This window comes from Kribbella sp. CA-294648, from assembly GCF_050943845.1.
In the GTDB taxonomy this organism is placed as follows: domain Bacteria; phylum Actinomycetota; class Actinomycetes; order Propionibacteriales; family Kribbellaceae; genus Kribbella.
Genome location: NZ_CP191981.1, coordinates 8,584,322 through 8,694,646, shown reverse-complemented (window position 1 = coordinate 8,694,646; position 110,325 = coordinate 8,584,322). Strand labels below are relative to the sequence as shown.

Genomic DNA, 110,325 nt, shown 5'->3' with positions numbered 1-110,325 from the left:
GATGAGCTGTTTCTGCGTGGGGTTGGGGAGCCAGCGGAGGGTGAGGAGGCCGAGGGTTAGGTGGAGGAGGGTGGCCACGGTGGCGGTGATGTGGAGGCCGGTTACGAAGGCGGACTTTGCGGTTAGGGCTGTTGCGGCGGATAGATCTGGGAGGTGGAGGGTCTCGCTGAGGGTGGGTGCTACGTCGGGGCCCTGGAGTCTGAAGACCAAGGCGGCGAGCGAGCCGAGTAAGGCGATGCCGAGGGCGTTGCCGATTTCGTTGCTGGTTTCGGCGATCGCGCCTGCGGAGCCGGCTCGGTCTGGCGGTACTGCGCCGACGGCGGTGTCGGCGACGACGGCGAAGGAGATGCCGTAGCCGATGCCGGCGATGGCCGTGGAGGCGATGTACCAGCCGACGCCGCTGGCGACCGTTGCTGGGAGAAGTAGGAGTAGTCCGGCTGCGATGGAGAAGTGGCAGACGATCAGGATGGCTCGCTTGCCGATCCGGTCGACCACCATCGGGGTGACAATGCAGGTGGTGGTCAGCAGTACGGCGCCGGGGAGGGCGAGGAGTGCTGTCTGCAGGACGGGCAGGCCGAGGACGGACTGGAGGTAGATGCCTGCCAGGTAGGCCGTTGCCGACCACGCGGCCAAAGGCAGCAGACCGGTGATGACCGCGATAGTGAAGATGCGGTCGCGGAAGAGCGAGAAGTCCATCAACGGGTGCTCCAAGACTCGCTGTCGACGGCCGAACCAGGTGAGCAGCGCGACTCCTGCCACGCCGGTCAGTACGGCCGTGAACGAGAGGCCCTCGGCGGCTATGTGCTTGAGGCCGTAGATGAAGAGCAGAAGGCCGGCTGCGGAGGTCACCACGCTGAGGAGGTCCACGCGTCCAGGTCGGGTTGTGCGTACTTCGCCGAGCAGCGCCGGGGCGAAGAACAGGAAGAGCGCGATGACGGGCAGGTTGATCAGGAAGACTGAGCCCCACCAGAACCGCTCGAGGAGCAGGCCGCCGACGATCGGACCAATCGCGAACCCGGCAGCGAACACCGCTGCGAAGATGCCGATAGCTTGCGCGCGGCGACGGGCGTCGGCGAACAGTTCACTCAGCACGGCCAAGGCCGATGGCAGGAGCGTCGCACCTGCGATACCCATGAGCGCGCGGGCGGCGATGAGCAACTCGGCGTTGGGCGCGAAGGCAGCCATCACCGACCCAGCACCGAACGCTGCCGCGCCGATCATCAGCAGTCGCCGGCGCCCGTACCGGTCACCGATGTTGCCAAAGGCAATGAGCAGCGACCCGACGGCAAAGCCATACACATCGAGAATCCACAGCGTCTGATCCGCGCCCGGTGTCAGAGCCTGGCTGATCCTGGGCATCGCGAGGAACAGGATCGAACCGTCCATGGACACCAACACCACAGGGCCAAGCACAACCAACAACCCAAGCCACGCCCGCCGCGACCCACCAGCATCCCCACGCCCACGAATGCCCCGCGAACCCCGCTCGACACCGCCGGCGGCACTCCACCCGACAGTGCCGGAGCCGCCGTGATCGGCACCGTCGTTACCGCCGCGCGTGACACCGCTGTCGTTGCTATGGGCGACAGTGCCGGAGCTGTCGTGAGCGACGCTGTCGTTACCGCCACGCATGACGCCGTTGTAGCTGCGGGCGACAACATCGGAGTCACCGCGGCGAGACTCGTTTTCCTTGCGACGGCTGGCACCCCGGCGTCTTCGAGTGGCAGAGGCGGCGTGGACGGCGTCCCGGACGTTGGGGGTGTGGTCGCGGGCGTCATGGCTGGTGCGGTCGTGAGGGTTTGCGTCTCGATCAGCTGCAGCGCTGGCGCCGACCGTGGAGTTGCTCCCGCGGTTGCTGTCGTTGCGGTTGCCGTTGCGGTTGTTGCTGGTGCTGGTGCTGGTGCTGGTGCTGTTGCTCGGGGGAAGGTTCGGGTCTGCGTGTTGGTCGGTGGGGTGGGGTGGGGTCTGGTTGTGCTGGGTGGACATGGTGTTGACGTTCGGGCATGGCGTGAGGGGTAGCCAGGCTTCTGGTGTGGGTATACCCAGCAGGTGCACCCACGGGAGTGGTGGGCGACCTAGGCTCGGGGTGTGGAGACGCTCGGAGGGTTCTTGAAGAGTCGGCGGGATCGGATTACGCCGGCTGACATCGGGTTGCGGACGTATGGGACGTCGCGACGAGTACCGGGGCTGCGTCGCGAGGAGCTCGCACAGTTGGCGGGTGTTAGTGCGGGGTATTACACGCGACTTGAGCAGGGGCAGGCGGATGCTGCGTCTGATCAGGTGCTTGATGCTCTTGCTCGGGTGCTGCAGCTTGACGAGATTGAGGCTGTTCATCTGCACAACCTCGCGCGGCGGCCCGCCGCGTCCGGACTCTCCGAACCACCTCACGAGACACCACACCCGCGTGTCCTCAGCCTGCTGAAGTCGCTCGATGCTGCTACGCCGGCGCTGGTGTTGGGGCGTCGAGGAGACGTCCTGGCTTGGAATCGGCTTGGGCACGCGCTGTTTGCTGAGCATGTTGATTTTGAGGCGCCGCAGGACACTCGGCGCCGGCCGTCCATTCCGCGGATGTTCTTCCTTGATCCGCTCACTCGTGATCTGCATCGGAACTGGGCCGAGCTTGCACGGATCCACGTCGCGTACCTCCGGTTGACTGCTGGTCGATTTCCTACCGACGCGCGCCTGGCGGAACTGATTGGTGAACTCGCGATGGGGAGCGACGAGTTCGCCACCTTGTGGGCGACCGGCGAAGTTGCGGATTGCACTGTGGGAGATATGCATTTGCAGCACCCGACGATCGGGGCGGCCAGCGTTGCGTATCAGGTGTGGCTTCAGCCGGATAGTCCGGATCATCGGCTTGAGATCTACACACCCATCGGCGACAGTTCGGCAGATGCGTTGCGGATCCTCACGCAGGATCGGGGCGAGAGCTCGGTCAGCTGAGGGTTCTGAGGTCTGGCTCCAGTTGCCGTGCGGTGTTGGTGGCCGCGGGTTGGGGTGGGGGATCCGGAGGTGCTGGAGCGCGGGCGGTTGGTGGCGTGAGGCCGGCGAAGGCGTGATGGATTGCGGCGGCTTGGGGTGAGTGGGTTGATGCGGCGCGCTGCTCGTGGTGGGCCGGGGCAGGCTGCGCTGCGGTGGCTGGGGAGGTCGGGGCAAGGCCGAGGACGTGGGGCTGGGGGTCGGTTGTGGCTACTCCTAGCGGTGCAGGCGACATAGCTGTGGTTGAGGCAAGAGCTGGGGCGAGGTCGTCGGGCTGTGGGTTGGCTGTGGCTACTCCTAGCGGTGAAGGTGGCATAGCTGTGGTTGAGGGTGAGGTTGGCGTTGCTTGTATGGCGCGGGGTGGTTTGGGGATGGAGTGGGGGGCGTTAGTTGCCGACGCGGTGGGGAGTGGGGTGGGGGTGGGGGGTGGAGTCCTGCCCGCTGAACTGATCAACGGCGTCTGAGTCGTTGAAGCCGGGGACGCCGTGGGTGTCCTGGTCGTCAGTCGGCGTCTGGTTGGGGTGGGGACGGTGGGTGGGGGTAGGTGGAGGTGGGTTCGGGGTGGGGGTGGGGTGTGGTGGTGTTCGGTGGTGGTTAGGGATTGGTGGAGGGTGGTGAGGAGTCTGGTGGTGGCGGCGTGGGAGCGGGAGGCGGCGAAGCCTCGGGGGAAGGGTTCGTAGAGTTCTAGGGATTTGAAGGAGTTACGGAGGGTTTCTTCTAGGTGGTGGCGGATGGGAGGTTCGTCGGTCGAGGGGACCAGGTCGGGGAGGCGGGTGGAGTTGTAGATGAGGGCTATGGCCATTGGCCATTGGCCTTCTGCGGTTTGGCGGTTCAGGAGGTGGAGGGTTTCGCCGGGTGGTGCGCCGGTCTGGCGGTCGAGGTGGGCGGTGAAGAGGCGGACGGCGGGGACGAAGGCGGCGTACGACGGTTCGGTGCGGATATCGACGATGCCGGGGGCAACCTTGTCGATCTCTAGCTCGCGGAGGTAGTCGTCCAGATGGTCGTGGGCCCAGGCTTCAGCTACTCCTTCTTCCAGGGGGCGGCCGCCGGGGAGTTTGAAGGCGGCGTGGGCTGCCTCCTGGGTGGCACCGGCGGGCCCGAGGAAGTGGGATTGCTCGTGCAGCAACGTCAGCAACGCGTCGCGGCACCGGGTGAGCTCGGCGTCGGTGCGTGACTCGCCCGGGCGGCGGTAGAGATCCTGCAATGGGTCGAGGATGAAGTCTCGGTCCAGATGGAGCGTCCCGTCCCAGTGCGCCAGACCGAGGACGCCGTCGTCGGCTTCGATGATCTGGCCGTTCCACGCGGACTGCTCCGCGCCACTGATGCGCAACGCCGCCCAGGCGTGCTGCTCCAGCAGGCGTTCGAGTGAGTCGATCATGACCGGCGCGCCGTCGCCAGCCGGACGAGGGAGTCGACGGATCGCCGCAGGTTGGCCTGCTCGCGTGGATCCTGGCAGGCCTCCGCGCGCCGGCGCAGGTCGGCGATCAGCAGTTGGGTGCGGGTGTCGCGGTCGTCGGTGGATTCCATGGCTGTCCTCCCGGAGAGTTGGTCTCGCCGGAGAACATATGGAGATTCGCCACCATCCCAGCGGCGGATTTGCCAGCTGTGGATAACCCTCAGAAAAGCGTCGGCGGCTCGGCCCGCAGCGGCATCGGCTCGGGCAGCGGGTCGAGCTCAGGCACCCGGGTGCGCACGTCGTCGTAGAAGCGCCGCGCCAGCGCGAGCGACTCGACGTTGTCGGGCGTGTGCAGGAAGACGGTCGGCGACCGCCCTTCCGACAACCAAGAGGCGGTCTGGTCGGCGAGATACTGCCAGCCGCGCGCGGTCACTTCGACATCATCGCGGCCGATGTAGCGCACGATCGGGTACTGCGTGAGCGCTCGCGTCCGCCGAGGTACCCGCGGCTTGCTCAGCCACGCCTCGCGTTCGCCGTAGCTTGAAGCGGGTGTTTCGAAGAGGGTGATCGTGTCGAAGGGCACCCACTCGGCGCCGACGCGGCCGAGGACTTGTTCGAGTTGCTGGGTCGATCGCTCGTCGGTGAAGAAGGCCGGATGGCGGACTTCGACGGCGTACCGGAAGGCCGACGGTGCTCGGTGCAGGAACGATGCCAGAGAGCCGAGCTCGGAGGGGCTGAAGGAAGGCGGTAGCTGGATCCACAGAGCGTGGGCGCGCGGGCCGAGGGGCTGCATGGCGTTGAGGAAGGTGCGCAGTTCGGCGTCGGCGGCGTCGTGGAGGCGGAGGTCGTGGGTGATGGTCTTCGGCAGTTTCAGGACGAAGCGGAAGTCAGGGGGCACTTGCGCGGCCCACATTTCGACGGTCGATCGGGCTGGTGTCGCATAGAAGGTGGTGTTGCCCTCGACCGCGTTGCACCAGGTCGCGTAGGCCTCGAGCCGCTCGGTGGCAGGCAGCGGATGCGGCAGGAACCGCCCGTTCCAGGGCGCGTGCGTCCACATCGCGCACCCCACATGCAGCCGCATGGACGGGACGTTACCGAAGCAGACCGACAACAAAACGCAGGGCCCCGCAACCGGTGAGGGTCGCGGGGCCCGGAGTACAGGGGGAGCGGGTCAGCGCTCGACCTCGCCCTTGATGAACTTCTCCACCAGGTCGCGGCAGACGTCGTCGGCGTACTGCTCCGGCGGCGACTTCATGAAGTACGACGAGGCGGACAGGATCGGGCCACCGACGCCACGGTCCTTGGCGATCTTCACCGCGCGGATCGCGTCGATGATGATGCCGGCCGAGTTCGGCGAGTCCCAGACCTCGAGCTTGTACTCCAGCGACAGCGGGACGTCACCGAAGTTGCGGCCCTCGAGCCGGATGAAGGCCCACTTGCGGTCGTCCAGCCAGGCCACGTAGTCCGATGGGCCGATGTGCACGTTGCGCGGGTCGATGTCGTCGACCAGCTGCGAGGTGACGGACTGGGTCTTGGAGATCTTCTTGGACTCCAGCCGCTCGCGCTCCAGCATGTTCTTGAAGTCCATGTTGCCGCCGACGTTGAGCTGGTAGGTCCGGTCGACGGTGACGCCGCGGTCCTCGAACAGCTTGGCCAGCACGCGGTGCGTGATGGTGGCGCCGATCTGCGACTTGATGTCGTCGCCGACGATCGGCACGCCCGCCGCGGTGAACTTGTCCGCCCACTCCTTGGTGCCGGCGATGAACACGGGCAGCGCGTTCACGAAGGCGACCTTGGCGTCGATGGCGCACTGGGCGTAGAACTTCGCCGCCTGCTCCGACCCGACCGGCAGGTAGCAGACCAGGACGTCGACCTGGGCCTCACGCAGCGCGGCGACGACGTCGACCGGCGAAGCGTCGGACTCGGTGATGGTCTCGCGGTAGTACTTGCCGAGGCCGTCCAGGGTGTGACCGCGCTGCACGGTGACGCCGGTCGGCGGCACGTCGCAGATCTTGATCGTGTTGTTCTCGCTGGCACCGATCGCGTCGGCGAGGTCGAGGCCGACCTTCTTGCCGTCCACGTCGAACGCGGCCACGAACTCCACGTCGCGGACGTGGTACTCACCGAACTGGACGTGCATCAGACCGGGGACGCGCTCGTCGGGCTTCGCGTCGCGGTAGTAGTGCACGCCTTGCACGAGCGAGCTGGCGCAGTTGCCGACACCGACGATCGCTACGCGGATCGAAGTCATCTGGAACTCCTTAGTTGGGGGGTGGAACAGGCGGTTGGTGCTCATCAGGGGGCCGCTGCCGGCTGCGTTCGCCGTCGATCAGCTCGTTCAGCCAGCGGACCTCGCGCTCGGCCGACTCCAGGCCGTGCCGTTGCAGCTCGAGGGTGTACGCGTCGACCCGCTCCGCGGTCCGGCTCATCGCGGCCCGGAAGTTGGCCAGCCGCTCCTCCATCCGGGCCCGTCGGCCCTCGAGGATGCGCAACCGGGTGGCCGGATCGGTCCGGCCGAAGAACGAGAACCGGACGCCGAACGTGTCGTCCTCCCACGCCGACGGACCGGCCTCACTCATCGCCTGAGCGAAGTAGTCCTTGCCGTCGGCCGTGATCGTGTAGACGATTTTCGGTCTCCGCCCGGCGTCCGGCGTACCGGCGTCGGCGGAGATCAGTCCGTTGCGGAGCATCGCCTTCAGGCACGGGTAGAGCGATCCGAACGACAGCACGCGTCCCCAGCCGAACTGGGCGTTGACGCGCTTGCGGAGCTCGTAACCGTGCATCGGCGCTTCGTGCAACAGGCCGAGTACGGCGAGTTCCAGGACTCCGCTGCGGTTTCCCATGACCCACCTCCCTCGACCCATTTTGTCATGCTTTGTCATGACGTGATGTATCGAGTTGATACATCGCTCCGCCACTGTAAGCACCGCGATCGGCTGTGGACAACTCCTGACAAAGGCGGACTTTGTCAGCTTCGTCACGACGCGCAGCCAGAAAACCTGTTACGTCAGGCGCTGATCTGCGTTAATCAGCTGACACAGAGTCGTGGTCCAGGAGCGGAGGGTCATGGCGGACAGCCATGGGAAGCACGCGAAACACGGCGCCGAGGGCGAGGGCCCGCTGGCCCGGACCGCTCTGCGCTTCACCGCCTTCACCGAGAAGTGGTTGCCGGACGCGTTCGGGTTCGTACTGGTCGGCACCTTCGTGGTGCTCCTGTTCGGCCTGGTCACCGGCGAGCCGCTGCTGAAGCGGCCGGACGATCCGGCGGCGACCAAGGGCTACGGTCTGGTGGACGCCTGGGGTCTGGGTTTCTGGAGCCTGATCACCTTCACGCTCCAGATGGCGATGATCATCATCGGCGGGTACGCCGTGGCCACCAGCCGGCCGGTCGCCCGAGTGATCGCCAGGCTGGCGCGCATCCCCAAGTCACCCCGTACTGCGGTCGCCTTCGTCGCGGCGATCGCGATGCTGGCGTCGTACCTCAACTGGGCCTTCAGCCTGATCTTCGCCGCCATCCTGGCTCGTGAGGTCGCCCGCAACGTTCCGAAGGCCGACTACCGAGCGCTGGGCGCCATGGCGTTCCTCGGGCTCGGCACAGTCTGGGCGCAGGGCCTGTCCGGCTCGGCAGCTCTGCAGGTCGCCAGCGCGAGTAGTAGCCCAGCCCCGGTGCAGGAGGTGATCCGCGAGGGCGGCCACCCCAGTGGAGTCATCCCGCTGAGCGACACGATCTTCACCTGGCAGGCGATCGCCGCCACGCTCCTTGTGTACGTCGTGGGCGTGGCGATGGCGTGGTTCATCGCACCGGGTGAGGGCAATTCCCGGACGGCCGAGGACATCGGCATCGAGCTCCGGCCGCTGTTCGGCAGGGGTTCTGCCTACAACGGGCAGCGGGTTGACGGGGCCGAGGACGAGAAGCGCAGACCCGGTGACTGGCTCGAGCACTCGCCACTGTTCAGCCTGCTGATCGTCGCGCTCGGCACGATCTATCTCGTCCGGTACTTCGACGGCAAGAACTTCTTCAGCGCACTGGACCTCAACACGGTCAACCTCATCCTCTTCCTGCTCGCCCTGTTGCTGCACTGGCGTCCTTGGCGGATGGCGCGCGCGGTGCGGGACGGCGCACCGGCGGCGGCCGGCGTACTGCTGCAGTTCCCCTTGTACGGCGGCATCTTCGGCATGATCGCGTACACCGGGATCTCCGCCCGATTGGCCGGGTGGCTGGTGCAGGCGAGCAACCAGGTGATCTTCCCGCCGCTGGTGGCGATCTACTCGTGCATCCTGGGGATCTTCGTGCCCAGTGGTGGCAGCAAGTGGGTGATCGAGGCGCCGTACGTGCTGGACGCGGCCAACCAGCTCAACGTGGACGCAGGCTGGATGGTGGTCGTGTACGACCTCGGGGAGGCCAGCGCCAACCTGCTGCAACCGTTCTGGATGCTGCCGACGCTGGCCATCCTCGGGCTCAAGGCCCGCGACATCATGGGCTACACGTTCACCATGTTCCTCGCCTGCTTCCCGGCGGCACTGATCGCGGTGACCCTCCTGGCGCCCCACATCACCGGGTGAATCCGGGGTAGTGATCAGTGTCTTACCGTAAGTGGCCGGTGGGCCGCTACGATCCAGGCGGAATAGGGAGCGTTACCACATCCGCCGTACGCTGGGGCGCAATGACTTCAGCGAGATCGTCGAGGATTGCACTGTGAGTGAAGCTCGTAGGAAGGCCCCTACCCGTGCGCGCGCCAAGAAACACTGGGCGCTGAGGGTGATGGGCTGGCTGCTGGCACTCTGCTTCCTCGGGGTGATCGGCGCCGTGGCCACCTTCTTCATCGGCTACCAAACCACCGAGATCCCGGACCCCAACAAGGAGTTCGCGGCCAACACGACCACGGTGTACTACTCGGACGGCAAGACCGTTCTCGGCACGTTCTACGACCAGAACCGGCGCTCCGTACCGCTGGAGCAGATCCCGAAGTACGTGCAGGACGCGATGATCGCCGCCGAGGACCGCACCTTCTGGACCAACCCGGGCATCTCGCCGTCCGGGATGGCGCGCGCCGCGTTCAACATTGCCCGCGGCAAGCAGTTGCAGGGTGGCTCGACGATCACCCAGCAGTACGTGAAGATCATGTACCTGACCCAGGAGCGGACCTTCTCCCGGAAGTTCAGCGAGCTCTTCATCGCCACCAAGCTGAGCCGCACGCAGGACAAGAAAGAGATCCTCGAGGGCTACCTGAACACCATCTACTTCGGTGAGGGCGCGTACGGCGTCGCCGCGGCCGGCGAGGCGTACTTCAGTAAGACGGATCCGAAGACCCTCAGCATCCCGGAGGCCGCCCTCCTCGCGACCGTGCTGAACAACCCGACCCGTTTCGATCCCGACGACAAGTCGGCGCACAAGCGGATCCTCGATCGGTACCGCTACGTCATCGACGGGATGCGTCAGAGCGGCACGATCTCGGAGGCCAAAGCAGCGCAGTACAGCGCGAAGCTGCCGCCGCTGAAGAAGAAGGAGAAGAGCAGCCGGTACCAGGGCCCGAGCGGATATCTGCTCGACATGGCTCGCCGGGAGCTGGCGAAGCTGGTTCCCGAGGACCAGATCAGTGGCGGCGGTCTGCGGGTCGTCACCACCTTCGACGTCGACCTGCAGAAGGCCATCGTGAAGGCCGGCCAGGAGGAGCTGCCGAAGAAGAACCGGGCGAACCTGCACGTCGGGCTCGCCTCGGTCCGGCCGGGCACCGGGCAGCTGGTAGCGATGTACGGCGGCCCTGACTATCTGAAGAGCCAGCTGAACTGGGCGACGCTGAAGGCCAGACCGGGGTCGTCCTTCAAGCCGTTCGCCGTCGCGGCCGCTCTGCTGGAGAAGCGGGGCATCTACGAGGTCTACCAAGGTGACAGTCCGATCGAGGTCCAGGGCAAGAAACTCAACAACGAGTTCGACCGGGACTACGGCGACGTCAACCTGCTCGAGGCGACCGAGGAGTCCATCAACACCGCCTTCTACGACCTGATCGACAAGCAGATGGAGGACGGCCCGGCGAAGTTGGTGAACGCCGCCGAGGCCGCGGGCATCCCGAAGACCAAGGAACTCGAGCGCGGCCGCGAGAACCCGTCGACGGTGCTCGGCCCGGATCCGTACGCATCCGCAGTCGACATGGCCAGCGCCTACGCGACGTTTGCCGCGAGCGGCAAGTACGTACCGGTACACACGCTGATGAGCGTCAGTGGGCCCAACTTCAAGCCCTGGACCGACCAGAACAAGATCATCAAGACGCAGGCCAAACAGGCCTTCCCGCCCGATGTCGCGAACATGGTCAACTACGTCCTGCAGAACGTGGTCGAGGAGGGCACCGGTGACGGCGCCAAGGAGCTGGGCCGTCCGGCCGCCGGCAAGACCGGCACCGCCGGTGGTGTCGCCTTCGAGCACCGCAAGAAGAACGCCGAGTGCGACGGCTGTCTGGACGGTAAGGACACGCTGACGTCGTGGTGGGCCGGGTACACGCCACAGCTGTCGACCGCGGTGGTGTACAGGGCCGGCAAGTTGGGTGAGTCCGACCTCGACCCGTTCAGCGACGATCCGGCGTTCTTCGGCGGTAACTGGCCGGTGAAGACCTGGCTGGCGTTCATGGAGCCGGCGCACGAGGGCTTGCCGGAGCAGGAGTTCCCCGAGCCGAACGAGGAAGAGGTCAAGGCCAGCCCGACGCCGACGCCGACCTACACGCCGACCCCGACGCTGACCCCGCCGCCTTCGAGTACCCCGCCGCCGCCGAGCTCGCCGCCACCGTCCTCCACGCCGCCGCCGTCGTCGAATACGCCGAAGCCGCCCAAGCCGTCGAACACCCCGACGAAGACGAAGCCGACCAAACCGACCTTCCCGACAATTCCCACCGGCCCACCGAGCACGGGCACGACTCCTCCACCAGAGGAATCCAACGAGGAATAGCTCCAGAGGACGGCACCCCACACCGGGGTGCCGTCGTCATTTTGTAGCCAGCCGCAACAACTTCCGGAACCGGTGGCGCCGGGAGGGCTGGACGGCTGTTCGACGGGCGAGGGGGATGGGGCACCATTGGGGGGTGACAGGCCCTGGGTGGTTCGGAGTGCAGTGGGTGGAGTCTGCGCGGGAACGAGCGTCTGGTGGTGGCTGAGCGGGCGGCTGGGGGCGAGCCGGAGCAGCGGGCGGTGGTGGAGCAGTCGCAGGGGGGTCGGCGGGCCAGAGGTGGGGCTGTGCTGGGGGTTCGGTGGCGGCCGGATGGGGTTGTGCGGGAGACGCTTGGGTGGTGGTTGGTCAGTCGGGTTGGGATCTTTCTGCTGTCCGTTTCGGCTCCGCTGCTGTTCAACTCGGGGAAGGACTACCCCGATGTGTGGCGCGCCTGGCTGCAGTGGGATGTCGCGCACTTCAAGGCGATAGCGGAGTTCGGCTACAACCGCGGTGAGCCGTCTGGTGCTCCGCTGGCAGCGTTCTTCCCAGGACTGCCGTACCTGATGCGTGTAGTCGGCTGGACCGGCATAGGCCCGATCGCGGGCGGTGTGGTGATCTCCCTGGTCGCCAGTGCCGTTGCAGGCGTCTACCTGGCCCGGCTGGCGCAGTACGAGTTTCCGCAGCTGACCAACTTCGGGCCGAAGGCGGCGCTGATCTGGTTCACGGCTCCGGTCGGGGTGTTTCTCGCCGCGCCGTACACCGAGGCGTTGTTCTGCGCCCTGGCCTTCCCCGGCTGGCTCGCGGCGCGCCAGGGGAAGTGGGGCAAGGCGGCGCTGTTCGTGGCGCTCGCGTGCACCGTCCGGGTCTCCGGCATCTTCCTCGCCGCCGCGCTCGTGGTCGAGTTCCTCACCTCGAAGAAGAGGGACTGGTACTCCGTACCGTGGCTGGCGTTGCCGGCTGTCCCGGTGCTCGGCTTCATGGCGTACCTGAAGCAGATCCACGGCTCCTGGTTCGCCTGGCAGGAAGCGCAGGAGAAGGGCTGGGCCCGTGAGTTCACCAAGCCGTGGACCTCGCTGGCCAACACTATCGATGCCGCGACCGAGGGCCACTTCTCGGGTGAGCGCAGCGACTGGACCTGGATGTTCCGGGCCGAGCTGGTCGCCCTCGTCGTCGGCCTGCTCCTCATTGTCTGGTTGCTCTGGCGTCATTCGTGGGGTGAAGCGGCCTGGGTGGCGGCCACGATCGCCGCGTTCGTCACCTCGTTCTGGATCTACTCTCTGACCCGCGCCACCTTGCTCTGGTGGCCGCTGTGGATCGGCCTGGCGGTGCTGGCCGAGCGAAGACCCTGGCTGGGCCGCCTCTACCTGGCGGTGGCAATACCCCTGGCAGCCATCTGGGCCGCCGCCTTCTTCACCGGCCACTGGGCCGGCTGAAACCCGCCACCTGAGTAAGCGTCGGCGCATTCGTACTAGGGCAGCCCGCCTGATTGTCCGGGATGTGGACAGTTTGGGCTCAAGGCAACCTCAGCGGAGTCTCGCTCGTCAGTAAAAGTGTTGGGGTGGCAGGCCGGGCGGGGTCGCCACCCCTCCATACTTCCCGGCCGACAGGCGCGGGCGTCCGGCGGAACCTCTCAGGGGCAGGTTCCGCCGGAAGTTTTTTGCCCAAAGGACGGTGGCGGCGGCCGCCCACGCCACCACCGGCCCCGGGGATCAGCCGTAGTTCCGGTTGATGGACTGGGACGGTGTCGGGCTCGGCTTGGTCTCGGCGACCCGCTTCTCGCTCGGGTGGATGCCCGCCTCGATGCCCTTCAGCGTCCCGAGCAGCTCGAGCTCGGCCAGCGTCACCCCGTCAGCCCCAGCCGCCGGAGTCATCACCAGCCGGTACTGCGTAAACGCCCTCGGCCCGGCAACGCTGAACGATCTCGTGTACGCCGGGAACGCCCACGTCTGGCCGCTCCGCTTGTCCACCTCGGTCCACGTCGTGCCTTCGTTCGACCCTTCCAGCGTCCACGCCGTCGGCGCAGTACCGGTCGTTCCGCTGGTCAGCGTGTACATCGTGACCGGCCGGCCCTGCTGCAGCTGAACCGTCACGGTCGGCTTCGCGCCGGCCAGCGTCACCTGCGTCTTCGAGTCGTTGTCGGTCAGTGCGGTGACGTCCACCCCACCAGCCGCGACGACGGCGCCGGAGTCCTCGGTCGAGTCGCGCCACGTCTTCGGGTCCTCGCCCGGAGTCGTGAGCGACGGCGGAGCATCGTTGCGGCCGGTGCCCCAGGTCGACGGCTGGTCGGTCATCTCGAACTCGATCTTGCCGCCGGAAGCAATCAGGTCGTGTGGCAGCGCGGTCGAGGTCCACTTCTTGCCGTTGACCTTGACGCCCTTCACGTACTTGTTCGCCGCATTGTTGTTCGGGGCGCTGACGGTCAGCTTCCTGCCGGTGCCCAGCCGCACCGTCGCCTTGGTGAACAGCGGCGCGCCGATCGCGTACGACGGCGAGCCCACCTGCAACGGGTAGAACCCGAGCATGCTGAACAGGTACCACGCGGACATCTCGCCGTTGTCCTCGTCGCCCGGGTAGCCCTGGCCGATCTCCGACCCGAGGTACAGCCGGTCGAGCACCTCCCGCACCTTCTCCTGCGTCTTGGAGGGCTGGCCAACAAAGTTGTACATGTACGCGATGTGGTGCGACGGCTGGTTGCTGTGGCCGTACTGGCCCATCCGCACGTCCCGCGCTTCGAGCATCTCGTGGATCGTGCCGCCGTACCCGCCGGTGTGCAACGCGTCCTCCGGCGTACTGAAGAACTCGTCGAGCTTCTTCGCGAGACCTTCGCGACCGCCGTACAGGGCAGCCAGGCCGGCGCCGTCCTGCGGAGTGGAGAAGGCCATGTTCCAGGCGTTCGTCTCGGTGTAGTCGTGACCCCAGTCGCGCGGGTCGAAGGTGGCCGGCGAGTGACCCCAGACGCCGTCGGGCCCCTTGCCCTGGAAGAAGTTCAGCGCCGGATCGAACAGCGTCACGTAGTTGCGCGCGCGGTTCAGGTAGTAGTCGTAGTTGTCGAGGTACTCCTGCCTGCGCGGGTCGCTCTTCTTCGCGGCGTCGTACAGCGCCTTCGACATGTTCGCGATGCCGTAGTCGTTGATGTAGCCGTCCATCGACCAGCTGAAGCCCTCACCGGTGGTGTTCGCGGTGTAGCCGTTGAACACCGAGCGGTCCAGGCCCTTGCGGCCGACGTTGTCCGAGGGCGGACGGGCCGATGCGTTCTTGAGGGCCGCGTCGTACGTCGCCTGGACGTCGATGCCCTTGATCCCCTTGAGATAGGCATCGGCGAACGCGACGTCCGAGCTGGTACCGACCATCAGGTTGGCATAACCCGGCGACGACCAGCGCGAGATCCAGCCGCCGTCCTTGTACTGCTGGACGAACCCGTTCACCAGGTCGTCAGCGGTGTCCTGCGAGAACAGGCTGTACGCCGGCCAGACGGTTCGGTAGGTGTCCCAGAACCCGTTGTTCACATAGGTCTGGCCGGACACGATCTTCGAGCCGGTCGTGGTGGGGGTGTCGGGCCCGACCTTGGGTGAGGTCGGCGACGCGTAGGTGATCACCGGGTTCCTCGCCGTACCGGTGTTCTCCGAGCCGTTGTTCGGGTAGAGGAACAGCCGGTACAGGTTCGAGTAGAGCGTGGTGAGCTGGTCCGTCGTCGCGCCTTCGACCTGGATCGTGCTGAGCTTGTCGTCCCACGCTTCCTGCGCCGCGTTGCGGACCTTCTCGAACCGGCTGCCCTCGGGCAGTTCGAGCTCGAGGTTCTTCTTCGCCTGTGCCGTACCGATCAGCGAGGTCGCCATCCGCAGCTGGACCTGCTTCACCTTCGGGTCGAAGGAGAAGTAGCCGCCGACGTTGGCGCCGCCCCCGTCGGCGAGCTTGCCGCTGGCAACTACTTTCTGGTCGACCACGCCGTACACGAACAACCGCCCGGCACCGGTGGACAGCCCGCTCTTCACGTCGCTGTAGCCGGTGACGACACCGGTCGCCGGGTCGAGAGTCAGGCCACCGAGGTTGCTGGTGTTGTCGAACACCAGCGAGGCCTTGCCCGCCGGGAACGAGAATCGCAGCATCGCCGCGTGGTCGGTCGGTGTCAGCTCGACCGCGTTGCCGTTGTCGAAGGTGACGCCGTAGTAGTACGGCCGGGCGATCTCGTTGTCGTGGCTGAACGCCCAGGCTCGCGCCTTGCGGTTCGCGGTCGGGGTGTCGGCAGTGGACGGCATCACCTGGAAGGTCTGCCGGTCACCCATCCACGGGCTGGGCTCGTGGCTGATCGAGAACGCCTGGATCTCCGGCTTGTTCTTGTCGTTGTTGCCCTTGGCATAGTCGTACAGCCAGGAGATCGAGCCGGCGTTCGTCACCGGCGTCCAGAAGTTGAAGCCGTGCGGTACGGCGGTCGCCGGGAAGTTGTTACCCCGGGAGAAGCCGCCGGTCGAGTTCGTCCCGCGGGTCGTGATGGCCAGGTCCGACGGGTGATGCCGGGCGATCTTCTGCGCGGCGGCGTCGGAGCTGGTCGCCTTGCTGATCCGGATGTCGTCGATCCAGCCGCGGAAGTCGGCCGGGCCGGACGGCTTGTCGTACCCGACCAGGATCCGGGTGACCGTCTTGCCGGCCGCCATCTTGCCCAAGTCGGCCTCGATGTTGTTCCACTGGTTCGTGGACAGACCCTTGGCGTCGCCCTGGCCGCGCGGGCTGAGCTCGAAGCCGTGGTGGTCCTTGGCCTTCAGATCGCTCAGGTAGGTGCCGTCGGAGAAGGCCAAATCCACAGCCGCGAACGTGCTCGGGTAGCTCAGGTCGCCCTCGACGTGCTCGGGGAAGATCTTGTAGCCGAGCTGGGTGTCCGGGCCGATCGTCAGGTCCACGTCGGCGATCTTGTTCCAGGTGTAGCCGCGGCCCTCGGCGGTCTGGTGACCGGCGTACCGGAAGCTCTTGACGCCGGTGAAGCCGGTCCGGGCGCGTGCGTTGTAGGCGCTGGTCGGGCCGGAGTCGAGGCGCGACTCGGCGTTCTCACCGGGTGGCGGCAGCGGGGCGCCGTTGGACAGGTACCAGTCGGCGAGCTGGACGATGTTGTCGCCATGGTTCAGCGTGACGTCGAACTTGAAGAACTTGTACGCCGTGTCGTTGCTGAACGTGTATTCCACGGTCTGGAAACGGGTGGCGAAGTCCTCGCCGGTCCGGCTGTCCAGCGTCGTCCAGGTGGTGCCGTCGTTCGAGCCGGACACGGTCCAGTTCTTCGGGTCGCGGCCGGGCGCGTCGTTGGCCGAGGTGAGCGCGTACTTGCGGATCACCACCGGCGCCGACGTCTCGTAGACCAGCCAGCCGGTCGGCTGGAACACCAGCCACTTGGTGAACTTGTCGCCGTCGGCCGCGTTGGTCGCGATCTCACCGCCACCGGTGTTCTCGCCGTTCGCGGTCACCTTGACGACCTTGTCCATCTCGCTGCCGCCGATCCCGGTCGGCGTCGGGCCGCGGACCCCGTCGGTCCGCGGTTTCCCGTCCGGACCGGTCTCGACCGTGTCGGTGTACCCGGGCTGAGGCTGGCCCGGCTCGAAGGAAGTGAAGAAGCTGGAACCGGCGACGGCCGGCTGCGCCTCGGCGGCCGGGTTTGCGTCGGAGGCGGCGCTGGCTGACGTCGATGAGGACATAGCAGTCATTGTCACAACAAGACCGAGGGACGTGACGAGCCCCAGTGGGCGGCGGAGTGGGCGGCGGAGATCCATCTACGCTCCTTGCACGACGAGCCCGGCGTACGGCGGTCGCCGCGTGCCGAAGATTTACGCGGCCCCGATGACAAGGTTGTCAGCCCGCGTCGGGGAGATCCTCCCTATCTGATCACCGATGGTCAAGAGTTCGTCGCACACCGTTCCGCTCGGCCGCCTGGTTCGGCGTCTCTGGCGAGCCGCCCGCTGCCCCGGCGGTAGGTTGCTGGGTATGGACGGATTCGGGGACAGGGTGCTCGTGACCGGCGCGGCCGGCTTCATCGGACGGGCCGTGGTGGCGGCCTTGCGGGCGCGGGACCTGCCGGTGACGGCGGTGGACCGGGAGCCGCCGGCCGAGTCGTGGGACGAGGGCGTCACCGCGATCACCGGTGACCTGGCCGAGCAGGAGGTCTGTATCGCGGCCTTCGAGACCCGGCCGCGCGCGGTGGTCCACCTGGCCGCCCTGACCTCGGTACTGCGCTCCGTCGACGCCCCGATGCGAACCTTCGCCGAGAACGTCACCATCACCCAGGTGCTGCTCGAGCTGTCCCGCGGCAGCGGCGTGGACAGCTTCGTGCTGGCCTCCACCAACGCGGTGGTCGGCGATGTGGGCACCGACACGATCACCGCCGGCCACCCGTTGCGCCCGCTCACGCCGTACGGCGCGACGAAGGCCGCGGGCGAGATGCTGCTCTCGGCGTACTCCGGTAGCTACGGGCTGGGGACGGCCGCACTGCGCTTCACCAACGTGTACGGCCCGGGCATGGCGCACAAGGACAGCTTCGTGCCGCGGATGATGCGCGCCGCACTGGCCGGCACCGGCGTCCAGGTCTATGGCGACGGCAAGCAGCGCCGGGACCTGGTGTACATCGACGACGTGGTCGCCGCCGTCCTGCTGGCCCTCGACACGCGCTTCGACGGCCGGGCCATCATCGGCTCGGGCGAGTCGGTCTCGGTGCTCGACCTGGTCGAGACAGTGCGTGCGGTGACGGGTGCCGCAGTACCGACTGAGCATGTGGAGGCGCCGGCTGGGGAGATGCCTGCTGTGGTGGTCGACGTGTCCGCCAGTGCGGAGACACTCGGCTACCGGCCCACGGTTTCGCTGGAGGACGGCCTGGCGCGGACGTGGCAGTACTTCCAGGCTCAGTAAGGCGGACCCTCCGGTCCCACTGGCTGCTCGCCATCCTCCTGGCGGCGGGCCTGGTCCTGCGTGTGCTGGCGACGGTCGCGTACCGCCCGGCCATCATCTACACCGACTCCGTGCAGTACCTGAACAACATGGAGGACCTGCGGCCGGACCAGCTCAACCCGATCGGCTACGACTTCGTACTCAAGCCACTGGTCGACCTCGGCGGCCTCACCGGCGTAGTGATCGTCCAGCACCTCGCAGGGCTGGCTATGGGCGTCGCCATCTACGCACTGGCTCGCAGGCTCACTGTCTACAGGTGGCTGGCGGCTCTAGCGGCAGCACCGATCCTGCTCGACGCCTACCAGGTGCAGATCGAGCAGAACATCATGGCCGAGACCACCTTCGACCTACTGCTCGTCGCGGCCCTCTGGACGTTGCTCGGCTGGGGCAAGCCGGGCTGGAAGCGAGCACTGGCGGCAGGCCTCCTCCTAGGCGCCGCCTTCGCAGTACGCACGATCGGACTCACCCTGATCGTCGCGGCGGTCCTCTACCTCGTTGTGGTCGGCTCCGACTGGCGCCATCACCGCACCAGGCTCGTACTGCGAACCGCTGCCGCGCTAGCCGGCTTCCTGGTGCTGTTCGGCGCCTATGTCGGCTACATCCACAGCGAAACCGGCAAGTGGGCCATCTCGGGCGCCGAGAACCAGGTCCTGTACGGCCGGACCGCTGTGGTCGCCGACTGCGCCAAGCTGCCGCTCAACGAGGGCACCAGGATGTTCTGCCCCAAGGAGCCACTAGGCCAGCGCCTGGGCGTCGACAAGTACGCCCACAACCACTACGGCGACCCGAGCTGGCCGGGCCCACTCCCACCCGGGACCACCAAGCAGCAGCTCGCCCAGGAGTTCAGCGCTCTGGTGATCCGGCACCAGCCGTTCGATGTCGCCGGGGCCGTGGTCAAGGACTTCCTCAAGGGCTTCGCGCTTAGCCGGACCACCTCGCCGGACGACGTACCCCTGGAGCGCTGGCAGTTCCAGCTGACCTACCCGAACCTGGACCAGCCCAACACGACCAAGGCCTCGCAGCTCTGGGGTGGAATGGACCCACACGTCAACCACGACGCAGCTGCAGTACTGCGGGCCTACCAGCTCAATGGCGGCTACACGTCGGGCCTGGCGCTCGGGATCGCAGTACTGATCGCACTGGCCGCAGTGGCCGGACTTGGCCGAGCAAAGCAGTCGGGGCTTCGCTCAGCGGCACTACTGCCGGCCGCTGCAGGGGTGATCTTGTTGCTGGGGTCTGCGGCCTTCGAGTTCTCCTGGCGCTACCAGCTGCCGGGGCTGGTGCTCTTCCCGCTGGCTGGAGCGATCGGGTTGCGGGCCATCCTGGGCAAGGATCAGGCGCGGCCGCCGCTGGGGAGCTACCCGGACCAGACTGATTCCGAGGCTCTGGCCGACTTCAGGGACAGACATGGCGTCGTGGTTTTCGCGCCGGTGGTTGTGGTGATTGCGGCGTACAACGAAGCCAGGGGCATCGGGGCTGTGCTGGCAGACATGCCCAAGACGTGTGCTGGGTTGCCGGTCGACGTACTCGTCGTGGCGGATGGTGCCGAGGACAACACGGCCGAGATCGCTGCGGAACATGGTGCCTTCGTTTGTGTTGCCCCGCGCAACCGTGGGCAAGGTGCCGCGCTTCGGCTCGGCTATCACCTGGCGGGACAGGGCGGAGCGGAGTACGTCGTCACGACGGATGCGGACGGGCAGTACGACAACAGTGAGCTCGAGGTGCTGTTGCAGCCGATCCTGGACGGTAAGGCGGACTTCGTCACGGGCTCACGCCGGCTGGGCGAAGAGGACGCGGACAGCAGGCTGCGGTGGCTCGGGGTGCGCGTATTCGCCGCCTTGGCGTCGATTCTGACCCGCCGACGGCTGACCGACACGTCGTTCGGGTTCCGCGCGATGCGGGCGGCGCTGGCCTGCGAGGTGACGCTGCGCGAGCCGCAGTACCAGTCGTCGGAGCTGCTGCTCGGAGTACTGGCCAGTGGTGCCCGTGTGGTCGAGTTGCCGATGACCATGCGGCGTCGCGGCGACGGGACGAGCAAGAAGGGGCCGGGACTCGTCTATGGCGCCAACTACGCGCGGGTGATGCTCACGACTTGGTGGCGGGAGTACGTGCCACGCACAGTACGGTTTGGCCGAAAGGAACGCGCACCCGACGCTCCACCGCCCGCGTGACCGGTACGACGAACCTGTCGTAGATCGCCACCAGCCTGGGGTTTGGTGCCGTGGTCCCACCACGGCGAACCGCTGCCCACCAGGCGATCCCACCCAACAAGTTGACCGGCTTCGCCACCTCCACCCGCAGCCCGGCCCGCAGTACTGCGTCGCTCACGGTGGCCGGGGTATAGCGGCGATAATGCCCGACGCGACGGTCGAATTCGCCGTACAGCTGCTGGTAACCGGGCACCCACAAAATGATGCTGCCACCCGGTACGACGAGTTTCGCCAACGCGGCAAGGGCTCCCGCGTCGTCCTCGAGGTGTTCCAGCACGTTGACCGCGATCACCGACTCCACCGGTTCGGCCAGAGTGAATTCGTTGCCGAGGACAAACTGTTTCGCCTGGACCTCGGGGCGGTCGCTGAAGCGCTTGTCCAGCAGGGAAACCGCGCCGGGATCCGCGTCGGTGACGACCAACCGGTCCAGACCGGTCAGGCCGGCCGCGAACTCGCCGAGTCCCGCGCCGACCTCGAGCACGGAGCGCCCGCAGTACGGGGTGATCAATTCTCTTTGGTAGCGGCGATAACGCGGCTGATCGGCGCCGCCCTGCTCGAGGCTGCGGCCGGTGGCGTTGCTGAAGGCTCCGTCGTTTTGTTGCATCCAGCCCATTCTGCACCGCTGGCACCAGCCGTTGCGGGGATGCGCCGATTCACAGCAAATTGCCAGCCGGCGCCCAGGTGTTTTCGAGCGCAGGTGGGTACACAGGTAGGACATCGGCAACATTTCCGTCCGGAAGGCGGTTGGCCCGTGCGCGTTCTCGTCCTAGGTGGTGACGGCTACCTGGGGTGGCCGACCGCACTGCATCTGTCCGACCGTGGGCACCAGACGGCAGTGCTCGACAACTTCGCCCGGCGCGGTTACGACCGCGAGCTCGGCGTCGACAGTCTCGTCCCGATCGAAGACCTGGACACCCGGGTGGCCGCCTGGGAAGAGGTTTCCGGGCAGCGGATCACGGCGTACACGGGTGATCTGTGCGAGGCCGAGTTCGTCGATCGTGTCCTGCGTGAGTTCCGGCCGGAGGCGATCGTGCACTTCGCCGAGCAGCGCGCCGCGCCGTACTCGATGATAGACCGGGCACACGCCGTCTACACCCAGCAGAACAACGTGATCGGCACGCTCAACCTGATGTACGCCGTCGCCGAGCTCGACCCGGACATCCACCTGGTCAAGCTGGGCACGATGGGCGAGTACGGCACGCCCGACATCGACATCGAGGAAGGCTGGCTGGAGGTCGAGCACAACGGCCGCAAGGACCGGATGCTCTATCCGAAGAAGCCGGGCTCGATCTACCATCTGAGCAAGGTGCACGACTCGCACAACCTGGAGTTCGGCTGCCGGGTCTGGGGTCTGCGCGTCACCGATCTCAACCAGGGCGTGGTCTACGGGCAGCAGACTCCGCAGACGGCGCGGGATCCACGGCTGGCCACCCGGCTGGACTACGACGCGGTGTTCGGCACGGTGCTGAACCGCTTCGTCATCCAGGCCGTGCTCGGTGAGCCGCTGACCGTCTACGGCACCGGCGGGCAGACCCGCGGCCTGCTCGACATCCGCGACACCGTCGAGTGCATCCGGCTCGCCGTCGAGAACCCGGCCGCCGCGGGGGAGTTCCGGGTCTTCAACCAGATGACCGAGAGCTACTCGGTCCGCGAGATCGCCGCCCTGGTCGCCGAGTGCTTCCCCGGCCCGGTCCAGATCGAGCACCTGGAGAACCCACGCGTCGAGCAGCCGGAGCACTACTACAACGTCAAGCACACCGGTCTCGTCGACCTCGGCCTGCAGCCGCACCTGCTGTCGGAGACCCTGATCGAGTCGATGTTCGACATTGTCGCCGAACACAAGGACCGAGTGAACCTGGCAGCCCTACTCCCCACCATCCGCTGGCGCACCTAGGAGCGCCGGGGCGGGTCAGCGGGTGCCGGCGACCAGCAGGATCGGGAGTACGGCGAGGAAGCGGTCGCGGTGGCCGCGGTCGGCTTGTTCGGCCAGCCAGCCGTCGGCGTCCTCCCGGGTGATCAGCGCCTTGGAGACCGCCGCCGACGCCGCACCCTCCAGTTGCTTGGCCAGCTGCCGGTACTCCGTGACTACCTCGGTGTGGACGACGACCTCGACGTCATGGAAGCCGGCGTCGAGGAGCAGGTTGCGGAAGCCACGGGCGGCCCGGGGCGCGACCGATCGCGACTCCAGGCCGAGCTCAATCACGTCCGTCAGGTCCTGGTCGTCGCTGTCGAGCATGAGGAAGCCGTAGTCCTGGCCGACGAGCACTATCCGCCCGCCGGGCCGGAGTACGCGCCAGGCCTCCGCGATCGTCGGCCGCGGGTCGGGGAGCAGATGGAAGAGTCGGGCGGCGCGGTAGCCGTCGACCGACTCGTCCTCGAGCGGCAGCTGGTCGGAAGGTGCCACGTGAAACACCGCGTCCGGCGTACGGGACCGCGCGGTGGCGATCGCGGCGGGGTCGGAGTCCACGCCGATCGTCTTGACCTGCGCCCGGCTCAGCTCATCGACCGCGTGCCCGGCACCGCAGGCCACGTCGACGCAGGTGTCGCCGGGTCCGAGGCGGAGCAGACGGTACGACTCGGCCCGCAGCGCGAGCGCACCGGGCGTCTGTTCGATCCGGTCCAGAAATGTCGTTTCACCCATGAAACCAACGGTGCAACTTCAGGTGCACCTGAAGTCAAGACCGGCGGTCACCCGGCACGAGTGACCGCCGTTGCGAGCATCAGTCCATCGAGACCTTGTCGAAGATCGTGGTGGTGAAGCGGACGTCCACACCCACCTCGTCACCGACAGCCGGCGGTGCCACCGACGAGGGCAGGAAGAGCATGCTGGCCTGCATGTGCGGCGGCTCGGCGAACCAGCGCTGCTTGCCCTCGATCGAGAACGGCGACAGGGCCATCCCGGCCGCGTCCAGGCTGCCCTTGGCCATCGCGATCGCGCGCTGCCGGACGGTTGCCGCCGCAGTGGGGGCCTCCAGGCCGACACCGTGCGCAGTACCGCCGGAGACCACCAGGATGTGGCCGTCGCCGGCGACCCGGCGCTGCCGGTAGCCGACGCGCTCGCCCCGGCGTACGGAGTGGACGTCGAGAACCGTCGCGCGCACGGTGAAGGCGCCGCGGTCACCGAGCCAGAGACCGGTGCCCATCCGGAGCTTCACGTTCTCGCCGATGTCCGCGAGCTTCTGCACCGGCACGTGCGACACCCACAGCGGTCCGTTGCGGACCGCCCGGGCAGCGCGGCCGAGCTCCTGAGCCTCCCGGATGTTCGCGGACGTCCCGCCCGCGCCCATCGGGAAGTGCAGCGACCAGCCTTCGAACTTGATCCGATCCAGCGCGTTCAGCAGCATCGTGTGCCGCAGCTCGCGGGCGCCGATGCCGTGCCGGCGCATCGAGGTCTGCACCTCGATCAGGACCCGGCTGCCGGCCGGGATCGAGACCAGGTCGGCCAGCCGGCTGACCGTGTGGATGACGTTCTTGCCCTGCGGGATCTCCAGGAACGGGCGCCAGGGCGAGAGCACCACGACGTCGTCCTTGAAGTCGGGCGGCACCTCGGTGTAGGTGCCGACCGCGACCGTGCGCGCGCCGAGCGCGCGGGACTCGGCCAGCAGCCGGGTGTTGCCGACGCCGTACCCGTTGCCCTTGGCGACCGGGATGATGTCGGGGTTCCACGTGGAACGGAGGTGGTCGCGCCATCGATCGGAATCGATGTGCAGGATCAGGGGCATGTTGTCATCGCCGTCTCATGTAGAGGTCGAATGCGGTGTAGAGCGCCTTGTTCAACGGCAGATCCCACTCACCGACGTACTCGACGGCTTCGCCGCCGGTGCCGACCTTGAACTGGATCAACCCGACATGCGGGTCGTTCGGGTCCAAGGTGTCGGTGATGCCCCGTAGGTCGTACACGGACGCGCCCGCGGCGAGCGCATCCGACATCATCCGCCACTGGATCGCGTTCGATCCACGGACGTCTCGCTTGGCGGTCGAGCTGGCACCGTAGGAGTACCAGGAGTGACCGCCCACCCGGACCCAGATCGTCGACGCGACCAGATCGCCTTCGTGGTAGGCGTTGTAGACCCGGAAGTCACAGCAGTCGGCGGGCTGGTGGGCCATCGCCTCGTACATCTTCACGAAGTACGGCAGCGGCCGCGGGGTGAAGTGGTCCCGCTCGGCCGTCTCGACGTACAGCGCGTGGAAGGCCTTCAGGTCCTCGATCGTGCCCTGGCTGACCTCGACGCCGAGTTTGTCCGCCTTCTTGATGTTGCGCCGCCAGAGCTGGTTCATGCCCTTCAGCAGGTCGTCCTGGCTGCGCCCGGCCAGCGGCACCTGGAAGACGTACTGCGGCTGGCCCGCGGCGAAGCCCTCGCCGGTCCGCGGCGGCTTCCAGCCGAGCGCGCGGAGCTGGGCCGACACGGTCGCGCCGGACGGCTCGATCACGTCCGGGCGGACGTCGCCGAGCTTCGGCTGCTGACCGCCGGCGATGGCGTCCTTGATCGTCTTCGCCGACCAGCGGCGGGTCGCCACCGGCGGACCCATCCGCAGGCCGAACGCGCCCTGCTCCTGGGTGTGTGCCGCGAGCGGCCGCAGGTAGGCGCCGAGGTCGATCGCGTCCCAGTCGATCACCGGGCCCTCGGGCAGGTAGGCGAGATAGCGCTTGACCTTCGGCATCTGCCGGTAGAGCACCAGGGCGACGCCGACCAGCTCGCCGGGAAGACCCGGTGTGAACCAGCCCAGTGACTCGGCCTTCCACTCGCTCTTCACCGCCGCCCACCCCGGGGTCTGCAGGAAGCTCGCCGACGGCTGCGCCGCCAGATAGGCGGCGTGCTGCTCGGTCGAGATGGTCCGGATGCTCAAGTCACTCACGGTCGGTCAGGTTACCGGCCCGCGGCGCCAGACCGTAGCCGAGCCGGAGAGCCGGGTCGGCTAAGTTCGTGGTTTACCGCGGGGAGAGGGGGAATCGAATGGGTGCGCCGAGTGACCGTCCGCTGCGTGCGGACGCCCAGCGCAATCGCGAACTCCTGCTCGACGCCGCGGCCAAGGCCTTCGTGAAATGCGGCCTGGAGGCGACGCTGGAGGGGATCGCCAAGAACGCGGGCGTCGGGATCGGCACGCTCTACCGGCACTTCCCGACCCGCGAAGCGCTGGTCGAGGCGGTCTACCGCAACGAGCTCGCGGCGGTCTGCGCCGCCGCCCCCGAACTGCTCACCGCCATGCCGCCGGTCGAGGCGACCCGGGCCTGGATGGACCGCTTCGTCGACTTCATGACCCGCAAGATCGGCATGGCCGACGCGCTCCGGGCGCTGATCGCCTCGGGCGCCGACCCGTACGCGCACAGCTTCGAGCTGCTGGTCGGCGCGATCCAGCCGTTGCTGGAAGCGGCTGCCGCGGCCGGCGAGATCCGCGAGGACTTCGCCGCCGAAGACGTGCTGGCGAGCCTGAGCGGAGTCGCGCTGGCCGTCGGCTCCAACCGCGAGCAGGCCGGCCGCCTGCTCGACCTGCTCCTGGACGGGCTGCGCTACCGCGCCTGAAGCCGGGCGCGGATCAGGAACCGATGGTTCCGTACGACGAACGGCCCGGTGGCGCGGATCTGCTCGTCCAGCTTGCGGAGCGCCGGTTCGTACTTGTCCACATCGAAATCGGGAACCTGCCACGGGATCGCCTTGAGGTGGTACACCAGCGCGCCGACGTCGGCGAAGGCGAACTCCGGGTACTCCTCGCAGACCTCGGGCGTCTCGAAGCCCTGACCGACCAGGGCCTGCACGAGGGCGTCCGCAGTACCGGCTTCGGGGGAGCCCGGCGGGACGGCGCTGGCCGGAGCGCCGAGTGCCTCGTTGATGCCGCGGTCGTTGTCGCCGCCGACTTGCTGGGTCAGCAGGATGCCGCCGGGGCGTAGTACCCGGGCTACCTCGGGCGGGGTCAGTCGGCCGTGGCGGTTGAGGACCAGGTCGACGGAGTTGTCACCCACCGGCAGTGGTTCCGTGCCGGCGTGCATGCGCACGTCGACGCCGAGCGGGGCCAGCCGGTCCCGCGCGATCGGCAGGTTGGGGAGGTGGCCCTCGGTCGCGATGGTTGTCTCCGGCAAGGGAGCGAACGAGGCCAGGAGCTCGCCGCCACCGGTGTCCAGGTCGAGGGCGCGGGTAACTTGCCGCAGCTCGCCCCGCGCCACCTCGTCGTACGACCAGGACAGTGGGCGACTGGTCGCCCTGTCGCCGAGCCATCCGAAGTCCCAGCCTTGGAAGGAGGCGGAGAGAGCCTGGTCGACGAGCCCGGCGTAGGGAAGCATGCGCTCCACCGTACGGACGGCGGCGGGCCGGTGCACCGCGTTTTCTAGGGTGGGGCCATGGAGAAAGTGGCGTTGGTGACCGGGTCGACCTCTGGGATCGGGGAGGCGACGGCTAGGCGGTTCGCCGCTGACGGGATGACAGTGGTGGTGCACTCGCGCAGTAGCCGCGAGGCGGGAGTGGCGCTGGCGGCTGAACTCGGTGGGAGCTACCTGCAGGCTGATCTCGAGCAGGAGGACGAGGCAGCCGGGCTGGTGCCACAGGTGCTCGCCGCGCACGGGCGTCTCGACGTACTGGTGAACAACGCCGGCATCAGTTGGCCGGTGCCGCACGCCGAGCTTGATGCGCTGACCGCCGCGGACTGGCGCCGGCTGCTCGAGGTCAACCTGATCGCACCGTGGCTGCTCTGTACTGCGGCCCTGCCGGCGCTCCGCGAGTCGCGGGGCGCCATCGTGAACGTCACCAGCCATGCCGGAGTCCGCCCGAAGGGCAGCTCGATCGCGTACGCCGCGAGCAAGGCGGCGCTGAACCACGTGACCAAGCTGCTCGCGGCGGCGCTCGGACCCGAAGTACGGGTGAATGCGGTCGCTCCCGGGCTGGTCGACACCCCGATGACCGCTGACTGGACTGCCGCCCAGGAGCTGTGGAAAACCGTGAGCCCGATGCGGCGGGCAGCGCAGCCGTCCGATGTCGCCGACCTGATCGCCGCGATGGCCGGGCACACCTACCTCACCGGTGAAGTCGTGCTGCTCGACGGAGGCCTCAACCTGACGCGCTGACGGGGTCGCCCGCTTCGGCGGTTTGTCGGTGGCTGCTCCTACGATCGGGCGATGGCCGCCTTGAGTCAGGACTTCCGGCGGCTCTGGGCCGCTTACGCGATCAGCGCGATCGGGAGCGGGATCGGGTACGGCGCCCTGCCGCTGGTCGCCGTATTAGTCCTGGACGTCAGCACCTTCCAGGTGTCGCTGCTGGCCGCCCTGTCGGCGGTGGCAGGCGCAGTGCTGGCACTGCCGATGGGGGACTTCATCGAGGAGCACCGCAAGCGGCCGGTGATGATCGCGGCGGACCTGGTGCGGTTCGGAGCGCTGCTGAGCGTGCCGGTGGCCGCATGGCTCGGCGTGCTCACCTACAGCCAGCTCTGTGTCGTCGGCGTTGTCCAGGGCGCCGCGCTGATCGCTTTCACGGCCGCCAGCGGCGCGCACCTGAAGGCGCTGGTGCCGGCCGCGGGCCGAGCTGAGGCGAACAGCCGGTTCGAGTCGACCACCTGGACCACGCTGAGCGTCGGTCCGCCGATCGGAGGCGCACTGGTCACCCTGGTCGGAGCGCCGCTCACGCTGGCGATCGATGCCTGCTCGTTCCTCCTGTCGGCCCTGGGCGTCCGCCGCATCCGCCGGCCCGAGCCTGCACCGGTACGCCGCCAGACCCGTCGCGACCTCACCGCCGGCTGGCGCTACATCTGGCGCGATCGCGGCCTGCGGGCCCTGTTCTGGAACTCCCAGCTCTTCGGCGGCCCGCTGATGATGACCGCCCCGCTGCTCCCCGTGCTCATGCTCCGCGACCTGCACATGCAGCCGTGGCAGTACGGCTTGGTGGCCGGCGTGCCGTGTCTCGGTGGTGTGCTCGGCGCCTGGCTCGCACCTCGCCTCACCCGCCGGCTGGGGCTGCACCGGATGCTGCTCCTCTTCGGCGTACTGCGCACGCCGTGGATGCTGTTGTTGCCCTTGGCAACGCCGGGTCTCGACGGCTTCGTGCTGCTGATCGTCGCCGAGACGTGTCTGCTGGTTGCCGCCGGCGCGTTCAACCCGTCCTTCGCGACGTACCGGATGGAGGTGACCGACGACGGGTTCATGGCGCGGGTGCTCACGTCGTGGTCGATCACCTCGCGATCGGTGCAGCCCTCGTTCATGGCGGCGGGCGGCGTACTGGCCGGGTTGACCAGCCTGCGTACGGCGATGGTGGTCGCGGGTGCGTTGTGCCTGGTCAGCGCCTTCGTGCTGCCGTGGCGTTCGGTCAGACGAGCCGCATCGCCTGTGCCAGCCTGACCAGGTTGGCCATCACGCCGTGGTTGTCGTCCATCGCGTCGAGGTAGCCGATCGCCTCGTCCGGCGGGAGGACCAGGACCTCGGTGACCTGCTCGCCGTCCGGGGGATTGGTCGGCTTGGCATCGACCACGACGTCGACGACGTAGTTGGCCCAGTACGAGACCGGATGCGGCAGATGCGGCCGGTACGGCGCTGGGCGGCGGTGGTCGGCCCGATGCCCGCCCAGCCAGATCAGCGGGCCGATCACTCGGGCGCCGGCCTCTTCGAGGAGTTCACGTTCCACCAGCTGGTCGACCGTCTCGTCCGGCTCGCGGGTGCCGCCGGGCAGGAACCGCCAGCCCAGGTCGTTCGCGCAGACCACGATGCCGCCGTCGGTCCGGCCGACGATGTGGGCGTTGCTGATCAGTTCGTCGGGCGGCTGCTCGGTGCCGAACTGGACGTCGAGTTCACCCCAGGGCCAGTGGCCGGGTGCGTACAAGTCGGGAAACCGATCCGCCCAGGTCTGCATCAAGTCATTCTCACCTGCTGCGGGTCCGCAGCCGGTCTGCGGTAGCGTCCCGCGCATGGCTGCTGCCGAACCGAATCCTGAACGCGCCCAGCGCACCACACTGCGCTTCCTGTGGGCCTGCGTCGCGCTCACCGTGGTCGTCGGCGTGTTCCTGGTCGCCGACGTCGTCAAGTCGGCCGACAGTTACGGCACCGGGGCCTGGGTCGGAGTCGTGCTGGCCACGCTCGCCATCCTCGCCCTGACCACCCTGTACGTCGCATGCGCGCTGGGCCGGGTCACGCTGGGCACCCAGGTCGGCCGGACGAACCTGTTCCAGCTCTCGGCCATCTGCCTGGTTACCGCGGTGGGCGCCGACATCCTGATCCCCGGCCGCGACACCGGCGGCCTCGCACTCCTGCTGCCGTGGGGCATCACCTACTGGCTGCACAACCTGAACCGCGCCCCGGCCGACTCCTAAAGATGAGTCCGGAGGTAGTCGAGGTCGGCCTTCTGGCCCTGCTCGCCGTTCGGTGTCTCGACCACGACGGGAGCGTCGGCGGCCTGCACCACCGCGACGATCTGCGCCGGGTCGATCTCGCCCTCCTCGAAGTTGCTGTGCCGGTCGGCGCCTGAGCCGAACGCGTCGCGCGAGCCGTTCGCGTGCACCAGGTCGATCCGCCCGGTGATCGCCTTGACCTTCTCGACCACCGTCGGCAGATCCTCGCCGGCCGCGTGGAAGTGACAGGTGTCCAGGCAGAAGCCGACCCGGTCGACGTGCTCGTTACCGGACTTCTGCACCGCGTCCCACAGCCGGGCGATCCGGTCCAGCTTGCGGGCCATCGCGTTCTCGCCGCCCGCGGTGTTCTCGATCAGCAGCGGGACCGGCAGGTCGGCGCGCTCGATGCACTTGCGCCAGTTGTCGAAGCCCGCCTCGGGGTCGTCGTCCTCGCCGACGTGCCCGCCGTGCACGATGACGCCCTTGGCGCCGATCTCGGCGGCCTTGTCGAGCGTCTGCTGCAGCAGCTTGCGGCTCGGGATCCTGATCCGGTTGTTCAGGGTCGCCACGTTCAGCCGGTACGGCGCGTGCACGTACAGGTCGACGCCGGCGGCCTCGGCGCGAGACTTCAGCGCCTCCGCGCCGTCGGCGTACGCGACCTTCGGCGCCTTGTAGTCCTGCGGGTTGCCGAGGAAGAACTGGACCAGCTCGGCTCCCCGGTCGGCGGCCTCGGCCAACGGGTCGATCTGCTCGACGTGCGCCCCTAGCTTCAAGCTCATGCCAGTCACCCTATGACCGGCCGCCGACAATTCCTGGCGACCCCCAGCCCTCGGAGCGGGTGACCGGCCTGGCGTCCTCCACCGGCGGCTGGACCGGACGGCCTTCGAACTCCGTAGAGAGCACCACGTGGGTGTTGATCTCCCCATGCTCGCCGAGCCGCTCGAACAACCCTTCCAGGTGCCGCATGGAGGCCACCCGGACCCGGAGCATCGTGCAGGAGTTGCCGCTGAGCTTGTGGATCTCCAGTACTTCGGGGAAGTCCTGGGCGCGCGTCGTCTTCAACAGGCAGCGCCCGGTGGTGCACCGCATCTGCACGAAGGCGGACAGCGGCTGACCCGCACGAGCCGGATCGACCTGCGCCTTGTAGCCGACGATCACGCCGGACTCCTCCAACCGTCGTACCCGGTCGGCAACGGCCGGTGGCGACAGGTTCACCCGCTTGCCGAGCTGGTTGTACGACAGTCGCCCGTCAGCCTGCAGCTCGGCCAGGATCTGCCAGTCGGTGGCGTCCAGGTTCCGCTCCTGAAAGGTCATCTGCCCAGAACACCTTCGATATCGCTTCTCCGCAAGGCCTGATGCCTTATTTCGCGCATTCTGTGGACAGATCAGCCTTTCTAGCGTTGAGACATGCTGATTCCCGTCATTCTGGCCGCCGCCCTGATGAACGCCGCGATGGTCGCCGCAAGCGCCGTGAGCACGATCCTGGTCGCTGAAGACCTGTCACCGAGTCTGGGCGGACTGCCGAACACTGCCGGCGTACTGGGCACGGCGGCTGGCGCAGTGGCCGTCGGCAGGTGGACCGCCCGTGTAGGACGGGCTCAAGCTCTCAGGGCGGGGTACGGCGTGGCTGTGGCGGGCGGTGCCTTGACAGTGCTCGCCGCTGTCGGTGCACCCGTCGCGCTGCTCTTCGTAGGGATGTTCCTACTCGGCGCAGGCAACGCGGCAAGCCTGCTGTCCCGGTACGCCGCCGCTGACGCGGTAGACCCCCGGCGACGAGCCGCAGCCATGAGCACAGTCGTCTGGGCCAGTACTGCGGGCGCGGTCGGCGGGCCGTTCCTCTTGCAGCCGGCCCAGTCGGTGGCGACCTCGCTCGGGTTGCCGCCTCTGGCAGGACCGTTCCTGCTCGCTGTGGCCGCCACCTTCGCGGCACTGCTCGCAGCCAGCCGGATCCGCCCGCCCCAGCAGCCGCAGTACGAGGTGCGGCGGCCCGGGACGCAGTACGGGGAGTCGCCGTCGCGGTGCTCTGAGCCGGACGGCGAGAAGGCTGTGGAGGTGCGAGTTCGCTGGGACGCGACGGTGGCTGTGGCTGCTGGGGTGATGTTGATCGGGCACCTGGTGATGGTCGCGATGATGACCTCCGTGCCGGTCCACGCGCATCATCACGGGCAGGGGCTCGGAGCGCTCGGGCTGATGCTGTCCGTCCACACGCTGGGGATGTTCGCCTTCGCGCCCATCACCGGCTGGTGGATCGACCGAGCCGGGCCGCGGCCGGTGGTCATCGCCGGACTCGTCACTGTGATCGTCTCGGCACTGGCAGTGGCCGGACCGAGTGGATCGACCTTCACGCTGGCCCTGTTCGCGCTCGGCTACGGCTGGAACCTCTGCTATCTGGGTGGCAGCGCCATGCTCGCCGGTGGGTCCCGCCTCGAGAGTCGCGTCGAAGCCGGGGTTTGGGCGGTCTCGGCCATCGCCACGGCCGCGTCGACCTGGCTCTTCTCGGCCGGTGGGTTCCTGCTGCTGGCGGTAGTCTCCGTAGTACTGGGTCTTCCGTTGCTCGTGGTGGTCGCCTGGCGCCGGCGGCCGGCCGCGCCGAGTGGCCCGGTTCCGGTCGAAGCCCTCGCGGCGCCGGAACAGGCCTGTGGATAGTGGTCAAGAGCACGTCCAGGCGCTGGTATTCTGTTGGTGTGGGCCCGGTCCTTCGACCGGGCTTACTGCTTGACCCAAAAGTTCTACCCGTTCGACGCCGACGGCGATTGTCGGCGCCGGGCACGCATCGCCCTCCTGCCACGGAAAGACCGTGGCCGCCAAAGTCCGAAGGAGGTGGAGTTCGCGCATGCGTCGTTATGAAGTCATGGTGATCCTCGACCCTGAGCTCGAAGAGCGCACCGTGGAACCGTCCCTCGACACGTACCTGAACATCGTCCGCAAGGAAGGTGGCACGGTCGAGAAGCTCGACATCTGGGGCCGTCGCAAGCTGGCCTACGACGTCAAGAAGAAGTCCGAGGGCATTTACGCCATCATCGACCTGACCGCCACGCCGGCGGTCGTGAAGGAACTCGACCGTCAGCTCACGCTGAACGAGTCGATCCTGCGCACCAAGGTCATCCGTCCGGACCAGCACTGATCCCTGGGGTCGTCAGCAGCTCCAGTGTCGGTGCCATCCGCTACTGATAGCTGTAGACACAGCCACACCCGAAAGCAGGAGGAACGGCAATGGCAGGCGAAACCGTCGTCACACTGGTCGGCAATCTTGTCGACGACCCTGAACTCCGGTTCACCCCGTCCGGTGCGGCCGTCGCGAACTTCCGCGTCGCGTCGACCCCGCGGACGTACGACCGGCAGTCAGGTGAATGGAAGGACGGCGAGTCGCTGTTCCTGAGTTGTTCCGTCTGGCGGCAGGCCGCGGAGAACGTGGCCGAGTCGCTGCAGCGCGGCATGCGCGTCATCGTGCAGGGCCGGCTGAAGTCGCGCTCGTACGACGACCGTGAGGGCAACAAGCGCACGGTCTTCGAGATCGACGTCGACGAGGTGGGCCCGAGCCTGCGCAGTGCCACCGCCAAGGTGACCAAGGCGATGCGCTCCGGTCCCGGCGGCGACGGCGGCGGCTTCGGCGGTGGCGGTGGCGGCAACCAGGGTGGCGGTTTCGGCGGTGGGCAGGGTGCTGCCCCGCAGAACGACCCCTGGGCGACGCCGGCCGGTGGCGGCGGCGGCGGCCAGTCCGCTCCGCAGAACGACCCCTGGGCGGGCCAGAGCGGTGGCGGCTCGATGGAAGAGCCGCCGTTCTGATCCGGTCGGAACACACAAATACCCGAGTGACCATTCCGGCAGTAGCCGGGCTCTAGTAGTAGGAAGAGAGCACCACAATGGCCAAGATCATTCGGAAGCCGAAGAAGAAGGTCTGCGGCTTCTGCAAGGACAAGGCAACGTACGTCGATTACAAGGACACCGGCTTGCTGCGCAAGTTCATCTCCGACCGCGGCAAGATCCGCGCGCGTCGGGTGACGGGCAACTGCGTGCAGCACCAGCGCGATGTGGCCACCGCAATCAAGAACGCTCGCGAGGTGGCTCTGCTGCCTTACACGAGCACCGCTCGCTGAGGGAGGTCTGAGACATGAAGCTCATCCTGGCGCAGGAGGTCGAGGGCCTCGGAGCCCCCGGCGACATCGTCGAGGTCAAGGACGGTTACGGCCGCAACTACCTCGTACCGCGTGGTCTGGCCATCGGCTGGACCCGTGGCGCGGAGAAGCAGATCCAGTCGATCAAGCGGGCGCGTGACGCCCGGGCGATCCAGGGCAAGGAGCACGCGAGCGAGGTCAAGAACCAGCTCGAGCAGCTCGGCGTCAAGCTGGACGTGAAGGCCGGCGAGACCGGTCGCCTGTTCGGTTCGGTCACCCCGGCGGACATCGCCGGCGCGATCAAGTCCGCCGGCGGCCCGCTGGTCGAGAAGCGTGCGATCGCGATCGGTTCCCCGATCAAGACCACCGGCAAGCACCAGGTCTCGGTGCAGCTGCACCCCGACGTGGCCGCCACCGTACGCCTCGAGGTAGTAGCCGTCTAAGGCCCCACACCTCAAGCAACACCACGAAGGCCCGCCTCCCCAACCAGGGAGGCGGGCCTTCGCATTTACACGCCCCATCCTGCACCTGCCGCCGGCCGCCGTCTGTGCGGGTGCCTGCGGCAACCACCTTCGAGTGGGGTGTTCAGGCTTGTTGTGGGGCCGGCCATTCTTTGGGTTTGGGGTCGCTGGCTGTGCCGGTGTTGGGTTTGATGATGCCGGGCCAGTCGACTGGGGTGGGGTCGTCCGCCGAGCCGCCGGTGCTGTTCGGTACTTGGACTTCTGGCCAGTCGGGCGGAGTCGGATCGTCGGCCGCGGCTGCTGTGACGTTGGGTGTCAGCAGCATCAATGTGCCGAGGAGGCCGGCCAGCAGGCGGGTCCTCACTTCTTTTCCAGTGCGTACAGGACCGAGTTGTGGACGACGATCGCGTGCGGACCCGCCACACCCCACGGCCGGGCCGTCTCCTTGGGCAGCTGGTAGAACTTGCCGGCGGGCGTACCGGCGTACGGGTTGCTGGCGAGGGTGCCGTAGACCGTCGTGCCGGTGATCGACTGGGGCTGGAAGTTCTTGATGAACACGGTTTTGTTGGTGGTGTAGTTGATCGTGCACTCACCCCAGGCCGCGACCTTGCGAGCGTCGTCCGGCACCCATCGCCAGCCACCTACCTGGCTCATACTCACGTTCGGGCAGGTGGCGAGGATGGCGCCGTTCGCGGTGGAGTTCACCGTGGGGATCACCAGTTCGGGGGACTTGGTGTTCCAGACGACCAGCGCCTGACCGGGGCTCGCGGCAACGATGTGGTGGATGTCGGTCGCGCCCCTGGGCCGCTTGGGCTCCAGCGTTGTCGTCTCCTTGCCGGGCTCCTGCCAGTACAGCGGACCGCCGTACCGCGCCAGCAGGGCCTTCTCGCCCTCGGCCAGCAGCAGAGTTGCCGATCGGGGCGGGGTCGGGAGCGTCTTGAGCTCGCCGCCCGAGACGACGCTCGCGCCGGCATTGCTCCTCAGCACGATCAGCGGCGACGTACCGAAGAAGCTGACTCTCGCCGAGTCCGGGAGCTGCAGCTCGGTGGCTTGCGCGCCGTCACCGGCCCAGTAATACAGGGTTTCCGGCGCCGCGACCGCGACAACCCGCTTGGAGTCGATGGTGGTGTAGACGGGGCTCAGCGCGCTGCGCGGCACCTTGTCCTGCCACAGCACCTTGCCGGAGCTGTCGAAGACGGCGATCTTGTCGTCCTTGGTGATGATCGCGACCTCGCTGCCGTCCGGCGAGACGGCCGGATCGGTGCCCCGCTTGAGGTCCACGGTCCAGCTGGCGTCGACGGTCCAGCCCGGCGGCGCCGGCCGGGCGAACTGGTCCGGACCGACACTCGGAGTGGGCAGGGCCGGCAGCTTCGGCGAGACGGTCGGTTTGGGGGCGGCGTCGGGCGGCCGCAGCACGACCAGGTAGACGACGGTCGCCGCGATCAGCAGGCCGGCCACCACGGTCGCCACGATGATCGGCCAGATCGGCTTGTTCTTCTTGGTGTCCACCTCGACGGACTCGACCTGGCCGTCCGGGTGGATGATCAGCGGCCAGGAAGCACCGTCCGACTCCACTGCGGTCGCCTTGACCGCACGGCCGAGCTGGGCCGCCCGCTCGCTGACGAGCTGGATCGCGGCCTGCCGGGGATCGTGGTGGTTGACCGGGTGACTGCGCCCGGCGATCTTCACCTCGGCGTTGTGGTCGTCGTACAGCCGGATCGTCACCTTCGGCCAGGATGGGATGCCCTTCTCAGCCACCGTGACCTCTCATTCCAGCCACAAAACTCCCTCGTTGGTCCGTCTCCGACCACGCCGTTCTAGCATGTCGTGGCCCGTAACTCATGCTTCGGCCCGATGGCATGCCAGAACACGAGCCGACCGGCTCGTCTGACCCCGACAAGGGGGTAGAAACATCCTCGCCTGTGGATGGGTCACGCCAGCGCACCCGGATAGCGAGAGAATACTGTGGGCGACAGCCTGTGACGCACCGCGAGAGGAGGGGCCATGACGCAACCACAGCAGAATCCGTGGACTCGGCAACTACCGCCGGAGCCGGGTCCGCTGCAGCAGCAAGGCCCACCCCAGCCCGCGGATCTGACGCCACGAGGGCCGGTCGCGCCACAGCACGGCGTACCGGCACCGGCGGAGGATCAGCGGCTGCCCAAGTTCGCCATTCCCGCCGCCGACACCTTGTGGTGGGTGGGCGTGCACGGCGGATCCGGCGAGACGACGATGTCGTTGCTGCTGCCCGGCACCCGCGCTGCCGGCCACCGCTGGCCGATCCCGCCGCCGCCGGTGCCGACCCCCGTGGTCCTGGTCGCCAGGACGCACGGTTCGGGTCTGCGGGCGGCTCAACGCGCCGCGATCGAGTGGGCGTCCGGTGTGGTTCAGGGAGTGGCGGTGCTCGGTCTCGTGCTGATCGCCGACGCTCCTGGCCGGTTGCCCAGGGTTCTGGACGACTTCGCCGACATCGTCGGCGGCGGCGTCCCCAGGGTCTGGGACATTCCCTGGATCGAGGAGTGGCGAAGGGGGGAAGATCCCACACCCGACAACACCCCGGACGAGGTTTTCGAAGTTCTTGAATCCATCTACGCTCTTCGCGCGTCGAATCAAGCGGGTTACCCCGCCCCCTACTGAAAGGCCACACCGCGATGATGTTGGTACAACTGATCCCCGACTTGATCATGGGCGGTCCCGGCGCCGAGCCACCCGGCGCGGACAAACTCCTCAAGATCGTCGACTGGGTGCGCTGGATCGCGTTCACCGTCTGCATTCTCGGCATCCTGATCGCCGGCGCCATGATGGCCGTCGGCCAGCGCCGTGGTGAAGGTGGCGAGCACGCGGCCCGCCTGGGCTGGGTGATGGCAGCATGTGTCGTGATCGCGTCGTCGACGTTGCTCGTGGAAGCGCTCAAGTGATCCCGGCCAACCGGCAGCAGCTGGTCGCCGGAGGCTGATCGGGAGTGGGACTGTTCAGCAGGGACCCGGACGCCGATTCCGGGGACGCCGACACCGGGAGCGACGGATCCGCCATCTGGCAGGAGCGTGGGTTCGTCGCCTCGGCGATCGTCATCGGCGCGGTTCTGGTGTGTCTCCTGGTCTGGGTCTTCGCCGGTGGCGACAACACCCCGACCGGCCAGGCGTCACCGAACCCGACCGCGACGGCCCTTCCCACCGAGCAGCCCACTGGTGAGCCGACCGACCCACCGGCGACTCCGACCGAGGAGCCGACGACCGAGCCGACCGGTACGGCGACCACGCGCCCGACCACCAGGCCGAAGCCGGGCGTGGGCGGGTGCAAGACCAAGAACCCGGATCAGCGCAGACCCAAGACGACGCCCACGGCCGTGACGTGGGAGTTCGAGGCGGACATGCTGATCCCGCTGCAGCAGGAGGCGGGACCGGCGGTGATGAGCAGTGCCGGCGTCCGCTCCTGTTTCGCCCACTCGCCGACCGGCGCGGTCGTGGCCGCAATGGTGACACTGGGGCAGATCCGCAACCCGGACCTGACGATGACCGTGCTGCAGGAGCGGTTCGTCGCCAACCAGGGGCGCAAGGTGGCCCTCGCCGAAGGCCGCGCGACGCCGCCCACCCAGAATCCGGAGACTCCGCAGATGGCGCAGTTCACCGGGTTCAAGGTGCTCGACTATCTGCCGGATCGCGCGATCATCGCGGTCGCGGTCCGGCTCGACGACGCCAAGGTGGCCTCTCTCCCGGTCACCATGGCCTGGGCGGACGGTGACTGGAAGGGCGTGCTGCAGACCGACGGCAGCTTCAACGGTGAGGCCGAGCCCGACGTGTTGCAGTCACTGGATGGCTACGTCCGCTTCGGAGGCGCCTGATGATCCCGCTGATCAACTGCATGTGGCCGCCGAACTGGGGCGAGTGCATCAGCCGGTTCCTGGAGAAGGCGGTCGAGGTGGGGATCGGCGGACTCTTCGGGCTGATCCTCGATGCGATCAAGTTCCTGGTGGTGCAGGCCGTCACCGAGGTGATGAAAGCGGTCGGCTTCCTGTGGATCAAGATCGACTCGCCGGACGTGGAGAACCACGAGACGGTCACGTTCGTGACGAGCCACACGCAGTACATCCTGGTGGCGGCCGCGTCGATCGCGGTGATCGCCGGTGCGATCAAGATGGCGGTCTCCCAGCGCGGTGAACCGCTGCGCGACATCATGAAGAGCCTGATCACGATGGCGATGGTGTCGGCCGGGATCACCGCCTTCGCCTCGTTGCTGATCCGGGCCTCGGACGAGTTCTCCGAGTGGGTCATCAACCGGGCGCTGGGCGGGGGTACGCAGTTCTCCGACCAGCTCACCCAGAAGATGGTCAGGCCGATCGAGGACGCCGGGCTCAGTCTGGCGCTGGTGATCCTGGTCGGCATCCTGATGGTGATCAGCGGGCTGGTCCAGCTCGCCCTGATGGTCATCCGCTACGGGATGCTGATCCTGCTGGTCGGTGTCCTGCCGCTGACCGCCTCGGCCACGAACACCGAGATGGGGATGATGTGGTTCAAGCGGTCGATCGCCTGGCTGGTCGCCTTCGTGATCTACAAACCGGTGGCGGCGCTCATCTACGCCACCGCGATCAAGCTGATGTCGTCGCCGACCGACAGCACTCTCAAGGTGATCACCGGGGCGACGATGATGGTGATGGGGATCGTCGCACTGCCCGCTCTGCTCCGTTTCGTGTCGCCGAAGGCGGCCTGACATGAAGCTGATGTTGATCACACTCTGCTCGGGCGACTGGCTCGACTGCCTGACCGAGTACGTCAAGAAGGCGCTCGGAACCGCCGCCGGAAAGTTGATCGACTTCATGTTCGAACCGATTCTGAAGATCATCGCCGAGGCAGTCGGCACCATGTTCACCACCATCGGCACGTTCTGGGTCTTCGTGAAGACCCCTGGGGTGGGCAACGAGGACACCGGGGCCCCGGCCAGCGAGACGGTCGGCTGGATCTGGGCCCACACGCAGTACATCGGCATCTCCGTCGCCGTCCTCGGCGTGATGGTGGCGGCCATCCAGATGGCGATCAGCCATCGTGGCGAGCCGCTGCGGGACCTGCTCCGCTCGCTGATCACCTTTGCCGTCGTGTCCGCTTTCGCCATCGGCGCGGTGCAGCTGCTGATCCTGTTCGGTGACCAGTTCGCCAACTGCATCGTCACCACGGCGATGCAGAACGACGGGTCCGGCTGGCACTGCACCAAGGAAGGCGATCTCCCCAAGTCCGGTACCGCTTTCGGTCAGGCGATGATCGCGGTGATGGGCTTCAGCGCCGCGGGCGGCGGGGCCGGTATCGGACTGCTGATCACGATCGGCATCCTGACCCTGATCGCGTCGGTGATCCAGGTCGTGATGATGATCGTCCGGACCGGGATGCTGATCCTGCTGCTCGGCGTACTGCCGATCGCGGCGGCGGCGACCAACACCGAGATGGGCAAGGGCTGGCTCAAGCGCATCATTTCCTGGCTGCTCGCCTTCGTCCTCTACAAACCCGTGGCGGCGCTGGTCTACGCGACCGCGCTGCGGCTGGCGTCCAACAACGGCCGCGGGCTGAAGTTCACCGGCGAGGCGGTCGGCGCCCAGGTGATGAACATGGTCGTCGGAATGACGATGCTGGTGCTGGCCCTGTTCGCGCTGCCCGCGCTGATGCGCTTCATCGCGCCGATGGTCGCGGCGACCGCCGGTTCGGCCGGCGCCGGCATGCTCGCGGCCAAGATGATCGGCGCGGACAAGATCGCCGACAAGGCGAGCGAGGCCACCAAGAGCGAGAGCGACGGGCCCAGTGGCGCCCGCAACGTCGGCCGGTCGAGTCAGCAACCGTCGGGCCCGAGTGGCTCCCAGAATCGAGCATCCCAGCCCAGCGGTAGCGGCGGCGGTTCGCCCGGAGGCGGCGGTGGCGGAGGAGGCGGCGGTGGCGGAGGAGGCGGCGGTGCTGGAGGCGGCGCAGGCGGTGGTGCTGGAGGTGGCGCCGGCGGTGGTGCTGCTGGAGGTGGCGCCGCTGGAGGTGGCGCGGCCGGTGGTGCGGCCGGCGGTGGCGCGGCTGCGGGCGGTGGTGCTGCCGCGGGTGGCGCTGCGGCAGGCGGTGGAGCCGCGGCCGGTGGTGCGGCGGCCGGTGGTGCGGCGGCCGGTGCGGGTGCCGCGGCCGGTCCGGTCGGTATCGCGGTGGTCGCCACCGCGGCCGCCATCAAGAAGGGCGCCGAAATGACCAAGGAAGCGGCTCAGGCCGGCGCCTCGGAAACGATCGACAACGACGCGATGGATGAGGGACCAAGTGGCAGCGGCTGACAACGTCCGGACCGCCCCGCGCACCTACGGAAACTGGCGCCAGCCGGCCTCGGCCGGTATCGCCGGCCTGGGGTCGCTGGGCACCGGCATCATGATGGGCGGCCTGGTGCTGACCATCATCACCCTGACCGCGGCCGGCCTCGGCCCGGCGCTGGTGGTGATGTTCCTCGTGGGCATCGCCCTGCTGCTGCTGATGACCAAGGACAAGCACAACCAGTCCGCCCTGCAACGCCTCTCGACCCGTATTGGATGGCAGCGAGCAAAGATGGCCAAGCACAACATCTACCGGTCCGGTCCGCTCGGACGTACTCCGTGGGGCAAGTTCCAGCTGCCCGGTCTCGCGGCGGCCTCCCAATTGAGTGAGTTCAAGGACTCCTACGGCCGGCCGTTCGCGCTGCTGTTCTACCCGAGCACCCGGCACTTCACCGTGGTGATCAACGCCGAGCCGGACGGCGCTTCCCTGGTCGACGAGGACCAGATCGACGTCTGGGTCGCGCACTGGGGTCAGTGGCTCGCCTCGCTCGGTCACGAGCCGGGTATCGTCGCCGCCTCGGTGACGGTCGAGAGCGCACCGGACACCGGGATCCGGTTGCGCCGCGAGGTCACCAACAACATGCAGGACGGCACCCCGGCGATCGCCCGGGCCATGCTCACCGAGGTCGTACAGACCTACCCGGAGGGTTCCGCGCTGGTCTCGGCCCGGGTCGCGCTGACCTTCAAGGGCACCGACCGCAACGGCAAGCGCCGCAAGGAAGAGGACATGGGCCGCGAGCTCGCGTCCCGGCTCCCGGCGCTGACCCAGAGCCTGAACTCCACCGGCGCCGGTGCGGCCCGTCCGGTCACCGCGCAGGAGCTCTGTGAGGCCGTGCGGATCGCCTACGACCCGGCGGCCGCCGGTCTGATCGACGAGGCCCGCAGCCAGGGCATGTCCCCCGAGCTGCAGTGGACCGATGTGGGCCCGGCCGCTGCCCAGGCGTTCTGGGACAAGTACCGGCACGACAGCGCCTGGTCGGTCACCTGGCAGATGACCCAGGCCCCGCGCGGCGAGGTCTTCTCGTCCGTCCTGTCCCAGCTGGTCGGCCCGCATCCGGACATCGACCGTAAGCGGGTCACCCTGCTCTACCGTCCTCTTGACGCGGCGACCGCGGCCCGGATGGTCGAGGCCGACAAGCGCAACGCGTCCTTCCGGGCGACCACGTCGTCCCGCCCGTCGGCCCGGTCGATGGCCGAGGCCCGGGCGGCCGACCGGACCGCGCAGGAAGAGGCGCGCGGTGCCGGACTGGTCAACTTCGGCATGGTCGTCACCGGCACCGTGATGACGCCCGAGCAGATCCCGGACATGGTCGCCGCGATCGACAACCTCGGCGCGACCGCCCGCGTGCTGCTGCGCCCGGCGTACGGGTCGCAGGACTCCGGGTTCGTGGCGGGCCTGCCGCTCGGCATCGTTCTGCAGAGCCACCTGTCGGTCCCAGCCGGTCTCCGGGAATCGCTATGACCCAGGGGGAGTCACTGTGAGCAAGCAGAAGAAGCCGGTCGACCCGTCCCGTGGCGGCCGGCGGCCGATGCCGCGCGGTTGGCCCGGCCCGGCGCGCGGCTACTCGACGTACTTGCAGGCCCCGCAGGAGTGGCGCGGTACGACGGTCCAGGTCTGCGGCATGTGGCCGTTCTCGGCCGGCACCGGCAGCCCGATGGTCGGCGTACCGATCGGCCGCAACATCCTGTCCGGCGCGACCATGTGCTGCGACCCGATCAGCTGGTTCATGCGGGCCAAGCTGATCTCCAACCCGTCGATGTTCGTGCTCGGCAAGCCCGGTCTGGGCAAGTCGACGATCACCCGGCGGATGGCGCTCGGCCTCGCCGGCTACGGCGTGATGCCGCTGGTGCTCGGCGACCTGAAGCCGGACTACAAGGACCTGGTCGTGGCGCTCGGTGGGCAGGTGATCGAGCTCGGTCGTGGCCGTGGGCACCTGAACGTCCTCGACCCGGGCGAGTCCCGGCGGGCGGCGTTGCGGCTGACCGGCAGCGCGCGGCAGGCGATCCAGGCCGACGCGCACGGCCGCCGGTCCACGATGGTCTCCGCGCTGATCTCGATCATGCGGTCCGCACCGCCGACCGACCGCGAGGAGACCATCCTCGACGAGGCCCTCAAGGTGCTCGACGAGCGGCACGAGGGCACTCCGGTACTCCGTGACCTCCTGCAGGTCGTCCAGGAAGCACCGGACCGGGTCCGCGACGTCGCGCTCGACCGCGGCAGCATGGACCGCTACCGGCAGATCACCGAAGGCCTCGAAGCGTCGCTGATCGGTCTGGTCGGTGGCGGCCGGCTCGGTGAGATCTTCTCCGAGCAGACCGACCAGCCGATGATGCTGGACCGCCCGGTCGTCTTCGACGTCTCCAACATCGACGACTCCGAGACCAGCCTGCAGGCCGCCGTACTGCTGGCCTGCTGGTCGTACGGGTTCGGCGCGGTGGCCGTCTCGCAGGCGCTCGCGGACGCCGGTCTGGAGCCTCGGCGGCACTACTTCGTCATCCTCGACGAGCTCTGGCGGGTACTGCGGGCCGGCCGCGGTCTGGTCGACCGCGTCGACGCCCTGACCCGGTTGAACCGGCAGCGGGGTGTCGGGATGGCGATGATCTCGCACACGATGTCCGACCTGCTGGCGCTCGAGCACTCCGAGGACCGGATGAAGGCGAAGGGTTTCGTCGAGCGTTCCGGGATGGTCATCTGCGGTGGGCTGCCGCGTGCCGAGATGGAGAACCTGACCGCCGTCGTACCGCTGTCCGGTGAAGAGCAGAACATGCTGATCGGCTGGCAGGACCCGCCCGCGTGGGACCCGGCCACCGGTGAGGAAGCCGCACCGCCCGGCCGGGGAAACTTCCTGGTCAAGGTCGGCGGCCGCCCGGGCATCCCGGTGCACGTGTCGCTGACCTCGGTCGAGCGCGAGATCAACGACACCAACAAGCTGTGGAAGACCGGCGAGGACGGCCGGCCCCTGAAGGTGGAGATCGCCGAGGACGGTACCGAGGAGGTCCTCGAGGAGTACACCTTCGACGACCCCACGATGACCGCCCTGCCACCACCGGACCCGACCACCAGAGTCGTAGCCCGCACGGGAGTTGACGAATAGTGACCCCCATCCGGCCTCCGCACATTGTCTCCGGCGCCCAGGCGGGCGCCTCGCGGCGTTGTCGGGAACGGACGATGGAAAAAGCATCGCCCGCTCCCTCCGCCTTGCGATCCACCCACCTGAACACCGGAGCCAACGCACGGACTCCGGATGGAGGTCACTAATGGCCCAAGGCAAGAAGTCCACCGGACCGGGTGGTCTGTCGGCGGAGTCGGTCCTGGTGTTCATCGGGGTCGGCCTGTTCGCGCTGATCGTCGGCGGCACCTGGGTCGCCACCAAGGTCGCGGCCGCGATCAACGACACCCGGCCGATCAGCAACCCGATGACCAACCTGGTCGACATCATCAACGGCCGGGTCCGCTGGTCGGGCGTGGCCACCGGCGTACTGATCCTCGAGATCGTGCTGCTCGGCGTGCTGGTCGCCGTCGGGTTCTACCTGGTCGGCAAGATGAAGAACTCCGGCTCGCGGGTGGACCGCTCGGCGCACCTGATGTCGAAGCGCAAGGAGATCTACAAGCTCACCCGGGAAGGCGCGCAGGAGATCGCGAACCGGCTGGGTGCGGGCCACGCGGGTCCCGGCGTGATGATCGGCCGCACCGTCCGGGACAACCTGGAGGTGTTCGGGTCCTGGGAAGACATGCACGTCGACATCTGGGGTCCCCGTACCGGTAAGACCACCTCCCGCGCAGTACCGGCGATCCTGGACGCGCCGGGCGCCGTCGTCGCGACGTCGAACAAGCGCGACATCGTGGACGCCACCCGGGACCCCCGGGCGAAGAAGGGCCCCATCTGGGTGTTCGACCCGCAGGAGGTCTGCGGTGAGTCGCCGGACTGGTGGTGGAACCCGCTCAGCTACGTCACCGACGAGGTGAAGGCGCGGGAGCTCGCGGAGCACTTCGTCGCCTCGCAGCGCAAGGAAGGCGCCCAGACGGACGCCTTCTTCGACTCCGCCGGTACCGACCTGCTGGCCGGCCTGCTGCTCGCGGCCGCCGTTGCCAGGCGCCCGATCACCCAGGTCTACAGCTGGCTCGCGGACCAGCGCAACGACGAACCGGAGCGCATCCTGCGCGGCACCCCTGGCCTGCAGCTGTCCGCGGACGCCCTGGCCGGTGTCATCAACGCACCCGACAAGCAGCGCGCCGGCGTCTACGGCACCGCGCAGCAGAGCGCCCAGTTCCTGATCAACCGCAAGGTCACCCGCTGGGTCATCCCGAACGGGCCGAACGACAACCGGCCGCAGTTCAACCCGCACCAGTTCGTCCGCGAGGGCGGCACGCTGTACAGCCTGTCCAAGGAAGGCGCCGGTACTGCGGGCCCGCTGGTCACCGCGTTGACGGTGGCCGTGGTCGAGGCGGCCGAGGACTACGCCAAGACCTGCCCGATGGGCCGGCTGCCCAACCCGCTGGTCGGCGTACTGGACGAGGCGGCGAACGTCTGCCGCTGGAAGAACCTGCCGGACCTCTACAGCCACTTCGGCTCCCGCGGCATCGTGCTGATGACGATCCTGCAGTCCTGGGCGCAGGGGATGGAGTGCTGGGGCGAGCGCGGAATGGAGAAGCTCTGGTCCGCCGCGAATATCCGGGTGTACGGCGGTGGCGCGTCCGACGCCAACTTCCTGGAGCGGCTCAGCAAATTGATCGGCGACTACGACATCCTGTCCAGCTCGGTCTCCTACAACAAGGGGGAGCGCGGGACGAGCAAGCAGACCCAGCGGCACCACATCATGGAGGTCTCCGACCTCGCGTCGATGCCGCCCGGCCGTGCGGTCGTCTTCCCGTCCGGTATCCCGGCGACGATGGTCAAGACCGTGCCGTGGATGGCCCGCCCCGACGCGGCCGCGGTGAAGGCCTCGCTGGCCCACCACGACCCGGGATCGTCCGGACCCGCACAGGGTGGAGCGAACGCGTGGGTGGCGGCCGGCACGGGCTACGTGCCGCCTCCGCCGGCCGCGCCGAGCGGTCCGCCGGTGCCGGTCTGGGAGCAGAGCGAGGAGCAACGTCGTGGATGGTGAGCAGGAACTCTTCTATCCGCACGTCGCGGCCTTCGTAGAGGATCGGCTCGTCTACCTGTACTGCCGGCGGATCGGCCAGCAGTTCATGTGGTGCCCGGAGTGGTTCCGGCATGCGGAGGCGCTGAGCCGCCTCGACTCGATCTGGCGCGCCTGGGAGCACCTGCGGCTCGACCCGGCGACCGGGATGTCGGTCTGGTGGCGCGACCACGCGGACCCGCACATGCAGGCACTGCTCGACCCGGACGGGCCGTTCGCGGCCTGCCGGGGTGCCCACAGCGACTATCCGATCCCGCCGCTGCCGGTGGAGGAGCCGCCTGCAGGCCTGTTCTTCGACCAGCGCCAGCCGAACCTCCGCGGTATCTAGTCTTTTGCGGCATCTAGCCTCTTGCCTCGGGCAGGCCCAGTACTGCGCCCAGGCGGGCTAGCTGGTGGTCCAGGTGGCCCGGGAACTGGGTGACCGTGTTGGTGAACTGGCCGAACACCTCGAAGCTCACCAGCCCGCAGAGCGAGGTGTAGGCCAGCAGACCTCGGGCGAACACCGCTGGCTTCAGGTCACCGGGGAACGCCGGCCGGATGCGGTTCAGCTCGCGATGCAGCGCTGCTGTCATCGGCGGGTCATCCGGTGACGGTTCCAAGCCCGCATCCGCGAGCAGATTGAGCAAGAGGATCGGTACGCGGCTCCCGGCGGCTGTAGTCCGCTCCGACGGCGCCTGGTAGCCGGGCACCGGGCTGCCGTAGAGCAGGGCCCACTCGGCTGGGTTGGCGACGGCCCAGCGGCGTACGGCGCGGCCTGTGGTCAGCCAGCGGCGGCCCAGGTCATCGCGACGGCAGCGGGCCTCCGCAGCCTCGACTGCGTCGCCGTACGCCGTGTAGGACTCCTCGATCAGCAGGGTCAGGAGTTCGTCGCGGCTCGGCACGTACCGGTAGATCGCCGACGAGACCAGGCCGAGCTCGCGCGCGATCGCTCGCAGCGACAGTCCGGCACTGCCCTCGGTGGCGAGCTGCTGGTGGGCGAGCCGGCGGATGTCGGCCATCGTCTGCCGGTGCTGGCGCTGCCGCGGAGTCTCCTTCATTGGTCAAGTGTCCCGCCGCTGCAGAGCGCCGGCAACCTTAGAGAGCAGTGCTCTTGCTTTTGTTGGCTGTGAACCTCACAATAGAAATAAGAGAGAGCGGTGCTCTCTCAAAAGTGAGGAGCTGGGACGATGAGCGAGATCTGGCGCTGGAGCAACCTGCTGGTGGCCTTCGCGATGGAACTGGCCGGCTACGCCGCCTTCGCGTGGTGGGGCTGGGAAGCGGGCAGCAGCACGGCGCTCCGGCTCGTCCTCGCCGTCGGTCTCCCGCTGATCGCCGCGGTCGTGTGGCGGCTCTTCGCCGCGCATGCCAACGCGAAGTACGGCAACCCGGTGGTCAAGGCGATCGTCAAGGTCGCGTTCTTCGGCCTGGCCGGGCTGGCGGTCTGGACGCTGGGTCACCCGGTGCTGGCTGTCGTGTTCGTCCTGGTGGTCGCTGCCAACCTGTTGATCATCCGCACCGGCGACCTGACTGCCGGCGTGGCCCACTGATTCGCAGTACGGGCGGTTATTTTCGCAGTACGGACGGTTTCGTAGTACGGGCGGTCAGTCGCCCAGGCCGAAGTCGCGGAGTGCCTTCGGGTCCTTCTTCCGCAGCTTGCGGGTGGGTTTGATGTTCTTGCGGGCGACCGGTGGCTCGGCGGGCGCCTTGCGGGCCGCCTCCGCGGCGGGAGCCTGCTCGGCCCGGGCGCGCTGGGCGCGACCCTCCGCGTAGTTCCAGTCGGCGCGGCGGTCGTCGTCGTTGGCGATCCGGTCGCGGTAGTTCGACCTCGCCTGGGCGCGGTCGGCGGCCCTCAGATCGGCGTCGGCTTGAGGATCGTCGCGGCCGGCGGCACCGTCGCGCAGGTGCCTTGCGTGAGCCGAGTCGCTGCGAGCCAGCAGGCGTTCGTCAGCCGCCCGGGCTCGCAGTTGCTGGTGGTTGCGGTCGGCCACGTCGGCACGGCGCATGGCGTCGGCCAGCTCGGCGTCGTCGAGGTTCAGCTTGCGGCGGGTCTTCCGGAGTTCGCGCTCCTCGAGCGCGTCCAGCTCGAGCTCCTCCTCGACCAGCAGCTGCTCTTCCTCGGCCTCGGCGGCGGCGAGCTCGTCCGCGGACCGCTCGGCCGCGAAGTCGTCGGCGGAGCGGCCGGCCGCGATCCAGGCCTCGCGCCGCTCGGCGAGACGCTCATCGGTCGCCGCCTGGTCCGGTACGCCGTCCCGCCCCGTCACCTTGGGTTTCCGCGCAATGGTCTGCTCGTCGTCGTCCGTGTCGGCCATGCGGCTCCTTCCGCTCGCTCCCCACGATGCCGCAAAAACAGGTCAGCCGACCAGCCTGCGTGGGTTGCCTGAGCAGCTTCGCCTAGCGGACCGCGCCGGTGACCAGCCAGTCGTCGCGGCGCTCACGGGTCAGCAGGGTCAGCAACCTGAGCAGCATGAACCCGCCGAACGCCCACCACAAAGCGACCACGCCGCCGTCGAACCACAGCACACTGAGCGCCAGCGGCACGTAGAGAACGAACGCGATCACGCCCGCGATCGCCAGGTAGGGCCCGTCCCCGGCCCCGATCAGTACGCCGTCCAGCACGAACACGACTCCGTTGACCGGCTGCCAGAGCGCCGCGATCAGCAGGATCGCCGCCAGTGTGTGCCGTACTTCGGGATCGGAGGTGAACCACGGGACGTAGAGATCCCGCAGGCCCCACAGAGCGAGTCCGCTGACGAAGCCGGAGATCAGACCCCACCACATCATCCGCCGGGTGATCGCCCGGGTACCCGCGACGTCGCCTGCCCCGAGCGCCCGGCCGGTCAATGCCTGGGCGGCGATGGCGATGGCGTCGAGTGCCAAGGCCAGGAAGGACCAGAGTGTGAAGGCGACCTGGTGAGCCGCGACGGACGTGGTACCGAGGTCAGTAGCGACGAAGGTTGCGATGACTATGGCTGCTCGCAGCGTCAGTGTGCGGACCACTAGTGGGATACCGGCTTGTGCCGAGGCCAGGATGCCGGGGCGGTCGGGGCGGAGTTTGGCGCCGTCACGGCGGGCTCCGCGAACCACTACCCAGACCAGGGCCACGCCCGCTGCGGTTTGGGCGAGCACTGTGCCCAGTGCCGAGCCGGCGATGTCCAGGTTGAGTCCGTAGACCAGGAGGAGGTTCAGAGCGATGTTGACGAGGTTGGCGGAGATGGCCACGACCATGGGCGTCTTGGTGTCCTGCAGACCTCGCAGTACGCCGGTGGCCGCCAGGAGCAGCAGCATCGAGGGGATGCCCAGGCAGGAGATGCGCAGGTAGGTCACTGCGTAGTCCGCTACATCGGGAGACGGGTCGAAGGCTGCTATCGCGGCAGGGGCGAACAGCAATCCGGCGATAGCCAGTACAACGCCCAGTAGGAGGGCAAGCCAGAGTCCGTCGATGCCCTGCGTGAGTGCGCCGCGATGGTCGCCTGCTCCGATGCGCCGGGCCACCGCGGAGGTGGTGCCGTAGGCGAGGAAGACACAGATGCCGACCAGCGTCTGGAGGATCGTGCCCGCGACGCCGAGGGCCGCGAGTTGCGGCGTACCGAGGTGGCCGACGATCGCGGAGTCGGCCAGCAGCATCAGCGGTTCGGAGACGAGCGCGAAGAAGGCCGGTACCGCCAGCCGGAGGATCTCCCGATCCTGCGACCAACCGGTAAGGGGCATGGGCTTCATTGTGCCTGGCCACGCCTGTGCACAAGACAGGGGACCTGTGGGTATCGAAAGTTTTTCTCCTCCACAGTGTGGGGATCAAGAAACCGCAGGTCAGAGGGCGGTTGTGGAACTTCGTCCCCAGATATCCACAGGGATATGCCCAACCTGTGCACACCTGCTGCCGGGGTTTCCCACAGGTCTTCCACAGGGGGTGTGGATGACCGGCTACCGGGGTTCGGGCGAACCGGCGTACCGTCGCGGGACTGACACCGTCCGCCCGCAGTCTCGGGGTGAGCATGCTGTGGATGCTGCCAGCGGAAACTGTCGGAAGCAGCGGTTAGGATTCGATCAGGTGTTCGAATCCGGCCGGTTGTCTGAGTACGGTGTCAGTGCGGGTCGGGCGTGGGACGAGGAGGTCGGACGAGTTGAGCGTTGCGGAGTTCCGCGGGGGGCCGGGCGGCGGGAACGAAGAGCGCAACCCCGACATGGGCTTCGACCGCACCCCACCTCAGGACCTGGCTGCCGAGCAGTGCGTGCTCGGCGCGATGATGCTCAGCAAGGACGCGATCGCCGACGTCATCGAGACGCTGCGCGGGACGGACTTCTACCGGCCGGCCCACGAGATCGTCTTCGACGCGGTCACCGACCTCTACGCCCGGGGTGAGCCGGCCGACGCGATCACCGTCGCCGCCGAGCTGACCAAGCGGGGCGAGATGGCCCGGATCGGCGGCGCGCCGTACGTGCACACCCTGGTCGCCTCGGTCCCGCTGGCCGCCAACGCCGGCTACTACGCGCACATCGTCCGCGAGAAGGCGATCCTGCGCCGCCTGGTCGAGGCCGGCACCAAGATCGTCCAGATCGGCTACGCCGGCGAGGGCGAGGTCGACGACGTCGTCGACCAGGCCCAGGCGGAGATCTACTCGGTCACCGAGAAGCGCACCACCGAGGACTACGCCCCCCTGAAAGACATCATGGAAGGCGCCCTCGACGAGATCGAAGCCATCGACTCCCGAGGCGACGCCATGGTCGGCGTCCCCACCGGCTTCACCGACCTCGACGAACTGACCAACGGCCTCCACCCCGGCCAAATGATCATCGTCGCCGCGAGGCCGGCGATGGGCAAATCCACGCTGGGGCTGGATTTTGCTCGGTCGGCTTCGATCAAGCATGGGTTGACCTCGTGTGTGTTCTCGCTGGAGATGAGCCGTAACGAGATCACCATGCGGTTGTTGTCGGCTGAGGCGAAGGTGCCGCTGCACCACATGCGCAACGGCAAGATGACGGACGAGGACTGGGCCCGGCTGGCTCGCAAGATGGGTGAGGTGTCCGAGGCGCCGTTGTTCATCGACGACTCGCCGAACCTCACCATGATGGAGATCCGCGCCAAGGCCCGGCGGCTCAAACAGCGCCACGACCTCAAGCTGATCGTGATCGACTACCTCCAGCTGATGACGTCGGGCAAGAAGGTCGAGTCCCGCCAGCTGGAGGTCTCCGAGTTCTCCCGCTCGATCAAGCTCCTCGCCAAGGAACTAGAACTCCCCGTCATCGCCATCTGCCAGCTGAACCGAGGCTCCGAACAACGCTCCGACAAACGCCCCATGGCCTCAGACCTCCGCGAGTCGGGTTGCCTGACCGCCGACACACGCTTGATGCGTGCCGACAACGGCGCGGAGATCTCGCTGGGTGAGTTGCTCGCGGACGACGCGCGGGACATTCCGGTCTGGTCGCTCGATGACCGACTCAAACTGGTACCGCGGACGATGACGCACGTCTTCCCCAGTGGAGTGAAGGAGGTCTTCCGGTTGAAGCTCGCCTCCGGCCGGGAGATCAAGGCGACCGCGAACCATCCGTTCCTCACCTACGAGGGCTGGAAGCCGCTCGGTGAGCTGGCTCCAGGCGCTCGGCTCGGCTCGCTGCGACACGTGCCGGCACCGCTGGATGTGAAGCCCTGGGATGACGATGAGGTCACCCTCCTGGCTCACCTGCTCGGTGACGGATCCTTCGTGAAGCGGCAGCCGATCCGGTACGCGAGCATCGACGAGGCGAATCTGACCGCTGTCGCCGAGGCGGCCGGCCGACGGTTCGGGATCACGCCGATCCGCGACGAGTACGCCGCGGCCCGGGTGACGACCCTGCGCCTGCCCGCGCCGTACCGGCTGGCCCGCGGCAAGCGGAACCCGATCGCAGCCTGGCTCGACGGGATGGGTCTTTTCGGCCTGCGCAGCCACGAGAAGTTCATCCCCGAAGGGGTCTTCGGTCTGCCGAAGGAGCAGGTCGGCGCTTTCATCCGCCACCTCTGGGCCACAGACGGCTCAGTGCGCTGGCGCCCTGAGGTCAACTGTGGCCAGATCTACTACGCGTCGACCAGTCGACAAATGATTGACGGCCTCGCTCGCCTCCTTCTCCGATTCAACATATTCACCCGAATCTCAACCGCGCCGAAGACCGGCTACCGCGACTCCTACCACTTGCATATCTACGGCGCCGAGAATCAGCTCCGGTTCATTGATGAGGTCGGAGTCCACGGTCAGCGCGGCGAGGCGTGTCGCTTGGTTGGGACGCATCTGCGGTCGGTGGTGGCCGCACCGAAGCTCGACACCGTTCCATCCGAGGTATGGGATCGAGTGCAAACCACCATGCACGACAAGGCTATGAAACAGCGAGAACTTGCGGCCTCTCTGGGTCACAAGGGCGCTGGCTCTCGCCTATTTGCAGGTGCGCCAACGCGAGCCCGCATTGGTCAGGTCGCAGAGATCCTTGAAGATTCGGTACTAGAGTTGCTCGCCACCAACGACATCTTCTGGGACACCGTCACCTCGATCGAAAGCCTCGGCGAGGAGGAGGTCTACGACGCCACCGTGATGGGCACCCACAACTTCGTTGCCGAGGGCATCGCTGTCCATAACAGTCTGGAGCAGGATGCCGACGTTGTCATCCTGCTGCACCGTGAGGATGCGTACGAGCGGGAATCCACCCGGCCCGGTGAAGCCGACTTCATCGTTGCCAAGCACCGTAACGGGCCGACTGCCGACATCGTCGTTGCGTTTCAGGGGCACTACTCCCGCTTTGTGGACATGGCCCACGACGGCTGATCTGCCGCTGCGTCGTGGTACTGCGGGATCAATCCGCCGCGCCGTCTTTTGTCGGGTGGTTCGCCAGGGTTTTGGCGGAGATTGATTCCTGGGATAGGAGGCGGAGGCTGGAGATGAGGGTTTCGCCGAGGATGGTGCCGAGGATGACGCTTTCGGCGATGTGGTCGGGGGTGGTGTGGCCGGGGGGTGAGGTGACGGCGGCTACTTCTAGTTCGGTGAACTTTTCTACGGCTGTGGCGTAGGAGTCGAGGAAGCTGACTAGGTGGTCCTGCTGGAGGGTGCGGAGGGCTGCGATCGTTTCGATCAGGGTGTTGAGGGCGGGGGCATCCGGCTCCACCGACCAGCCGTGGGACTCGAGTAGGGCGTTGGCCTGGGCGGTGGCGGCCTCGCGGGCGTCTGAGGTTGAGGTGAGCTGGCGCTGCGGGGTGATCGCGCGGTGGGCGCGGCCGATCTTCTCGTGCAGCGACATCGTGTCCGAGTCCAGTCCCTCCAGGACCTCTCTCACCCGCGCGACAGGGACCTGGGCCAGGTCGACCAGTGCGCGGATCAGCCGCAGCCGGCGCAGGTGGGCCTCGCTGTAGCTGGCCTGGTTCGGGCTGGTCAGCTCGCCCGGGGGCAGCAGGTTCTCCCGCAGGTAGTACTTGATCGTCGGCACCGGTACTCCGGAGATCCGGCTCAACTCTGCGATCCGCATAACGCCTTGCCCTCCCCTTGACTGTGATGGATAGTATCAGTATCCATAAGTGGATACCTGAACTATCCATATCAAGGAGAGAGCTATGATCGTCCTCGTCGCACTGGTCGCCGCCACGCTGACCTTCCGGGCGCTCGGCGCGCTCGGCGTACGCCGGTTCGCGCGCTGGCCGGTGAGTGCCGCGCACGGGATGGCGGTCATGCTGCTGCTGACCGCCAGCGCGCACTTCGTCCCGGCCGGCGTGACCGTGATGCCCAACCACGCCGACATGGTCCGGATGGTGCCGGAGTTCCTGCCGTTCGCGGACGCGCTGGTCTACCTCACCGGTGTGCTCGAGTTACTCGGCGCGCTCGGATTGGTGCTCACGGCAACGAGATGGGCGGCCGGCTACGCGCTCGCCGCGCTGTTCGTGGCGATGCTTCCCGCCAACATCTACGCGGCGGTCGAGAACGTGGCGTTCGCCAACGGCGAGCCGGTCACCCCGCTCTGGCAGCGCATCCCCGAGCAGATCCTGTACGTCGGTGTCGTCCTCTGGGCCGCCCGCTCCGCCGATAGCACCCCGGTACGCCGCCTGCTCGCGTCCCTGCGCCGCCACCCCTCCGAACCGGCCGCACCAGCGACACCCACCGAGCCGACCCCCACCCAGCCGACCCCCACCGAGCCGACACCCACGGCTCCCGTCAACCACTGAAGGAGCGCAAGAAACATGGAACTGAGTGACCCGTCCCGGATCATCGCCGGCGCGATCCTGCTCACCATCGTCACGATCCAGTTCGGCGGCTGGTTCATGACCAAGATCGTCCGTGGCGACGTACCGATGACGGACTTCCAGAAGTCGTTCGCCCGCGCCGGTCACGGTCACGCCGGCGTACTAGTCATCCTGAGCCTGGTCGGCCTGCTGTACGTCGACTCGACCGGCCTGTCCGGCTTCTTCCTCTGGCTCGGTCGGCTCGGCATCCCGGTCGCGGCGATCCTGATGTCAGCCGGCTTCTTCGCCTCCTCGGCCGGCAAGAACCTGACCAAGCCGAACCAGTTCATCTGGGTCCTCTGGCTGGGCGCCCTCTCCCTGGCAGCCGGCGTCATCACCCTCGGCCTCGGCTTGATCACCGCCTAAATCCCAACTGTCTAAGCCTCAACCACCATCAACCGCTTGCCCACAGACTGCAGCGCCTCCGCGGCCGCCGGCGACGCCTCCAAGGTGTAGTCGGCGCCGAGGGCAACAATCGCCGCAACGAACTGAACCAGCAGGGCGGGGGAGTCAGCGCTCAACCGGAACTCGCAAGCGTCCTCCCCAAGCGGCGTGAGAGACCCAGGCAACACCCGGAAGAAGCTCCGGCGGACGACGTCGGCAGGCAACTGAACCACCATCCGCACGGTATGCCGATACTCAGCACCGGCGAAGGATTCGGCCAGGTACGACGCAGCGTCCGCCGCGGGCAACTCGCGAGCCGCGAAGTGATGCCGGGTCGGCGCGACATCGGAGATCCGATCCACCCGGAACGTCCGCCAGTCGTCGCGTTCCGGGTCGAAGGCCAGCAAATACCACTGTCCAGCAACAGAAACCAGCCGAGTCGGCTCCACCCGCCGCTGAGTCACCGAACCACGACGATTTTTGTAGCCGAAGGCAACGATCTCCAGATCGCGGCAACATGCGGCCAGTACGGCGAGCACCCCCGCATCCACCTGCGGACCGTCAAACCGACCGTCAAACCGGCCAACCACCTCCGCAGCGCCGACCGCAGCCACAGCCGGCCTCAACCGAGCCGGCAGAACCCGCTCCAGCTTGGCCAAAGCGCTCATCGAGCTGTCCTCCAGCCCCGCGACACCACCGGCCGCGGCTCCCGCGAGTCCGATTGCCACCGCGACCGCCTCGTCATCATCGAGCACCAGCGGCGGCACGTTCTTCCCCGACGCGAGTCGGTAGCCACCCGCAGTACCGGTTGTTCCGGTGACCGGGTAGTCGAGGGAGCGGAGGCGTTCGACGTCGCGGCGTACGGTCCGGTCGGTGACGCCCAGGCGCTCGGCCAGCTCGCTGCCGGACCACTCCCGACGGCTCTGCAGCAAGGCGAGGAGCCGGAGCAACCGTCCTGGCAGGTCCTTTCGTGCGCTCACAACACCAGATTCGCATACCTTGCGGACAAGATGTGTCCGGAAGGATCCCTAGCGTCGAACCCATGAAAGACATCACCGGAATGCACTGGACCGAAGACACCCCCGGGTACGACGAGGAGCGGCGTGGCTTCCAGCGGCTCGACCGGCACCGTCCGACCCACATCGTCGGCGCCACCTCTCGCGATGACGTCCAACGAGCCGTCCGCTCTGCCCGCGAGCACCATCTCCAACTAGCCGTCAAGGCGACCGGCCATGGTCACGTCAGCCCGCTCGACGGCGGTGTCCTCATCACGACCCAGCCGCCTCGACCGGGTGACGATCGACCCCGAGCGCATGACCGCGTGGATCGAGGCCGGCGCGACCTGGCAAGAGGTCATCGATGCGGCCGCACCGCACGGCCTCGCGCCGTTGGCAGGTAGTTTCCCCGGCGTCACCGCCGTCCCCTACATCCTCGGCGGCGGGCTGAGCCTGATGGCGCGACGCTACGGATTCGCCGCCGACCACGTCCGCCGGATCGAGGTCGTCACACCCGACGGCGAGCTGCGCAACGCCGAGGACGACCCAGATCTCTTCTGGGCCCTCCGCGGTGGCGGCGGCAACTTCGGCGTCGTCACCGCGATGGAGATCGACCTCTTCCCCGTGCCCACCCTGTACGGAGGCAGCCTGTACTACGACCTCGCAGCAACCCCCGGCGTCCTGGCAGCGTGGCACGCCTGGACCCAGACGGTCCCCGACGCGGTGACGTCAGCTGTCGGTGTCATCCCGTTCCCCGACATCGAGCCCATCCCCGCCGCCCTCCGCGGCAAGCACATCGCCCAGCTCCAACTCAGCATCGTCCCGGACGTCGACGGCCCAGCATGCGTCACAGCGCTCCGAGATCGCCTAGGAGAACCGCTGATCGACACCGTCAAACAACGGCCGTTCACAGAGTCCGGCGAAATCTTCGACGAGCCCGCCCGCCCCGACGCGTACCGCTCCCGCAACCTCCTCCTGAGCGAACTCGACAACCAGACGCTGACCACAATCCCCAGCCTCGCAGGACCAAACGCAAAAGCGATGTGCATAGTCGGCATCAGACACCTGGGCGGCGCCCTCTCCAACAAGCCGGCCATCGACAACGCCGTCGGCAACCGCGACGCGCAGTACCTGCTGTCTGTCCTGTCACTAGGCGGTGACGACCAGAGCGACCTGTACCGCGCAATCCTCGACCCTTGGTCGAAGTACGCAGTAGGCCGCTCGCTCAACTTCTCCTTCGGCCCGCTCACCCAGGACGAACTCCGCGAAACCTACGACGACTACAACCGCCTAGCCCACCTCCGCGCCCACTACGACCCGAGCAACCTCCTCCACCCGAACCACCCGATTACCGCGCGGCGGTGACGTCTATTTCGATGAGTTGGTTGGGGAAGCCGAGTTGGGCTACGCCGAGCAGGGTGCTGGCGGTGGTGAAGGCGGGGGCCAGGGGTGAGGCGTTGAGTTGGGTCCAGACGGCGCTGAGGTCGTCGCGGTCCGGGCTGACTACGTAGATGACGGTTCGTACTACGTCCGCCGGGGTGGCGCCGGCCGCTTCGAGGGCGGTCAGGATGTTCTGGATGACCTGCTCGGTCTGGCCGGTCAGGCCGCCCTCGGCGAGTTCGCCGGCCGGTTGCAGCGGGCACTGGCCGGCCAGCATGACGAGCTCGTCGGCGCGGACCTTGGTCACGTGGTGGTAGCCAGGAGTCGGGTGCAGTTGCGGGGGATTGATGCGCTCGATGGTCACCCCGCCGAGCAAACGCGACACCTCACGGCTGCGTCAAAGGAGTTTCAGCTGAAGCGGCGGACGTAGCGCTTCTGCCACGGCGTCTCGACAGCCTTGGGGTGGTAGTTCTCCCGCACGTACGCCACCGCGTCGCCCGCCGCGATCCCGTCGAGCACGGCCAGGCACGCCAGCGCAGTACCGGTTCGGCCGCGGCCGCCTCCGCAAGCGATCTCCACCCGCTCCGAGCCCGCCCGAGTCAGCACCTCGCTCAACGCGTCCCGTGCCGCGCGATCGTCCGCCGGCAGCCGGAAGTCAGGCCACCGCACCCAGCGAGAACTCCACTCGACCGTCGGCGGTTCCTTGCCCAGCAAATACACCCCGTACTCCGGCAAGGCGCCGCCCGGCAACCCGTCTCGCAACCCACGCCCTCGCACCAGCCGCCCCGAAGGCAACCTCAACACCCCGGCCGCGCCGGGCTCCCAAGTCTCCACAAATCCAAAACTAGCCAAGCGAGGAAGTCATCAGATCGAGGAGTGCCGTCACAGCCCGGCTCGGTCGCTTCCCGCTCGGCGTGATCGCGGACAGAGTCCAGGTCAGCTCGGAGTCAGCCAACCGCAACCGCGTCACCCCCGGCAGTTCGTCGTCATCAAGCTCCGGTACGACGGCCACCCCCAACCCCGCCCGCACGTACTCCGGCACAGTCGTCAGATCCGGTACTTCGACCTGCACCCGCCGAGGCAGCCCCTCCAGATCGAACGCCCGATCCACACTCGTCCGGTTCCCGAACCCGCGCAACATGTCGACGAACCGCTCACCAGCCAGATCCTTCAACCGAACCTCGCCGGCCGCCGCCAGCCGATGAGACGACGGCACCAGTACTACGAACGGCACGGTCGCCAACTCGCGTGGCTCCAGCCCGGCCAGGTCCGTGCGGCTCAATCCGACCAGCGCGACATCGAGCCGGCCGTGCCGGACATCATCGGCAAGGCCGCTCGAACCGGTCGGCGAGGTCGTCACCTGGACCTCCACCAGCGGATACCGCTCGTAGAAGGCGCCGAGCAACGAGGCCAGGTCGACCAGGCCGACTCGCGTCATCGTGCCGATCCGCACGTTGCCCCGCAGCCCGGTCGACGCCTCCTCGACGACTGCTCGGGCCCGGTCCAGTGCCTCCAGGGCGGCCTTTGCCTCGGGCAACAGCGCCTGGCCGGCATCTGACAGCGTCACCCGCCGGGTCGAGCGGTCGAAGAGCGTCGTCTTCAGGTCCGTCTCCAGCGCGCGGATCGCGGCCGAGACGGTCGACTGGACGGTGAACAGCCGCTGCGCCGCCCGGGTGAAGCTGAGCTCCTCCGCGACCGCGACGAAGTACTCGAGCTGCCGGCTGTCCACACAGTCAATTATCGACAACAACGATAAGACAGTGCAAGAAGTCTCGTTGGACTCGATAGATCCAGCGGGCGAAGCTCAAAGCATGACAACTCTTTCCGGCCCCCGATCGCTCGACCAGGCCGGGACGCCCCTCCGGTTCGCGCACGGCGCCGGCTTCTGGATGATCGCCGTCGCGTTCCTGACCACGATGGCCTTCTCGACGGTCCCGACTCCGCTCTACGCCATCTACCAGCGCAGGGACGGCTTCCCGTCTTTCCTGATCACGGTCATCTTCGCCGCCTACGCGGTGGGTGTGATGGTCAGCCTTTACCTGGCCGGCCACGTCAGTGACTGGCTCGGCCGTCGCCGGGTAGCTCTGCTCGCAGTACTGACCGAGGCGGTCGCAGCGGTGATCTTCCTCTTCTGGCAAGACGTGCCCGGGCTGCTCACCGCGCGCTTCCTGTCAGGGGTCGGCGTCGGAGTTCTCACCGCGACAGCGACGGCTCATCTGTCCGAGCTGCGGCGCATCGCCCGGCCTGTGGAGGATCCGAGTCACTCGGCGTTGATCTCCTCGATGGTGAATCTCGGCGGGCTCGCGTTCGGGCCGCTGGTCGGTGGGCTGCTCGCGGAGTACGGGTCGAAGCCGTTGGAGCGGCCGTACGAGGTGTTCCTGGTGCTGTTGCTGCTCAGCGCGCTGGGTATCGCGCTGGTGCCCGAGACGGTCGAGCGGCTGGAGGAGCGTCCGGCGTACCGGCCGCAGCGGGTCGCGTTGCCGAGTGCCGCGAAACCGCAGTTCTTCGCGTCGGCCATCGGCGCGTTCGCTGCCTTCGCGATCTTCGGGTTGTTCACGTCGCTGGCCCCGACCTTCCTGGCCGGCACTCTGCATCACAGTTCGCGGTTGCTGGCCGGCGTGGTCACGTTCGCGGTCTTCATCGCGGGCGCGGCGAGCCAGGTCATATTCGTGCGGCTCACCAGGCCGCGACAGCTGCGGCTCGGTTTGTTCCTTATGTCGGCCGGCCTAGCAGGCATCGCCATCGGGGGACTGCTGCCCAACCTCTGGCTGTTCGTCCTCGGCGGCGTGGTCGCCGGCGCCGGTGTCGGCCTGGTCTTCCGCGGTGCGGTCGCGACGGCCGCCTCACTCGCCGACGCCGGCTCACGCGGCGAGATCCTGGCCGCGCTCTTCCTGATCGCGTACGCCGGACTCGCGCTCCCGGTGCTCGCGGTCGGTGTCGGCGTCGCCTTGCTGCCGGACCAGCTCGCGCTGCTGATCTTCGCCGCGATCATCTTCGTGCTGGTCAACATCGCCGGCCGGCGAATGCTGACGGCCGGGCGGGCCTGATCGTCGGCTAGCCTCCGAGGCGTGACTATCGAGGCGAGTCAGGTGAAGGTCGGAGAGCTGGACGCGTATCTCGCCCGGCCGGTGGGTGCCGCTCAAGGGCCGGGCATGTTGTTGCTGCCGATGATCACCGGGATCGGGGAGCAGCTCCGCGACTGGGCCGACGAGCTCGCCGGACGCGGGATCACCGCGCTGGTCTGGGATCCGTTCAAAGGCCGCAGTACGGACAACACGACCCGCGACGAGCTGGGTGAGCTGGTCGGCAAGCTGGACGACGACACGGCCCTGGGCGAGCAGACTGCGTTGCTCGAGCACCTGTTCGGTGAGCTCGGCTGCACCAAGGTGGGCGTGATCGGTTGGTGCCTCGGCGGCCGCTTCGCATTGTTGCTGGCAGCAAGGGAACACCGGCTCGCGAACGTGGTCGTGTACCACCCCACGGTCCCGTCGGAGCTCCGGGCGAACCACTCGTACGACGCCATCGCGGACTCGATCGGGATCACCGCGCCGGTCATGGTGGTCTACCCGAGTGCCGACGCCGCAGTACCGGTCGCTGATTTCGAAGCGCTGCAGACGGCGTTGCAGAGCCGGGACACCGGCGCGACGGTCACCCTGTTCTATCCGGGCGCTGACCACGGCTTCTCGGATCGTGCGCGGCACGACAAAGCGGTCAACGCCGATGCCTTCCGGGTGTCCTGGCCGCAGGCGCTGGCGTTCATCGAGGTCACCACAGCCTGAGAGTCAGGCAGCCGTGCTCGCGCGCCGATGAGCGGTCGGGCTGGTACCGCGGACCCGTTTGAACGCGACGCTCAGCGCGAACGCGTTGGCATAACCGACCTTGCGGGCGATCGACTCGACCGTGTCCGTTGTCTCGCGCAACAAGTCCGCGGCGAGCGTGATCCGCCAGCCGGTCAGATAGGCCATCGGCGCTTCGCCGACGATGCTGGTGAATCGCCTGGCCAGGCTGGCCCGGGAGACGCCGGTGCGGTTGGCGAGCTCGACGACACTCCACGGATACGCGGGCTCCTCGTGCAGCAGGCGCAACGCGAGGCCGACGACCGGATCGCTCTGTGCTTGGTACCAGCCCGGTGCGTGCGACTCCGGCCGGGCGAACCAGGCGCGTAAGGTGGTGATCAGCGCGAGATCGAGCCACCGGTCCAGCACCGACTGCTGACCCGGCTCGTCGCGCTGGATCTCGCCGAGCACCATGTCCATCACATGACCGGCGACGTCCGTGGCCGGAACCACGAGGACCGGCGGGAGCGCGGTGAGCAGCCGGCGACTGACGTCACCCTCGAGTTGGTACGTACCGCTGACGGCCATCGCCTCACCCTCCGGGCGAGCACCATAGGTCCGTACGCCGAGCCGCGCGCTGTAGTCGATAGGGGCTCCAGGCAACGGTTCGCAGAGACCGCCGGGGTGGATCCGCAGGTTCGGCACGGTGTCGGGTTGATCGGCGACGACGTACGGGGCGCCGCCGGACACGATGGCGACGTCGCGTTCCTCCATCCGGATCGGCTGCCGGCCGTCCATGACGATCCAGGCCGAGCCCTTCACCAGGGTCGCCAACGCGAGCGGCGCCTCGTCGACGATGTGCAGACCCCAGGGCGGATCGAGGATGGTCAGGTTGAACACGCCGCCTCGTGCGCGGGTGCCGGCCAGCAGGTCATCGAGCACGTCCATAGCCAGCAGCCTACCTCGGTTTGAGACTCTCAGACATCAAACTGCGTCAGACAACCATGGTTTGTCTCATCCGAACGCGATGAACTTGAGCCATGACAACGACACCGATCCTCATCATCGGCGGCAAGGGCAAGACCGGCCGCCGGGTGGCAGAACAACTCGAGACCCGCGGAATCGCCTACCGCCTGGCCTCCCGCTCGAGCGAGCAGCGTTTCGACTGGTACGACGAGGGCAGCTGGGCCGGAGCCGTCGCCGGTATCGACACGGCGTACCTGGCACCGCCGGTCGGTCCGACCGGGCTGGCTCTGGCCGGCAAGTTCATCCAGCAGGCGGCGGCCGAGGGGCTGCGCCGGGTGGTGCTGCTGTCCGGTCGTGGCGTCGGCAGCCCGGGCCGCGACTTCGCGGTCTACGAGAGCAGCGTCGAACTGGAGAACGCGGTCCGGGCGAGCGGTGCCGACTGGACCATCGTCCGGCCGGCCTGGTTCGCGCAGAACTTCAGCGAGGACTTCCTGTACGACTACGTCATGGGTGGCGAGATCCGGGTGGCGGCCGGTGACGGCGCCGAGGCGTGGATCGACACCAACGACATCGGCGACGTGATGACGGAGGTCCTGCTCGACGAGCGGCACACCGGCGAGACCTACTCGCTGTCCGGGCCGCGCACGCTGACGATGGCCGAGGTCGCCGACGAACTGTCCGCGGTCACCGGCCGGCCGATCCGGTACGTCGACCTCGAGCCCGAGCAGTTCGTCGCCGAGCTGGTCTCGTACGGGCAGACCCAGGAGGACTCCGAGGCGGTCCGCGATCTCTTCGCCGTGATCCGCAACCGCCGTTCGGAGTACGTGTCCGAAGGGGTCCAGCAGGTGCTCGGTCGGGAGCCGCGTGACTTCGCGGACTGGGCCCGGGAGACGGCGAAGACCGGAGCGTGGTCGGCATGAACCTCACCCGGATCCTCACCATCGCGGCGCTCGTCGGCAGCGGGCTGGTCGCCGGAGTCTGCTTCACCTTCGGTACGGCGATCATGAGCTCACTGCAGCGATTGCCGGCCGGGCAGGGCGCGACCGCGATGAACCTGATCAACGTCCGCATCCAGAATCCGCTGTTCCTGCTCGTCTTCCTGGGCACCACGCTGATCTGCGTGGCGCTGCCGATCCTCGCGTTCGTCAACGACAGCCAGGGCAAGTGGTGGCTCCTGACCGGCTCCGCCCTCTACCTGGTCGGCGTCATCGTGGTCAGCATCGCCGTCAACTTCCCACTCAACGACCACCTCGCCACCATCGATCCGACCTCAGCGGCTGGCGCCGCCGAATGGCAGAACTACCTCGACAAATGGAACCCCGCCAACAACATCCGCTTCGTGACCGGCACCCTCGCGATCATCGCCTTCGCCCTGTCCCTCCACGCCAACCGCGCTGCATAAGTTCGGTTGGGGGTGGGCGGTAGCGTGGCGAGCGTGATCACCATTGAGCGCGTTGTCACCGTGGACAAGTCCGTCGAGAGCGTCTTCGGCTATCTGTCCGACTTCGAGACGACGACCGAGTGGGATCCCGGCACGGTCACCACGGTCAAGGTGGCAGGCGACGGCGGCCCCGGTACGACGTACCGGAACACCTCGTCGTTCGCCGGCCGGGAGACCGAGCTCGAGTACGTCGTCCAGCAGCGGGAGGCCAACCAGGTCTTCCAGCTCCGCGGCGAGAACAAGACGGTCAGCGCGCTCGACACGATGACCTTCCGCAGTACCGGCGAGGGCACCGAGGTCACCTACCGCGCCGAGTTCGAGTTCAAGGGCGTCACCCGGCTGATCGAGCCCCTCTTCAAGAGCCAGTTCAAGAAGCTCGGCGACGAGGCCGAAGAAGGCATGCGGACCGCCCTGCAGAAGCTCGAAGGGTAGAGCCTGCGCCACCTTGATCGGGGTGGCTGCGGGATGGGGCGGCGAGGTCTTCGGCGAAAGAGTTGGGGTATTCGATCCCCAGCCTTCGGAGGACTTTGATGAAGCGGCTTCTGGCAGCCCCTGCCTTGCTCGTCGCGGCGGTGATGCCGCTGTCGATGACGACCACAACGGCCACCGCGGCGCCCACCGACCCGGTGCCCGCGCTGACCCGGGCGGCGCACCCGATTCGTAGTACCGACGCGACCGGCAGTCTGCGTGACCTGAAGCCGCTGACCAGGATGGTCGGTAGCGCGCAGGTGGTCGGTGTCGGCGAGGCGACCCACAGTTCGAGTGAATTCTTCAAGCTCAAGCACCGGCTCTTCCGCTCGCTCGTGCAGGAGAAGGGCTTCACCACCTTCGCCCTGGAAGCCAGCTGGAGCACCGGTCTCGAGCTCGACCGGTACGTCGTCAGCGGCGTCGGCGATCCGCGCGAGATCATGCGCCGCGAGTTCCAGGACGCGTACAAGTTCTGGAACACCGACGAGTACCTCGCACTGATCGAGTGGATGCGTTCCTACAACCGCACCCATGCCCGCAAGCTCCACTTCGTCGGCGACGATGTCGGCTACGCCAGCCCTGCCCTGCTCGACCGGGTCATCGACTATGTCGGCAAGACCAACCCGGCACAGCTCCCCGAGATCAAGATCCTGTACGCCGGAATCCGTTCCGACGCGGAGTACAAGGCCTGGAGCAACGCGTACTTCGGGAAGCCGCTGGCCGAGCGGGTCAAGATCGAGGCGGCCGCCCGGCGGGCCGTCGTACTGGTCGAGTCGTTGCCGGCTGGTCCCGAGCGGACTTGGGCGGTGCAGCATGCCCGGGCGATCTGGCAGGTCGCGAAGCTCTACTCCTTCGACGTCGCGAACCCGCAGGAGACCCCGAAGGCGATGTACTTCCGCGACGAGGCGATGGCGGCCAACACGGCCTGGTGGGCTCGTACGACGGGGGCGAAGGTGATGGTGTCGGCGCACAACGGGCACATCGCGCTCGCGTCGAACTCGCCGAAGGACTACCCGAAGATCCAGGGCCAGTTCCTGCGGGAGCAACTCGGGCGGGATTACGTCGCCGTCGGCTTCTCCTTCGACCACGGCTCGTTCAACGCCCATGACACCTCCACTGGCGAGCTCCGCGTCTTCACCGTGCCGCCGGCCGCGCCGGGCAGCAACGAGCACACCCTCGACAAGGTCCCGTACCGCAACTACTTCGTCGACCTGCGCCGAGTGCCCGCCGCGACCCGCGCCTGGCTCGACGTACCGCGGCTGACCCGCGACATCGGCACCGCCTATCCGTGGCCGGAGCTGCCGACCCGGTTGTCTCACAGCTACGACGTCCTCATCCACCTCAACGAGGTCTCCGCAGCGAAGCTCCGCTGACGCGCAAAAGGGAACCCGAGAGCCTCTCGGGTTCCCTTTGTAGGGTCAGTCAGCCGACCGCAGCATCGTGCGGATGCCGACCGTCAGCCCGAGCGCCACCGTGATGAGGCCGGCGACCCAGCCCCACAGCACAGCGGTCGCCATGACGTCACCGGCGAACAGCGTCCGTTCGGCCTCGACCAGGTAGGACAGCGGGTTCACCTTCGACGCGGCGCGCATCCACGCGGGACCGCTCTCCAGCGGCAGCAGCATCCCGGACAGGATCATCAGCGGGAACAGGAACGTCTGCTGGACCACCCAGAACATCCAGTCCTGCTTGCGCACCGCGATCGCCAGTGCGTAGCTGAAGGCTCCCAGCCCGATCCCGAACACGGCCAGCAGCGCGAGCCCGACGATCGCGCCGCCCAGGTGCAGGTCGAAGCCGAACGGGACCATCACCGCGATCACGATCACCGCCTGGCCGAACAGCGGCACCATCTCCTTCAGCGCACGGCCGATCAGCAGCGACGACCGGGACAGCGGCGTCACCAGCATCCGCTCGTGCGCACCCGTCTGGAACTCCATCAACAGGTTCGACCCGGTCGCCGACGTACCGAACAAGGTCGTCATCACCAGGATGGACGGTACGAACCACTGCCAGACGCCGCCGTCGAGCGAGCCGCCGAGCGACCCCGCGAGCAGCGGGCCGAAGAGTGCCAGGAAGACCAGCGGCTGGATCATCCCGAACAGCAACGTGAACGGGTCGCGCAGTACCGGCTTGAGCTCGCGCCGCATCACGATCGAGATGTCACGGAAGAGGTTCCGGTCCGCGGGAACGGTGGTCCGGCGGGTGGTGGCGGGAACGGTGAGGGTGGTCATGCTGCGGCCTTTCCGGTGGAGTCGGCCTCGCGCAGGCTGCGGCCGGTGAGGTTGAGGAAGACGTCGTCGAGCGTCGGCCGGCGTACCTGAGCGGTGGCAACCGGTATTGCGGAACGCTGGCTCGCCGCGATGAGTTCGGGCAACGCGGCCGGGCCATCCGCGACGCGCAAGGTCAACTGGTCGCCATCGACAACAACATCCTTTGCGCCGGGCAACTGCTTCGCGAGCTCGGCGGTGCGGGCGAGGTTGCCGGGTGCAACAGTCAGAATCAGCTGGTCGCCGGCCAGCTCGGCCTTGAGGGCGTCGGCCGTGTCGTCGGCGATCACCTCGCCGTGGTCCACCACGACCACCCGCTCGGCCATCGAGTCGGCCTCGTCCAGGTAGTGCGTGGTGAGCATGATCGTCATCGAGTACTGCTCGCGCATCCGCAGGATGTGGTCCCACAGGTTGGCCCGGTTCTGTGGGTCCAGGCCGGTCGACGGCTCGTCCAGGAACAGCAACCCGGGTGCGTGCACCAGACCCATCGCGACGTCGAGCCGGCGGCGCTGACCACCCGACAGGTCGGACACCTTGCGGTTGGCCAGGTCGACGAGTTCGAGCGAGTCGAGCAGTTCATCGGCCCGTTTCTTCGCCGAGCGGGAGTCGAGGCCGTAGATCACGCCCTGGCCGACGAGCTCGTCGCGGACCCGTTGCGAGTGGCCCGCGCCGTTGCCCTGACCGACGTACCCGATCTGCCGGCGGACCAGACTCGGGTCGGCCGTCACGTCGTACCCGGCGACCTTCGCGGTACCGGACGTCGGCGCGATCAAGGTGGTGAGCATCCGCAGGGTGGTCGTCTTGCCGGCCCCGTTCGGGCCGAGCACGGCGACCAGCTCGCCCGGTTCGACGTCCAGGCTGATGCCGCGGACCGCATGCACGGTCTCGGTGCGGTTCACCACGAAGTCCTTGGTGAGCTCTCGGGTGCTGATCACGATGTCTCCTTGTGGTCTTGGTTCTGACACCGGAGACATTTCCAGGAGTAGAGGACAACTTCTGGCCTGTACTCATGGCAATCTGAAGTCATGTCCGAAACCTCCGCTCGACTTCTCGCGCTGCTGTCCCTGCTGCAAGCGCGACGCGACTGGCCGGGCTCGCTGCTGGCCGAAAGGCTCGAAGTGAGCCCGCGAACGGTCCGCCGCGATGTGGACCGCTTGCGCGACCTCGGCTATCCGGTGCGTGCCAGCAAGGGACCGGACGGCGGCTACCGCCTGGACGCGGGCGCCGACCTGCCTCCGCTGCTGTTCGACGACGACCAGGCGATCGCGGTCGCCGTCGCGCTGCAGACCGCGACCACGTCAGTGACCGGTATCGAGGAGGGTGCCCTGCGCGCACTGGCCACGGTTCGGCAGGTGATGCCCGCGCGCCTGCGGCAACGCGTCGACGCACTCCAGGTCACCACCGTCGACCGGTACGCCGACTCGCGCCGGATCAAGGTCGACTCGGAGCACCTGATCGCGATCGGCACCGCGCTGCGCGCCCGGGAGGTACTGCGCTTCGACTACACCTCGCCGCGCGCCGACGAGGATGCGGAGTGGGTGCCACCGCGCAAGGTCGAGCCGCACCACCTGGTCACCTGGGGCGGCCGCTGGTACCTGGTCGGCTGGGACCTGGACCGCAACGACTGGCGCACCTTCCGGGTCGACCGGATGTTGCCCAAGACACCGACCGGCCCGCGCTTCACCCCACGCGAGCTGCCGGCCCCCGACGTGTCGACGTACATCTCGAGCCGCTTCCAGGGCCGGAACCAGTGGCCGTGCCGCGGTACGGCGATCCTTCAGGCAAAGGCCACCGACATCGCCCGCTGGGCCGGCCGCGACGCCCTGGTCGAAGAGGTCACCGACACCAGCTGCCGCCTGACCCTGAACGGCTGGTCCTGGACCGGCCTCGCCGCCAACTTCGGCATGTTCGAAACCGACGTCGAGTTCATCAACCCACCCGAACTGAAACAAGCCGCCCGAGACCTGGCCACCCGCTACCTCGCTGCCGCCGGATCGTAGCGGCAGTCGGCGTATTTGGAGTTGGCAATATCAGTTGTGCCTCCGACGCAACTCTTTGCGTCCTAACGGCCCTCTTATAGGCGAGACCGTGAACGTCGGCACGTCAGGTGGACTCGCAACCATCACGGATTCCCAGAGTTCAGTTTCTGACCAGAACGCCCGGCCGGCTGTGGGCTGTCCTCTGTCCAAAACCCCCGTGGCGGAAAAGGTGAGGCGCGCGTGCCGACACATCGGAAACGGCCGGCCTGGAAGGCTACTGGCGTCGTCGTCGCGTGGGCGTTGGTGTGCGCTGCCAGCATCGTCGGCGGGTTCACCCTGCTGACAGGCGGTGCGGGCTCGACGTCGCAAGACATCGCTGCCACGGCTCCGCTGTCGACGAGCCCGAGTGCACCGGCTGCGGCGTATCCGTGTCCGGGCTTCAGTGGAATCGAATCCCGTGTGCCGGTCAAGATGCTGTTGAGTGACACCTATGTGTGGGGCGACGATCCGCCGTACCAGGTGGGTAATGGGGCTGGTGACATCGACTGGCGTTCGGATCCGTACAAAAGGCCCAGTTGGTACATGTGGCTGCACTCGCTGCGCTGGCTGGGGCAGGGCGTCCGCGCGGCCGGTACCGGAGACCGTCAGGCGCTGACTCGGGTGATGACCATCATCGGTGACTGGGTGCGCGATCATCCGTATTCGTGGCAAGGTGATGTGGGCGCGTGGGAGTCGACGATGCATCGCACGAACGTGCTGATCTGTGCCCGTCAAGCGGTGTTGTCCGGTCTTGGTGTCCAGCGGCTCCCGAGTGAGTACGAATGGCTGGACCGGTCGTTGCTCGAGCACTCCAGGTTCTTGATCGAGAACTGGAGTGGACCGTGGAATCACGGTACCGACGAGAGCATCGCGTTGCTCGGGATCGGCTGCGTGCTGGGTCGGAGCGAGCTGACGAACCACGCCGCCAAGCGCTTGACCGAGGCAATTACTGTCTCGATCGACCCGCAGGGGTCGACCAACGAGCAGTCCATCGGGTACGCGATGTTCAGTTACCAGATGTGGGGCCGGGCAGTGACCGCTCTCCGGCGCTGCGGATTCGACCCGGCGCCCGTGATCGAGGTACGGCGACGTGCCGCGGCGGAGTGGATCGCGCTGGCGACGACGTCTGCTGGAGAGTTGCCCCAGGTCGGGGACTCGATCCGGCAGCGACCCCAGGCGGTGGCCGGGACACCGTTGGAGTACGCCGCCACGCTCGGGCGACGTGGTACCCGGCCGGCGCGGCGGACGGCTGTGTTCGATGCGGGGTATGTGTTCGGGCGGACCGGCTGGGGCGAGACCCGGCCGTTCACGCAGGAGTCGACCTACAGCATCCGGTTCGGTCCGGCCCGGCAGTTGCACGGCCATGAGGACCACACTTCGATCACCTACACCTCGCGTGGACGCGATATTCTGATCGACCCCGGCCATTCGGGCTACCAGCGTGACCAGTGGCAGACCTTTGTCAGGAGTCAGGCCGCGCACAACGTGATGACGATTCCGACCGCCGAGGTTGTCCGGGCGGAGACCAAGCTGACCCGATCACTGATCGGTCCGCGGTCGGAGTACTACCAGTTCGCCGACAAGCCCGCCAAGGGCGTCGACCGTACCCGCGACGTCTTGGTGCTGAAGGATCCCGACCTCATCGTCACCTTGGACCGCGGGCGATCGGACACCGACCAGCGCTACGAAACCCTGTGGCACCTACCGCCGGACCAGAACGTGACGGTGCAGTCGGCCACCACAGCGGTCGCGGCCAAGCCGGGCGATCGTTCGAAGACCTACGTGCTCCAGGTCCCCTATCAAGATTCCCAGGGCGGCGACGCGATCACCGTGCAGAAGGGGAAGACCGATCCGGTGCAGGGCTGGTACTTCAGCGGCAGGACCCCTCGCGAAGCCGCGCCGGTGGTCACCTTCGGTCGCAGCGGTAGGACCGCCTCCATCCTGTCCGTCGTCGCACCCGTCGGCGCGGCAGAAACCGTTGCCTACAGCACCCGAACCCAGGGATCGCAGTTCTTCTTGGACCTCACCGTGGGCAGCCGGAAGACGACCATCCGGGTCGCGTCGGACGGCCGCCTCACCCGCCTGTCCTGAGTGCTGTGCGCCGCGGCCGTCGGAGCAGCGTGGCCGTCAGGGCGCCGTCGGGGCGAAGCGGTCGGTGGCGGCGAGGACGAGGTCGGAGACGCTGCTCTTACTTGCGCCGTGGCCGGCGTCTCCGACGATGTGCAGCTCGGCATCCGGCCATGCCTGTGCCATTCGCCAGGCGGTGTCCGGGGGACTGCTGATGTCGAGGCGGCCGGTGATCAGGACGCCGGGAATGCCGGCCAGCTTGTCTGCGTCGCGGAGTAGGGCGCCGTCCTCGATCCAGCCGAAGTGAGCCCAGTAGTGCGACACCAGGCGCGCGAACCGCAGGCGGAAGACCGGGTCCTCGTAGCGCGGGTCGGGCCGGTAACCGGAGTACGTCGCCACGTGCGTGTCCTCCCATTCGCACCAAGCGCGAGCCGCCCGGTCACGCACGGCCGGGTCGGGATCGTGGAGCAGACGGCTGTAGGCGAGTGCGAGATTCCCGTCCCGCTCCTCCACCGGTACGACGTCCCGGAATCGCGTCCACTCCGCCGGGAAGATGCGGCCCATGTCGCGGGTGATCCACTCGACCTCGCGCGGGGTCGAACTCGTCACGCTGAACACCACGATCTCGGAGACCGCGGCCGGATGCGTCTCGGCGTACGCGAAGGCGAGAGTCGCACCCCACGATGCACCCAGCACGAGCCACTTCTCGATGCCGAGGTGCTCGCGCAGCAACTCGATGTCGGCGACCAGATGCCAGGTCGTGTTGGTGCTCAGGTCGGCCTCGGGCAAGGCGGCGTCCGGCGTACTGCGCCCGCACCCTCGCTGGTCGAACAGCACCACCCGGTACTTCGCCGGGTCGAAGAACCGCCGCCAGAACGGCCCGGCCCCGGAGCCTGGTCCACCGTGCAGCACCACAGCCGGCTTGCCCTCGGGGTTGCCGCAAACCTCCCAGTACACGAGGTGGCCGTCACCCACATCGAGTAACCCATGGTCATAACGCTCAGTTTCCGGATACATCCAGCGGCCTCCGTCGGCGAGAGATCTAACAGCGCTGTTAGATTACTCCCATGGAAGGCGCGATCGGTACCCGATTACGGCACGTGCTCGAACTGCTCGACGGCGATGTCGCGAAGGTCTACCAGGACCTCGGCCTGGCGGAGTACCGGCCGCGGTTCTCGCCGGTCGTCCGGACGCTGGTTGCCGAGGGCCCGTTGTCGATCCGGGCGCTGGCGACGGCGGTCGGGGTGACCCATTCGGCTGCCAGCCAGACGGTTGCCCAGCTCAACCGGGCGGGCTTCGTGACGCTCGAGCCGGGCACCGACGCCCGCCAGCGCATCGTCCATCTCACCGACAAGACCCGCGAACTGCTCCCGGTCATCGAAGCCGAGTGGCAGGCAACCAGCGCCGCGCTTGCCGAGCTGGACGAGGAGCTCTCGGTGCCGCTCGGTCAACTCCTCAAGGAAGTCGTTGCGGCCGTCGAGCGGCGCCCCTTCCACCAGCGCATCGCCGCGCGCGGCATCATCGGGCAGCGGTCAGGCGGCGTCGTGAAGCGGGCGACCGGGAGCAACTCAGGGTAGAACCGCTCCGGGAGGCCGGGGCGCCAGGTGTGTGAGTCAGAGGACGCCCGTGTAGGTGAGGGCGAAGGTGGCGCAGGGGAGGAGGAACAAGGAGGCGAGGATGACGACGCCCTTGAAGGTCATGCCCGGTCCGATGAAGCGCCGGTACGCCGCGACGAGCACCGGCACCATCACGATCTCCAAGGGCAGCATGCTCCGCGGGATGACCGTGTCGAGGGCGGCCAGTACGACGGACAGCCCGGCCGCCGCGATCCAGAACGCGAACCCCAGCCGGTACGTCGCCCGCGCGCCGAGCCGGACCGCGATCGTCCGGTACCCGGCGGCGCGGTCGGCCGTCAGGTCGGCGAGCGTCGTCGGCAGGTAGAGGCCGATCGCGGCCAGCGTTCCCTGCAACGCCATCAGCCAGGGGAAGCCGCTGAGATCCGGGTCGACCGCGGCCCACCCGGCCAGCGGACCAAAGGTGCCCAAGGCAAGTGAATTGGCCGCGACGTCGAAGCCGGCGCGGGTCTTCAACCGCACCGGCGGCACGCTGTAGGCCCAGCCGAGCACGAGCGCGAAGACCACGCCGAGGGTGAACACCGTGCCGACCAGCAGGCTGACCGCGATCGAGGCCAGACCCGCGACCACGGCAAGCCGCTTGGCCTGCTCGAGCGTCACGCGTCCGTCCAGCAGCGGCGACTTCGACTTGCGCGGATTCAGCAGGTCACCCGGCAGGTCATACGCATCGTTGATCGCGAGCACCGCCAGCCAGAGCAGCGGACCCATCACGACCGCGCCGATCGCCAGCCGTGGCCAATCCGCCGGCTCGGGCACCAATCGACGCGTGGCGAGCAGGATGCCCACGTAGTACGGCACCACCGAAACAACCCAGAACGCGGGCCGCCCGACGGCCACCACATCCAGCAACCGCCGGCCCAGCCCGCGGACTTCTGCTCTCGGCCCCACCAGTGTGGTCACGTCATCCACACTGCTCCTGCTACGCCCCAGCGGCGTCCCTCCAACGGGTGAATCGGCTCACTCCCCAGCGTGGATGTGCGCAAGAACACCGGTCTCCAGGGCCACCCAGACCTCACCGTCGGGGGTCAGCGCGAGCCCGTGCGGCTCGGATCCCTCGCCGAACGCGACCTCCTCGACCACAGCGCCCTCCGCGTCCAGCCGGATCACCGAAGCCGATCCCCACAACGTCACCCAGCAGCCACCGTCAGGCGACGTCACCACAGCGTGCGGCTTGGACTCGCGATCGGGCAGCGGGAACTCCTCGATCTTGCCGTCCGCGTCGATCCGTCCCAGCTGTCCGGCCATCAACTCGGTGAACCACGCGCCACCCGGCGCCGCGCTGATCCCCACCGGCCCGGCCGCGGGCGTCGGCAACGGGTAGAGCTGCACCTTGCCGTCGACCGACATTCGCGCGATCGAGTTGCCCTGGTTCAGCGGGAACCACAGCCCGTCGTCGCCCGCCGTGATCATCGACGGGAACCCACCGGTCGTCCCGATCTCGAACGTGGTCACCGCACCGTCGACGCTCACCCGGCCGACCTGGTCGGTGTTCATCAACGTCGTCCACAGCGCGCCGTCCGGCCCCACGCACAGCCCGTACGGCGCTGTGCCCGCGCCCAGCTCGACGGCGGACACCACTCCGTCCGCGCCGATCCGTCCGATCCGGTCGTCACCGTTCCGGGTGAACCACACCGCTCCGTCCGGCCCCGGCACGATCACGCTCGGCCGGCTCCCGGGCGCGTCCAGCCCGAAGCGCTCGACCTTCCCGTCGGCGTCGCGCCGAGCCACCACACCGGCGTGCACCAACGTCGTCCACACCTCGCCGGGCCGGCCACCCAGCGCCACGCCGTACGGGCCCTCAGCGCTGTCGGTCACCGGGAAATCTGTGCTCTGCAAGGCTCTTCTCCTTCGTCACGAGAGTCGCGCTCCAGTCAATCAGCACTGCGGCCCAGCCGGTCTGTCACATTCCCTGGCCGGGCGGAGTCGGACAAGTGAAACCGCAGAACCACGAACCCAGGAGCGCATCATGACCGCAACCGTTCTCGTCACCGGCGGCACCGGAACCCTCGGCCGCCTCACCACCCCGCTGCTGCGCGACGCCGGCTTCAAGGTGCGCGTGCTCAGCCGCAGCAGCCGGGAGTCCGCGGACGGCATCGAGTACGTCGTCGGCGACCTGACCACCGGCGAAGGCATCGGCGCCGCGGTGGCCGGCGTCGACAAGATCGTCCACCTCGCCGGTGACGCCAAGGGTGACGACGACAAGGCCCGCACCCTCGTCAAGGCGGCGACGAAAGCGGGTCAACCGCACATCGTCTACATCTCCGTCGTCGGCGCCGACCAGGAATCCTTCGCGTACTTCGGGTTCAAGCGCGGCGCCGAGCTGGTGATCGCCGACTCCGGTCTGCCGTGGACGACGGTCCGCGCGACGCAGTTCAACGACCTGGTGCTGACCCTGGCCAAGGCGATCACGAAGCTGCCGATCGCCCTGGTGCCGAGCGGCTTCCGGGTCCAGCCGATCGACGCCCGCGATGTCGCCGCCCGCCTGGTGGAGCTCACCCAGAGCGAGCCCGCCGGCCTCGTTCCCGACATCGCCGGGCCGAAGGTCTACACGCTGAAGGAGATCATCGGCTCCTATCTGGAAGCCACTGGCCGCCGCCGCCCGATGGTTCCCCTGCACCTGCCCGGCAAGGCGGCCCGCACTTTCCGCACCGGCATCAACCTCGCCCCCGCCCACGCCACCGGCACCCGCACGTGGGAAGCCTTCCTCACCGAGCGGGCCTAGACCTTCGAATTCATCCGTGGGTGGAGGCCTGAAATGGGTACGGCACCGAGAAGGGGGTTCGCCACTTCAGGCAAGTACTGGATGAGGACGTGCTCCGCCGGAGCACGGGGTAAGGAGCTGGGTGATGCGCAAGACGAGAATCGCCGCGCTGGGGGTTGTGGCGGCGGTCGTGGCCGGAGTTTTGTTCCAGCTCCCGGCCAGTCCTTTCGCCCGCCACGGCTACCCAGAGCGACCAGTTTCGGCGACCACCGACTTGGCCGTGACCGGCCCCGCCGCCCAAAGGGTGGAGCCGCAAATGCGCGTAGCGCCGGAGCCTCGGGTATCAAATGCGGCGCCTGGGCAGGGGGAGCCGGCGATCACCTATCCGGTCCGTGGTACGGGCGCGTTCTCGGTGCTCCCGGGCGACCCGAAGCCGAACGGCAGGGCGGGCAAGCTGTTCACCTACCAGCTGGTCATCGAGGGCGGCATCACGGGCATCGATCGGGCGGCCTTCGCGGCATTCGTCCGCGCGACCTACGGCGCACCCCAAGGCTGGACCGCGGGCGGTCTCTACCGGTTCCGCCAGGTTGGCCCTGGTGAGCGTGCCGCCTTCCAGTTGATGCTCGTCACGCCCGCGACCCGCGACGCGATCTGCGGTGGTGGCTTCGATCAGTACACGAGTTGCCGGATCGGTGATCGGGTCGTGCTCAACGTCGCGCGCTGGGTCAAGGGAGTGCCGCACTACGGCGCCGACCTCACGGCGTACCGGCAGTACATGATCAATCACGAGACCGGTCATCGCCTCGGCCACGGCCATGAGCTGTGTCCGGGTCCCGGCAAGCCGGCTCCCGTGATGGAGCAGCAGACCCTCGGCCTGCACGGTTGTACGGCGTACTCCTGGCCCTATCGCAACGGCACTCGCTACAAGGCGCGGCTCGGCCAGTACAACGACAAGCCGCCGGCCAACTAGGAGTTCAGAATCGGCTGGGGGAGCTGGTCGGAGGCGTTGGCGGTGATCGCGGCGGACTCGAGGCCGTCGGCGACGGTGTGCAGCAGACGGATCAGGTGCGCCGCGTCGGTCGGGCCGAGAATGCCGGTGACCACGTCGAGCACCCGGACGGTCAGACCGTCCAGCTGGGACAACCGGGCCTGGCCCATGCCGGTCACGGTCAGGGACGGTGAGGTGCGCACCAGCCCCAGGCCTTCGAGCTCGGCGATCGCCAGCTCGGCCTCGCCGGTGGTGGTGCCGACCTGCGCGGCGACGGCCTCGGCGCTGTCGCGCCCGTTGGAGATCGCGCTCAGCACCAGCGCGGCCGGCATCTTGATGCCGACGGCGTCCTGCAGCCCCAGGATGAGCGGGTGCGCGTGGCCGCGGACCCGTTCGACGGCGTCCAGCAGGCGGAGCGCGTCGCTGATGTCTCCGATCAGATGTTCGGTCTGGACAGTGGCGATCCCGGTCGGCATGACGACCTGGTCGGGAACCGCCAGTGCCTTGGTCCCAGCGTCTTCGATGGTCACTCGTCCAGCCTACGGAGGCGCTCCGACAGCTTCGGCGTGTCGTACCTGAGGAAACGCTGTGAATTCGGTTCGCACAGGTAATCGAACAGGGCTTCGAGGGCCTGCTGAAGCTCCTGGACGATTGCCCAGATTTTGTGCGTGACCTTCCGTTCCCGTCGTCCGTTGGATCTGACGTGACGGTGAACACACGGCGCACCGGCACCGCGCTCGCTCCGCGTACGAAGGCCGACCAACCCTGGAACTGCATGGAGGACAAGTGACAACCGCCACCGCCACCCAGACGTCTGAGCGCCGACGCGTACGAGTCTGGTTCGGTGAGCACGTGATCGCCGACTACAACGCCGAGCCGGCGTTGGCCGAGCGGTACGCCCACGCCATGAGCCGTCGTTTCGCCGGGCTCCGGGTCACCAACGACCCGATGCCCGCCGTCGACCGGCTCCCCGACCCCCTGCCCGGCGAGCGCATGTGGGATGTAGCCCCCCGCTGAACCACTGATCGGCGGCAGGCGAGAGCGGACGATCTGTCCCTCGCCTGCCGCCCTCAATCTCGGTTCGATGCGCCTGATCGATCCACCTGAGCTGTAGAACCTCAAGTTGTAGCGCCTGAAGAATTTTCACGTCCGCACCGTGACCGCGAGGTCCGCCGGTGCGGACGTTTTCTGTCCCGGCCGCGATGTCGAGCCCCTTGCCGCGGCTCCGACGTACCGGTAGCGAGCCGATCCCCGGCTCGGAGGAGAAGGAGAGATCATGGCCCGGCCCGTCCTGAACAGCATGCTGCTCGGCAGTTCCGACCCCGACCGTCTCAAGGCGTGGTACCGCGACGGCTTCCAGGCCGAGACCGACGGCTACGGCAACCTGGACCTCGGTGGTTTCGGTCTGGTCGTCGAGCAGCGTGACGACGTCGACGCGAAGACGATCGAGCCGGGCCGGCACATCGTCAACTTCGCCGTCGACGACATCGAGCAGGCCGCCGCCCACCTGCGCACGCTGAACGTCCAGTGGCTGGTCGAGCCCGAGGACCGCGGCATCGGCATCTTCGCCACCGTGATCGACCCCGACGGCAACTACGTCCAGCTCATCCAGATGAAGCCGGAGTACTACGCCAACAAGTAACCCCCGCCCGCCCGTCGCTTGGTCGCCGGGAGCCCTGGTGCAACAGCGCTCCCGGCGTCCAGCGGGCTGCTCGGCCTGAAGGTGTGGTTGCGTTGGACCACCAACGACCTGCCTGGACGACTTGGACGGCTCCGTGCTGAACCCCTTCCGGATCGACGTTCCGCGGGAGGCGATCGACGACCTCCACCGCCGCCTCCGCGCGACCCGCTGGCCACGGGAGTTGCCCGGCGACTGGCAACGCGGAGTACCGGTCGAGTATCTGCGCTGGGTGGTGGAGCGGTGGCTGGAGTTCGACTGGCGAGCTTGGGAGACGCGGCTCAACGCGATACCGCAGTACACGACGATCGTCGATGGGCAGACGGTGCACTTCCTGCACGCGCGCTCGCCGGAGCCGACGGCCATGCCGCTCGTGCTGACGCATGGATGGCCGGGGTCGGTCGCCGAGTTCCTCGACGTACTCGGGCCGCTCACCGACCCGCGTACGCATGGTGGCGATGCCGTTGATGCTTTCCATGTTGTCGCCCCGTCGGTGCCGGGACACGGTTTCTCGGTACCGCTGGAAGGGCCCGGCTGGGATCACGTCCGGATTGCTCGGGCGTGGATCGAGTTGATGGATCGCCTCGGCTACGGCCGGTACGGCGCTCAGGGCGGCGACACCGGATCGGTGGTCTCACCACTCGTCGGGCGGCTGGCGCCGGAGCGGGTCATCGGCGTACACCTCAACGGCGGGCTGGCGTTCCCCGCGGCGCAACCTGGTGACTTCGACGACCTCAGTGCGACGGATCAGGCCAAGCTGGCGACCGCGGAACACATCCGCGCGACCGGGACCGGGTACGCCGTACTGCAGTCGACCAAACCGCAGACGGTCTCGTTCGCCTTGAGCGACTCACCGGTCGGGCAGCTGGCCTGGATCCTGGAGAAGTTCCACGACTGGACCGACCCGGCCCGGGATCTGCCGGAGGATGCGGTCGCGCTGGATCACCTGCTGGCGAACGTCTCCATCTACTGGTTCACCAACACCAGCGCGACTTCCGCCAACCTGTACTACGAAGGTTCAACCGAACCGAGTGAGCCGAGTGGTGTGCCGACGGGCGTCGCGGTGTTCCCGACCGACCCGGCGATGCGCCACATCCTCGAACGCGAGCACCACCTCACGCACTGGGCGGAGTATGAGCGGGGCGGTCACTTCGCCGCGCTGGAAGCACCTGACCTGTTGGTGGAAGACATCCGCACGTTCTTCCGCGCTTTGCGTCAGCAGTAGGACCGGCAGCCGCGCTCGACGCCGTACGCCCGCCGAGCCTTCGCCACCGCAGCGACGGGCGACAATTGCCGCCCCTCATGCCAGGCATTGAGAAACACCTGCGGCGCGACCGCTCCCCGACGGACCCACCAGTGCCCAGCCGGCGTAGGCCAACTGATCCCAAAATGCAGATGGGGCGGCGTCTGCTGCGCACTCCCCGTCTTCCCGATCAACCCAAGCTGCTGCCCAGCTCGCACCTTCACGCCCGGCCGAATCTCCGCCCCAACCGCCGACAGATGTGACCCGTAGTACCGAACCCCATCCACCCCGACAACAGACACCGACAACCCACCCCGATCCCGCCCCACGTTGGTCTTCTTGCTCCAACTGTCCACCAACGTCACCTCATCAACCCGCCCATCAACCGGCGAAACAAACCGACACCCTTCACCCGCAAAGATGTCCGAAGCCGGATAGTCATGATGCCGCTGCGAAGTATCCGCCCGACACCCGCCAACGGGAAACACGTACTGCGTGCCGGCGCTCGCCGCTTTCACAGGCGCCGGAACCGGAGCGCCGGGAGTGGGCTCTTGCGAGATCGGAGCGCCTGACGTGGAGCGAGGCCGGTCGAAGGCGTCGGTGGTCGTGAGCACGATCAGTCCGCTGCCGGCGACGACCACAGCAGCAGACACAAAGGGCACCCACAAGGACCTCTTCACTGGGGCCTCACCGTAACAGTGGGCACGTCGGTGGGGGCGGGGGTTCATCCGGAGAACATCTGCAGGTCATCGGGAAAGGCGATGATTCCGCGGGATTCCGCCCTTCGAGAGGACGCACGATGGGACACACCCACGATCACAGCCATGATCACGGTCATGGGCACGGCCATGGACATGGCCACGATCACGACCACCACCACCCGAATACCGAGCTGGATGCGGCGACCGCCGTCGCGCTGGACGTGTCGGTTCCGGACGGTGATCTTTCGCCGAGTGAGCTGTCGCGGCGCGGGTTGCTTCGCTCCGCAGGCATCCTCGGTGGGGCGGCCGCGCTTGCTGTCTCTGGGGCCGAGTTCGCGGCCGCGACCACGCCCGGCGCGCAGGTGTTCAAGGCCGGGCACCAGCCGAACGTCTGGCTCGCGGGCGATCACCACATTCACACCCAGTTCAGCTCCGACGGCATGTACCGGGTGATCGACCAGGCCCGGCACGCGGCTGCCTACGGTCTCGACTGGCTCGTCATCACCGACCACGGCGGTGCCACCCACGCCCGGATCGGGGTGGACCTGGTCAACCCGCAGATCAAGGCGGCCCGGTCGGAGCTGAAGGACACGCTGATCTTCCAGGGGCTGGAGTGGAACATCCCGGCCGCCGAGCACGGCACGGTGTTCGTTGCGCCGGGCAACCGTGAGGTCGAAGTACTGAAGCAGTTCGAGAACAACTACGACGGTGGTGTGAAGGGTGCCGGGGGCAACACTCCGGCGAACGAGGCGCTCGCCGTCTCCGGTATCCAGTGGCTCGGGCAGCAGGTCGACCGGCGCCGGATCCAGGACGCGTTGTTCCTCGCCAACCACCCGGCCCGCAACGGCATCGACAGCCCGCACGAGATCCGCAACTGGCGCGACGCCGATCCTCGGATCGCCGTCGGCTTCGAGGGAGCACCCGGTCACCAGGCGGCCGGCTTGCCCGCGGCGATCGGTGCCGGCTCGGCGCGTGGATACTACGGCAACTCCCCGAACGCCAACTCGTTCCCCGGCTATCCCGCCGAGTCCTACCGGACCTGGGGCGGGTTCGACTGGATGACCGCGACCGTCGGCGGACTCTGGGACAGCTTGCTTGCCGAGGGCAAGCCTTGGTGGATCAGCGCGAACTCCGACTCGCACGTGAACTGGAACGAGACCGCCCGTCGCCCCGACGGTTCGGACCGCGCCCAGTTCGATCGCGACGGCCGTTACATGGACCCGGTCTACAGCAACGCGGTCAACCGTACGGTGGGAGATTTCTGGCCCGGGTACTACAGCCGCACGCACGTCGGCGCTTCCCGTCGCGACTACCTCTCGGTGATGGAGGGCCTGCGCAACGGACGGATGTGGGTCGACCACGGCGCGCTCGTCAAGGGTGTCGAGGTCGAGGTTCGCGAGGTCGGCAAACGCTTCGGCGAGCCGCTCGGCGGCGCGTTGCACGTACGCCGGGGCCGCGCGGTCGAACTCGTCGTCCGGATCACCGCGCAGAACGTCCCGAACTGGGCCAACTTCACCCCGTCGCTCAACCGCGTCGACGCGATCCGCGGCTCGGTGACCGGCGCGGTCAGCGACCGGGACACCTTCACCGCGCCCGACACCAAGGTCGTCCGCCAGTGGGATACCTCCGGCAAGCGCGGCACCTTCGAGCTTGTCCTGCCGCTCGGCAAGGCGGAGTCGCCGTACTACGTCCGCGTGCGCGGCACTGACGGCAACCGCAGCCAGCCGGGTTACCTGGGTGCCGCGATCGATCCAGCCGGTCCGAAGCTCGACGTGGTCGGCGATGCGGACCCGTGGACCGACCTGTGGTTCTACACGAACCCGATCTGGGTGCTCCCGACTCGATGATCATCGCTGTCGATGCAGGCTCAGCAGACGCCGTGGAGGCCGAGCACCTCCTCCACGGCCTGCTGGAGTCCGCCACGGGCTCGGTGGTCGCCTGCACCCATGTGGTGCCAGGTGGCCACCTTGCCGTGTCCATCCATGTCGATGGGGACTTCGACCAAGCGGCTCTCACCCACGACGTCGGCTCAGCCATCATCCGCCCGGGTGCAGCCGAGCCGCTCGTGGCGGGACCGAGCCAACTGGTCCGCGGCGCCTACGTGGCCGCAGTAGAAGCAGCACTCGGTACGGCGGGCCGGCTGGTCGTCTTCCCCGGCCAGCAGCGCGCTCGTGGCACCCTCACGGCCGCAGAACTCCGCACCCACTGCGAAATCGACCACCTGGAAGCACTCGGCGGCCTCCCCGTCGACGACACCGCCCTGATCGACACCCGCAACTACATCCGCCCAATCCGCCGCAACGGCCAAACCGTCCTCCAACTCCAGCCGGCCGCCGGCGACGTACTGATCCCCTTCGAACTAGAACACCAAATCAAGTGCTGCGCCGACCACTAGCCGCGCTCGCCCCAGGCGGTGGAGTTCTGTAAAACCTCGGGGAGTGGGCCGATGACGCCGAGGCGTTGGGTGCAGCGGGTCAGGGCGACGTACAGGTCGCGGAGGCCGCGGGGTGACTCGATCAGGATGCCGTCGGGGTCGACGACCAGGACGGAGTCGAACTCGAGACCCTTCGCACCGGCCACTGTCAGGACACTGACGTTCGGTACGTCGGCAATGGCCTCCTGCACCAGCTCGAGCCGGTGCCGCGAGGTGATGACGCCGACCTGCCCGTACTGCGTTTCCTCGTGTGCCACCTTGCTCACGTACGCCGCCTGCTCCGCCGGCTGGACGTCCACGTGCCACGGCTTGACCCCGGTGGAGCGCACCGAGCGAGGAGCCTGCGCTGTCGGGTCGACCTCGCGCAGTACCTCCGCTGCAAGCTCCATCACCTCAGCGGGCGTGCGGTAGTTCATCGTCAGCTCCGCAAGCCGCCAGCGATCGCCGAAGGAAGGCTCCAGCGCCTGCTGCCAGCTAGTGCCGCCACCGGCAGCGCCTGTCTGAGCGACATCGCCGACCAGCGTCATCGACCGCAACGGACAGCGCCGGGCGATCGCACGCCACGCCATCGGGGACAACTCCTGCGCCTCGTCGACGATCACGTGCCCGTACGTCCAGCGCCGGTCGACCGAGGCCCGCTCGGCCAGCGAGCGATCATCATCGGCCTCATAGCGAGCGGCGAGCGCCTCGGCATCGAGAATGTCCTTCGCCGACAACACCTCCGCCTCGTCGTCTTCGTCGAAGTCCGTCGACCCCGAACCCGACAGCACATCCAGTGATCCCTGCGCATACGCGATCGCCCGCGCGCGCTCGGCCCGCTCGCGAGCCAGGTCGCGCCCGTCGTCACCGAGCAACTCCGCGGCCTCGTCGAGCAGCGGCACGTCGGCCGGGCTCCAGTCATCGCCGTACCGAAGCAGGTGTTCGCGGTCGAGCGCACTGAGCTGAGGAGCCGCCGATGCGAGCCGCTGCTCGTCGCCGTACAGGTCGATCAGCAACTGCTGCGGGCTGAGCACCGGCCAGAGCCGATCGAGCAAGGCCCGTACTGCGGGGTCTGCCACCACCTCGTTGCGCAGTTCGGCCAGGTCGTACTCGTCCAGCAGGTTCTCGCCGCCGAGCGGGTCCGCGCCGATGATGTCGGCGTACCGGTCGACCAGGTGGTCGATGATGTCCTTGGTGAAGAAGGGCTGTGCCTGGTTGTGCGTCAACTGCCGGGCGCGAGCGCTGGCGCGAGCCTGCTCGACGACGGACGGCTCCAGCCGCAGTACGGTCCGGTCGACCGTCAGCTCGATTGGTTCGGTGGGGACCCATTGCCGGTCGGCGACCGCGGTCTCGATCACCTCGGCCATCACCGCGCGGCCCTTGACCTCGGCCACCTCGGCGGGTTCGGGCCTGGTCGCGGTCAGGCCGGGGTACAGCTCGGCGACCGTGACGAGCCGGACGCCGTCCTCGCCGAGTGACGGCAGCACCTGACCGATGAATCGCAGGAAAGTCGCATTGGGGCCGACGACCAGAATTCCGCGCTTTTCCAGCTGGGCGCGATACGTGTACAAAAGGAATGCGGCGCGATGCAGGGCGATGGCGGTCTTGCCGGTGCCCGGTCCGCCTTGCACGACGAGCACGCCGGGCAGCTCGGAGCGGATGATCCGGTCCTGGTCGGCCTGGATCGTGCGCACGATCGACTCCATCGAGCCGGTCCGCCGGGCTTCCAGCGCGCTGAGCAGGACAGCCTCGCCGACGACACCCGTGCCGGGCTGCGAGGCGCCGGCCGCGGTCCGGTCGAGGTCGAGCTGCTCGTCCTGGACGTCGATCACGCGGCGAAGCCGGGTCTGGATGTGCCGGCGGCGGACGATGCCCTCGTTCGCCACCGCGGTGGCGATGTAGAACGGGCGCGCCGCGGGGGCCCGCCAGTCGACCAGCAGTGGTTCGTAGTCCTCGTCGTGCAACCCGATCCGGCCGATGTGCAGGACCTCGCCGTTCTCGTCGTCGAGCCGCCCGAACGCGAGCCCTTCCTCGGCCGCGTTCAGCCGGGACAACCGGGCGTTCAGGTCACGGACCCGGCCGTCACGCTGGTGCAGGGCCTGCGCGTTCCGCGTCCCGGCGACCTGCTCGTCGCGCCGACGCCCCTCGGTCCGCTCCCGCTCCCGATCGAGCGTGGCATAGAAAGTCGTCAGGTGAACCTGTTCGGCCTCGACCGGATTCAGCAATTCCAACCCCTCGTGATAAAATGCACCGCAGTGGTTCCCGGCCGCCATTCTTCCGGCGCTTTCGGTGGCAGCCACAAATACCTGAGTTTATCCCGGTGACCGCGAATTCGGCGAGGCGTGCGCCACTCTCGCTTGACCTCAAGTCGTGTTGAGGTCCTAGCGTCGGCGAGGTGATCGATCCTCCGCTCCGCCTGGCGCTGCTCGTCCGCAATCGCGAACCGGGCCGCTTCGGCACCGTCGTGGCCGACTGGTTCGGGCGTGAGGTCGAGCAACGCGACGACTTCAAACTCGACCTGATCGACCTCGCCCGGACACCGCTGACCGACCTGCCCGCCCGGATCGACGAGGCGGACGCGATCGTGATCGTCTGCCCGGAGTACAACCACGGCTATCCCGGCGACCTGAAGACGGCGATCGACGCAGTACGGCGCCCCTGGTACGCCAAGCCGGTCGCCTTCGTCGTCTACGGCGGTCGCTCAGGCGGCCTGCGCGCCGCGGAACAACTCCGCCAGGTCTTCGGCGAGCTCCACGCCGTCACCATCCGCGAAACCCTCAGCTTCCACCAACACACCACCCCCTTCACCCCCGAAGGCACCCCCACAGACCCCACCACCTCCGCGGCCGCCACCACCCTCCTGACCCAGCTGGCCTGGTGGGCAAACCCTCTCCGCGAGGCCCGCAGCATCACGCCGTACCCGTTCTGATTCCGCTGAGCCCGGAATAGCCGACGACGAGCGGTAGTTGCGGTTGTACGTGACTGCTGAGCCGATGCCCCTGTCCGTGCTTGATCTTTCGCCGGTGCCGTCCGGGAGCCGACCGTCCCAGGCGCTCCACGAGACCCTTGAGCTGGCTCGCAGTACCGAGGCCGCCGGTTATCACCGGTACTGGCTGGCTGAGCACCACAACATCCCAAGCGTGGTCAGCACCAGCCCCGAGGTGATGATCGCGGCCGTCGCCGCAGCCACCTCAACGATCCGCGTCGGCTCCGGCGGCATCATGCTGCCGAACCACTCACCGCTCAAGGTCGCCGAAACGTTCCGCGTCCTCGGCGGCCTGTATCCCGACCGCATCGACCTCGGCATCGGCCGCGCACCCGGCACCGACCAGCGCACCGCCCTCGCCCTCCGCCGGAGCCGCGAGGCACTCTCCGCCGACGACTTCCCCGACCAGTACGCCGAACTGCGCGCGTACGCCGAGGGCTTCCCGGCCGGTCACCCCTTTGCGCCCATCTCGGCGCAGCCCGCCGACGTCCCGCTCCCGCCGGTCTGGATCCTCGGCTCGAGCGCGTACGGCGGTCAGGCGGCCGCATCGCTGGGAGCCGGGTTCGCGTACGCCGGCCACTTCGGCACCCTCGACCCGGTCGGCGTCATCGGCTCTTATCGCGAGCAGTTCCAGCCGTCACCCGAGCAGGCCGAGCCGCACGCCATCCTCGCCCTCGCCGCGATCGTCGCGGAGACCGAGGAACGCGCCCAGGCCCTGAGTCTGGCCAACCAACTCTCGATGCTCCGCCTCCGCTCCGGCCGCCCCACCCCGCTCCCGTCACCCGACGAAGCTGCCGCCTACCCGTGGTCCGACGGCGAACGCGCCGCCGTCGAAGAATGGGCAGGCCTCGTCTCCGTCGGCACCCCCGACCAGGTCGCCGAAGACCTCGCCCGCCGAGCCCGGTCGGCCGGCGCCGACGAACTCATCATCACCACCAACATCCACGACCCCGCCGAACGCCGTCACTCGTTCGATCTCCTCGCCGCAGCTTGGGGCCTGAAACCTCGCTAGCCGGCGAAATGTCGAGTACGTCGTACCGGCTCCGACGTGTCGGGCATGACGAACGAAAAAGCAAGTCTGCCGCCCGCCGTCGACCGGGCAGCCTTCGAAGCTGAACTGCAGACGCTGCGTGCCCGCGAGAAGGCGCACACCCGGGAAGGCGACGCGATCGCCGCGGCCCGCCGCCGGCTCCCGATGGTCGAGGTGGACCCGACGCTGGAACTGACCGGTGCCCAGGGTCCGACCACTCTCCTCGACGCCTTCGAGGGCCGTCAGCAACTGATCGCCTACTACTTCATGTGGCATCACGGCCATCCCGCCGCTGAGCAGTGCCAGGGCTGCACCTGGTGCACGACGCAGGTCGCCGAGCTGTCCTACCTGCACTCCCGGGACATCACCTACGCGGTCTTTGCCCAGGGCCCGTACTCCGAATCCAGTCGCTATCGCGACTTCATGGGCTGGGAGATGCCGTGGTACTCGGCCCTGCCGTCGCTCGAGACCCTGCTGGTCGGCCGACGCGTCGGCTCGATGCACCTGGTCTGCTACCTCCGCGACGGCGACCGCGTCTTCGAGACCTACTGGACGACTCTCCGCGGCGTCGAGGCGATGGACTACAGCTATGCGCTGATGGATCTCACCGTCTACGGGCGACGGGAGCAGTGGGAGGACTCACCGGCCGGCTGGCCGAAGGAGTGGCAGCCCGGCTATCCCAAGGTCCTGAACGGCCGCCCGATCGCCCAGTGGTCCCGGATCGAGGCCGGCCGCTCCGACCAGCTGTGAGTCAGGTCGGGGTGCCGCGGACGTGTTCGAAGATCAGGCTGGTTTCGGCGTGGATGACGGCGGGATCGGCGGTCAGATGGTCCAGGACGAAATCGCGGAGGGCGTCCGGTGACTCGGCGGCCACGTGGAGCAGGTAGTCGTTCGCGCCACTGACATGGAACAGCGACAGTACGCCGGGCAGGCGCGGCGCCGCCGCCCGGAAGCGGTCGATCTCGTCTCGCGAGTGCGCGCCGATCCGGATCGCCACCAGCGCCTGCAGCGGCTGACCGAGCGCCGCCAGGTCCACATCCGCGTGGAAACCGCGGATCACCCCTCGATCGCGGAGTGACCGGACCCGGGTCAGACAGGTCGACGGCGCGATCCCGGTCGCCTCGGCGAGCGCGTTGTTCGGCATCCGGCCGTCGGCGGTCAGCAGCCGGACCAGCTCCTGATCGACCTCGTCGAGCGCAGCGGGCACCGGCCGCGGGGCCGGTCCAGGCGTCCGACGATCCTTCGGCATACCCCCACTGTAAGCGTCATCCACAGAATCCACAGCGTGTGGACAAGCCTGTGGACGAATTTTCTTCGGAACTCTTGCGCTAGATCTGCAGAAGATTCCATCCTCGCCACATCACCGAGGAGGCGACCATGACCCAGCTGGACACCCGCTCCGTGCACGCCGGCCGCGACGACCTGACCGCGCTCGGCGTCCACGTCCCCCCGATCGACCTCTCCACGACCTACCCCCTGCCCGGCGTGTCCAGCGGCGGAGCGTCGTACGACGCCTTGGCGCTCGGCAACGGCCCGGACGGCGGCAGCCTCGTCTACCAGCGCCTGTGGAACCCGAACGTCGCCCGCTTCGAGGAGGCCATGGCCGAGCTCGAGTACTGCGAGGGCGCAGTCGCGTTCGGCTCCGGCATGGCGGCCCTCTCCGCCGCGCTGCTCGCCACGGTCGCCACGGGCAAGCCACACCTGGTCGCCGTCCGCCCGATCTACGGCGGCTCGGACCACCTGTTATCCACAGGCCTCCTGGGTACGACGGTCACCTGGGTGACCGCCGGCGGTATCGCCGACGCGATCCGCCCCGACACCGGACTCGTCATCGTGGAGACCCCGGCCAACCCGACGGTGGAGCTGGTGGACATCGCCGCGGCCGTGCGACAGGCCAACGGCGTACCGGTGCTGGTGGACAACACCTTCGCGACGCCGGTACTCCAGCAGCCCGCGCAGCACGGCGCGACGCTGGTGCTGCACTCGGCGACGAAGTACCTGGGCGGTCATGGCGACGTGATGGGCGGGGTAGTCACAGCTAACGCCGAGTGGACCGCCAAGCTTCGGCAGGTCCGTGCGCTCACCGGGGGCCTGCTGCACCCGCTGGCGGCGTACGAGCTGCACAGGGGACTGCAGACGCTCCCTGTCCGCATCCGGGCGCAGCAGGCATCGGCGGAGAAGCTGGCTGACTGGCTGAGCACGCATCCGGCTGTGGACTACGTGTACTACCCGGGTCTGCCCGAGTGCGACCCGCTAGGCCTGGTCGGGCGGCAGTTGGCCGGCCCGGGCGCAGTACTGGCTTTCACTACAGCGGGCGGCTACCAGGCGGCAGCCCATGTGGCAGCTTCACTCCAGCTCATCACCCACGCCGTCTCCCTCGGCGGAGTAGACACCCTCATCCAGCACCCAGCAGGCCTGACCCACCGCCTGGTTGCCGAAGAGGCCAAACCCCACGACAACCTCCTCCGCCTGAGCATCGGCCTCGAATCCTCCGAGGACCTGACCGCCGACCTGGCCCAAGCCCTGAGCTAGGTCGGCGGCGCCTGAGCCATTCGCGGGGGATGGCTCAAGCTCAAGCCGGCACTGCGACCGGGTGTTCCAGAACCTTGTCGATGATTCCGTACTCCTTCGCCTGTTCCGGGGTGAACCAGCGGTCCCGGTCGGAGTCTGCCTCGATCCGCTCGACCGGCTGCCCGGTCCGTTGGCTCAGCAGCCGGGCCAGGTCCTTCTTCGCCAGGATCGACTGCTCCGCCTGCGTCTTGATGTCCGACGCCGTGCCGCCCATCCCGCCGGTCGGCTGGTGCATCATGATCCGGGCGTGCGGCAGCGAGTACCGCTTGCCCTCCGCGCCACAGGCCAGCAGCACCTGTCCCATCGACGCGACCATGCCCATCGCGTACGTCGCGACGTCGTTGCTGATGAAGTTCATCGTGTCGTAGATCGCCAGCCCGGCCGAGACCGAACCCCCGGGCGAGTTGATGTACAGCGAGATGTCCGCCTTCGGGTCCTCGGCGTTCAGCAGGATCAGCTGGGCGCACAGCGCGTTCGCGTTCTCGTCCTTGATCTCCTCGCCGAGCACGACGATGCGCTGCCAGAGCAGCCGCTGGTAGATGTGGTTGTCGAGGGCATTCGGTGCGGTCGTCTCGGTCATGTCTCCCAGCGTGGCCGCGGGACGCCCGCCCGTCCCGGGAATCTGCCCATGGCAGATCTGCCCACCGCAGACCCGGCCGGGGTGGCACACTCGGTACAGGACCACGGACGACATCCCGGGGAGGACCCAGACGTGTTGCTACGCCAGGTGATCGGAAACGTTTTCCGCCGGCTGCGGCGCGAGCGGGGAATCACCCTGCGCGAGCTCGCCGAGCTGGCCCAGGTGTCCGTGCCGTACCTCTCCGAGATCGAGCGCGGCCGCAAGGAGCCCTCCTCGGAGATCCTCGCCGCGATCTGCCGGGCACTCGACCTGGAGCTGGCCGACCTGCTGGCCGAGGTGCAGTTCGACCTCGCCACCGCGGTCCGCGCCACGCTGCCGGTGCACCTGCAGACCTCGGCCATCCGCGTCACCGAGTCCGCCCCGCGACAGGTGGCCTCTTCGCCGAAGGCGTACTCCGGCACCGCTCAGGCGTTCGCCCTGGTCGCCTAGTCAGTGCTCTGGCACAGCAACCCAGGTGCAAGAGCCTGGCGTACTACGGCTGCGCCCGCAGAGGTGCTCGCCTTCCACCAGTCCCTCCCGGGCTATGCGCCGACCCCGCTGACCGCAGTACCGGCGCTGGCGGCTGAGCTGGCTGTCGGGCAAGTTCTGGTGAAGGACGAGTCGCAGCGGCTTGGCCTGCCTGCTTTCAAGGCACTCGGAGCCTGGTGGGCCATCCACTGTGCTCTGCAGGATCACCCGCGCACTGCAGAGCTCGTCACGGCGACCGACGGCAACCATGGGCGCGCAGTCGCCCGGATGGCGCGCATGCGTGGTCTCAAGGCCCACGTGTTCATCCCGGCCGTCGTCAGTGAGCGTGCCATCGAGGCGATCCGCTCCGAGGGCGCGCTGGTGACAATCATCGACGGGTCGTACGACGCTGCTGTGTCTGCTGCTGCCGCCGATGCGGCCAGCGGCAACAGCCTGCTGGTCCAGGACTCGGCCTGGCCTGGGTACGAGGTCATCCCGCAGTACATCGTCGATGGCTACTCCACGCTCTTCCGTGAGATCGACGTCGAGCCCGACCTGGTCGTAGTACCGATGGGTGTCGGCTCTATCGCCCAGGCTGCAGTCACTCACTACCGCAGTGGTCCTGTGGCACCGTCTGTCCTCGGTGTCGAGCCAGCAAGCGCCGCCTGTGTCATCGCCAGCCTCCAGGCCGGAGAGCTGGTCACTGTGCCCACCGACCAGACAGTGATGGCCGGCCTGAACTGCGGCACCCCCTCAAGCCTCGCCTGGCCCGTACTGCGCGCTGGGCTGGACGCAGCGGTCACAGTGGAGGACTCCGAGGCGCTACGCGCAGTCGACGACCTGGCAGCGCTCGGTATCTCTTCCGGCCCGAGCGGAGCCGCGACGCTGGCCGGCCTGCGCGCGGCACGCGACCGGTTGCCGTTGAGCGCCACCAGCACGATCATTTTGATCAGTACGGAGGCTGCCTCGTGATTGACTACCGAATCCGCTTCCCGGTCGACGACATCGCGCTGTCCGGCCTGCACGCGCTCGCGTTCGGCCATCGGGTCGAGGTGCAGCCGTGGGCCGCCCGGCTGGACCGGCACGCGCTCACCTGGGTCGGTGCCTTCAGCAACAACTTGCTCGTCGGCTTCGTCCAGGTCTGCTGGGACGGCGGCGCGCACGCGTTCGTGCTCGACACGGCCGTGCACCCGGAGTACGGGCGGCAAGGCATCGGCAAGCGACTGGTCCGAGCAGCCGCCTCGGAGGCGAAGGCAGCGGGTTGCGAGTGGTTGCACGTCGACTACGAGCCGCATCTGGCCGACTTCTACGTGAAGGCCTGCGGCTTCTCGCCCACCGAAGCGGCCCTGCTCAAACTCCGCTGAGTACTGCGGTCAGCCGTTCGGTCGACACACACGAGATCAGGCATCGCTCCTTGGCGTCACCGAGCAGCTCAGCGGTCCAGCGCGTGAACCCGCCATCGCCCAACTCCGCATCGCCGACGCCGACCCCGAGCGCAGTACCGGCGTAGTAGTTCGAGCCTTTGTCCCGCGCGGGATCCTCGGTGAACGGCACCTTCAGCGCAGGCCGAACGGTGTCCTCGATCCGCTCCCGTACCGCGGTCGGCGCGAAGGTGGTGAACGTCAACTGGGCCTCGTCACCCAGAACGTCGTGCCAGAACCGCAGATGATCCACCAGCATCTCGGCCTCGATCCGCCCCGACCCGGTGTCCCGCGCACTCGACACCAGCGCGAACAACTGGAAATGCGCGAACATCCCCGGCGCGTCCACCGCCTGAGCCCGCACCACTCGCTGGCACGCGGCCAGGTCGACCCGTTCCTGCCCGGCGCGACGGCGTACCGCCGCCTCGATCGCCAGCACGTTGGTCGGATCGCTCGCCACCTCGTTGCCGCGCATCGTGCTGACGACCTTGTTCTGATCGACGGTGGCCACCGCCGAACACGTCCCCAACGGCGCCAACGGCGACAACTCAACCCCCGCGAACCGCTCCGGCAACCGCTCCCACACCATCGCCTGCGTCTTGACCAGCGCCCGCGGATCAACCACCGACGGCCGCACGAACCGATCCTCCTGCCACCGCCGAACCACCCGAGCCGGCGTCACCGCACCCGCCCGAACCCGACTCACCTCCAGCAACGCGGTCTGCAACTCCGACGCACTCAACCCATGCCCGAACGCCTCCCGCGCCCCCTCCGGCACCTTCCGCCAAACCCGCTCACCCACATCACCCATACCCCCACCCTGCCGAATTGTGACCATTGGCGCCGCTCATTTAGCTTTTCGGTTGGCGGAGACGGAGGGGGCGGATACCTGACCGGCTCATCGTGAGCGCCCATGGACCGCCTCCGAGCTTGATGGTCAGCCGGCGCAGACGTTCCTCGTGCTGGAGGAAGATTTCGGCCAGCTCCATCGACGTATGGTCCTGCTTGCCGCCGATCCAGACCGAGCGGAGACCGTGCTCCCAGTACGCGAGCTGCTCGGCGGGTCTGGTCCGGATCCTCCGGTCGCGGGTGAGGATGATCCAGCCGCGCTCACCGACGATCGGCATCCAGGTGAGATCCGGCGTACCTCGCGGAATCTCTTCGATCGCCGAATAGATGACATCGAGACGGTGGTGATCCCGGATCAGGATCTTGGCCAGTCCGATCGCATTTTCGTCTGCGAAGTACCGGCTCGGTTCGGTCAAGGATCAGCCGGTCTGCGAAGTCGAGGCGATCAGTTCGTAGCGCAGGGCCTGATCGATCTGATCCAGGTCGAGGTCGTACAGCTCCGCAAGCACCTCACGGCTCTCGCCGGCCCGGTACTCCTCGGCGAGCACCTCCGTCCGGATGCCGCGGATGCTGGGCTGACCGAACGAACGGCTGGGATCCAGCTGTACATCTGGAGTGCGGGTCACCGGGCGGATCATGGTGGCGACGCCGTCGGTGAACTGGACCGCCTCGGCAAACCGCTGAGCGGGCAGGTCGAGCATCAACTGGCCGTTGCGCACCACGACCAGCAGCAGTTCAGGCTCCAGGCCGACTTCCTCCTGCACTCGCTGGACAAGCTCCCGGCCGTCGACCTCGAGAAGTGTCCGTGCGTGTGCGAGGGGGTAAGGCCCAAACTCCGCGCGAAGGCGCTCGACGGCGGGCCGCAGTCGGCGGACGGACACTCGCTGATCCCGAAACTCGGCAAGCAGCCTCGCCTCGACCATCTCGCCCCAGGTCACGATGTCGCTGCCGGTCGAGGTCGAGCGCAGGACGGGCGCGTACTCCGTACCGCCGCGCCGGTATCCGTCGATCCACCGGCGCGCGGTGCCTGGGCGCAAGCCGACCAGGCGATCGACGTCCGGATAGGAGTAGATCGCTCGATCGAGCAGGCTTGATGCGGTCACGCGCTCATCGTGCCACTCCGGGACCGAAACCCGGCGGAAGTTTTCCACAGGCTCGCTCTGTACCAACTAGTCTGTACGACATGGATGCGATGCAGTACGAGGTGAATCTGCCGGCGGACTACGACATGGGGATCATCCGCCGGCGGGTGGAGACGCTGGGTTCGAAGACGGACGACTTCGACGGGCTGGGCGTGAAGGCCTATCTCGTGCAGGACCAGGCGAACGGCGCGGCGGTGAACCAGTACGCGCCGTTCTACCTGTGGAACGACACAGCCGGAATGAGCCGGTTCCTCTGGGGCGGCGGGTTCTTCACGGGTATCTGCAAGTCCTTCGGGCGTCCGAGTGTCCGGCACTGGGCAGGTGCCGGGGTGCTCCCTGGAGCTGACGTCGACCAGCCGGCGGCCGGCGCCACCAAAAACGTGCAACTGCTCCCGCCCGACGTCGACCCGGCGGGCCCAGTCGCGGAGGCGCTGGAGGTGTTGCGTCGTACGGCCGAGATGCCCGGCGTCCACAGCTCGGCGATCGCCGTGGACCCGGCCCGCTGGGAACTCGTCCATTTCACCTTGTGGACCGGCGAACCAGGCATCGTCCCCGGCACGCGCTACCAGGTCCTCCACTTGTCCACACCCGACACAAAAACCCTGTTCGGGTAGTGAGTTCGCGGATATCTTCTAAGGCATGACGTACTCAAGCCCGCACCTTTGACGCTCTGACCGACCACGACCCAGCGCGGTTCCGCGCAGTCTGTCCGTTCGCATCGTCGCTTACGAGGCGCTGCAGGACTTCATCCCGTTGTATCCGTTGTACGGCTTGCTGTTCTCGGATCACGGACTGTCGGCGGCCCAGATCTCGACGCTGTTCATCATCTGGTCGACGACCGCGTTTCTGCTCGAGGTGCCATCGGGTGCCCTGGCAGATGTCTTCTCCCGGCGCAAACTGCTGGTGCTCGGCGCCCTCATCGGAGGCCTGGGCTATGTGGCCTGGATCGCCCTGCCCTCGTACGCCGGGTTCGCCGCCGGTTTCGTGTTGTGGGGAGTCAGCTCCGCGCTGATCTCCGGCACGTTCGAAGCCTTCGTGTACGACGAACTCGCCGCGCGCGGAGCCTCCGACCGGTACGCCGGACTGATCGGCAGGGCGAAGTCTTCCGCCCTGGTCATGAATCTGGCGGCTACCGCATTGGCAGCGCCGCTGTATCAGCTTGGTGGCTATCCGTTGGCGGGTGCCGTCAGCGTGTGCAGCTGTCTTGCCCAGGCGGCGGTTGCCCTGTCCTTGCCGGAGGCGCCACCTGTCGCCACGGCCGACGAAACAGAGGAGGTGGAGCCGGGAGCCGGAGGTGGCCCACTCGGACGGTACGTGGCGATGTTGCGCTCGGGACTGAGCGAGGTCGCGACCAGTCGTGTCGTCCGCAAGGCCGTCGCGCTGGTGGCTCTGTTGGGTGGATTCCTGGCCTTCGACGAGTATTTCCCCTTGCTGGCAAGGGAGATCGGCGCCTCGACGACACTCGTCCCGGTGCTGATCGCCGGTACGGTCGCTGCCCAGGCGATCGGTGGCGCGCTTGCCGGTCCGGCGTACCGGCTGCGGGGTCGGCTGCTCGCGGCTGGGCTGGGGTTGTCGGCCGGATTGCTGGCGTGGGGTGCTTTGAGCGGGACGGCTCATGGGTTCGTACCGATCGCGGTCGGCTACGGCGTGATGCAACTCGTCATCATCGTCGCCGAAGCGCGGCTGCAGGACGCCATCACGGGTCCGGCGCGCGCCACGGTGACGTCGGTGTCGGGTCTGTTCGCCGAGGTCTTCGCCGTCGCGGTCTACGCGGGCTTCGCGTTGGGCTCGTTCTGGTTCGCGCTGCCGGCGTTGGTTGCAGGGCTGACCGTCCCGCTGTTCCTGACCGCGCTGATCACCCCGTCGGCCCTCCCGCCGCCGGCTCCGCAAGAGGAGTCGTCTGCGGACGCAGCCTCAGTCGGAGAGGAGGGTGTTGACGGATGAGACCAGGCGGGTGACGAAGGCGGTTCGGTGGGTGTCCTTGGTGGATGCCAGGGAGAGGAAGGGGTTGAGGTCTTCGAGTTCCACCAGGAGAAGCTCGCCGTCGCGCGTGCGGCACGCATCGACGCGCTGGATGCCGTGGTCGATGGCGTTCCAGTCGACGAAGCGTTGTGCGAAGGCGAGGTCGTCGTCGGTCGGCTGGTAGGGCTGCAGCTCCCAGCGGAGTTCGGGGTCGGGGGCGTACAGCGCGTACTGGAAGTCGTGGTCGACGAAGTAGAAGGAGACCTCGTACCGGAAATCGATCAAGGGCTGCGCGAGCAGGCCGTCGAGAGGAAGGGTGGTGAGTTCGTCACGGGAGACTTTGCGTAGTCCGATCGAGTCGGAGCCCAGCTTCGGCTTGACGAGATACCCGGCTGACTCGGGCAACGCGGCCGGGTCGCTGTCGGTCGTCGGGATGACCGGGTAGCCGGCGTCGCTCAGCTCCACCAGGTACTGCTTGCCGACCATGTCGGCCTTGCCGGTGAGCTGGTTGTACACGCGGGTCCCCTTGTCGAGCGCCGCTGCCCGGAATTCGTCGTACTCGACCTGAAAGTGCAGGACCGGCCCGCTGTTGCGCACCACCACAGCGTCGAAGCTATCCATCAGCGCCACCGCATCAAGTGGATGACACAACGCCAGATCGAAGTGATCCCGCAGCTCCCGAGTGAGAAAGATGTCTTCGTCGCAGTACCGCCGGCCACGCGCCGGATAGGTGAGATCGCTGACGTACAAGATCTTCGCGCGCATGATGAAGCCTCCGGCGGTGAGAGTTGCGGTCTGGCGCTACAGGCCGAGGTGGGATTCGATGCCGGCGACCAGTACTGCGATGCCGGTGGTGAAGCCATCGCTGAAGTCGTAGGCGAGGCCCTCGGTGCCGAGTTCGGAGACTACGCGGACGAGGGTTGGGGCTTTGCCGGGTGGGAGGGTGGCTACTCGGGTCAGTAGGTCGGGGGCCAACTCGAAGGTGTCGGCGCGGACGGACGCTTCGCCGAGGCTGAAGCCGTGGATGAAGTCGATGATGGTGTTGACCGCCTCGAAGATCTGCCGTGGCTCCGCGCCGGCTCGGTCTAGGGCGCGGTAGAACGGCTCGACGGTCACCACGACGACGTCCGAGACGGCGGAGGTGTCGGAGAGCACCTGCAAGGCCAGATTCGGGTGGGCTCGCAGTGCGTCGCGGTAGGCCTCGGCCGCGTTTTTCAACTCGTCCTGCCAGGCGATGCTGTCGTCCGGTGGTGAGGACTCCAGTTGGGCGAAGACGAGCTCGGCCAGTCCGGCGAAGACGGCCGCCTTGTTCGGCAGGTGGTGGTAGATCGACATCGGGTTCACGCCGAGCGTCGAGGCGAGCCGCCGCATCGTCATCGCCTCGATGCCTTCGGTGTCGACGATCCGCAACGCCGCCTCGAGGATGGTCTGCCGGCTGAGCCGCTCCTCGCCCGACCGCGGTCGCCCCGCTCGACCAGGACTCGGCTTGCCAGCATTAACCATACGACGTATGGTACAGAAATCATACAGCGTATGGCTACAGTGGGAGGCAGAACATGACCGGACAGCCGTTGGCGGGCAAGGTGGCGTTGGTGGCCGGCGGGACCCGGGCGGCCGGGCGGGGGATCGCGGTGCAGCTCGGCGCGGCCGGCGCGACCGTCTACGTGACAGGCCGGACCACGCACGCCCAGCGGTCCGAGATGAACCGTCCCGAGACGATCGAGGAGACCGCCGAGCTGGTCGACGCCGCGGGCGGCCGCGGCATCGCAGTACAGGTCGATCACACCGATCCGGCGCAGGTGAAGGCGCTGGTCGAGCGGATCGAGTCCGAGCAGGGTGCGCTGCACATCCTGGTGAACGACATCTGGGGACAGGCTGGCGAGCCCGAATGGGACAAACCGGTGTGGGAGTCGTCGCTCGAGGAGGGCCTCAAGCTGTTCCGGCTCGGCGTCGACACACACGTGATCACCAGCCACTTCGCGCTGCCGTTGCTGATCAAGTCGCCCGGCGGCCTGGTCATCGAGATGACCGACGGCACCGACGAGTTCAACGCGACCAACTACCGCGTCTCGTTCTTCTACGACGTCGCCAAGGGCGCGGTCAGCCGGATCGCGTTCGCCCTCGCCCACGAACTGAAGTCGCACCAAGCGACCGCGATCCTGCTCACCCCCGGCTGGCTCCGCTCGGAGGCGATGCTCGAAGGCTTCGGCGTCACCGAGGAGAACTGGCGCGACGCCACCGAAAAGGTCCCGCACTTCGCGATCTCCGAGAGCCCGTCGTACGTCGGCCGCGCGGTGGCGGCATTGGCGGCCGACCCCGACGTCGCGCGTTACAACGGCAAGTCGCTGTCCAGCGGCGAACTGGCGCAGGTCTACGGCTTCACCGACCTGGACGGCAGCCGGCCCGACGCCTGGCGCTACATCGTCGAGGTCGAATCCCAGGGCAAGCCAGCGGACACCACCGGCTACCGCTAAGCCCGCGGACACCACCGGCTACCGCTAAGCCGGCGGACGCCACTGGCTGCCGCTAGAGCCGATGAAGCGGGCAGACGCCGCGGCCAGGGCTCAAAGCCGGCAGCGGTGAGGCGGAGCCAGTGAGGGCGGTCTGCGGATGGGCGGCAGCAATCGGTACTCCGGTCGCTGCCGCCAGCGCCAGTACGTCGCGCCGCGAGGTCACCGCGACCGCAGGGTCCTGCTCGTAGACATAGGTGAGCTCAGGCCACCGTGCCTGCGCCGGATGCACCAGGAGGTCGCCCCCGAGCACAGCCCGCTCAGTCACCACGCACTGATGCCCAGGCGTATGCCCCGGCGTCGGCAGCAGCCGTAGGCCGTCGGCAAGCACAGTCTCCCCATCCACAGCCCGCAACTGCCCCGCATCGACAAGCGGCTGGATCAGCTTCGTGTAGTTGGCCCCGCCGCGTGCTTGCTCCACCTCTACCTGCTGCACCACATAGGTCGCATTGCCGAAGAGCGGCAACTCCTCAGCCACGTTCCAGCCCGCATGATCAGAGTGGATGTGGGTGAGCACCACAGTGTCGACCTCACTCACCTGTACTCCGGCCGCCTCCAGCAGCGAAGGCAACCGACCAGCCGTCCCCAGCCACTCAGCCGCGTCGCTCCCGGCCGGCCCGATCCCGGTGTCGACCAGCGTCACTCCGGCAGACGACGTCACCAGGAAGCTGTGGAAGTGCAGCCACCACCCACCATCGGCCGCAACATTCCCGGGCATCGAAGCCGCCGTCCACTCCTGATGCTCACTGGACCAACCGGGCAAGGCTGTCTCGACAGGCTCAGGAAAAACCGCCACCGCATCGCACAAAACCGTCACATCCACGCCGACAACCTAGTGCGCGGGCAGGACCATCCACACGGCCAAGCCGGTCATGATCAGGGCGATGCCGCCGTCGAGGATCTGCCAGGCGCGTGGGCGGGCGAAGACCGGGCCGAGCTTGCGGGCGAAGAAGCCGAGCGAGAAGAACCACCCGAAGCTCGCCGCGACCGAGCCCAGGCCGTAGATCCAGCGCCCGTCCGGCCCGCGCTGGTTCGCCAGCGACCCGAGCAGGATCACCGTGTCCAGGTACACGTGCGGGTTCAGGAACGTGAACCCGAGACAGGTCAGTACGACGCTCCGCAGCGCGGTAGGAGTGTGGTCGGTCGGGTTCATCGCCGCGGGGTTGAAGGCTCGCCGCGCCGCGATCACGGCGTACGTGAAGAGGAAGAGTGCGCCGCCGTAGCGGGCCAGGTCGAGGGCGAGTTGGCTGCTGGTCAGGACGGCGCCGAGGCCGGCGATGCCGCTCGAGATGAGTAGTGCGTCGGAGAGTGCGCAGATCAGAACCACCGGCAAGACGTGCTCGCGGCGCAGCCCCTGGCGCAGTACGAACGCGTTCTGTGCTCCGATCGCGACGATCAGCGTCAAGGTGGTGGCAAAGCCGGCGAGGAGGGGCATGGTTCGACCGTAGAAGGCCGGCCAGCCACAAACCAGCTAAAGTTCTTTCACCACCATTAGCTACGCTTAAGCTAGGAAACCCATGCAGCTCGACTCGGCCCAGCTGGACACCTTCGCCGCGGTGATCGACGAAGGCAGTTTCGACGCCGCGGCTCGCAAGTTGCAGGTCACGCCGTCGGCCGTCAGCCAGCGGATCAAGGCGATGGAGAGTCGCCTCGGCCACGTCCTGGTGCAACGAACCAAACCGGCTCGCGCCACCGAAGCAGGCGAGGCCGTACTACGCCTCGCCCGGCAGGTGTCGCTGCTGGAGGTCGAGGCGATCGCCGCGGTGAAGGGCAAGCTGGACGGCCTGCGGCTGCCGATCGCGGTGAACGCCGACTCGCTCAACAACTGGTTCCTGCCGGTGCTCTTCGCCGTACCGCCGGAGTTGGTGACCGCGTTCGACCTGCGGCAGGAGGATCAGGACCATTCAGCGGAGCTGCTGCGCAACGGGACGGTCCTGGCCGCGGTCACCGCCGATCCACAGCCGGTGCAGGGTTGCCGGGTGCAACCGCTCGGCAAGATGCGGTACCTGTCGATCGCGACGCCGGAGTTCGCCGACCGCTGGCTGACCGGGCGGCCGCTGCCGGAGGCGCTCGCGGACGCGCCGATGATCGTCTTCAACTCCAAGGACATGCTGCAGCACCGGCTGGTCCGCAAGGTGACCCGGCGGCGGCTCGAGCCGCCGATGCACTCGATCCCCGCGCCAGGGCCGTTCGTCCGGGCGATCCGGCTCGGCCTCGGCTGGGGCATGATCGAGGAGGAGATGGTCGAGGACGAACTGACCGACGGCCGCCTGGTGGAAGTTGCCAAGGGCAAGTACGTCGACGTGCCGCTGTACTGGCAGCGCTGGAAGCTGGACTCCGCTGTGCTCGACGCCCTGACTGCCGCCGTCCTAAAGGCAGCCGCAACCGGCCTGCGGCCCCGTTAATACCTCGAACACACCCGACGTCCGGCGACGCTGATCTCGAACAGATGTGCAAGACGATCGTTTCAGACGTCCACTAGGATCGGTGCCATGGGAAACCGTGAAGCGCTGATCGAGGGCGCCAAGAGCTGCCTGATGGAGAAGGGGTACAGCCGGACCACCGCGCGGGATATCGCGACGGCGGCCGGGGTGAGCCTGGCCGCGATCGGTTACCACTTCGGCTCCAAGGAAGCACTGCTCAACGAGGCGATGCGGCAGGCGCTGGACGAGTGGGGTGTCCAGGTCGGCGAGACCATGAGCGCCGGGTTGCCGCCGAACGTGGACGCCCGGGAGCGGTTCGTGGCGACCTGGGGACAGGCGGTCGAGACGTTGTCGTCGCCGGCAACGCGCGCGCTGTGGGTCACGCAGTACGAAGTACTGAGTCTGGGAGCGCATCTGCCGGAGCTGCTCGCGGAGCTGTCGAAGCTGCAGGGCGAGGCGCGCGAGGGCGTGGCGATGCTGTTCGGTTCCGCGGACGAGAACACTGACCCGGCGACGACTCAGCAGGTCGGCGCGTTCTATCAGGCGCTGCTGCTAGGCGTGATTGCGCTGTGGCTCTTCGACCCTGCGAAGGCACCCAAGGGTGAAGACCTGGCCAAGGCGATCCAGTTGGTCGCATCCCAGCTAGGGTCGTGAGATGAAGAAGGCGATACCGCTTGCCCTGGGTTTGTTGCTGACTGTGCTCGGCGTGGTCTGGGCGTTGCAGGGGCTCGGCTACATCGGCGGCAGTTCGATGAGTGGCAAGAGCCTGTGGGCGATCATCGGACCGCTCGTGGCGGCGTTCGGAGTCTCCCTGCTGTACGTCACTTTCCGGGGTCCGCAGAAGCGGTAGGCGTCGGCAGGTCTGCCGGCTCCCAGCGCATGGCCATCGGGTTGTCGGCCGGGACCAGGCCGTTGGCCATGATCGCTCCACTGATCGGCCGGACCAGGCGGTCCAGTTCCTCGGCGTTGGAGTCGCCAAAGGCTGACCAGCCCTGCTCGGCCAACCTGTCGGTGGTGTCCTCGACCTGCTGCCGCAGTGCTCGCCCTGCCTCAGTCAGTACGCCGTCCGCGTCCAGCAGCCCGCGTACCCGGAGATCCTCCTCGGCTGCGGCCCACTCCTCGTCGCTCCAGCGCCTGTTGAGCTGGAACACCTCCTTGGACGGCCCGCCAGCGGCAGAGATGGTCACGCACGCCTGGCAGGGAGACAGCTGCGCCCCGACCAGTGCGGCGACATGCCCGTCGCCACGCGACTCCCTGAGGATCGTGCTGGCCTGCCACAACACCAGGTGCGGCTCATCCGGCCAGTCGAGCGCAGCGTTGGCTGCACCGAGTGGCCGGCCCGCTGTCGGCGCCAACTCGGCCGCCTGGCGAGCCAGCTCGGCGGCCCGGCGTACCGGAGTACTGGTGGGTGGGAAGCGGCGTACTGCGCTGTCGACCGCCTCCAGGCGAGCGGTGAGGAGCTGTGCGGGCGTGGCGAAGCTCCAGGCGTCAGGGATGGCGCGGGCGACCATGGACGGGTGGAAGTTGTAGAAGACCGCCGTGACGAGTCCTGGCCCCACTGGGCCTAGTGGAGCTGCGCGGCAGGCGAAGTAGCTCATCCAGCCGCCGCGGAGGCCGAGTGCGTCCGTGGCCTTCCTGGTGTCGGGCGCGAAGTAGGTGATCGCGTGGTACGGCTCGAGAACTTTCCACAGGCGCCGGGCGCGCGACTCGGTCATGCTCCCGATCAAAGCAGATCGATCCCCTCTTGATGAGAGGGTGTCGGCCATGAGTATTCGGGTGCAGTGTGTGAACTACGACGCGATCGACCCCGCCGCGCAGGCACGCTTCTGGGCCGAGGTGCTCGGCTGGCGGATCACGCACGAGGTCGAGAAGGAGTCGGTGCTGGAGCCACCGCAGGGCAGCCCGGAGGACGGCGTCGCCCCGGACATCCTGTTCATCCGGGTGCCGGCCGACGAGACGAAGACGGTGAAGAACCGCGTTCACCTGGACCTGCGTCCGGACGACCAGCAGGCCGAGATCGCGCGGATCGAGAGCCTCGGCGGCAAGCGCGTGTCGGTCGGGCAGGACGAGTCTGTCTCCTGGGTCGTGATGGCCGACCCGGAAGGCAACGAGTTCTGCGTACTGCGTGCCTTTACCCCCGAGGAGCTGGCCACTCTCTAGAGCGGCCGGTGCATCACGTGCAGGCCGACGTAGCCGTGGGTCGGGCTGAGGAAGGCTTCGGGGACTGTGCCGATGATGTCGAAGCCCAGTGACTGCCAGAGTTTCACCGCGGTGGTGTTGGTCTCCACCACCGCGTTGAACTGGATGGAGCGGAATCCGCTCCGCCCGGCCCAGTCGATCATGTCCTGGCAGAGTGCGCGGCCGACGCCCTGTCCGCGCGCCGCGGCGTCGACCATGAAGCTCGCGCTGGCCACGTGCGCGCCCGGGCCGGGACGGTTCGGGTACATGTTCGCGCTGCCCAGAACCTTGCCCTCGGCATCGATCGCGACCGTGGTCCGGGCCAGTGGTGACGAGGACGGTGACATCCACATCGCCTGCGCCTGCTCGTAGGTCAGCCCGGGATCGTAGGCATACGTCTCGCTGGCAGTGACGATCTCCCGGAAGAACGGCCAGATCGCGTCCCAGTCTGCCGCGGCAGCCTCTCGGATTTTCATGGAACCGATAGAATCACAGGGGATGACCAACTCTGTCGTTCATGGGCTGCCGCGCTGGAGTCTGGCCGTGCCCCCGCTCGCTCTCGTCGTCCTGGTGCTGTCCTGGGGACGCAAACCCGGTGCAGTGCTGCTCATCCTCATCTGCGCCGGCCTCGGTGCGGCGGTGATCGCCGCCGTTCACCACGCGGAGGTCGTCGCGCATCGCGTCGGCGAACCGTTCGGCACGCTGATCCTGGCGCTCGCGGTGACTGTGATCGAAGTCGCCCTGATCGTGACCCTGATGGCGTCGGGCGGCGACAAGGCCGCGTCGCTGGCGCGCGACACCGTGTTCGCCGCGGTGATGATCACCTGCAACGGCATCCTGGGTCTTGCGCTCGTGGTCGGGTCGCTGCGGCACAAGACGCAGGAGTTCCGGGTGCACGCGTCCGGCAGCGCGCTCGCCGTGATGACCGCGCTGGTCACGCTGAGCCTGGTCCTGCCGACCTTCACGACCAGTACTCCGGGGGCCACCTTCAGTGGTCCGCAGCTCGCCTTCGCCGGGGTCGCGTCATTGGTGATGTACGGCGTCTTCGTGTTCGTCCAGACGATCCGGCACCGCGACTACTTCCTCCCGGTGGTCGACACGACGGAGGCGGAAGCTGCATCCACGCCTCCTGCTGTTGAAGAGTCTCGTGCCGCTGATGAGCGGGACGAGGAGCAAGATGAGCTGCATGCCGCGGCGCCCAGCGGCAAGGTCGCGCTGGTGAGTCTTGGGCTGCTGTTCGGTTGCCTGGTCGCGGTGGTCGGCCTGGCCAAGACGGTCTCGCCGAAGCTGGAGTCCGCCGTCGAGTCGGCCGGCGCGCCGCTCGCGGTCGTCGGCGTGATGATCGCGCTGCTGGTGCTGCTGCCGGAGACGGTTGCCGCAGTACGGGCCGCACTGCGGAACCGTCTCCAGACCAGCCTGAACCTCGCGCTCGGTTCGGCCCTGGCCAGCATCGGACTGACGATCCCGGCGATCGCCATCGCGTCGATCTGGCTCAGCGGGCCGCTCGTGCTCGGCCTGGGCAGCAAGGAACTGGTGCTGTTCGTGCTCACCGTCGTGGTCAGCATGCTCACCCTGGCGACCGGCCGGGCCACCCTGTTGCAGGGCGCGGTCCACCTGATGATTTTCAGTTCCTTCCTCTTCCTCGCCGTCAGTCCGTGAGGCTGTCCAGGTAGTCGACGACCTCCTGCTGGTGGTTGTGCTCCGCCCAGCCACGCGGCGTACTCCGGTACGCCGGATCCTCGATCGCCGGATCAGCGCCGAGTTCGATCAGCTTCTTGACGGTGTCGAGGTGACCCCAGAACGCTGCCTGGTGCAAGGGCGTGTTCCTCGCCAGCACGTTGAGGTCGAAGCCCAACCGCTGCAAGGGTTCCAGCGCCTCGGTCCGGCCGTGCTCGGCCGCCCGGAGCGGGAGGAGCGGGTTTCGCCTTACGGCGCGGCCTGCCAGCTCGGCCCCTGCGTCGACCGACTCGCCGCGGAAGGCGGCGGCGTACAACTCGTGGACGTCGTCGAGTGGAGCCGCGCCGGCCTCGCGCAGCCGGTCGGCGATCTCGGTGTGCCCCTGGACGGCGGCCAATTCGTAGGCGCGGTGACCGCAGTAGACCGGATGCTCGGTACCACGGCCGTCGGGATCGATGCCTTGGGCAAGCACCAGCTCGACTCGGTGCAGTAGGCCTGCCGACGAGGCGAAGACCAGCTCGTCTTCCAGGAGCTGCCTCGGGGTCGGGTGCTCACCGGTCGCACCTTCGCTGGTCATGCGTTGATGCCAAGGGCCGCCGTCGCCTTGGCCGAGGCCGAATTCGAGGAGTAGTTCCAGGTGGTCGTCGTCGTACGGCGGTGGGCAGCCGGGGCCGCAGTTGTACATCGTCTGGCTGTCGTTCGGGTCGGCGCCGGCTTCGAGGAGGAGCCGCGCCAGTTCCAGCCTGTTCTGGTGTGGCGGTTGGTCGCCTTCGCCGCGTCCGAAGGCGCCAGTCAGTGCGGTGAAGGGTGACGGCAGGCCTTCCCAGAGATAGCCGGCGTTGGGGTCGGCGCCGTGGGCGAGGAGGAGTTTGGCGATCTCCAGTGGGGCGTCCCGGGGTACGGGGAGACGGGAGTAGCTCAAGTACAGCAAGGGTTCCCAGCGGAACGGGCCGCCTTCGCGACGAGCCAGCGACGGGTCCGCGGCGAGCGTCGTACGGACTGCTTCGACTTCGCCGGCCACGACCTGGGTGTAGTTGTTGCTTAGGGCAACTTCATCGACAAGGTCTTGCGCGGAGTCTTGGCGGGCCGGGTCGTCCTCGCCGTAGTGCAGAGTGGCGAGGCGGAGAAACTCGTCGATGCGCTGACCGGGGGTATCGAGCGGACCGCCGACCTGCTGGCGGTGCGGCGATCGGCTGTACTGCTCGACGATCGCAAGATGACGCACCAGTCGCGGCCAGCTGGCAAAGCCGTAACTGCGAGCAACCACGAGTTGCGCATCCGCAAGGGTGTTGACAGGTTGCGCGTGCGCGGGCGCGCTCATCGGGTGGAACTCACGCGCCAAGGCCATAGCCTGAGAATCCTCGGCACGCACCTGCTTGAGCAGTGCCTTGGCCTGCTTCTTCAGGTGGTCCAGATTCGGCGGGTGGGGAAGGTTCCGGGTCGGCATAGCGACCTCCTCTCTACGTGCCTGCTGTCCGCATCGACAGGCGAGAAAGGAGGTAGGCCGTACAAACACAACCTCAAATCCAGGTGGGCTAAGCCCTTCCCGCGAACCGGCGGCACCCTGAGCGCCTGCCCCGATCCTACGACGCCCACCCACCCGAGTGCTACCGCAACCGACCGTGTGGGTGGTCTGGTGGGCGGGGAGGATGAGGGGATGACGACGTGGGTGTTTAACGGAGTTGGACTGCCGGGTGGGGAGGCGGTTCGTCTTGCGGTGGGGGCGGGGGAGCCGGAGGGATTGCCGGGGCGGTTCGGGTTGCCGGGGTTGGTGGATTCGCATTGTCATCTGACCTTCCGGTTCGGTGAACACCGGCCGGTTCTCGTGGGTGAGGACTCGGCCGTGCGGATGCTCGACGATCTGGCGCGGGCTGGTGTGGGTGCGTTGCGGGATGTTGGTGGCGACCGTTCCGTCACGCTCAAGCTCGCCAATGATCCGCAGGGCGGCCGGCCCGTCGTGCTGGCCGCCGGGCGGTTCGTGGCGTCGAAGGACGGTTACTTTCCGGGGATGTACGAACCGGTTCCGGCCGACGAACTGGTGACTGCGGTCGAGGCCGAGCTGGAGGCGGGCGCCACCTGGATCAAGCTGGTCGGCGACTTCCCTCTTGTCGGGCCGGACGGTCCGATCCGGGGTAGTGAGACCACGCCGAACTACGAGCTCGATGCCGTCGCCGAGATGGTCGCCGCGGTACACGCGCGGGGTGCACGCGTTGCGGTTCACACCACGACTGCGCTGGTCAGCGACCTGATCCGGGTCGGCGTCGACTCGGTCGAGCACGGCGACCGCATCACCGAAGAAGACCTCGAAGTGCTCGGCGCCCGAGGCGGCGCCTGGACGCCGACTCTGTCCGCACTCATGTTCGGCGCGGAGAACGACACTTCGGAGCAGAGCAAGCGTCGCCGCGCACGCTCGGAGCGCGTCGCCGCAATGCTGCCCCTCGCCCGCCAGTACGGCGTACGCGTGCTGGCCGGATCGGATGTCGTCGGGTCCGTCGCGGGTGAGGTGAGCCAGTTGGTCCGGCATGGCCTGTCGGTCACCGAAGCGCTGGAGGCGGCAAGCACCTCGGCGCGGGACTTCCTCGGCCTGACCGACGGGGGCGATCTCGTCACCTACGACGCCGACCCCCGCGAGCACCCCGAAGTACTGGCAACGCCGGCCGCAGTCGTGCTTCGCGGCCGCCGCATCCACTGACACCCCCGCCGATACTACGAACCCGGGCGGGCATCGCTGAGACCCAGGTCACCGTGGCCTGTTCTTGAACATGTTCAAAACTCAGGGTTAGTCTCGGTCTTGTCCAAGAGTTGAACGTGTTCAAAAAGTGAGGGCGTGATGAGCATGACGGTGGTGACCTACCTGGTCTACCTGTCGATCGCGGTGCCGCTGACCATCTGGGTGGCGCGGACGCTGAGCCGGAACGGGCGGATCTTCCTGGTCGACGTGTTCCACGGCAACGACGACTTCGCCGATGCGGTGAACCGGTTGCTGGTGGTCGGGTTCTACCTGGTGAACCTCGGGTTCGTGACGCTGTTCCTGCGCAGCGGCAGCACGGTGGTCGACGCTCGCGGGTTGATCGAGCAGCTCAGCGTGAAGCTCGGCATCGTGATGGTGGTGCTCGGGGTGCTGCACCTGATGAACGTGTGGATCTTCAACCCGATCCGCCGCCGCAGCCGGCTGGAGGAGATGACCTCGCCACCGGTTCCGCCGAACAACCACGTCGTCGTCGGCGCCTACTGACCGACCATGCGACAACTGGTGGTCCTGTACGACGCGCAGTGTGGGCTCTGCCGGCGCTTCAAGGAGTGGCTGGCGGCGCAGGCGCCGGCCCGCAATGGGCAGGGTGGGGTGGTGCGGCTCGGATTCGTCGCGGCGGGGTCGACGGAGGCCAGGCAGCTGTACCCAGGGCTGGACCACGCGGCCACACTGCGCGAGGTGACTGTGGTCGCCGACGACGGAGCGGTGTACGTCGGCGACCGGGCCTGGATCGTGTGTCTGTGGGCGACCCGGGAGCACCGCGCTACCGCAGTACGGCTGGCAAGTCCGGCGATGCGGCCGGTGGCGCGGGCGATGGTGCAGGCAGCGGCTGGCCTGCGGAGCTGGAACCGGGAGGGGGACAGAGGTGACTACGCTGACGGATGTGACGGACAGTGCGACCGCCAAGGGTGAGCAGACTCGCGAGCTGATCCTGTCGACGGCTCTGCGGTTGTTCCGCGAGCAGGGCTACGGCAAGACGACCATGCGAGCCATCGCCGCCGAGGCAGGCGTGTCGGTCGGCAACGCGTACTACTACTACAGCTCCAAAGAGCACCTGATGCAGGCGTACTACGACCACCTGCAGGAGCTGCATCGCGAAGCGGTCGCGGAGATCCTGGCGGACGAGAAGTCGTTCACCAAGCGGCTCACCGGCGTACTGCGCAGTTGGCTGGAGGTGTCGGAGCCGTACCACGAGTTCGCCGGCACCTTCTTCAAGACGGCGGCGGAACCGAAGAGCCCGCTGTCACCGTTCAGCGAGCAGTCCCGCCCGGCCCGCGAGGCGAGTATCGAGATCTTCCGCCAGGTGGTGGAGGGCTCGGACATCAAACTCCCCCCAGACCTACGAGCCGAGCTGCCCGAACTCCTCTGGCTACTCCAGATGGGCATCGTCCTCTTCTGGGTCCACGACGACAGCGAAAACCTCCGCCGCACCCACCTCCTGATCACCAGCACCGTCCCCCTGATAGACCGCCTCCTACGCCTGACCCGAATCCCCGGCGTACGCGGCGTGGTCAACGACCTGGTCGGCGTCATCCGCTCAATCAAAGCCTCTTGAGCACTATTCGCCTGTGAGGCCGTCGAAGCGTTGGCGGAAGAGGTCGGCGTGGCCGTTGTGGCGGGCGTATTCCTGGATCATGTGCAGGTAGAGGGAGCGGACCGAGTGTTCGGTGCCGATCTTCGGGCGGACGAAGACGTGGTCGAGGGAGTAGCCGGCCGCGATCTCGTCGGAGAGTTTGGTGGTGGCGCGGAAGTCGGCCAGGTCCTCCTCGGCGTGGGCCGGGTCGACCAGGTCGAAGTCGCCGTCGGGGTACTCCTGGCTCCAGGTCTTCAGCAGGTCGAAGGGGCGACCGTCCAGGCAGATCTGGAACCAGTACCGCTCGACCTCGGTCGCGTGCCGGACCAGGCCGAGCAGGGTCATCGTGGACGGCTCGATCTTCGTCTCGGTGAGCTGCTCGCCGGTCAGGCCGGAGGTTTTCCACAGCAGGGTCCCGCGGTGGAAGTCGAGGAACCCCTGGAGGAGTTCGCGCTCACTGGCTACGGTCGGCGGGCTGACCCGGAATTCCTCAGCTGTCACCGGCAGAAGATACCCAGATCAGGTAACTCTCTGCCAGTGGTCCTGGCGTGCCGTACACTGATGGTGACGGCCCGCCCAGTTCTGCCTCGGGCCGATTCAGTGCATACGCTGCGCTAGCAGTCGACCACCACGCGCCGCGGCCCAGAGGCTGCGCCGGGCAGGACGACCCCCCGATCTTTGGAGTACTTCATGGCGGCACGCCGCCCCAGCACGACCACGTCCACTTCTACCCCCAGCTCCACCGAACGACCCGCGCGCGTCCCGGGTGAGGCCGCGGCCCGCCCGCGCCGCCGTCGCCGTACCGGTGCCAACGGCAACAATCCCGGTACCGACGGTGCCCAACCGCTCGCCCAGCGCAACTCCGAGGGCAACCCGGCTGAGCGCAAACAGACCGCGAGCAAGACCGAGACGTACGCCGAGGTCGCTCCCGCGGTGATCGACGAGAACGTGACCTTCGAGCAGCTCGGCGTTCCGGCCGGCCTGGTCAAGGCGCTGGCCACGGCCGGCATCCTCAAGCCTTTCCCGATCCAGGCGGCCACGCTGCCGGACTCGCTGGCAGGCAAGGACGTGCTCGGCCGCGGCCGGACCGGTTCCGGCAAGACCTACGCCTTCGTGCTGCCGGTCCTCGCCCGGCTCACCACCAGCACCAGCAAGCGCCGGCCGAACCACCCGCGCGCCCTGATCCTGGCGCCGACCCGTGAGCTGGCGACCCAGATCCAGGCCTCGATCACGCCGCTGACCGACGCGCTCGACCTGCGCACGATGACCATCTTCGGTGGCGTCGGCGCCGGTCCGCAGATCACCGCGCTGCGGCGTGGTGTCGACATCGTGATCGCCTGCCCGGGCCGGCTCGAGGACCACGTCAAGACCGGGCACGCGAAGCTCGACCAGGTCGAGATCACCGTCCTGGACGAGGCCGACCACATGGCCGACCTCGGCTTCCTGCCCGCCGTCCGGCGGATCCTCGAGGCGACTCCGGCGAACGCCCAGCGGCTGCTGTTCTCGGCCACCCTGGACGCCGGTGTCGACGTCCTGGTCCGCCGGTTCATGAAGTCGCCGGTCACCCACAGCGTCGACTCGGCCCAGTCGCCGGTCGCGAAGATGACCCACCACGTGCTGCACGTCCAGGCCGACAGCCGGTTGCCCGTGCTCGTCGACCTGACCGCGGCTCCCGGCCGCACGCTCGTCTTCACCCGGACGAAGTACGGCGCGAAGTCGCTCACCAAGAAGCTCATCGCGCAGGGCGTCCCGGCCGTCGAGCTGCACGGCAACCTGTCCCAGGGTGCCCGCACGCGAAACCTGGAAGCCTTCTCCGACGGTTCGGCCAAGACGCTGGTCGCCACCGACATCGCCGCGCGGGGTATCCACGTCGACGACGTCACGCTGGTGATCCACGCCGACCCGCCGATCGAGCACAAGGCCTACCTGCACAGGTCCGGCCGTACTGCGCGCGCCGGCGCCGAGGGCACCGTCGTCACGCTGATGACCGACGACCAGGTCCGCGACGTCCGGGACCTGACCCGCAAGGCCGGCATCGCCGCGACGGTGACCAAGCTCCGCGTCGGCGACCCGCTGCTGGCCAAGCTCGCCCCGGGTGAGCGGACCTTCGTGACGCCGACCATCAAGGTCGTCGCCGACGACGACTCGGTACGCCGTACTGGCGGTGGCGGAGGTCGCGGCCGCGGTGCACGCCGTGGCGCTGGCACTGGTACCGGTGCTGGATCCGGCCAGGGCTCTGGTCGCGGTGCTCGCTCCGCGGGCGGCCGTGGCGCCGGGACCGGCGGCAACGCCAGCTCCGGTAGCGGCCGCGGTGCAAGCGGTGGCGGCCGGGGCGCAGGCTCCGGTGGCCAGGGCGGCGGCCGTGGCGCTGGCGGCGGCCAGGCGACCAAGACCCGGTCGCAGGGTCGCGGTGGCGCGTCTGCTCCCAAGACGTACAGCACCACGACTCCTGGCGCGAGCAGTCGCCCGGCAGGCGCCGCAGCCTTCTCGGCCGGCACCCGCGCCGGCGGCGCACGCCGCGCCCGCTGACGCGATAACAGTTGGTTTGGGAAGGGCCCGGTCAGGCATTGTCTGACCGGGTCCTTTTCTGTGCGAGTGGAGGCGTGATGAAGGTCAGGACTGTGCTGGGCGATCTTGCGGCCGATCAGTTGGGTGTCACGGATTCCCACGATCACCTGTTCTTCCGTAGCGCTCTGCTGCCGGGTCAGGAGCTCGACGACAGCGAGGCGGCGACGCGCGAAGTACAGGCGTTTGCCGAGCTCGGCGGCCGGACGATCGTGCAGTGGACGCCGTACGGGCTGGGGCGGCGGGCCGGGGACCTTGCCAAGATCTCTGCTGACACTGGGGTTCACCTGGTCGCCGCCACCGGGCTGCATCGGGCGGAGCACTACCCGGCCGAGTTGGTCGACGAGGTTCGGCCGGAGCTTGCTGACATCTTTGTCCGGGAGCTGACCGAGGGGATCGGCGACTCCGGGGTGCGCGCGGGGCTGATCAAGGTCGCCGGTGGTTTCCACGTTCTCGACGAGCATGCCCGGGTGGTGATGGTCGCGGCGGCCGAGGCGCATCACGCGACCGG

Annotated in this window: 114 protein-coding genes and 1 pseudogene (2 of these 115 only partly in view); 68 read left to right on the top strand and 47 right to left on the bottom strand. The window is 67.9% G+C overall.

The features are described from left to right. Positions 1-1,986 carry the 5' portion of an MFS transporter gene (locus ACQPYM_RS41520; protein ID WP_433012729.1) on the bottom strand. 21 nt of this gene lie to the left of the window's left edge, so only the first 1,986 of its 2,007 coding nucleotides appear in the window; its start codon is at positions 1,984-1,986; its stop codon lies beyond the left edge, outside the window. Between the two features lie 102 nt (positions 1,987-2,088). Between ACQPYM_RS41520 and ACQPYM_RS41515 the strand changes: the two are divergent. Both ACQPYM_RS41515 and ACQPYM_RS41510 read left to right on the top strand, forming a co-directional pair. After that, positions 2,089-2,277 (top strand): annotated as a pseudogene (locus tag ACQPYM_RS41515) (helix-turn-helix domain-containing protein); the annotation flags it as partial. Positions 2,278-2,301: 24 nt separating this feature from the next. Next, complete coding sequence (locus ACQPYM_RS41510; RefSeq protein ID WP_433023493.1) at positions 2,302-2,943, top strand: transcriptional regulator; 642 nt, start codon at positions 2,302-2,304, stop codon at positions 2,941-2,943. Here the strand turns inward: ACQPYM_RS41510 and ACQPYM_RS41505 are convergent. The 5 genes from ACQPYM_RS41505 to ACQPYM_RS41485 form a co-directional block, all read right to left on the bottom strand. Beyond that, positions 2,936-4,357 carry a hypothetical protein gene (locus ACQPYM_RS41505; RefSeq protein ID WP_433012726.1) on the bottom strand — a complete coding sequence of 474 codons (1,422 nt, stop codon included), beginning with the start codon at positions 4,355-4,357 and terminating at the stop codon, positions 2,936-2,938. The two genes, ACQPYM_RS41510 and ACQPYM_RS41505, sit on opposite strands and share 8 nt — an antisense overlap. Further along, positions 4,354-4,506 carry a hypothetical protein gene (locus ACQPYM_RS41500; protein WP_433012723.1) on the bottom strand — a complete coding sequence of 51 codons (153 nt, stop codon included), beginning with the start codon at positions 4,504-4,506 and terminating at the stop codon, positions 4,354-4,356. The genes ACQPYM_RS41505 and ACQPYM_RS41500 overlap by 4 nt, the downstream gene beginning before the upstream one ends. Positions 4,507-4,595: 89 nt before the next feature. Continuing rightward, positions 4,596-5,456, bottom strand: coding sequence for a DUF72 domain-containing protein (locus tag ACQPYM_RS41495; protein ID WP_433012720.1), 861 nt, complete (start codon positions 5,454-5,456; stop codon positions 4,596-4,598). A gap of 90 nt (positions 5,457-5,546) precedes the next feature. Then, positions 5,547-6,626 carry an inositol-3-phosphate synthase gene (locus tag ACQPYM_RS41490; RefSeq protein ID WP_433012717.1) on the bottom strand — a complete coding sequence of 360 codons (1,080 nt, stop codon included), beginning with the start codon at positions 6,624-6,626 and terminating at the stop codon, positions 5,547-5,549. A 10-nt stretch (positions 6,627-6,636) separates the two neighbouring features. Further along, positions 6,637-7,218: a helix-turn-helix transcriptional regulator gene (locus ACQPYM_RS41485; RefSeq protein WP_433012714.1), complete on the bottom strand. Its 582-nt coding sequence runs from the start codon at positions 7,216-7,218 to the stop codon at positions 6,637-6,639. Positions 7,219-7,441: 223 nt separating this feature from the next. Here ACQPYM_RS41485 and ACQPYM_RS41480 point away from each other — a divergent pair, with 223 nt between their 5' ends. From ACQPYM_RS41480 to ACQPYM_RS41470, 3 genes are all read left to right on the top strand, one after another. Further along, positions 7,442-8,938 carry a short-chain fatty acid transporter gene (locus ACQPYM_RS41480; RefSeq protein WP_433012712.1) on the top strand — a complete coding sequence of 499 codons (1,497 nt, stop codon included), beginning with the start codon at positions 7,442-7,444 and terminating at the stop codon, positions 8,936-8,938. A gap of 133 nt (positions 8,939-9,071) precedes the next feature. Next, positions 9,072-11,312, top strand: a complete 2,241-nt coding sequence (locus tag ACQPYM_RS41475; protein WP_433012710.1) for a transglycosylase domain-containing protein — start codon at positions 9,072-9,074, stop codon at positions 11,310-11,312. Between the two features lie 341 nt (positions 11,313-11,653). Then, on the top strand, positions 11,654-12,724 hold the full coding sequence (locus ACQPYM_RS41470; RefSeq protein WP_433012707.1) for a mannosyltransferase family protein: 1,071 nt from the start codon (positions 11,654-11,656) through the stop codon (positions 12,722-12,724). Between the two features lie 276 nt (positions 12,725-13,000). Here the strand turns inward: ACQPYM_RS41470 and ACQPYM_RS41465 are convergent, their stop codons facing one another. After that, positions 13,001-16,969 carry a GH92 family glycosyl hydrolase gene (locus tag ACQPYM_RS41465; protein WP_433012704.1) on the bottom strand — a complete coding sequence of 1,323 codons (3,969 nt, stop codon included), beginning with the start codon at positions 16,967-16,969 and terminating at the stop codon, positions 13,001-13,003. Between the two features lie 286 nt (positions 16,970-17,255). On the opposite strand from ACQPYM_RS41465, the gene ACQPYM_RS41460 reads away from it, so the two are divergent. Together ACQPYM_RS41460 and ACQPYM_RS41455 are read left to right on the top strand one after the other, a co-directional pair. Beyond that, entirely contained in the window at positions 17,256-18,173 is a 918-nt protein-coding gene (locus tag ACQPYM_RS41460; protein ID WP_433012701.1) for an NAD-dependent epimerase/dehydratase family protein, read from the top strand. Further along, complete coding sequence (locus ACQPYM_RS41455; RefSeq protein ID WP_433012698.1) at positions 18,149-20,383, top strand: glycosyltransferase family 2 protein; 2,235 nt, start codon at positions 18,149-18,151, stop codon at positions 20,381-20,383. Before ACQPYM_RS41460 ends, ACQPYM_RS41455 begins: the two co-directional genes overlap by 25 nt. On the opposite strand, the gene ACQPYM_RS41450 is transcribed toward ACQPYM_RS41455, so the two are convergent. After that, positions 20,298-21,026 carry a class I SAM-dependent methyltransferase gene (locus ACQPYM_RS41450; protein WP_433012695.1) on the bottom strand — a complete coding sequence of 243 codons (729 nt, stop codon included), beginning with the start codon at positions 21,024-21,026 and terminating at the stop codon, positions 20,298-20,300. The genes ACQPYM_RS41455 and ACQPYM_RS41450 overlap by 86 nt on opposite strands. A gap of 147 nt (positions 21,027-21,173) precedes the next feature. Between ACQPYM_RS41450 and ACQPYM_RS41445 the strand changes: the two genes are divergently transcribed. Continuing rightward, the gene (locus ACQPYM_RS41445) at positions 21,174-22,316 is read left to right on the top strand and encodes an NAD-dependent epimerase/dehydratase family protein (protein ID WP_433012692.1); all 1,143 of its coding nucleotides are present in this window, start codon (positions 21,174-21,176) and stop codon (positions 22,314-22,316) included. 15 nt (positions 22,317-22,331) lie between these two features. On the opposite strand, the gene ACQPYM_RS41440 is transcribed toward ACQPYM_RS41445, so the two are convergent. From ACQPYM_RS41440 to ACQPYM_RS41430, 3 genes are all read right to left on the bottom strand, one after another. After that, positions 22,332-23,063, bottom strand: a complete 732-nt coding sequence (locus tag ACQPYM_RS41440) for a methyltransferase domain-containing protein (RefSeq protein WP_433012690.1) — start codon at positions 23,061-23,063, stop codon at positions 22,332-22,334. 79 nt (positions 23,064-23,142) lie between these two features. Then, positions 23,143-24,144: an alanine racemase gene (locus tag ACQPYM_RS41435; protein ID WP_433012687.1), complete on the bottom strand. Its 1,002-nt coding sequence runs from the start codon at positions 24,142-24,144 to the stop codon at positions 23,143-23,145. Positions 24,145-24,148: 4 nt separating this feature from the next. Next, complete coding sequence (locus tag ACQPYM_RS41430; protein WP_433012684.1) at positions 24,149-25,279, bottom strand: lipid II:glycine glycyltransferase FemX; 1,131 nt, start codon at positions 25,277-25,279, stop codon at positions 24,149-24,151. A 98-nt stretch (positions 25,280-25,377) separates the two neighbouring features. Here ACQPYM_RS41430 and ACQPYM_RS41425 point away from each other — a divergent pair, with 98 nt between their 5' ends. Further along, the gene (locus ACQPYM_RS41425) at positions 25,378-25,944 is read left to right on the top strand and encodes a TetR/AcrR family transcriptional regulator (protein WP_433012681.1); all 567 of its coding nucleotides are present in this window, start codon (positions 25,378-25,380) and stop codon (positions 25,942-25,944) included. Here the strand turns inward: ACQPYM_RS41425 and ACQPYM_RS41420 are convergent. Then, a complete protein-coding gene (locus ACQPYM_RS41420; protein ID WP_433012678.1) occupies positions 25,932-26,699 on the bottom strand; it encodes a class I SAM-dependent methyltransferase in 768 nt (255 codons plus the stop codon). The two genes, ACQPYM_RS41425 and ACQPYM_RS41420, sit on opposite strands and share 13 nt — an antisense overlap. 57 nt (positions 26,700-26,756) lie before the next feature. Between ACQPYM_RS41420 and ACQPYM_RS41415 the strand changes: the two genes are divergently transcribed. Together ACQPYM_RS41415 and ACQPYM_RS41410 are read left to right on the top strand one after the other, a co-directional pair. Continuing rightward, entirely contained in the window at positions 26,757-27,476 is a 720-nt protein-coding gene (locus tag ACQPYM_RS41415; RefSeq protein WP_433012675.1) for an SDR family NAD(P)-dependent oxidoreductase, read from the top strand. Positions 27,477-27,527: 51 nt separating this feature from the next. After that, complete coding sequence (locus ACQPYM_RS41410; protein ID WP_433012672.1) at positions 27,528-28,739, top strand: MFS transporter; 1,212 nt, start codon at positions 27,528-27,530, stop codon at positions 28,737-28,739. Here the strand turns inward: ACQPYM_RS41410 and ACQPYM_RS41405 are convergent. Then, positions 28,708-29,247 carry an NUDIX hydrolase gene (locus ACQPYM_RS41405; RefSeq protein ID WP_433012669.1) on the bottom strand — a complete coding sequence of 180 codons (540 nt, stop codon included), beginning with the start codon at positions 29,245-29,247 and terminating at the stop codon, positions 28,708-28,710. The two genes, ACQPYM_RS41410 and ACQPYM_RS41405, sit on opposite strands and share 32 nt — an antisense overlap. Before the next feature lie 55 nt (positions 29,248-29,302). Here ACQPYM_RS41405 and ACQPYM_RS41400 point away from each other — a divergent pair, with 55 nt between their 5' ends. Next, a complete protein-coding gene (locus ACQPYM_RS41400; RefSeq protein ID WP_433012666.1) occupies positions 29,303-29,704 on the top strand; it encodes a hypothetical protein in 402 nt (133 codons plus the stop codon). On the opposite strand, the gene ACQPYM_RS41395 is transcribed toward ACQPYM_RS41400, so the two are convergent. Together ACQPYM_RS41395 and ACQPYM_RS41390 are read right to left on the bottom strand one after the other, a co-directional pair. Then, positions 29,701-30,501 (bottom strand): deoxyribonuclease IV, encoded by an 801-nt coding sequence (locus ACQPYM_RS41395; protein ID WP_433012663.1) that lies wholly within the window; start codon positions 30,499-30,501, stop codon positions 29,701-29,703. The genes ACQPYM_RS41400 and ACQPYM_RS41395 overlap by 4 nt on opposite strands. Positions 30,502-30,511: 10 nt before the next feature. Then, a complete protein-coding gene (locus tag ACQPYM_RS41390) occupies positions 30,512-31,036 on the bottom strand; it encodes an Lrp/AsnC family transcriptional regulator (RefSeq protein ID WP_433012660.1) in 525 nt (174 codons plus the stop codon). Between the two features lie 93 nt (positions 31,037-31,129). Between ACQPYM_RS41390 and ACQPYM_RS41385 the strand changes: the two genes are divergently transcribed. From ACQPYM_RS41385 to rplI, 5 genes are all read left to right on the top strand, one after another. Next, complete coding sequence (locus ACQPYM_RS41385; protein WP_433012658.1) at positions 31,130-32,368, top strand: MFS transporter; 1,239 nt, start codon at positions 31,130-31,132, stop codon at positions 32,366-32,368. Between the two features lie 187 nt (positions 32,369-32,555). Beyond that, positions 32,556-32,846 (top strand): 30S ribosomal protein S6, encoded by a 291-nt coding sequence (gene rpsF, locus ACQPYM_RS41380; protein WP_164601910.1) that lies wholly within the window; start codon positions 32,556-32,558, stop codon positions 32,844-32,846. Between the two features lie 89 nt (positions 32,847-32,935). After that, entirely contained in the window at positions 32,936-33,508 is a 573-nt protein-coding gene (locus ACQPYM_RS41375; RefSeq protein WP_433012654.1) for a single-stranded DNA-binding protein, read from the top strand. A gap of 77 nt (positions 33,509-33,585) precedes the next feature. After that, positions 33,586-33,819 carry a 30S ribosomal protein S18 gene (gene rpsR, locus ACQPYM_RS41370; RefSeq protein ID WP_020390880.1) on the top strand — a complete coding sequence of 78 codons (234 nt, stop codon included), beginning with the start codon at positions 33,586-33,588 and terminating at the stop codon, positions 33,817-33,819. A 14-nt stretch (positions 33,820-33,833) separates the two neighbouring features. Beyond that, the gene (gene rplI / locus ACQPYM_RS41365) at positions 33,834-34,280 is read left to right on the top strand and encodes a 50S ribosomal protein L9 (RefSeq protein ID WP_360277183.1); all 447 of its coding nucleotides are present in this window, start codon (positions 33,834-33,836) and stop codon (positions 34,278-34,280) included. A 142-nt stretch (positions 34,281-34,422) separates the two neighbouring features. Here the strand turns inward: rplI and ACQPYM_RS41360 are convergent, their stop codons facing one another. Together ACQPYM_RS41360 and ACQPYM_RS41355 are read right to left on the bottom strand one after the other, a co-directional pair. Continuing rightward, positions 34,423-34,662: a hypothetical protein gene (locus ACQPYM_RS41360; protein WP_433012650.1), complete on the bottom strand. Its 240-nt coding sequence runs from the start codon at positions 34,660-34,662 to the stop codon at positions 34,423-34,425. Next, positions 34,659-36,056 carry a hypothetical protein gene (locus ACQPYM_RS41355; protein WP_433012647.1) on the bottom strand — a complete coding sequence of 466 codons (1,398 nt, stop codon included), beginning with the start codon at positions 36,054-36,056 and terminating at the stop codon, positions 34,659-34,661. Before ACQPYM_RS41355 ends, ACQPYM_RS41360 begins: the two co-directional genes overlap by 4 nt. 246 nt (positions 36,057-36,302) lie before the next feature. On the opposite strand from ACQPYM_RS41355, the gene ACQPYM_RS41350 reads away from it, so the two are divergent. The 9 genes from ACQPYM_RS41350 to ACQPYM_RS41310 all read left to right on the top strand — a co-directional run bounded on the left by ACQPYM_RS41350 (position 36,303) and on the right by ACQPYM_RS41310 (position 46,087). Then, complete coding sequence (locus tag ACQPYM_RS41350; RefSeq protein ID WP_360277188.1) at positions 36,303-36,935, top strand: DUF6668 family protein; 633 nt, start codon at positions 36,303-36,305, stop codon at positions 36,933-36,935. A gap of 17 nt (positions 36,936-36,952) precedes the next feature. Beyond that, positions 36,953-37,216, top strand: coding sequence for a conjugal transfer protein TrbC (locus ACQPYM_RS41345; RefSeq protein WP_433012643.1), 264 nt, complete (start codon positions 36,953-36,955; stop codon positions 37,214-37,216). Between the two features lie 44 nt (positions 37,217-37,260). Then, positions 37,261-38,139 (top strand): hypothetical protein, encoded by an 879-nt coding sequence (locus ACQPYM_RS41340; RefSeq protein WP_433012640.1) that lies wholly within the window; start codon positions 37,261-37,263, stop codon positions 38,137-38,139. Continuing rightward, positions 38,139-39,005 carry a hypothetical protein gene (locus ACQPYM_RS41335; protein WP_433012637.1) on the top strand — a complete coding sequence of 289 codons (867 nt, stop codon included), beginning with the start codon at positions 38,139-38,141 and terminating at the stop codon, positions 39,003-39,005. The genes ACQPYM_RS41340 and ACQPYM_RS41335 overlap by 1 nt, the downstream gene beginning before the upstream one ends. A 10-nt stretch (positions 39,006-39,015) precedes the next feature. Next, positions 39,016-40,584, top strand: a complete 1,569-nt coding sequence (locus ACQPYM_RS41330) for a hypothetical protein (protein WP_433012634.1) — start codon at positions 39,016-39,018, stop codon at positions 40,582-40,584. Further along, on the top strand, positions 40,559-42,079 hold the full coding sequence (locus ACQPYM_RS41325; RefSeq protein WP_433012631.1) for an SCO6880 family protein: 1,521 nt from the start codon (positions 40,559-40,561) through the stop codon (positions 42,077-42,079). The genes ACQPYM_RS41330 and ACQPYM_RS41325 overlap by 26 nt, the downstream gene beginning before the upstream one ends. A gap of 16 nt (positions 42,080-42,095) precedes the next feature. After that, entirely contained in the window at positions 42,096-43,712 is a 1,617-nt protein-coding gene (locus tag ACQPYM_RS41320; protein ID WP_433012628.1) for an ATP/GTP-binding protein, read from the top strand. A gap of 163 nt (positions 43,713-43,875) precedes the next feature. Next, positions 43,876-45,723 carry a type IV secretory system conjugative DNA transfer family protein gene (locus ACQPYM_RS41315; RefSeq protein WP_433012626.1) on the top strand — a complete coding sequence of 616 codons (1,848 nt, stop codon included), beginning with the start codon at positions 43,876-43,878 and terminating at the stop codon, positions 45,721-45,723. Next, complete coding sequence (locus ACQPYM_RS41310) at positions 45,713-46,087, top strand: DUF4913 domain-containing protein (RefSeq protein WP_360289039.1); 375 nt, start codon at positions 45,713-45,715, stop codon at positions 46,085-46,087. The genes ACQPYM_RS41315 and ACQPYM_RS41310 overlap by 11 nt, the downstream gene beginning before the upstream one ends. A 13-nt stretch (positions 46,088-46,100) precedes the next feature. Here ACQPYM_RS41310 and ACQPYM_RS41305 read toward each other — a convergent pair whose 3' ends face one another. Continuing rightward, the gene (locus tag ACQPYM_RS41305; RefSeq protein WP_433012622.1) at positions 46,101-46,796 is read right to left on the bottom strand and encodes a TetR/AcrR family transcriptional regulator; all 696 of its coding nucleotides are present in this window, start codon (positions 46,794-46,796) and stop codon (positions 46,101-46,103) included. A 129-nt stretch (positions 46,797-46,925) separates the two neighbouring features. Here ACQPYM_RS41305 and ACQPYM_RS41300 point away from each other — a divergent pair, with 129 nt between their 5' ends. Next, the gene (locus ACQPYM_RS41300; protein WP_433012619.1) at positions 46,926-47,285 is read left to right on the top strand and encodes a YrdB family protein; all 360 of its coding nucleotides are present in this window, start codon (positions 46,926-46,928) and stop codon (positions 47,283-47,285) included. A 54-nt stretch (positions 47,286-47,339) separates the two neighbouring features. On the opposite strand, the gene ACQPYM_RS41295 is transcribed toward ACQPYM_RS41300, so the two are convergent. Together ACQPYM_RS41295 and ACQPYM_RS41290 are read right to left on the bottom strand one after the other, a co-directional pair. Next, positions 47,340-48,047: a hypothetical protein gene (locus tag ACQPYM_RS41295; RefSeq protein WP_433012616.1), complete on the bottom strand. Its 708-nt coding sequence runs from the start codon at positions 48,045-48,047 to the stop codon at positions 47,340-47,342. A gap of 82 nt (positions 48,048-48,129) precedes the next feature. Then, complete coding sequence (locus ACQPYM_RS41290) at positions 48,130-49,446, bottom strand: MATE family efflux transporter (protein WP_433012613.1); 1,317 nt, start codon at positions 49,444-49,446, stop codon at positions 48,130-48,132. Between the two features lie 473 nt (positions 49,447-49,919). Here ACQPYM_RS41290 and ACQPYM_RS41285 point away from each other — a divergent pair, with 473 nt between their 5' ends. Continuing rightward, a complete protein-coding gene (locus ACQPYM_RS41285) occupies positions 49,920-52,526 on the top strand; it encodes a replicative DNA helicase (protein ID WP_433023491.1) in 2,607 nt (868 codons plus the stop codon). 28 nt (positions 52,527-52,554) lie between these two features. Here ACQPYM_RS41285 and ACQPYM_RS41280 read toward each other — a convergent pair whose 3' ends face one another. Then, a complete protein-coding gene (locus ACQPYM_RS41280; RefSeq protein ID WP_433012611.1) occupies positions 52,555-53,220 on the bottom strand; it encodes a MerR family transcriptional regulator in 666 nt (221 codons plus the stop codon). A gap of 85 nt (positions 53,221-53,305) precedes the next feature. Between ACQPYM_RS41280 and ACQPYM_RS41275 the strand changes: the two genes are divergently transcribed. Next, positions 53,306-53,911, top strand: coding sequence for a DoxX family protein (locus tag ACQPYM_RS41275; RefSeq protein ID WP_433012608.1), 606 nt, complete (start codon positions 53,306-53,308; stop codon positions 53,909-53,911). A 15-nt stretch (positions 53,912-53,926) separates the two neighbouring features. After that, the gene (locus ACQPYM_RS41270) at positions 53,927-54,334 is read left to right on the top strand and encodes a hypothetical protein (protein WP_433012605.1); all 408 of its coding nucleotides are present in this window, start codon (positions 53,927-53,929) and stop codon (positions 54,332-54,334) included. A gap of 11 nt (positions 54,335-54,345) precedes the next feature. On the opposite strand, the gene ACQPYM_RS41265 is transcribed toward ACQPYM_RS41270, so the two are convergent. Continuing rightward, positions 54,346-55,332, bottom strand: a complete 987-nt coding sequence (locus ACQPYM_RS41265; protein WP_433012603.1) for a helix-turn-helix transcriptional regulator — start codon at positions 55,330-55,332, stop codon at positions 54,346-54,348. Positions 55,333-55,584: 252 nt separating this feature from the next. Here ACQPYM_RS41265 and ACQPYM_RS41260 point away from each other — a divergent pair, with 252 nt between their 5' ends. Further along, the gene (locus ACQPYM_RS41260) at positions 55,585-56,712 is read left to right on the top strand and encodes an FAD-binding oxidoreductase (protein WP_433012600.1); all 1,128 of its coding nucleotides are present in this window, start codon (positions 55,585-55,587) and stop codon (positions 56,710-56,712) included. Here ACQPYM_RS41260 and ACQPYM_RS41255 read toward each other — a convergent pair. From ACQPYM_RS41255 to ACQPYM_RS41245, 3 genes are read right to left on the bottom strand one after another with little or no spacing between them, the layout of a single operon-like run. Further along, on the bottom strand, positions 56,696-57,091 hold the full coding sequence (locus ACQPYM_RS41255) for a RidA family protein (RefSeq protein WP_433012598.1): 396 nt from the start codon (positions 57,089-57,091) through the stop codon (positions 56,696-56,698). The two genes, ACQPYM_RS41260 and ACQPYM_RS41255, sit on opposite strands and share 17 nt — an antisense overlap. Before the next feature lie 44 nt (positions 57,092-57,135). Beyond that, positions 57,136-57,561, bottom strand: a complete 426-nt coding sequence (locus ACQPYM_RS41250; protein WP_433012595.1) for a protein-tyrosine phosphatase family protein — start codon at positions 57,559-57,561, stop codon at positions 57,136-57,138. A 10-nt stretch (positions 57,562-57,571) separates the two neighbouring features. Then, positions 57,572-58,456, bottom strand: a complete 885-nt coding sequence (locus ACQPYM_RS41245) for a LysR family transcriptional regulator (RefSeq protein ID WP_433012592.1) — start codon at positions 58,454-58,456, stop codon at positions 57,572-57,574. Positions 58,457-58,538: 82 nt separating this feature from the next. Here ACQPYM_RS41245 and ACQPYM_RS41240 point away from each other — a divergent pair, with 82 nt between their 5' ends. Together ACQPYM_RS41240 and ACQPYM_RS41235 are read left to right on the top strand one after the other, a co-directional pair. Then, positions 58,539-59,774: an MFS transporter gene (locus tag ACQPYM_RS41240; RefSeq protein WP_433012589.1), complete on the top strand. Its 1,236-nt coding sequence runs from the start codon at positions 58,539-58,541 to the stop codon at positions 59,772-59,774. A gap of 21 nt (positions 59,775-59,795) precedes the next feature. Then, positions 59,796-60,506, top strand: coding sequence for a dienelactone hydrolase family protein (locus ACQPYM_RS41235; protein ID WP_433012586.1), 711 nt, complete (start codon positions 59,796-59,798; stop codon positions 60,504-60,506). 3 nt (positions 60,507-60,509) lie between these two features. Here ACQPYM_RS41235 and ACQPYM_RS41230 read toward each other — a convergent pair whose 3' ends face one another. Beyond that, the gene (locus ACQPYM_RS41230) at positions 60,510-61,451 is read right to left on the bottom strand and encodes an AraC family transcriptional regulator (RefSeq protein ID WP_433012583.1); all 942 of its coding nucleotides are present in this window, start codon (positions 61,449-61,451) and stop codon (positions 60,510-60,512) included. Between the two features lie 92 nt (positions 61,452-61,543). Here ACQPYM_RS41230 and ACQPYM_RS41225 point away from each other — a divergent pair, with 92 nt between their 5' ends. The 4 genes from ACQPYM_RS41225 to ACQPYM_RS41210 all read left to right on the top strand — a co-directional run bounded on the left by ACQPYM_RS41225 (position 61,544) and on the right by ACQPYM_RS41210 (position 64,751). Then, positions 61,544-62,389, top strand: a complete 846-nt coding sequence (locus tag ACQPYM_RS41225; RefSeq protein ID WP_433012580.1) for an NAD(P)H-binding protein — start codon at positions 61,544-61,546, stop codon at positions 62,387-62,389. Then, a complete protein-coding gene (locus ACQPYM_RS41220; protein ID WP_433012577.1) occupies positions 62,386-62,871 on the top strand; it encodes a DUF1772 domain-containing protein in 486 nt (161 codons plus the stop codon). Before ACQPYM_RS41225 ends, ACQPYM_RS41220 begins: the two co-directional genes overlap by 4 nt. Positions 62,872-62,904: 33 nt before the next feature. After that, entirely contained in the window at positions 62,905-63,342 is a 438-nt protein-coding gene (locus tag ACQPYM_RS41215) for an SRPBCC family protein (RefSeq protein ID WP_433012574.1), read from the top strand. A gap of 98 nt (positions 63,343-63,440) precedes the next feature. Continuing rightward, on the top strand, positions 63,441-64,751 hold the full coding sequence (locus ACQPYM_RS41210; protein ID WP_433012571.1) for an erythromycin esterase family protein: 1,311 nt from the start codon (positions 63,441-63,443) through the stop codon (positions 64,749-64,751). A 45-nt stretch (positions 64,752-64,796) separates the two neighbouring features. On the opposite strand, the gene ACQPYM_RS41205 is transcribed toward ACQPYM_RS41210, so the two are convergent. Further along, the gene (locus ACQPYM_RS41205; RefSeq protein WP_433012568.1) at positions 64,797-65,609 is read right to left on the bottom strand and encodes an ABC transporter permease; all 813 of its coding nucleotides are present in this window, start codon (positions 65,607-65,609) and stop codon (positions 64,797-64,799) included. After that, a complete protein-coding gene (locus tag ACQPYM_RS41200; protein ID WP_433012565.1) occupies positions 65,606-66,580 on the bottom strand; it encodes an ATP-binding cassette domain-containing protein in 975 nt (324 codons plus the stop codon). Before ACQPYM_RS41200 ends, ACQPYM_RS41205 begins: the two co-directional genes overlap by 4 nt. Before the next feature lie 90 nt (positions 66,581-66,670). Between ACQPYM_RS41200 and ACQPYM_RS41195 the strand changes: the two genes are divergently transcribed. Together ACQPYM_RS41195 and ACQPYM_RS41190 are read left to right on the top strand one after the other, a co-directional pair. Next, a complete protein-coding gene (locus ACQPYM_RS41195) occupies positions 66,671-67,645 on the top strand; it encodes a helix-turn-helix transcriptional regulator (RefSeq protein WP_433012562.1) in 975 nt (324 codons plus the stop codon). 219 nt (positions 67,646-67,864) lie between these two features. Next, on the top strand, positions 67,865-69,754 hold the full coding sequence (locus ACQPYM_RS41190) for a heparinase II/III domain-containing protein (protein WP_433012559.1): 1,890 nt from the start codon (positions 67,865-67,867) through the stop codon (positions 69,752-69,754). Positions 69,755-69,790: 36 nt separating this feature from the next. Here the strand turns inward: ACQPYM_RS41190 and pip are convergent, their stop codons facing one another. After that, on the bottom strand, positions 69,791-70,747 hold the full coding sequence (gene pip, locus ACQPYM_RS41185; RefSeq protein ID WP_433012556.1) for a prolyl aminopeptidase: 957 nt from the start codon (positions 70,745-70,747) through the stop codon (positions 69,791-69,793). Positions 70,748-70,797: 50 nt separating this feature from the next. Here pip and ACQPYM_RS41180 point away from each other — a divergent pair, with 50 nt between their 5' ends. Continuing rightward, positions 70,798-71,307 (top strand): MarR family winged helix-turn-helix transcriptional regulator, encoded by a 510-nt coding sequence (locus ACQPYM_RS41180; RefSeq protein ID WP_433012553.1) that lies wholly within the window; start codon positions 70,798-70,800, stop codon positions 71,305-71,307. Between the two features lie 36 nt (positions 71,308-71,343). Here the strand turns inward: ACQPYM_RS41180 and ACQPYM_RS41175 are convergent, their stop codons facing one another. Together ACQPYM_RS41175 and ACQPYM_RS41170 are read right to left on the bottom strand one after the other, a co-directional pair. Beyond that, positions 71,344-72,264 (bottom strand): UbiA prenyltransferase family protein, encoded by a 921-nt coding sequence (locus ACQPYM_RS41175; protein ID WP_433012550.1) that lies wholly within the window; start codon positions 72,262-72,264, stop codon positions 71,344-71,346. A 57-nt stretch (positions 72,265-72,321) separates the two neighbouring features. Beyond that, positions 72,322-73,200, bottom strand: coding sequence for a Vgb family protein (locus ACQPYM_RS41170; RefSeq protein WP_433012547.1), 879 nt, complete (start codon positions 73,198-73,200; stop codon positions 72,322-72,324). Between the two features lie 130 nt (positions 73,201-73,330). Between ACQPYM_RS41170 and ACQPYM_RS41165 the strand changes: the two genes are divergently transcribed. Beyond that, positions 73,331-74,086: an SDR family oxidoreductase gene (locus ACQPYM_RS41165; RefSeq protein ID WP_433012544.1), complete on the top strand. Its 756-nt coding sequence runs from the start codon at positions 73,331-73,333 to the stop codon at positions 74,084-74,086. 124 nt (positions 74,087-74,210) lie between these two features. After that, positions 74,211-75,035: a DUF3152 domain-containing protein gene (locus ACQPYM_RS41160; RefSeq protein ID WP_433012541.1), complete on the top strand. Its 825-nt coding sequence runs from the start codon at positions 74,211-74,213 to the stop codon at positions 75,033-75,035. On the opposite strand, the gene ACQPYM_RS41155 is transcribed toward ACQPYM_RS41160, so the two are convergent. After that, positions 75,032-75,583: a MarR family transcriptional regulator gene (locus tag ACQPYM_RS41155; RefSeq protein ID WP_433012538.1), complete on the bottom strand. Its 552-nt coding sequence runs from the start codon at positions 75,581-75,583 to the stop codon at positions 75,032-75,034. The two genes, ACQPYM_RS41160 and ACQPYM_RS41155, sit on opposite strands and share 4 nt — an antisense overlap. Positions 75,584-75,839: 256 nt before the next feature. On the opposite strand from ACQPYM_RS41155, the gene ACQPYM_RS41150 reads away from it, so the two are divergent. The 3 genes from ACQPYM_RS41150 (at position 75,840) to ACQPYM_RS41140 (ending at position 77,956) form a co-directional block, all read left to right on the top strand. After that, positions 75,840-76,070 carry a hypothetical protein gene (locus ACQPYM_RS41150; protein WP_012924486.1) on the top strand — a complete coding sequence of 77 codons (231 nt, stop codon included), beginning with the start codon at positions 75,840-75,842 and terminating at the stop codon, positions 76,068-76,070. Between the two features lie 259 nt (positions 76,071-76,329). Further along, a complete protein-coding gene (locus ACQPYM_RS41145; protein WP_433012535.1) occupies positions 76,330-76,695 on the top strand; it encodes a VOC family protein in 366 nt (121 codons plus the stop codon). Between the two features lie 133 nt (positions 76,696-76,828). Next, positions 76,829-77,956: an epoxide hydrolase family protein gene (locus ACQPYM_RS41140; RefSeq protein ID WP_433012532.1), complete on the top strand. Its 1,128-nt coding sequence runs from the start codon at positions 76,829-76,831 to the stop codon at positions 77,954-77,956. Here the strand turns inward: ACQPYM_RS41140 and ACQPYM_RS41135 are convergent. Next, entirely contained in the window at positions 77,947-78,702 is a 756-nt protein-coding gene (locus tag ACQPYM_RS41135) for a peptidoglycan DD-metalloendopeptidase family protein (protein WP_433012529.1), read from the bottom strand. The genes ACQPYM_RS41140 and ACQPYM_RS41135 overlap by 10 nt on opposite strands. Positions 78,703-78,773: 71 nt before the next feature. On the opposite strand from ACQPYM_RS41135, the gene ACQPYM_RS41130 reads away from it, so the two are divergent. Continuing rightward, on the top strand, positions 78,774-80,522 hold the full coding sequence (locus ACQPYM_RS41130; protein WP_433012526.1) for a PHP domain-containing protein: 1,749 nt from the start codon (positions 78,774-78,776) through the stop codon (positions 80,520-80,522). Further along, positions 80,519-81,070, top strand: a complete 552-nt coding sequence (locus ACQPYM_RS41125) for a hypothetical protein (RefSeq protein WP_433012524.1) — start codon at positions 80,519-80,521, stop codon at positions 81,068-81,070. Before ACQPYM_RS41130 ends, ACQPYM_RS41125 begins: the two co-directional genes overlap by 4 nt. Here the strand turns inward: ACQPYM_RS41125 and ACQPYM_RS41120 are convergent. Further along, the gene (locus ACQPYM_RS41120; RefSeq protein WP_433012521.1) at positions 81,067-83,319 is read right to left on the bottom strand and encodes a HelD family protein; all 2,253 of its coding nucleotides are present in this window, start codon (positions 83,317-83,319) and stop codon (positions 81,067-81,069) included. The genes ACQPYM_RS41125 and ACQPYM_RS41120 overlap by 4 nt on opposite strands. A gap of 164 nt (positions 83,320-83,483) precedes the next feature. Between ACQPYM_RS41120 and ACQPYM_RS41115 the strand changes: the two genes are divergently transcribed. From ACQPYM_RS41115 to ACQPYM_RS41105, 3 genes are all read left to right on the top strand, one after another. Next, positions 83,484-84,017, top strand: a complete 534-nt coding sequence (locus ACQPYM_RS41115) for an NADPH-dependent FMN reductase (protein WP_433012518.1) — start codon at positions 83,484-83,486, stop codon at positions 84,015-84,017. A 94-nt stretch (positions 84,018-84,111) separates the two neighbouring features. Next, a complete protein-coding gene (locus ACQPYM_RS41110; RefSeq protein WP_433012515.1) occupies positions 84,112-85,086 on the top strand; it encodes an LLM class flavin-dependent oxidoreductase in 975 nt (324 codons plus the stop codon). Positions 85,087-85,131: 45 nt separating this feature from the next. Next, positions 85,132-85,854 carry a DUF899 family protein gene (locus tag ACQPYM_RS41105; RefSeq protein WP_433012512.1) on the top strand — a complete coding sequence of 241 codons (723 nt, stop codon included), beginning with the start codon at positions 85,132-85,134 and terminating at the stop codon, positions 85,852-85,854. Between the two features lies 1 nt (position 85,855). Here ACQPYM_RS41105 and ACQPYM_RS41100 read toward each other — a convergent pair whose 3' ends face one another. Beyond that, entirely contained in the window at positions 85,856-86,353 is a 498-nt protein-coding gene (locus ACQPYM_RS41100; RefSeq protein WP_433012509.1) for an Lrp/AsnC family transcriptional regulator, read from the bottom strand. Between the two features lie 128 nt (positions 86,354-86,481). Here ACQPYM_RS41100 and ACQPYM_RS41095 point away from each other — a divergent pair, with 128 nt between their 5' ends. Then, positions 86,482-87,636 (top strand): trans-sulfuration enzyme family protein, encoded by a 1,155-nt coding sequence (locus ACQPYM_RS41095; protein WP_433012506.1) that lies wholly within the window; start codon positions 86,482-86,484, stop codon positions 87,634-87,636. Between the two features lie 40 nt (positions 87,637-87,676). On the opposite strand, the gene ACQPYM_RS41090 is transcribed toward ACQPYM_RS41095, so the two are convergent. Then, positions 87,677-88,255, bottom strand: a complete 579-nt coding sequence (locus ACQPYM_RS41090) for a ClpP family protease (RefSeq protein WP_433012503.1) — start codon at positions 88,253-88,255, stop codon at positions 87,677-87,679. Between the two features lie 147 nt (positions 88,256-88,402). Between ACQPYM_RS41090 and ACQPYM_RS41085 the strand changes: the two genes are divergently transcribed. From ACQPYM_RS41085 to ACQPYM_RS41075, 3 genes are read left to right on the top strand one after another with little or no spacing between them, the layout of a single operon-like run. After that, complete coding sequence (locus ACQPYM_RS41085; RefSeq protein ID WP_433012500.1) at positions 88,403-88,744, top strand: helix-turn-helix domain-containing protein; 342 nt, start codon at positions 88,403-88,405, stop codon at positions 88,742-88,744. Positions 88,745-88,747: 3 nt separating this feature from the next. Continuing rightward, positions 88,748-89,734 carry a pyridoxal-phosphate dependent enzyme gene (locus tag ACQPYM_RS41080; protein ID WP_433012497.1) on the top strand — a complete coding sequence of 329 codons (987 nt, stop codon included), beginning with the start codon at positions 88,748-88,750 and terminating at the stop codon, positions 89,732-89,734. Further along, the gene (locus ACQPYM_RS41075; protein ID WP_433012495.1) at positions 89,731-90,126 is read left to right on the top strand and encodes a GNAT family N-acetyltransferase; all 396 of its coding nucleotides are present in this window, start codon (positions 89,731-89,733) and stop codon (positions 90,124-90,126) included. Before ACQPYM_RS41080 ends, ACQPYM_RS41075 begins: the two co-directional genes overlap by 4 nt. On the opposite strand, the gene ACQPYM_RS41070 is transcribed toward ACQPYM_RS41075, so the two are convergent. From ACQPYM_RS41070 to ACQPYM_RS41060, 3 genes are read right to left on the bottom strand one after another with little or no spacing between them, the layout of a single operon-like run. After that, positions 90,113-90,994: a hypothetical protein gene (locus ACQPYM_RS41070; RefSeq protein WP_433012492.1), complete on the bottom strand. Its 882-nt coding sequence runs from the start codon at positions 90,992-90,994 to the stop codon at positions 90,113-90,115. The two genes, ACQPYM_RS41075 and ACQPYM_RS41070, sit on opposite strands and share 14 nt — an antisense overlap. A gap of 40 nt (positions 90,995-91,034) precedes the next feature. Then, positions 91,035-91,448 (bottom strand): hypothetical protein, encoded by a 414-nt coding sequence (locus ACQPYM_RS41065; protein WP_433012489.1) that lies wholly within the window; start codon positions 91,446-91,448, stop codon positions 91,035-91,037. A gap of 3 nt (positions 91,449-91,451) precedes the next feature. Further along, positions 91,452-92,135 (bottom strand): DUF433 domain-containing protein, encoded by a 684-nt coding sequence (locus tag ACQPYM_RS41060; RefSeq protein WP_433012486.1) that lies wholly within the window; start codon positions 92,133-92,135, stop codon positions 91,452-91,454. 80 nt (positions 92,136-92,215) lie between these two features. Between ACQPYM_RS41060 and ACQPYM_RS41055 the strand changes: the two genes are divergently transcribed. Beyond that, entirely contained in the window at positions 92,216-92,788 is a 573-nt protein-coding gene (locus ACQPYM_RS41055) for a DUF4865 family protein (RefSeq protein ID WP_433012483.1), read from the top strand. A 157-nt stretch (positions 92,789-92,945) separates the two neighbouring features. Continuing rightward, positions 92,946-94,118: an MFS transporter gene (locus tag ACQPYM_RS41050; protein ID WP_433012480.1), complete on the top strand. Its 1,173-nt coding sequence runs from the start codon at positions 92,946-92,948 to the stop codon at positions 94,116-94,118. Here ACQPYM_RS41050 and ACQPYM_RS41045 read toward each other — a convergent pair. Together ACQPYM_RS41045 and ACQPYM_RS41040 are read right to left on the bottom strand one after the other, a co-directional pair. Then, complete coding sequence (locus ACQPYM_RS41045) at positions 94,089-94,901, bottom strand: hypothetical protein (RefSeq protein WP_433012477.1); 813 nt, start codon at positions 94,899-94,901, stop codon at positions 94,089-94,091. The two genes, ACQPYM_RS41050 and ACQPYM_RS41045, sit on opposite strands and share 30 nt — an antisense overlap. Positions 94,902-94,937: 36 nt before the next feature. Further along, complete coding sequence (locus ACQPYM_RS41040) at positions 94,938-95,639, bottom strand: TetR/AcrR family transcriptional regulator (RefSeq protein WP_433012474.1); 702 nt, start codon at positions 95,637-95,639, stop codon at positions 94,938-94,940. Positions 95,640-95,692: 53 nt separating this feature from the next. Here ACQPYM_RS41040 and ACQPYM_RS41035 point away from each other — a divergent pair, with 53 nt between their 5' ends. Further along, the gene (locus ACQPYM_RS41035; protein ID WP_433012471.1) at positions 95,693-96,610 is read left to right on the top strand and encodes an SDR family oxidoreductase; all 918 of its coding nucleotides are present in this window, start codon (positions 95,693-95,695) and stop codon (positions 96,608-96,610) included. Between the two features lie 52 nt (positions 96,611-96,662). Here ACQPYM_RS41035 and ACQPYM_RS41030 read toward each other — a convergent pair whose 3' ends face one another. Together ACQPYM_RS41030 and ACQPYM_RS41025 are read right to left on the bottom strand one after the other, a co-directional pair. Further along, positions 96,663-97,364, bottom strand: coding sequence for an MBL fold metallo-hydrolase (locus tag ACQPYM_RS41030; protein ID WP_433012468.1), 702 nt, complete (start codon positions 97,362-97,364; stop codon positions 96,663-96,665). A gap of 114 nt (positions 97,365-97,478) precedes the next feature. Then, the gene (locus ACQPYM_RS41025; RefSeq protein ID WP_433012465.1) at positions 97,479-98,081 is read right to left on the bottom strand and encodes a LysE/ArgO family amino acid transporter; all 603 of its coding nucleotides are present in this window, start codon (positions 98,079-98,081) and stop codon (positions 97,479-97,481) included. A gap of 82 nt (positions 98,082-98,163) precedes the next feature. On the opposite strand from ACQPYM_RS41025, the gene ACQPYM_RS41020 reads away from it, so the two are divergent. The 3 genes from ACQPYM_RS41020 to ACQPYM_RS41010 all read left to right on the top strand — a co-directional run bounded on the left by ACQPYM_RS41020 (position 98,164) and on the right by ACQPYM_RS41010 (position 99,919). After that, positions 98,164-99,051: a LysR family transcriptional regulator ArgP gene (locus ACQPYM_RS41020; RefSeq protein ID WP_433012462.1), complete on the top strand. Its 888-nt coding sequence runs from the start codon at positions 98,164-98,166 to the stop codon at positions 99,049-99,051. Positions 99,052-99,138: 87 nt separating this feature from the next. Then, the gene (locus tag ACQPYM_RS41015) at positions 99,139-99,723 is read left to right on the top strand and encodes a TetR/AcrR family transcriptional regulator (protein ID WP_433012459.1); all 585 of its coding nucleotides are present in this window, start codon (positions 99,139-99,141) and stop codon (positions 99,721-99,723) included. 1 nt (position 99,724) lies between these two features. Beyond that, positions 99,725-99,919 carry a hypothetical protein gene (locus ACQPYM_RS41010; RefSeq protein WP_433012457.1) on the top strand — a complete coding sequence of 65 codons (195 nt, stop codon included), beginning with the start codon at positions 99,725-99,727 and terminating at the stop codon, positions 99,917-99,919. Here the strand turns inward: ACQPYM_RS41010 and ACQPYM_RS41005 are convergent. Continuing rightward, positions 99,891-100,784: an SCO6745 family protein gene (locus tag ACQPYM_RS41005; protein WP_433012454.1), complete on the bottom strand. Its 894-nt coding sequence runs from the start codon at positions 100,782-100,784 to the stop codon at positions 99,891-99,893. The two genes, ACQPYM_RS41010 and ACQPYM_RS41005, sit on opposite strands and share 29 nt — an antisense overlap. Before the next feature lie 49 nt (positions 100,785-100,833). On the opposite strand from ACQPYM_RS41005, the gene ACQPYM_RS41000 reads away from it, so the two are divergent. Beyond that, positions 100,834-101,229, top strand: coding sequence for a VOC family protein (locus tag ACQPYM_RS41000; protein WP_433012451.1), 396 nt, complete (start codon positions 100,834-100,836; stop codon positions 101,227-101,229). Here the strand turns inward: ACQPYM_RS41000 and ACQPYM_RS40995 are convergent. Next, entirely contained in the window at positions 101,226-101,723 is a 498-nt protein-coding gene (locus tag ACQPYM_RS40995; protein ID WP_433012449.1) for an N-acetyltransferase family protein, read from the bottom strand. The two genes, ACQPYM_RS41000 and ACQPYM_RS40995, sit on opposite strands and share 4 nt — an antisense overlap. 22 nt (positions 101,724-101,745) lie before the next feature. On the opposite strand from ACQPYM_RS40995, the gene ACQPYM_RS40990 reads away from it, so the two are divergent. Then, entirely contained in the window at positions 101,746-102,906 is a 1,161-nt protein-coding gene (locus ACQPYM_RS40990) for a calcium:proton antiporter (protein ID WP_433012447.1), read from the top strand. On the opposite strand, the gene ACQPYM_RS40985 is transcribed toward ACQPYM_RS40990, so the two are convergent. Beyond that, positions 102,896-104,371: an ankyrin repeat domain-containing protein gene (locus ACQPYM_RS40985; protein WP_433012444.1), complete on the bottom strand. Its 1,476-nt coding sequence runs from the start codon at positions 104,369-104,371 to the stop codon at positions 102,896-102,898. The two genes, ACQPYM_RS40990 and ACQPYM_RS40985, sit on opposite strands and share 11 nt — an antisense overlap. Positions 104,372-104,581: 210 nt before the next feature. Between ACQPYM_RS40985 and ACQPYM_RS40980 the strand changes: the two genes are divergently transcribed. The 4 genes from ACQPYM_RS40980 (at position 104,582) to ACQPYM_RS40965 (ending at position 107,231) form a co-directional block, all read left to right on the top strand. Continuing rightward, complete coding sequence (locus ACQPYM_RS40980) at positions 104,582-105,616, top strand: amidohydrolase family protein (RefSeq protein ID WP_433012441.1); 1,035 nt, start codon at positions 104,582-104,584, stop codon at positions 105,614-105,616. 138 nt (positions 105,617-105,754) lie between these two features. Then, complete coding sequence (locus ACQPYM_RS40975) at positions 105,755-106,159, top strand: hypothetical protein (protein ID WP_433012439.1); 405 nt, start codon at positions 105,755-105,757, stop codon at positions 106,157-106,159. Between the two features lie 6 nt (positions 106,160-106,165). After that, the gene (locus ACQPYM_RS40970; RefSeq protein ID WP_433012436.1) at positions 106,166-106,588 is read left to right on the top strand and encodes a thiol-disulfide oxidoreductase DCC family protein; all 423 of its coding nucleotides are present in this window, start codon (positions 106,166-106,168) and stop codon (positions 106,586-106,588) included. Beyond that, positions 106,560-107,231 carry a TetR family transcriptional regulator gene (locus ACQPYM_RS40965; RefSeq protein ID WP_433012433.1) on the top strand — a complete coding sequence of 224 codons (672 nt, stop codon included), beginning with the start codon at positions 106,560-106,562 and terminating at the stop codon, positions 107,229-107,231. The genes ACQPYM_RS40970 and ACQPYM_RS40965 overlap by 29 nt, the downstream gene beginning before the upstream one ends. A gap of 3 nt (positions 107,232-107,234) precedes the next feature. Here the strand turns inward: ACQPYM_RS40965 and ACQPYM_RS40960 are convergent, their stop codons facing one another. After that, on the bottom strand, positions 107,235-107,750 hold the full coding sequence (locus ACQPYM_RS40960) for a DinB family protein (RefSeq protein ID WP_433012430.1): 516 nt from the start codon (positions 107,748-107,750) through the stop codon (positions 107,235-107,237). Positions 107,751-107,939: 189 nt separating this feature from the next. Between ACQPYM_RS40960 and ACQPYM_RS40955 the strand changes: the two genes are divergently transcribed. Both ACQPYM_RS40955 and ACQPYM_RS40950 read left to right on the top strand, forming a co-directional pair. After that, on the top strand, positions 107,940-109,778 hold the full coding sequence (locus ACQPYM_RS40955; RefSeq protein WP_433012427.1) for a DEAD/DEAH box helicase: 1,839 nt from the start codon (positions 107,940-107,942) through the stop codon (positions 109,776-109,778). Positions 109,779-109,855: 77 nt separating this feature from the next. Beyond that, positions 109,856-110,325 carry the 5' portion of a phosphotriesterase family protein gene (locus ACQPYM_RS40950; protein WP_433012424.1) on the top strand. It continues 448 nt past the right edge of the window, so 470 of the gene's 918 nt are visible here — the first part of the coding sequence; its start codon is at positions 109,856-109,858; its stop codon lies beyond the right edge, outside the window.

Coding starts and splice junctions, on each gene's coding strand:
- ACQPYM_RS41505 (WP_433012726.1), bottom strand. CDS start 4,357: ATGATCGACTCACTCGAACGCCTGCTGGAGCAGCACGCCTGGGCGGCG.
- ACQPYM_RS41500 (WP_433012723.1), bottom strand. CDS start 4,506: ATGGAATCCACCGACGACCGCGACACCCGCACCCAACTGCTGATCGCC.
- ACQPYM_RS41495 (WP_433012720.1), bottom strand. CDS start 5,456: ATGCGGCTGCATGTGGGGTGCGCGATGTGGACGCACGCGCCCTGGAAC.
- ACQPYM_RS41490 (WP_433012717.1), bottom strand. CDS start 6,626: ATGACTTCGATCCGCGTAGCGATCGTCGGTGTCGGCAACTGCGCCAGC.
- ACQPYM_RS41485 (WP_433012714.1), bottom strand. CDS start 7,218: ATGGGAAACCGCAGCGGAGTCCTGGAACTCGCCGTACTCGGCCTGTTG.
- ACQPYM_RS41480 (WP_433012712.1), top strand. CDS start 7,442: ATGGCGGACAGCCATGGGAAGCACGCGAAACACGGCGCCGAGGGCGAG.
- ACQPYM_RS41465 (WP_433012704.1), bottom strand. CDS start 16,969: ATGTCCTCATCGACGTCAGCCAGCGCCGCCTCCGACGCAAACCCGGCC.
- ACQPYM_RS41460 (WP_433012701.1), top strand. CDS start 17,256: ATGGACGGATTCGGGGACAGGGTGCTCGTGACCGGCGCGGCCGGCTTC.
- ACQPYM_RS41450 (WP_433012695.1), bottom strand. CDS start 21,026: ATGCAACAAAACGACGGAGCCTTCAGCAACGCCACCGGCCGCAGCCTC.
- ACQPYM_RS41440 (WP_433012690.1), bottom strand. CDS start 23,063: ATGGGTGAAACGACATTTCTGGACCGGATCGAACAGACGCCCGGTGCG.
- ACQPYM_RS41435 (WP_433012687.1), bottom strand. CDS start 24,144: ATGCCCCTGATCCTGCACATCGATTCCGATCGATGGCGCGACCACCTC.
- ACQPYM_RS41425 (WP_433012681.1), top strand. CDS start 25,378: ATGGGTGCGCCGAGTGACCGTCCGCTGCGTGCGGACGCCCAGCGCAAT.
- ACQPYM_RS41420 (WP_433012678.1), bottom strand. CDS start 26,699: ATGCTTCCCTACGCCGGGCTCGTCGACCAGGCTCTCTCCGCCTCCTTC.
- ACQPYM_RS41415 (WP_433012675.1), top strand. CDS start 26,757: ATGGAGAAAGTGGCGTTGGTGACCGGGTCGACCTCTGGGATCGGGGAG.
- ACQPYM_RS41410 (WP_433012672.1), top strand. CDS start 27,528: ATGGCCGCCTTGAGTCAGGACTTCCGGCGGCTCTGGGCCGCTTACGCG.
- ACQPYM_RS41405 (WP_433012669.1), bottom strand. CDS start 29,247: ATGCAGACCTGGGCGGATCGGTTTCCCGACTTGTACGCACCCGGCCAC.
- ACQPYM_RS41400 (WP_433012666.1), top strand. CDS start 29,303: ATGGCTGCTGCCGAACCGAATCCTGAACGCGCCCAGCGCACCACACTG.
- ACQPYM_RS41395 (WP_433012663.1), bottom strand. CDS start 30,501: ATGAGCTTGAAGCTAGGGGCGCACGTCGAGCAGATCGACCCGTTGGCC.
- ACQPYM_RS41390 (WP_433012660.1), bottom strand. CDS start 31,036: ATGACCTTTCAGGAGCGGAACCTGGACGCCACCGACTGGCAGATCCTG.
- ACQPYM_RS41385 (WP_433012658.1), top strand. CDS start 31,130: ATGCTGATTCCCGTCATTCTGGCCGCCGCCCTGATGAACGCCGCGATG.
- rpsF (WP_164601910.1), top strand. CDS start 32,556: ATGCGTCGTTATGAAGTCATGGTGATCCTCGACCCTGAGCTCGAAGAG.
- ACQPYM_RS41375 (WP_433012654.1), top strand. CDS start 32,936: ATGGCAGGCGAAACCGTCGTCACACTGGTCGGCAATCTTGTCGACGAC.
- rpsR (WP_020390880.1), top strand. CDS start 33,586: ATGGCCAAGATCATTCGGAAGCCGAAGAAGAAGGTCTGCGGCTTCTGC.
- rplI (WP_360277183.1), top strand. CDS start 33,834: ATGAAGCTCATCCTGGCGCAGGAGGTCGAGGGCCTCGGAGCCCCCGGC.
- ACQPYM_RS41350 (WP_360277188.1), top strand. CDS start 36,303: ATGACGCAACCACAGCAGAATCCGTGGACTCGGCAACTACCGCCGGAG.
- ACQPYM_RS41345 (WP_433012643.1), top strand. CDS start 36,953: ATGTTGGTACAACTGATCCCCGACTTGATCATGGGCGGTCCCGGCGCC.
- ACQPYM_RS41335 (WP_433012637.1), top strand. CDS start 38,139: ATGATCCCGCTGATCAACTGCATGTGGCCGCCGAACTGGGGCGAGTGC.
- ACQPYM_RS41330 (WP_433012634.1), top strand. CDS start 39,016: ATGTTGATCACACTCTGCTCGGGCGACTGGCTCGACTGCCTGACCGAG.
- ACQPYM_RS41325 (WP_433012631.1), top strand. CDS start 40,559: ATGAGGGACCAAGTGGCAGCGGCTGACAACGTCCGGACCGCCCCGCGC.
- ACQPYM_RS41315 (WP_433012626.1), top strand. CDS start 43,876: ATGGCCCAAGGCAAGAAGTCCACCGGACCGGGTGGTCTGTCGGCGGAG.
- ACQPYM_RS41305 (WP_433012622.1), bottom strand. CDS start 46,796: ATGAAGGAGACTCCGCGGCAGCGCCAGCACCGGCAGACGATGGCCGAC.
- ACQPYM_RS41300 (WP_433012619.1), top strand. CDS start 46,926: ATGAGCGAGATCTGGCGCTGGAGCAACCTGCTGGTGGCCTTCGCGATG.
- ACQPYM_RS41295 (WP_433012616.1), bottom strand. CDS start 48,047: ATGGCCGACACGGACGACGACGAGCAGACCATTGCGCGGAAACCCAAG.
- ACQPYM_RS41290 (WP_433012613.1), bottom strand. CDS start 49,446: ATGCCCCTTACCGGTTGGTCGCAGGATCGGGAGATCCTCCGGCTGGCG.
- ACQPYM_RS41285 (WP_433023491.1), top strand. CDS start 49,920: ATGGGCTTCGACCGCACCCCACCTCAGGACCTGGCTGCCGAGCAGTGC.
- ACQPYM_RS41280 (WP_433012611.1), bottom strand. CDS start 53,220: ATGCGGATCGCAGAGTTGAGCCGGATCTCCGGAGTACCGGTGCCGACG.
- ACQPYM_RS41275 (WP_433012608.1), top strand. CDS start 53,306: ATGATCGTCCTCGTCGCACTGGTCGCCGCCACGCTGACCTTCCGGGCG.
- ACQPYM_RS41270 (WP_433012605.1), top strand. CDS start 53,927: ATGGAACTGAGTGACCCGTCCCGGATCATCGCCGGCGCGATCCTGCTC.
- ACQPYM_RS41260 (WP_433012600.1), top strand. CDS start 55,585: ATGGTCACGTCAGCCCGCTCGACGGCGGTGTCCTCATCACGACCCAGC.
- ACQPYM_RS41240 (WP_433012589.1), top strand. CDS start 58,539: ATGACAACTCTTTCCGGCCCCCGATCGCTCGACCAGGCCGGGACGCCC.
- ACQPYM_RS41230 (WP_433012583.1), bottom strand. CDS start 61,451: ATGGACGTGCTCGATGACCTGCTGGCCGGCACCCGCGCACGAGGCGGC.
- ACQPYM_RS41225 (WP_433012580.1), top strand. CDS start 61,544: ATGACAACGACACCGATCCTCATCATCGGCGGCAAGGGCAAGACCGGC.
- ACQPYM_RS41220 (WP_433012577.1), top strand. CDS start 62,386: ATGAACCTCACCCGGATCCTCACCATCGCGGCGCTCGTCGGCAGCGGG.
- ACQPYM_RS41210 (WP_433012571.1), top strand. CDS start 63,441: ATGAAGCGGCTTCTGGCAGCCCCTGCCTTGCTCGTCGCGGCGGTGATG.
- ACQPYM_RS41205 (WP_433012568.1), bottom strand. CDS start 65,609: ATGACCACCCTCACCGTTCCCGCCACCACCCGCCGGACCACCGTTCCC.
- ACQPYM_RS41195 (WP_433012562.1), top strand. CDS start 66,671: ATGTCCGAAACCTCCGCTCGACTTCTCGCGCTGCTGTCCCTGCTGCAA.
- pip (WP_433012556.1), bottom strand. CDS start 70,747: ATGTATCCGGAAACTGAGCGTTATGACCATGGGTTACTCGATGTGGGT.
- ACQPYM_RS41180 (WP_433012553.1), top strand. CDS start 70,798: ATGGAAGGCGCGATCGGTACCCGATTACGGCACGTGCTCGAACTGCTC.
- ACQPYM_RS41165 (WP_433012544.1), top strand. CDS start 73,331: ATGACCGCAACCGTTCTCGTCACCGGCGGCACCGGAACCCTCGGCCGC.
- ACQPYM_RS41160 (WP_433012541.1), top strand. CDS start 74,211: ATGCGCAAGACGAGAATCGCCGCGCTGGGGGTTGTGGCGGCGGTCGTG.
- ACQPYM_RS41145 (WP_433012535.1), top strand. CDS start 76,330: ATGGCCCGGCCCGTCCTGAACAGCATGCTGCTCGGCAGTTCCGACCCC.
- ACQPYM_RS41135 (WP_433012529.1), bottom strand. CDS start 78,702: ATGAACCCCCGCCCCCACCGACGTGCCCACTGTTACGGTGAGGCCCCA.
- ACQPYM_RS41130 (WP_433012526.1), top strand. CDS start 78,774: ATGGGACACACCCACGATCACAGCCATGATCACGGTCATGGGCACGGC.
- ACQPYM_RS41125 (WP_433012524.1), top strand. CDS start 80,519: ATGATCATCGCTGTCGATGCAGGCTCAGCAGACGCCGTGGAGGCCGAG.
- ACQPYM_RS41105 (WP_433012512.1), top strand. CDS start 85,132: ATGACGAACGAAAAAGCAAGTCTGCCGCCCGCCGTCGACCGGGCAGCC.
- ACQPYM_RS41100 (WP_433012509.1), bottom strand. CDS start 86,353: ATGCCGAAGGATCGTCGGACGCCTGGACCGGCCCCGCGGCCGGTGCCC.
- ACQPYM_RS41095 (WP_433012506.1), top strand. CDS start 86,482: ATGACCCAGCTGGACACCCGCTCCGTGCACGCCGGCCGCGACGACCTG.
- ACQPYM_RS41090 (WP_433012503.1), bottom strand. CDS start 88,255: ATGACCGAGACGACCGCACCGAATGCCCTCGACAACCACATCTACCAG.
- ACQPYM_RS41070 (WP_433012492.1), bottom strand. CDS start 90,994: ATGGGTGATGTGGGTGAGCGGGTTTGGCGGAAGGTGCCGGAGGGGGCG.
- ACQPYM_RS41055 (WP_433012483.1), top strand. CDS start 92,216: ATGGATGCGATGCAGTACGAGGTGAATCTGCCGGCGGACTACGACATG.
- ACQPYM_RS41045 (WP_433012477.1), bottom strand. CDS start 94,901: ATGCGCGCGAAGATCTTGTACGTCAGCGATCTCACCTATCCGGCGCGT.
- ACQPYM_RS41040 (WP_433012474.1), bottom strand. CDS start 95,639: ATGGTTAATGCTGGCAAGCCGAGTCCTGGTCGAGCGGGGCGACCGCGG.
- ACQPYM_RS41035 (WP_433012471.1), top strand. CDS start 95,693: ATGACCGGACAGCCGTTGGCGGGCAAGGTGGCGTTGGTGGCCGGCGGG.
- ACQPYM_RS41030 (WP_433012468.1), bottom strand. CDS start 97,364: ATGCCCGGGAATGTTGCGGCCGATGGTGGGTGGTGGCTGCACTTCCAC.
- ACQPYM_RS41025 (WP_433012465.1), bottom strand. CDS start 98,081: ATGCCCCTCCTCGCCGGCTTTGCCACCACCTTGACGCTGATCGTCGCG.
- ACQPYM_RS41020 (WP_433012462.1), top strand. CDS start 98,164: ATGCAGCTCGACTCGGCCCAGCTGGACACCTTCGCCGCGGTGATCGAC.
- ACQPYM_RS41015 (WP_433012459.1), top strand. CDS start 99,139: ATGGGAAACCGTGAAGCGCTGATCGAGGGCGCCAAGAGCTGCCTGATG.
- ACQPYM_RS41010 (WP_433012457.1), top strand. CDS start 99,725: ATGAAGAAGGCGATACCGCTTGCCCTGGGTTTGTTGCTGACTGTGCTC.
- ACQPYM_RS41005 (WP_433012454.1), bottom strand. CDS start 100,784: ATGACCGAGTCGCGCGCCCGGCGCCTGTGGAAAGTTCTCGAGCCGTAC.
- ACQPYM_RS41000 (WP_433012451.1), top strand. CDS start 100,834: ATGAGTATTCGGGTGCAGTGTGTGAACTACGACGCGATCGACCCCGCC.
- ACQPYM_RS40995 (WP_433012449.1), bottom strand. CDS start 101,723: ATGAAAATCCGAGAGGCTGCCGCGGCAGACTGGGACGCGATCTGGCCG.
- ACQPYM_RS40990 (WP_433012447.1), top strand. CDS start 101,746: ATGACCAACTCTGTCGTTCATGGGCTGCCGCGCTGGAGTCTGGCCGTG.
- ACQPYM_RS40985 (WP_433012444.1), bottom strand. CDS start 104,371: ATGCCGACCCGGAACCTTCCCCACCCGCCGAATCTGGACCACCTGAAG.
- ACQPYM_RS40980 (WP_433012441.1), top strand. CDS start 104,582: ATGACGACGTGGGTGTTTAACGGAGTTGGACTGCCGGGTGGGGAGGCG.
- ACQPYM_RS40975 (WP_433012439.1), top strand. CDS start 105,755: ATGAGCATGACGGTGGTGACCTACCTGGTCTACCTGTCGATCGCGGTG.
- ACQPYM_RS40970 (WP_433012436.1), top strand. CDS start 106,166: ATGCGACAACTGGTGGTCCTGTACGACGCGCAGTGTGGGCTCTGCCGG.
- ACQPYM_RS40955 (WP_433012427.1), top strand. CDS start 107,940: ATGGCGGCACGCCGCCCCAGCACGACCACGTCCACTTCTACCCCCAGC.